This is a genomic window from Paraburkholderia ferrariae NBRC 106233 (assembly GCF_000685035.1).
Classification (GTDB): domain Bacteria; phylum Pseudomonadota; class Gammaproteobacteria; order Burkholderiales; family Burkholderiaceae; genus Paraburkholderia; species Paraburkholderia ferrariae.
In genome coordinates this window covers 1-112,465 of the sequence record NZ_BAYB01000030.1, presented here as the reverse complement: position 1 = coordinate 112,465, position 112,465 = coordinate 1, and the positions used below count along the sequence as shown (strand labels likewise).

Annotated in this window: 102 protein-coding genes and 2 pseudogenes (1 of these 104 cut by a window edge); 53 read left to right on the top strand and 51 right to left on the bottom strand. The window is 66.5% G+C overall.

The features are described 5' to 3' along the window. Nucleotides 1-576: the 5' end (the start) of a MocR-like pyridoxine biosynthesis transcription factor PdxR gene (pdxR, locus tag BFE01S_RS28025; protein WP_028228353.1), read on the bottom strand. Its footprint begins 1,062 nt before the window's first position; the window shows 576 of its 1,638 coding nt (coding positions 1-576); the start codon lies at nucleotides 574-576; its stop codon lies off the left edge, out of view. A 171-nt stretch (nucleotides 577-747) separates the two neighbouring features. Between pdxR and BFE01S_RS28020 the strand changes: the two genes are divergently transcribed. Both BFE01S_RS28020 and BFE01S_RS28015 read left to right on the top strand, forming a co-directional pair. Further along, entirely contained in the window at nucleotides 748-2,031 is a 1,284-nt protein-coding gene (locus tag BFE01S_RS28020) for a 4-aminobutyrate--2-oxoglutarate transaminase (RefSeq protein ID WP_028228352.1), read from the top strand. Nucleotides 2,032-2,172: 141 nt separating this feature from the next. Beyond that, a complete protein-coding gene (locus tag BFE01S_RS28015; RefSeq protein ID WP_028228351.1) occupies nucleotides 2,173-3,624 on the top strand; it encodes an NAD-dependent succinate-semialdehyde dehydrogenase in 1,452 nt (483 codons plus the stop codon). 321 nt (nucleotides 3,625-3,945) lie between these two features. On the opposite strand, the gene pcaF is transcribed toward BFE01S_RS28015, so the two are convergent. Then, a complete protein-coding gene (pcaF, locus tag BFE01S_RS28005; protein WP_028228350.1) occupies nucleotides 3,946-5,148 on the bottom strand; it encodes a 3-oxoadipyl-CoA thiolase in 1,203 nt (400 codons plus the stop codon). A 220-nt stretch (nucleotides 5,149-5,368) separates the two neighbouring features. Here pcaF and BFE01S_RS43480 point away from each other — a divergent pair, with 220 nt between their 5' ends. Both BFE01S_RS43480 and BFE01S_RS28000 read left to right on the top strand, forming a co-directional pair. After that, the gene (locus tag BFE01S_RS43480) at nucleotides 5,369-5,731 is read left to right on the top strand and encodes a CHAP domain-containing protein (RefSeq protein ID WP_084170199.1); all 363 of its coding nucleotides are present in this window, start codon (nucleotides 5,369-5,371) and stop codon (nucleotides 5,729-5,731) included. A gap of 8 nt (nucleotides 5,732-5,739) precedes the next feature. Then, nucleotides 5,740-6,204, top strand: a complete 465-nt coding sequence (locus tag BFE01S_RS28000; protein ID WP_028228349.1) for a DUF3828 domain-containing protein — start codon at nucleotides 5,740-5,742, stop codon at nucleotides 6,202-6,204. A gap of 129 nt (nucleotides 6,205-6,333) precedes the next feature. On the opposite strand, the gene cyoD is transcribed toward BFE01S_RS28000, so the two are convergent. From cyoD to otnI, 5 genes are all read right to left on the bottom strand, one after another. Then, nucleotides 6,334-6,675, bottom strand: a complete 342-nt coding sequence (cyoD, locus tag BFE01S_RS27995) for a cytochrome o ubiquinol oxidase subunit IV (protein ID WP_028228348.1) — start codon at nucleotides 6,673-6,675, stop codon at nucleotides 6,334-6,336. Further along, nucleotides 6,676-7,287, bottom strand: a complete 612-nt coding sequence (gene cyoC / locus BFE01S_RS27990) for a cytochrome o ubiquinol oxidase subunit III (protein ID WP_028228347.1) — start codon at nucleotides 7,285-7,287, stop codon at nucleotides 6,676-6,678. It abuts the gene before it with no gap. Next, nucleotides 7,287-9,296, bottom strand: a complete 2,010-nt coding sequence (gene cyoB / locus BFE01S_RS27985; protein WP_028228346.1) for a cytochrome o ubiquinol oxidase subunit I — start codon at nucleotides 9,294-9,296, stop codon at nucleotides 7,287-7,289. The genes cyoC and cyoB overlap by 1 nt, the downstream gene beginning before the upstream one ends. Nucleotides 9,297-9,308: 12 nt before the next feature. Next, nucleotides 9,309-10,205, bottom strand: coding sequence for a ubiquinol oxidase subunit II (cyoA, locus tag BFE01S_RS27980; protein WP_042338792.1), 897 nt, complete (start codon nucleotides 10,203-10,205; stop codon nucleotides 9,309-9,311). Nucleotides 10,206-10,547: 342 nt separating this feature from the next. After that, nucleotides 10,548-11,336 carry a 2-oxo-tetronate isomerase gene (otnI, locus tag BFE01S_RS27975; protein ID WP_028228344.1) on the bottom strand — a complete coding sequence of 263 codons (789 nt, stop codon included), beginning with the start codon at nucleotides 11,334-11,336 and terminating at the stop codon, nucleotides 10,548-10,550. A 244-nt stretch (nucleotides 11,337-11,580) separates the two neighbouring features. Here otnI and BFE01S_RS27970 point away from each other — a divergent pair, with 244 nt between their 5' ends. Then, complete coding sequence (locus tag BFE01S_RS27970; protein ID WP_042338790.1) at nucleotides 11,581-12,405, top strand: IclR family transcriptional regulator; 825 nt, start codon at nucleotides 11,581-11,583, stop codon at nucleotides 12,403-12,405. A gap of 60 nt (nucleotides 12,406-12,465) precedes the next feature. Here BFE01S_RS27970 and phnN read toward each other — a convergent pair whose 3' ends face one another. From phnN to phnF, 3 genes are read right to left on the bottom strand one after another with little or no spacing between them, the layout of a single operon-like run. Continuing rightward, entirely contained in the window at nucleotides 12,466-13,020 is a 555-nt protein-coding gene (gene phnN, locus BFE01S_RS27965) for a phosphonate metabolism protein/1,5-bisphosphokinase (PRPP-forming) PhnN (RefSeq protein WP_028228342.1), read from the bottom strand. Next, complete coding sequence (locus tag BFE01S_RS27960; RefSeq protein ID WP_028228341.1) at nucleotides 13,017-13,751, bottom strand: DUF1045 domain-containing protein; 735 nt, start codon at nucleotides 13,749-13,751, stop codon at nucleotides 13,017-13,019. The genes phnN and BFE01S_RS27960 overlap by 4 nt, the downstream gene beginning before the upstream one ends. Further along, complete coding sequence (gene phnF / locus BFE01S_RS27955; protein ID WP_028228340.1) at nucleotides 13,748-14,506, bottom strand: phosphonate metabolism transcriptional regulator PhnF; 759 nt, start codon at nucleotides 14,504-14,506, stop codon at nucleotides 13,748-13,750. Before phnF ends, BFE01S_RS27960 begins: the two co-directional genes overlap by 4 nt. A 199-nt stretch (nucleotides 14,507-14,705) precedes the next feature. Here phnF and phnG point away from each other — a divergent pair, with 199 nt between their 5' ends. From phnG to BFE01S_RS27895, 11 genes are all read left to right on the top strand, one after another. After that, nucleotides 14,706-15,188, top strand: coding sequence for a phosphonate C-P lyase system protein PhnG (gene phnG / locus BFE01S_RS27950; protein ID WP_028228339.1), 483 nt, complete (start codon nucleotides 14,706-14,708; stop codon nucleotides 15,186-15,188). Beyond that, a complete protein-coding gene (gene phnH, locus BFE01S_RS27945) occupies nucleotides 15,185-15,838 on the top strand; it encodes a phosphonate C-P lyase system protein PhnH (protein WP_028228338.1) in 654 nt (217 codons plus the stop codon). The genes phnG and phnH overlap by 4 nt, the downstream gene beginning before the upstream one ends. Beyond that, a complete protein-coding gene (locus tag BFE01S_RS27940) occupies nucleotides 15,838-16,965 on the top strand; it encodes a carbon-phosphorus lyase complex subunit PhnI (RefSeq protein ID WP_028228337.1) in 1,128 nt (375 codons plus the stop codon). The genes phnH and BFE01S_RS27940 overlap by 1 nt, the downstream gene beginning before the upstream one ends. Then, on the top strand, nucleotides 16,962-17,912 hold the full coding sequence (locus tag BFE01S_RS27935; RefSeq protein WP_028228336.1) for an alpha-D-ribose 1-methylphosphonate 5-phosphate C-P-lyase PhnJ: 951 nt from the start codon (nucleotides 16,962-16,964) through the stop codon (nucleotides 17,910-17,912). The genes BFE01S_RS27940 and BFE01S_RS27935 overlap by 4 nt, the downstream gene beginning before the upstream one ends. Beyond that, a complete protein-coding gene (gene phnK / locus BFE01S_RS27930; RefSeq protein WP_028228335.1) occupies nucleotides 17,909-18,679 on the top strand; it encodes a phosphonate C-P lyase system protein PhnK in 771 nt (256 codons plus the stop codon). The genes BFE01S_RS27935 and phnK overlap by 4 nt, the downstream gene beginning before the upstream one ends. 103 nt (nucleotides 18,680-18,782) lie before the next feature. After that, nucleotides 18,783-19,493 carry a phosphonate C-P lyase system protein PhnL gene (gene phnL / locus BFE01S_RS40455; protein WP_407668251.1) on the top strand — a complete coding sequence of 237 codons (711 nt, stop codon included), beginning with the start codon at nucleotides 18,783-18,785 and terminating at the stop codon, nucleotides 19,491-19,493. 64 nt (nucleotides 19,494-19,557) lie between these two features. After that, nucleotides 19,558-20,691 (top strand): alpha-D-ribose 1-methylphosphonate 5-triphosphate diphosphatase, encoded by a 1,134-nt coding sequence (locus BFE01S_RS27920; protein WP_028228334.1) that lies wholly within the window; start codon nucleotides 19,558-19,560, stop codon nucleotides 20,689-20,691. A gap of 465 nt (nucleotides 20,692-21,156) precedes the next feature. Then, nucleotides 21,157-21,924, top strand: coding sequence for an ABC transporter substrate-binding protein (locus BFE01S_RS27910; RefSeq protein WP_028228333.1), 768 nt, complete (start codon nucleotides 21,157-21,159; stop codon nucleotides 21,922-21,924). A 269-nt stretch (nucleotides 21,925-22,193) separates the two neighbouring features. Next, nucleotides 22,194-23,309 (top strand): succinylglutamate desuccinylase/aspartoacylase family protein, encoded by a 1,116-nt coding sequence (locus BFE01S_RS27905; protein WP_028228332.1) that lies wholly within the window; start codon nucleotides 22,194-22,196, stop codon nucleotides 23,307-23,309. 498 nt (nucleotides 23,310-23,807) lie between these two features. Beyond that, nucleotides 23,808-24,956 (top strand): porin, encoded by a 1,149-nt coding sequence (locus BFE01S_RS27900; RefSeq protein ID WP_028228331.1) that lies wholly within the window; start codon nucleotides 23,808-23,810, stop codon nucleotides 24,954-24,956. Nucleotides 24,957-25,144: 188 nt separating this feature from the next. Then, on the top strand, nucleotides 25,145-25,552 hold the full coding sequence (locus tag BFE01S_RS27895; RefSeq protein WP_028228330.1) for a DUF6232 family protein: 408 nt from the start codon (nucleotides 25,145-25,147) through the stop codon (nucleotides 25,550-25,552). A gap of 74 nt (nucleotides 25,553-25,626) precedes the next feature. Here the strand turns inward: BFE01S_RS27895 and BFE01S_RS27890 are convergent, their stop codons facing one another. Next, a complete protein-coding gene (locus tag BFE01S_RS27890) occupies nucleotides 25,627-28,080 on the bottom strand; it encodes a glycogen/starch/alpha-glucan phosphorylase (RefSeq protein WP_028228329.1) in 2,454 nt (817 codons plus the stop codon). 468 nt (nucleotides 28,081-28,548) lie between these two features. On the opposite strand from BFE01S_RS27890, the gene BFE01S_RS27885 reads away from it, so the two are divergent. After that, nucleotides 28,549-29,901 (top strand): MFS transporter, encoded by a 1,353-nt coding sequence (locus BFE01S_RS27885; RefSeq protein WP_028228328.1) that lies wholly within the window; start codon nucleotides 28,549-28,551, stop codon nucleotides 29,899-29,901. 97 nt (nucleotides 29,902-29,998) lie between these two features. Here BFE01S_RS27885 and ltaE read toward each other — a convergent pair whose 3' ends face one another. After that, nucleotides 29,999-31,003: a low-specificity L-threonine aldolase gene (ltaE, locus tag BFE01S_RS27880; RefSeq protein WP_028228327.1), complete on the bottom strand. Its 1,005-nt coding sequence runs from the start codon at nucleotides 31,001-31,003 to the stop codon at nucleotides 29,999-30,001. A 343-nt stretch (nucleotides 31,004-31,346) separates the two neighbouring features. Continuing rightward, complete coding sequence (locus tag BFE01S_RS27875; protein ID WP_042338784.1) at nucleotides 31,347-32,093, bottom strand: LysM peptidoglycan-binding domain-containing M23 family metallopeptidase; 747 nt, start codon at nucleotides 32,091-32,093, stop codon at nucleotides 31,347-31,349. Nucleotides 32,094-32,354: 261 nt separating this feature from the next. On the opposite strand from BFE01S_RS27875, the gene BFE01S_RS27865 reads away from it, so the two are divergent. Then, nucleotides 32,355-32,675, top strand: coding sequence for a hypothetical protein (locus BFE01S_RS27865; RefSeq protein ID WP_028228325.1), 321 nt, complete (start codon nucleotides 32,355-32,357; stop codon nucleotides 32,673-32,675). A gap of 135 nt (nucleotides 32,676-32,810) precedes the next feature. Further along, complete coding sequence (locus BFE01S_RS27860) at nucleotides 32,811-33,551, top strand: DUF2968 domain-containing protein (RefSeq protein WP_028228324.1); 741 nt, start codon at nucleotides 32,811-32,813, stop codon at nucleotides 33,549-33,551. A 292-nt stretch (nucleotides 33,552-33,843) separates the two neighbouring features. Here BFE01S_RS27860 and BFE01S_RS27855 read toward each other — a convergent pair whose 3' ends face one another. From BFE01S_RS27855 to BFE01S_RS27810, 10 genes are all read right to left on the bottom strand, one after another. After that, nucleotides 33,844-34,170: a DUF4148 domain-containing protein gene (locus tag BFE01S_RS27855; RefSeq protein ID WP_028228323.1), complete on the bottom strand. Its 327-nt coding sequence runs from the start codon at nucleotides 34,168-34,170 to the stop codon at nucleotides 33,844-33,846. 229 nt (nucleotides 34,171-34,399) lie between these two features. Beyond that, nucleotides 34,400-35,809, bottom strand: a complete 1,410-nt coding sequence (gene gndA / locus BFE01S_RS27850; RefSeq protein ID WP_028228322.1) for an NADP-dependent phosphogluconate dehydrogenase — start codon at nucleotides 35,807-35,809, stop codon at nucleotides 34,400-34,402. A gap of 105 nt (nucleotides 35,810-35,914) precedes the next feature. Further along, entirely contained in the window at nucleotides 35,915-36,529 is a 615-nt protein-coding gene (locus BFE01S_RS27845; RefSeq protein ID WP_028228321.1) for a DUF938 domain-containing protein, read from the bottom strand. A gap of 41 nt (nucleotides 36,530-36,570) precedes the next feature. Beyond that, entirely contained in the window at nucleotides 36,571-37,188 is a 618-nt protein-coding gene (locus BFE01S_RS27840) for a pyridoxamine 5'-phosphate oxidase family protein (protein ID WP_028228320.1), read from the bottom strand. Nucleotides 37,189-37,303: 115 nt separating this feature from the next. Then, nucleotides 37,304-38,167, bottom strand: a complete 864-nt coding sequence (locus BFE01S_RS27835) for an NAD-dependent protein deacetylase (protein ID WP_028228373.1) — start codon at nucleotides 38,165-38,167, stop codon at nucleotides 37,304-37,306. Between the two features lie 61 nt (nucleotides 38,168-38,228). Beyond that, entirely contained in the window at nucleotides 38,229-38,486 is a 258-nt protein-coding gene (locus BFE01S_RS40445; RefSeq protein WP_052421002.1) for an oxidoreductase-like domain-containing protein, read from the bottom strand. Nucleotides 38,487-38,605: 119 nt separating this feature from the next. Then, a complete protein-coding gene (locus BFE01S_RS27825) occupies nucleotides 38,606-39,379 on the bottom strand; it encodes an SDR family oxidoreductase (protein WP_028228319.1) in 774 nt (257 codons plus the stop codon). A gap of 58 nt (nucleotides 39,380-39,437) precedes the next feature. Continuing rightward, a complete protein-coding gene (locus tag BFE01S_RS27820) occupies nucleotides 39,438-40,352 on the bottom strand; it encodes a transporter substrate-binding domain-containing protein (protein ID WP_028228318.1) in 915 nt (304 codons plus the stop codon). A gap of 155 nt (nucleotides 40,353-40,507) precedes the next feature. Further along, nucleotides 40,508-41,392 (bottom strand): LysR family transcriptional regulator, encoded by an 885-nt coding sequence (locus BFE01S_RS27815; protein ID WP_028228317.1) that lies wholly within the window; start codon nucleotides 41,390-41,392, stop codon nucleotides 40,508-40,510. Between the two features lie 127 nt (nucleotides 41,393-41,519). Continuing rightward, nucleotides 41,520-42,932, bottom strand: coding sequence for a DUF2252 domain-containing protein (locus BFE01S_RS27810; RefSeq protein ID WP_028228316.1), 1,413 nt, complete (start codon nucleotides 42,930-42,932; stop codon nucleotides 41,520-41,522). A 270-nt stretch (nucleotides 42,933-43,202) separates the two neighbouring features. Between BFE01S_RS27810 and gltS the strand changes: the two genes are divergently transcribed. From gltS to BFE01S_RS27795, 3 genes are all read left to right on the top strand, one after another. After that, complete coding sequence (gltS, locus tag BFE01S_RS27805) at nucleotides 43,203-44,435, top strand: sodium/glutamate symporter (RefSeq protein WP_028228315.1); 1,233 nt, start codon at nucleotides 43,203-43,205, stop codon at nucleotides 44,433-44,435. A gap of 78 nt (nucleotides 44,436-44,513) precedes the next feature. Beyond that, nucleotides 44,514-45,134 (top strand): LysE family translocator, encoded by a 621-nt coding sequence (locus BFE01S_RS27800; protein WP_028228314.1) that lies wholly within the window; start codon nucleotides 44,514-44,516, stop codon nucleotides 45,132-45,134. A 145-nt stretch (nucleotides 45,135-45,279) separates the two neighbouring features. Next, nucleotides 45,280-46,257, top strand: a complete 978-nt coding sequence (locus tag BFE01S_RS27795; RefSeq protein ID WP_028228313.1) for a 2-dehydropantoate 2-reductase — start codon at nucleotides 45,280-45,282, stop codon at nucleotides 46,255-46,257. 78 nt (nucleotides 46,258-46,335) lie between these two features. Here the strand turns inward: BFE01S_RS27795 and BFE01S_RS40440 are convergent, their stop codons facing one another. Beyond that, the gene (locus BFE01S_RS40440) at nucleotides 46,336-47,346 is read right to left on the bottom strand and encodes a LysR family transcriptional regulator (protein WP_063834449.1); all 1,011 of its coding nucleotides are present in this window, start codon (nucleotides 47,344-47,346) and stop codon (nucleotides 46,336-46,338) included. 19 nt (nucleotides 47,347-47,365) lie between these two features. After that, a complete protein-coding gene (oxlT, locus tag BFE01S_RS27785; RefSeq protein ID WP_028228312.1) occupies nucleotides 47,366-48,700 on the bottom strand; it encodes an oxalate/formate MFS antiporter in 1,335 nt (444 codons plus the stop codon). A gap of 374 nt (nucleotides 48,701-49,074) precedes the next feature. Here oxlT and BFE01S_RS27780 point away from each other — a divergent pair, with 374 nt between their 5' ends. Beyond that, on the top strand, nucleotides 49,075-50,019 hold the full coding sequence (locus BFE01S_RS27780) for a LysR family transcriptional regulator (protein WP_028228311.1): 945 nt from the start codon (nucleotides 49,075-49,077) through the stop codon (nucleotides 50,017-50,019). A 125-nt stretch (nucleotides 50,020-50,144) separates the two neighbouring features. Here the strand turns inward: BFE01S_RS27780 and BFE01S_RS27775 are convergent, their stop codons facing one another. From BFE01S_RS27775 to BFE01S_RS27755, 5 genes are all read right to left on the bottom strand, one after another. Continuing rightward, nucleotides 50,145-51,143, bottom strand: a complete 999-nt coding sequence (locus BFE01S_RS27775; RefSeq protein WP_028228310.1) for an NAD(P)(+) transhydrogenase (Re/Si-specific) subunit beta — start codon at nucleotides 51,141-51,143, stop codon at nucleotides 50,145-50,147. A gap of 47 nt (nucleotides 51,144-51,190) precedes the next feature. Then, nucleotides 51,191-52,003: a fumarylacetoacetate hydrolase family protein gene (locus BFE01S_RS27770; RefSeq protein WP_028228309.1), complete on the bottom strand. Its 813-nt coding sequence runs from the start codon at nucleotides 52,001-52,003 to the stop codon at nucleotides 51,191-51,193. A gap of 18 nt (nucleotides 52,004-52,021) precedes the next feature. After that, on the bottom strand, nucleotides 52,022-53,269 hold the full coding sequence (gene frc / locus BFE01S_RS27765; protein ID WP_028228308.1) for a formyl-CoA transferase: 1,248 nt from the start codon (nucleotides 53,267-53,269) through the stop codon (nucleotides 52,022-52,024). 262 nt (nucleotides 53,270-53,531) lie between these two features. Further along, nucleotides 53,532-54,263, bottom strand: coding sequence for a GntR family transcriptional regulator (locus BFE01S_RS27760; RefSeq protein ID WP_028228307.1), 732 nt, complete (start codon nucleotides 54,261-54,263; stop codon nucleotides 53,532-53,534). Beyond that, entirely contained in the window at nucleotides 54,241-54,459 is a 219-nt protein-coding gene (locus tag BFE01S_RS27755) for a hypothetical protein (RefSeq protein WP_028228306.1), read from the bottom strand. The genes BFE01S_RS27760 and BFE01S_RS27755 overlap by 23 nt, the downstream gene beginning before the upstream one ends. A gap of 560 nt (nucleotides 54,460-55,019) precedes the next feature. Between BFE01S_RS27755 and BFE01S_RS27750 the strand changes: the two genes are divergently transcribed. Then, a complete protein-coding gene (locus tag BFE01S_RS27750) occupies nucleotides 55,020-55,487 on the top strand; it encodes a DUF2917 domain-containing protein (protein WP_084170198.1) in 468 nt (155 codons plus the stop codon). A 133-nt stretch (nucleotides 55,488-55,620) separates the two neighbouring features. On the opposite strand, the gene BFE01S_RS27745 is transcribed toward BFE01S_RS27750, so the two are convergent. Next, entirely contained in the window at nucleotides 55,621-56,784 is a 1,164-nt protein-coding gene (locus BFE01S_RS27745) for a porin (RefSeq protein WP_028228304.1), read from the bottom strand. A gap of 556 nt (nucleotides 56,785-57,340) precedes the next feature. Here BFE01S_RS27745 and mprF point away from each other — a divergent pair. Continuing rightward, nucleotides 57,341-59,962 (top strand): bifunctional lysylphosphatidylglycerol flippase/synthetase MprF, encoded by a 2,622-nt coding sequence (gene mprF, locus BFE01S_RS27740; protein ID WP_028228303.1) that lies wholly within the window; start codon nucleotides 57,341-57,343, stop codon nucleotides 59,960-59,962. Continuing rightward, complete coding sequence (locus tag BFE01S_RS27735) at nucleotides 59,959-61,347, top strand: virulence factor family protein (RefSeq protein ID WP_028228302.1); 1,389 nt, start codon at nucleotides 59,959-59,961, stop codon at nucleotides 61,345-61,347. The genes mprF and BFE01S_RS27735 overlap by 4 nt, the downstream gene beginning before the upstream one ends. 61 nt (nucleotides 61,348-61,408) lie before the next feature. On the opposite strand, the gene ahpF is transcribed toward BFE01S_RS27735, so the two are convergent. The 3 genes from ahpF to BFE01S_RS27720 all read right to left on the bottom strand — a co-directional run bounded on the left by ahpF (nucleotide 61,409) and on the right by BFE01S_RS27720 (nucleotide 65,043). After that, nucleotides 61,409-63,010: an alkyl hydroperoxide reductase subunit F gene (gene ahpF / locus BFE01S_RS27730; protein WP_028228301.1), complete on the bottom strand. Its 1,602-nt coding sequence runs from the start codon at nucleotides 63,008-63,010 to the stop codon at nucleotides 61,409-61,411. A gap of 195 nt (nucleotides 63,011-63,205) precedes the next feature. Next, nucleotides 63,206-63,769, bottom strand: a complete 564-nt coding sequence (gene ahpC / locus BFE01S_RS27725; RefSeq protein ID WP_028228300.1) for an alkyl hydroperoxide reductase subunit C — start codon at nucleotides 63,767-63,769, stop codon at nucleotides 63,206-63,208. 365 nt (nucleotides 63,770-64,134) lie between these two features. Next, complete coding sequence (locus tag BFE01S_RS27720; RefSeq protein ID WP_028228299.1) at nucleotides 64,135-65,043, bottom strand: LysR family transcriptional regulator; 909 nt, start codon at nucleotides 65,041-65,043, stop codon at nucleotides 64,135-64,137. A 111-nt stretch (nucleotides 65,044-65,154) separates the two neighbouring features. Between BFE01S_RS27720 and BFE01S_RS27715 the strand changes: the two genes are divergently transcribed. From BFE01S_RS27715 to BFE01S_RS43475, 7 genes are all read left to right on the top strand, one after another. Next, nucleotides 65,155-65,880 carry a pirin family protein gene (locus BFE01S_RS27715; protein ID WP_028228298.1) on the top strand — a complete coding sequence of 242 codons (726 nt, stop codon included), beginning with the start codon at nucleotides 65,155-65,157 and terminating at the stop codon, nucleotides 65,878-65,880. A gap of 130 nt (nucleotides 65,881-66,010) precedes the next feature. Next, entirely contained in the window at nucleotides 66,011-66,424 is a 414-nt protein-coding gene (locus BFE01S_RS27710) for a DoxX family protein (protein ID WP_028228297.1), read from the top strand. 227 nt (nucleotides 66,425-66,651) lie between these two features. Continuing rightward, entirely contained in the window at nucleotides 66,652-68,010 is a 1,359-nt protein-coding gene (locus tag BFE01S_RS27705; protein ID WP_028228296.1) for an aspartate aminotransferase family protein, read from the top strand. Nucleotides 68,011-68,023: 13 nt separating this feature from the next. Continuing rightward, complete coding sequence (locus tag BFE01S_RS40435; protein ID WP_084170197.1) at nucleotides 68,024-68,767, top strand: GntR family transcriptional regulator; 744 nt, start codon at nucleotides 68,024-68,026, stop codon at nucleotides 68,765-68,767. Between the two features lie 44 nt (nucleotides 68,768-68,811). Further along, nucleotides 68,812-69,372: an FUSC family protein gene (locus BFE01S_RS40430; RefSeq protein WP_042338774.1), complete on the top strand. Its 561-nt coding sequence runs from the start codon at nucleotides 68,812-68,814 to the stop codon at nucleotides 69,370-69,372. A 250-nt stretch (nucleotides 69,373-69,622) separates the two neighbouring features. After that, nucleotides 69,623-69,760 (top strand): hypothetical protein, encoded by a 138-nt coding sequence (locus BFE01S_RS44630; RefSeq protein ID WP_156967170.1) that lies wholly within the window; start codon nucleotides 69,623-69,625, stop codon nucleotides 69,758-69,760. Between the two features lie 43 nt (nucleotides 69,761-69,803). After that, nucleotides 69,804-70,226, top strand: a complete 423-nt coding sequence (locus BFE01S_RS43475) for a rubredoxin (RefSeq protein ID WP_084170196.1) — start codon at nucleotides 69,804-69,806, stop codon at nucleotides 70,224-70,226. A 28-nt stretch (nucleotides 70,227-70,254) separates the two neighbouring features. Here the strand turns inward: BFE01S_RS43475 and BFE01S_RS43470 are convergent. Next, nucleotides 70,255-70,446: pseudogene (locus BFE01S_RS43470) on the bottom strand (response regulator transcription factor); the annotation flags it as partial. A gap of 5 nt (nucleotides 70,447-70,451) precedes the next feature. On the opposite strand from BFE01S_RS43470, the pseudogene BFE01S_RS46425 reads away from it, so the two are divergent. Together BFE01S_RS46425 and BFE01S_RS46420 are read left to right on the top strand one after the other, a co-directional pair. Beyond that, nucleotides 70,452-70,631: pseudogene (locus tag BFE01S_RS46425) on the top strand (amino acid permease); the annotation flags it as partial. Nucleotides 70,632-70,905: 274 nt separating this feature from the next. After that, a complete protein-coding gene (locus BFE01S_RS46420; RefSeq protein ID WP_063834448.1) occupies nucleotides 70,906-72,012 on the top strand; it encodes a DUF2242 domain-containing protein in 1,107 nt (368 codons plus the stop codon). Between the two features lie 112 nt (nucleotides 72,013-72,124). Here the strand turns inward: BFE01S_RS46420 and BFE01S_RS27665 are convergent, their stop codons facing one another. Continuing rightward, nucleotides 72,125-72,751: a LysE family translocator gene (locus BFE01S_RS27665; protein WP_028228293.1), complete on the bottom strand. Its 627-nt coding sequence runs from the start codon at nucleotides 72,749-72,751 to the stop codon at nucleotides 72,125-72,127. Between the two features lie 332 nt (nucleotides 72,752-73,083). Here BFE01S_RS27665 and BFE01S_RS27660 point away from each other — a divergent pair, with 332 nt between their 5' ends. Further along, complete coding sequence (locus tag BFE01S_RS27660; protein ID WP_028228292.1) at nucleotides 73,084-73,566, top strand: Lrp/AsnC family transcriptional regulator; 483 nt, start codon at nucleotides 73,084-73,086, stop codon at nucleotides 73,564-73,566. Nucleotides 73,567-73,618: 52 nt separating this feature from the next. Here BFE01S_RS27660 and BFE01S_RS27655 read toward each other — a convergent pair whose 3' ends face one another. After that, entirely contained in the window at nucleotides 73,619-74,341 is a 723-nt protein-coding gene (locus tag BFE01S_RS27655) for a TetR/AcrR family transcriptional regulator (protein ID WP_028228291.1), read from the bottom strand. Between the two features lie 390 nt (nucleotides 74,342-74,731). Between BFE01S_RS27655 and BFE01S_RS27650 the strand changes: the two genes are divergently transcribed. The 5 genes from BFE01S_RS27650 to hydA all read left to right on the top strand — a co-directional run bounded on the left by BFE01S_RS27650 (nucleotide 74,732) and on the right by hydA (nucleotide 81,909). Beyond that, a complete protein-coding gene (locus BFE01S_RS27650) occupies nucleotides 74,732-75,997 on the top strand; it encodes a Zn-dependent hydrolase (protein WP_028228290.1) in 1,266 nt (421 codons plus the stop codon). 149 nt (nucleotides 75,998-76,146) lie between these two features. Beyond that, nucleotides 76,147-77,532 (top strand): NAD(P)-dependent oxidoreductase, encoded by a 1,386-nt coding sequence (locus tag BFE01S_RS27645; protein ID WP_028228289.1) that lies wholly within the window; start codon nucleotides 76,147-76,149, stop codon nucleotides 77,530-77,532. Nucleotides 77,533-77,571: 39 nt separating this feature from the next. Further along, on the top strand, nucleotides 77,572-78,849 hold the full coding sequence (preA, locus tag BFE01S_RS27640) for an NAD-dependent dihydropyrimidine dehydrogenase subunit PreA (protein WP_028228288.1): 1,278 nt from the start codon (nucleotides 77,572-77,574) through the stop codon (nucleotides 78,847-78,849). A 51-nt stretch (nucleotides 78,850-78,900) separates the two neighbouring features. After that, the gene (locus tag BFE01S_RS27635) at nucleotides 78,901-80,406 is read left to right on the top strand and encodes an NCS1 family nucleobase:cation symporter-1 (RefSeq protein WP_028228287.1); all 1,506 of its coding nucleotides are present in this window, start codon (nucleotides 78,901-78,903) and stop codon (nucleotides 80,404-80,406) included. 48 nt (nucleotides 80,407-80,454) lie between these two features. Beyond that, nucleotides 80,455-81,909 (top strand): dihydropyrimidinase, encoded by a 1,455-nt coding sequence (gene hydA, locus BFE01S_RS27630; RefSeq protein ID WP_028228286.1) that lies wholly within the window; start codon nucleotides 80,455-80,457, stop codon nucleotides 81,907-81,909. Between the two features lie 216 nt (nucleotides 81,910-82,125). Here the strand turns inward: hydA and BFE01S_RS27625 are convergent, their stop codons facing one another. Genes BFE01S_RS27625 through BFE01S_RS27615 form a run of 3 tightly spaced genes read right to left on the bottom strand, consistent with a single transcriptional unit; the run spans nucleotide 82,126 to nucleotide 85,101 of the window. Beyond that, a complete protein-coding gene (locus BFE01S_RS27625; RefSeq protein ID WP_042338771.1) occupies nucleotides 82,126-82,356 on the bottom strand; it encodes a DUF2783 domain-containing protein in 231 nt (76 codons plus the stop codon). 42 nt (nucleotides 82,357-82,398) lie between these two features. Beyond that, on the bottom strand, nucleotides 82,399-84,111 hold the full coding sequence (locus tag BFE01S_RS27620) for an FAD-dependent oxidoreductase (RefSeq protein ID WP_028228284.1): 1,713 nt from the start codon (nucleotides 84,109-84,111) through the stop codon (nucleotides 82,399-82,401). 30 nt (nucleotides 84,112-84,141) lie between these two features. Beyond that, complete coding sequence (locus tag BFE01S_RS27615) at nucleotides 84,142-85,101, bottom strand: MBL fold metallo-hydrolase (RefSeq protein ID WP_028228283.1); 960 nt, start codon at nucleotides 85,099-85,101, stop codon at nucleotides 84,142-84,144. A 272-nt stretch (nucleotides 85,102-85,373) separates the two neighbouring features. Here BFE01S_RS27615 and BFE01S_RS40420 point away from each other — a divergent pair, with 272 nt between their 5' ends. The 3 genes from BFE01S_RS40420 (at nucleotide 85,374) to BFE01S_RS27600 (ending at nucleotide 88,876) form a co-directional block, all read left to right on the top strand. Next, the gene (locus tag BFE01S_RS40420; RefSeq protein ID WP_084170195.1) at nucleotides 85,374-86,303 is read left to right on the top strand and encodes an IclR family transcriptional regulator; all 930 of its coding nucleotides are present in this window, start codon (nucleotides 85,374-85,376) and stop codon (nucleotides 86,301-86,303) included. Beyond that, complete coding sequence (locus BFE01S_RS40415) at nucleotides 86,291-87,172, top strand: IclR family transcriptional regulator (RefSeq protein WP_084170194.1); 882 nt, start codon at nucleotides 86,291-86,293, stop codon at nucleotides 87,170-87,172. The genes BFE01S_RS40420 and BFE01S_RS40415 overlap by 13 nt, the downstream gene beginning before the upstream one ends. A gap of 249 nt (nucleotides 87,173-87,421) precedes the next feature. Further along, nucleotides 87,422-88,876, top strand: a complete 1,455-nt coding sequence (locus tag BFE01S_RS27600) for a cytochrome P450 (protein WP_028228282.1) — start codon at nucleotides 87,422-87,424, stop codon at nucleotides 88,874-88,876. 24 nt (nucleotides 88,877-88,900) lie between these two features. Here BFE01S_RS27600 and BFE01S_RS27595 read toward each other — a convergent pair whose 3' ends face one another. The 3 genes from BFE01S_RS27595 to BFE01S_RS27585 all read right to left on the bottom strand — a co-directional run bounded on the left by BFE01S_RS27595 (nucleotide 88,901) and on the right by BFE01S_RS27585 (nucleotide 91,784). Then, a complete protein-coding gene (locus BFE01S_RS27595; RefSeq protein ID WP_028228281.1) occupies nucleotides 88,901-89,785 on the bottom strand; it encodes a MurR/RpiR family transcriptional regulator in 885 nt (294 codons plus the stop codon). 54 nt (nucleotides 89,786-89,839) lie between these two features. After that, on the bottom strand, nucleotides 89,840-90,901 hold the full coding sequence (locus tag BFE01S_RS27590) for an ABC transporter ATP-binding protein (protein WP_028228280.1): 1,062 nt from the start codon (nucleotides 90,899-90,901) through the stop codon (nucleotides 89,840-89,842). A 109-nt stretch (nucleotides 90,902-91,010) separates the two neighbouring features. After that, a complete protein-coding gene (locus BFE01S_RS27585; protein WP_028228279.1) occupies nucleotides 91,011-91,784 on the bottom strand; it encodes an SDR family oxidoreductase in 774 nt (257 codons plus the stop codon). Between the two features lie 303 nt (nucleotides 91,785-92,087). Here BFE01S_RS27585 and BFE01S_RS27580 point away from each other — a divergent pair, with 303 nt between their 5' ends. From BFE01S_RS27580 to BFE01S_RS27570, 3 genes are all read left to right on the top strand, one after another. Then, complete coding sequence (locus BFE01S_RS27580) at nucleotides 92,088-93,320, top strand: ABC transporter substrate-binding protein (protein ID WP_028228278.1); 1,233 nt, start codon at nucleotides 92,088-92,090, stop codon at nucleotides 93,318-93,320. A gap of 219 nt (nucleotides 93,321-93,539) precedes the next feature. After that, nucleotides 93,540-94,448, top strand: a complete 909-nt coding sequence (locus BFE01S_RS27575; protein ID WP_028228277.1) for a carbohydrate ABC transporter permease — start codon at nucleotides 93,540-93,542, stop codon at nucleotides 94,446-94,448. Next, the gene (locus tag BFE01S_RS27570) at nucleotides 94,445-95,290 is read left to right on the top strand and encodes a carbohydrate ABC transporter permease (RefSeq protein ID WP_028228276.1); all 846 of its coding nucleotides are present in this window, start codon (nucleotides 94,445-94,447) and stop codon (nucleotides 95,288-95,290) included. Before BFE01S_RS27575 ends, BFE01S_RS27570 begins: the two co-directional genes overlap by 4 nt. Before the next feature lie 62 nt (nucleotides 95,291-95,352). Here the strand turns inward: BFE01S_RS27570 and BFE01S_RS27565 are convergent, their stop codons facing one another. The 5 genes from BFE01S_RS27565 to BFE01S_RS27545 all read right to left on the bottom strand — a co-directional run bounded on the left by BFE01S_RS27565 (nucleotide 95,353) and on the right by BFE01S_RS27545 (nucleotide 102,539). Then, a complete protein-coding gene (locus BFE01S_RS27565; protein ID WP_156967172.1) occupies nucleotides 95,353-97,701 on the bottom strand; it encodes an Orn/Lys/Arg family decarboxylase in 2,349 nt (782 codons plus the stop codon). Next, on the bottom strand, nucleotides 97,701-99,233 hold the full coding sequence (gene adiC, locus BFE01S_RS40410; protein WP_042338767.1) for an arginine/agmatine antiporter: 1,533 nt from the start codon (nucleotides 99,231-99,233) through the stop codon (nucleotides 97,701-97,703). The genes BFE01S_RS27565 and adiC overlap by 1 nt, the downstream gene beginning before the upstream one ends. A gap of 477 nt (nucleotides 99,234-99,710) precedes the next feature. Continuing rightward, nucleotides 99,711-99,902 carry a glycine zipper 2TM domain-containing protein gene (locus tag BFE01S_RS27555; RefSeq protein WP_028228274.1) on the bottom strand — a complete coding sequence of 64 codons (192 nt, stop codon included), beginning with the start codon at nucleotides 99,900-99,902 and terminating at the stop codon, nucleotides 99,711-99,713. A gap of 86 nt (nucleotides 99,903-99,988) precedes the next feature. After that, nucleotides 99,989-100,927 carry an AEC family transporter gene (locus tag BFE01S_RS27550; RefSeq protein ID WP_028228273.1) on the bottom strand — a complete coding sequence of 313 codons (939 nt, stop codon included), beginning with the start codon at nucleotides 100,925-100,927 and terminating at the stop codon, nucleotides 99,989-99,991. A gap of 73 nt (nucleotides 100,928-101,000) precedes the next feature. Then, nucleotides 101,001-102,539, bottom strand: coding sequence for a DHA2 family efflux MFS transporter permease subunit (locus tag BFE01S_RS27545; RefSeq protein ID WP_028228272.1), 1,539 nt, complete (start codon nucleotides 102,537-102,539; stop codon nucleotides 101,001-101,003). A gap of 151 nt (nucleotides 102,540-102,690) precedes the next feature. On the opposite strand from BFE01S_RS27545, the gene BFE01S_RS27540 reads away from it, so the two are divergent. Then, nucleotides 102,691-103,134, top strand: coding sequence for a MarR family winged helix-turn-helix transcriptional regulator (locus BFE01S_RS27540; protein ID WP_028228271.1), 444 nt, complete (start codon nucleotides 102,691-102,693; stop codon nucleotides 103,132-103,134). 21 nt (nucleotides 103,135-103,155) lie between these two features. Here the strand turns inward: BFE01S_RS27540 and speB are convergent, their stop codons facing one another. The 3 genes from speB to BFE01S_RS27525 form a co-directional block, all read right to left on the bottom strand. Further along, on the bottom strand, nucleotides 103,156-104,118 hold the full coding sequence (gene speB, locus BFE01S_RS27535; RefSeq protein ID WP_028228270.1) for an agmatinase: 963 nt from the start codon (nucleotides 104,116-104,118) through the stop codon (nucleotides 103,156-103,158). A gap of 123 nt (nucleotides 104,119-104,241) precedes the next feature. Next, on the bottom strand, nucleotides 104,242-105,732 hold the full coding sequence (locus BFE01S_RS27530; RefSeq protein WP_028228269.1) for an aldehyde dehydrogenase: 1,491 nt from the start codon (nucleotides 105,730-105,732) through the stop codon (nucleotides 104,242-104,244). Nucleotides 105,733-105,806: 74 nt separating this feature from the next. After that, nucleotides 105,807-106,358: a cupin domain-containing protein gene (locus BFE01S_RS27525; RefSeq protein ID WP_028228268.1), complete on the bottom strand. Its 552-nt coding sequence runs from the start codon at nucleotides 106,356-106,358 to the stop codon at nucleotides 105,807-105,809. 423 nt (nucleotides 106,359-106,781) lie between these two features. Here BFE01S_RS27525 and BFE01S_RS46005 point away from each other — a divergent pair, with 423 nt between their 5' ends. From BFE01S_RS46005 to BFE01S_RS27505, 5 genes are all read left to right on the top strand, one after another. Further along, on the top strand, nucleotides 106,782-107,006 hold the full coding sequence (locus BFE01S_RS46005) for a hypothetical protein (protein ID WP_245621211.1): 225 nt from the start codon (nucleotides 106,782-106,784) through the stop codon (nucleotides 107,004-107,006). Between the two features lie 302 nt (nucleotides 107,007-107,308). Further along, on the top strand, nucleotides 107,309-108,118 hold the full coding sequence (locus BFE01S_RS27520; RefSeq protein WP_042338762.1) for a gamma-glutamyl-gamma-aminobutyrate hydrolase family protein: 810 nt from the start codon (nucleotides 107,309-107,311) through the stop codon (nucleotides 108,116-108,118). 30 nt (nucleotides 108,119-108,148) lie between these two features. After that, a complete protein-coding gene (locus BFE01S_RS27515) occupies nucleotides 108,149-109,483 on the top strand; it encodes a glutamine synthetase family protein (protein WP_028228266.1) in 1,335 nt (444 codons plus the stop codon). 23 nt (nucleotides 109,484-109,506) lie between these two features. Beyond that, entirely contained in the window at nucleotides 109,507-110,940 is a 1,434-nt protein-coding gene (locus BFE01S_RS27510; RefSeq protein ID WP_028228265.1) for an aspartate aminotransferase family protein, read from the top strand. A gap of 76 nt (nucleotides 110,941-111,016) precedes the next feature. Continuing rightward, the gene (locus BFE01S_RS27505; RefSeq protein WP_028228264.1) at nucleotides 111,017-112,138 is read left to right on the top strand and encodes a polyamine ABC transporter substrate-binding protein; all 1,122 of its coding nucleotides are present in this window, start codon (nucleotides 111,017-111,019) and stop codon (nucleotides 112,136-112,138) included. Nucleotides 112,139-112,465: the final 327 nt, after the last annotated feature.

Genomic DNA, 112,465 nt, shown 5'->3' with positions numbered 1-112,465 from the left:
AAAGCGCGAAACGTCCGGCACGCCGGGCATGAACGCGCCGCCCTGGCGCTTCGAGACGCCCGCGCCCGCGATCAGCCGGGCGCCGCGCGCGGAAAGCGCCCGTGCCGCCTCGCGCGCAGCATGGGTGCCGCCGCCCTCGGCCGGTTGCGCGGCAAAGGAGGCCGCGATGCCGGGAGACGGCGAAGCAGCAGCACCCGTGGGCAGGCTCGCGGGCAACACCCCGCCAGTGCCCGGCCGCCCAACGCGTGCGCCCGCCCCCCGATCCACCCCCATGGCGCCAGCTTCATTCGCCCCCACGATCTCGTCGGGCGACGTATCGGCCACATAGGTGCCGCGCCCGGTCGCCGAAGCCACGTAGCCCTCCAGCACCAGTTGCTCGTAGACCTGGGTGACCGTATTGCGGGCGATGCCCAGCTCCGCCGCGAGGAGCCGCGACGACGGCACGCGCGCCCCCGCCGGCAGTTCGCGCGACAGGATGGCCTGCTGCAGCAGGCGGTGTAGCTGCCGGTACACCGGCTGGCCGCTCCCGCGGTCGAGCCGCTGCGCCAGCCAGTCGGACAGGACACTCGCTCGCATCGAAATTGGCTCCTAACAATTTTATTGAATGGCTCTGAAATTTAGAGCCAAACGTGAGTATAGTCGCTCCATCGGCCATCTGCTGTCCCGTACCGCCGCACTGGTCTGCGGCCCCGCAAGGGCCCGAAACCCACCACCGATACCCAGAAACGTCTGTGAAGGAGATGAACCGTGAAGAACGCTGAACTTGTGAGCCGCAAGGACGCCGCCACCCCCCGTGGCGTGGGCGTGATGTGCAACTTCTACGCCGAGCGCGCCGAAAACGCCGAGCTCTGGGACGTGGAGGGCCGCCGCTTCATCGACTTCGCAGCCGGCATTGCCGTGTGCAACACGGGCCATCGTCATCCGAAGATCGTCGCGGCCATCAAGGCCCAGCTCGACCGCTTCACGCACACCGCCTACCAGATCGTGCCGTACGAGTCGTACGTCTCGCTGGCCGAAAAGGTCGCGAAGCGCGCACCGGGCAACTTCGCCAAGAAGGCCGCCTTCTTCACGACGGGCGCCGAAGCCGTCGAAAACGCCGTGAAGATCGCGCGCGCCCACACCGGCCGTCCGGGCGTGATCGCCTTCGCGGGCGGCTTCCACGGCCGCACGATGATGGGCATGGCGCTCACCGGCAAGGTCGCCCCGTACAAGCTGAACTTCGGCCCGTTCCCGGCCGACGTCTACCACGCGCCGTATCCCAACTCCGTCCACGACATCACGACCGCCGACTCGCTGAAGGCCATCGAAACGCTGTTCAAGGCCGACATCGATCCGAAACGCGTGGCCGCGATCATCTTCGAACCGGTTCAGGGCGAAGGCGGTTTCTATCAGGCACCCGCCGACTTCGTGCGCGGCCTGCGCCAGATCTGCGACACGCACGGCATCCTGCTGATTGCCGACGAAGTGCAGACGGGCTTCGCGCGCACCGGCAAGCTGTTCGCCATGGAACACTACGACGTCACGCCCGACCTCATGACGATCGCCAAGAGCCTCGCGGGCGGCATGCCGCTGTCGGGCGTGGTCGGCCGCGCGGAAGTCATGGACGCGCCAGCGCCCGGCGGCCTCGGCGGCACCTACGCGGGCAACCCGCTCGCCGTCGCCTCGGCGCATGCGGTCATCGAGATCATCGAGGAAGAGAAGCTTTGCGAGCGCGCCACGAAGCTCGGCGACAAGCTCAAGGCCAAACTCAACGCAATGAAGGCCGAGGTGCCGCAGATCGCCGACGTGCGCGGCCCGGGCGCGATGAACGCCGTGGAATTCTGCAAGCCGGGCACGAGCGAGCCGGACGCCGACTTCACGAAGCGCGTGCAGACGGCGGCGCTCGAGCGCGGCCTGCTGCTGCTCGTGTGCGGCGTCTATTCGAACGTCGTGCGCTTCCTGTTCCCGCTGACCATTCAGGACAACGTATTCGACGAAGCGCTCGCGATTCTCGAAGAGTCGCTCAACGAAGCGGTGGGCGTGCCCGCCTGAAACGTGCGAGCCGAAGAAGAAAGCCCGCTATGAAACGGACGGCACACCGGCGCGCGCCGCTGTGCCGTCCGCTGTTTTGAGCCCTGCGCACGTCGTTCGCCGGGCCGATCCAATGAATCGCAAGCTGTCGGGAATTCAACCATGAACCTGAAAGACACATCGCTGCTGCAAAACCAGGCCTTCGTCGAAGGCGTTTGGCAAGGGGCCGAAGACGGCGCCACGTTCGACGTGACGAACCCCGCCACCGGCGCCCTCATCGGCACGGTGCCGAAGATGGGCGCGGCCGAAACGCGCCGCGCCATCGCCGCCGCCAATGCCGCATGGCCCGCCTGGCGCGCCAAAACCGCGAAGGAGCGCGCCGCGATCCTGCGCAAGTGGCACGACCTGATGCTCGAAAACGCGGACGACCTCGCGCTCATCCTCACGACCGAGCAGGGCAAGCCGCTTGCCGAAGCGAAGGGCGAAATCGGCTACGCCGCCTCGTTTCTCGAATGGTTCGCCGAAGAAGGCAAGCGCATTTACGGCGACACGATCCCCACGGTCGCGAACGACCGCCGCCTCGTCGTCACGAAGGAACCGGTGGGCGTTTGCGCCGCCATCACGCCCTGGAACTTCCCGGCCGCGATGATCACGCGCAAGGTCGGCCCGGCCCTCGCGGCGGGTTGCCCGATCGTCGTGAAGCCGGCCGAAGCGACGCCGCTCTCGGCGCTGGCGATGGCCGTGCTCGCGCAGCGCGCGGGCGTGCCGGCCGGCGTGCTCAGCGTCGTGACCGGCGACCCGAAGGCCATCGGCGGCGAGCTCACCAGCAACGCTACCGTGCGCAAGCTCTCGTTCACGGGCTCCACGCCGGTGGGCCGCCTGCTCATGGGCCAATGCGCGCCGACGGTCAAGAAGGTCTCGCTCGAACTGGGCGGCAACGCGCCGTTCATCGTGTTCGACGACGCCGACCTCGACGCGGCCGTGGCGGGCGCCGTGGCCTCGAAGTACCGCAACAGCGGCCAGACCTGCGTCTGCACGAACCGCTTCTACGTGCACGACAAGGTGTACGACGCATTCGCGGCCAAACTGCGCGATGCCGTCGAGCAACTCAAGGTGGGCCTCGGCACCGAGCCGGGCGTGACGCAAGGTCCGCTCATCAACGAAGCGGCCGTGCTGAAGGTGGAATCGCACATCGAAGACGCGCTCGCCAAGGGCGCCCAGGTCACGACGGGCGGCAAGCGCCACGCGCTCGGCCACGGCTTCTTCGAACCGACCATCCTCACGGGCGTGACGCCCGCCATGAAGGTCGCGCGCGACGAAACGTTCGGCCCGCTCGCGCCGCTGTTCCGCTTCTCGTCGGACGAGGAAGTGATCAAGCTCGCGAACGACACCGAGTTCGGTCTCGCCGCCTACTTCTATAGCCGCGACATCGGCCGCGTGTGGCGTGTGGCCGAAGCGCTCGAATACGGCATGGTGGGCATCAACACCGGCCTGATCTCGAACGAAGTCGCACCGTTTGGCGGCGTGAAGCAGTCGGGGCTCGGGCGCGAAGGCTCGCACTATGGCGTGGACGACTACGTCGTCGTCAAGTACATGTGCATGGGCGGCCTGTAAGGCGCGGCGAGCGGCTCGACGAGGTGCCCGAGCCGCCGTCCCGATCCCGAAACGACGCCGGCGCGAGAGCGGAGTGACCGCTTTCGCGCCGGCGTCGTCGTTTTCTGGATCGGCTTATTGCGTCGTTTTACTGCGTTGTTTTACTGCGTGGCGTAGGCGGAAACGAACACGGCATGGATCGAGTCGCCCACCTTGACGTCCTTGAGATCGAGGTTCGGCGGAACGTCGAGCGTCACGGTGCGATACACGCAGCGGATCGTACGATCCGCGGCGTTCCAGGTCCAGGCCGTGTATGGCGTTGCTTACTGCATCGCTATGCGCCTAGATGCGCTCGATTGCGATGGCAATGCCCTGGCCCACGCCAATGCACATCGTGCACAGCGCATAGCGGCCCTGCGTGCGATGGAGCTGGTACATCGCGGTCGTGACGAGACGCGCGCCGCTCATGCCGAGCGGATGGCCGAGCGCAATGGCGCCGCCGTTCGGATTCACGCGGGGATCGTCGTCCGCTACGCCCAGCATGCGCAGCACGGCCAGGCCCTGGGAGGCGAATGCCTCGTTCAGTTCGATCACGTCGAACTGGTCGATGCTCATGTTCAGGCGCGCGAGCAGCTTTTGCGAAGCAGGCGCCGGACCGATGCCCATCACGCGCGGCGCCACGCCCGCCGTCGCGATGCCCAGCACGCGCGCACGCGGCGTCAAGCCGAAGCGCTTCGCGTTCTCTGCGTCGGCGAGGAGCAGTGCGCAGGCGCCGTCGTTGACGCCCGAGGCGTTGCCTGCCGTGACCGAGCCGTCCGGGCGCACCACGCCCTTGAGCTTCGCGAGCGCCTCGAGGCTCGTCTCGCGCGGATGCTCGTCGCGCGACACCACAACCGGATCGCCCTTCTTCTGCGCGATGCTGACCGCCACGATTTCCTGCGCGAGCGTGCCGTCGGCCTGGGCGCGTGCGGCCTTCTGCTGGCTGCGCAGCGCAAAGGCGTCCTGGTCCGCGCGGCTCACGTTGTAGTCCACCGCGACGTTCTCGCCGGTTTCCGGCATCGAATCCACGCCGTACTGCTGCTTCATCAGCGGATTCACGAAGCGCCAGCCGATGGTCGTGTCGTAGATTGCGGCGTCGCGCGAGAAGGCGCTCGCGGCCTTGCCCATGACGAACGGCGCGCGGCTCATGCTCTCCACGCCGCCCGCCACCATCAGCCCCGCTTCACCCGACTTGATGGCGCGCGCGGCAATGCCCACGGCGTCCATGCCCGAACCGCACAGGCGGTTGACGGTGGCTCCCGGCACGGCTTGCGGCAGGCCCGCGAGCAGCAGCGACATGCGCGCCACGTTGCGGTTGTCTTCGCCTGCCTGATTGGCGCACCCGTAGATCACGTCGTCGATCGCCGACCAGTCCACTTCCTTGTTACGCTCCATCAGCGCCTTCAACGGCACGGCGCCCAGGTCGTCGGCACGCACCGACGAAAGCGCGCCCGCATAGCGGCCAATGGGGGTGCGAATCGCGTCGCAGAGAAAAGCTTCCTTCATGTCCTGCCTCCTGTTTTGTTCGATATATGAACACATGATCGTTTATCGAACTTTTCATGCGCATGATAGGCGGCTCGCGCGAAGGGTGTCAAGCGCGCGATAGCGGACGGCCCGGGGCCGAAAATAAATAGCGTTCGCACCCGAATTTCTGACTATTCCTATCCATTCGCGTGCCTGCCATTGCTACGATTTAGCCTCCATAGACAACCCGGGAGGAAAGATGGCGTGGAATCCATCGACGGCAGCCAATCATGCGGAGCAACGTGCGCATATTGAAAGTAAAGGGCGGTGCGCTCAATATGTCCGCGAAGCAATCGTAGCCGGTGGAATAAACTTGGCGCGAACTCACTATGCGAAGGACTACGGACGGAATCTGGAAAACGCGGGTTTTGCCCGCGCTTCAGGAACGCCCGAGCGAGGGGATGTCATAGTCATTCAACCTGCGCCTGGGCACCCTGCCGGGCATATGGCCATCTACAACGGAAACATCTGGATTTCCGATTTCCGGCAGCACAACGGCTTTTATCCGGGCCCCGCTTATCGCACCGCCCAGCCATCCTGGCAAATGTACAGACACAACTGAGGAGCCCCATGAGGTACGATGCCCGATCGCTTTTCGCAGCCATCTGGATGTCGCTCTGCCTTTGTCTTGCCATCTCGCTCCAGGCCCATGCCGGGAATGCCGAAGCTGCGCCAGATGCATTCGTGACCACGTTCTATCAGTGGTTCTTCAAGCACGACAATGACCAGACGGCCCCGCTGCGTGAGCCAGCGATATACAACTACGTTGCACAACGGACTGTCGATCGACTGAAAGATGAATACAGTCGCGGGGGACCGCCACAAGGCGTGGACTACTTCCTGAAAGTTCAGGACTACGATCCGCGCGACTGGGCCACGCATGTTGCAGCACAGCCTCCGATCACGCTCGGCGATGTCACGGTTGTACCGGTTACATTCGGTTCGAAAGACAAGACAAGCGTCCTGGTGTTTCTACGCAACGAACAGGGAGCCTGGAAGATCGTGAAGGTCGACGACACCTGGGCCTACAACTAATCTCTACGGAAACCAGAAGAAAAGCCGACCTCTCCAGGTCGGCTCAGATTGCCGACAAAGCCCAGGGCGGGACCCTGGGCTTTGTCGTTTTAGCGGTCAGGCTCAGGAAGGCTCGCCGCTGTGATGCGCTTAACGCGACATCATATTCATGCTGACGTTATGCATGACCCACATCGTGCCGAAGATGAGAAAGGCCGCGGCCAGCACCGTATAGGCCAGCGACATCACGTTCCATCCCTGCCCGGCGGACGCATTCAGATGCAGGAAGAACACCAGATGCACGACCACCTGCACGAAGGCCAGCACGGCGAGCACCGCCATCGCGGTGCCGGGTTCGAACGTGCCGTGCAGCACGATGCCGAAGGCGCCCGCGGTGAGGATCACGGAAAGAATGAAGCCCGCGGCATAGCTGCCGAAGGTGCCGTGGACGCCATGATCGCCGCCCTCGGCCTGCGAATGAGAATGAGCCATTTAGAGCACGCTCCCGAGATAGACAAAGGTAAACACGCAGATCCACACGACATCGAGGAAGTGCCAGAAGAGGCTCAGGCAGGTGAGCCCGCGCAGTTCCTTCTCGCCCAGTTCCGGCTTGCGGATCACGTGAATCATCATCACGATCATCCAGACGAGGCCGAAGAACACGTGCAGGCCGTGCGTGGCAACGAGCGTGAAGAACGACGAGAGGAACGCGCTGCGCTGCGGGCCCGCGCCCTCTTCGATCAGATGCGAGAACTCGCGCAGCTCGAAAACGAGAAAGACCACGCCCAGCACGAAGGTGACCGCGAGCCAGCGGAGCGTGCCGCCCGACTTGCGCCGGTTCGCGTCGAGCATCGCGAAGCCGTAGGTGATGCTGGAAAGCAGCAGCACCGCGGTTTCGATCGCCACGCCCGGGATATCGAACAGGTCGCGGCCCGTGGGGCCGCCCGCGAACTGGTGCCCCAGCACGCCGAACGTGGCGAAGAGCGACGCGAACAGCACGCAGTCGGTCATCAGGTACACCCAGAAGCCGAATACCGAATTCGACGGCGGGTGGTCGTGGTGCTCGAAGTCGGCGAGGTTCGCCGTATGGGTTTTCTGCAACATCAGTAAGCCTCCTCGGCGACCAGATCGCGACGATTCACGGGGACAGCCGCGCCATGGCGCTGTTCCTCGATCTCGCGTACCCGGGCTGCCGGAATGTAGTAGCCGTCGTTGTCGCCAAAGCTGCGCAGCGCGATCGTCAGCACGATGGCCACGAATGCCGCCACGGCGAGCCACGTGATGTGCCATATGCCCGCAAAGCCCAGCACCAGGGCGAACATGCCCACGAAGAAGCCCGCGGACGTGTTCGACGGCATATGGATATCGCTGTACTGGTCGGCAAGGCCGAGGCCCTGGCCGGTTTCCTTCATGTGCGTGAAGGCGTCGATGTCGCTCACCTGCGGCAGCACCGCGAAGTTATAGACGGGCGGCGGCGAAGAAGTGGCCCATTCGAGCGTGCGGCCATCCCACGGGTCGCCGGTCACGTCGCGGCATTCGGCCTTGTTGCGGTTCGCGAACGCCACCACCCACTGCAGCACCTGGAATACCACGCCGAGCGCGATGATCGCCACGCCGACCGCGGCCACGATCAGCCACGGCTGCCATTCGGGCGTGTAGTAGTGATTGGTCCGCCGCGTCATGCCCATGAAGCCCAGCACGTAGATCGGCACGAAGGCCACATAGAAGCCCACGAACCAGCACCAGAACGAAGCCTTGCCGAGCTTCTCGTTCGGCTTGATGCCGAACACCTTCGGGAACCAGTAGTGCACGCCCGCGAGGTAGCCGAACACCACGCCGCCGATGATCGCGTTATGGAAGTGCGCAACGAGGAAGAGCGAGTTGTGCAGCACGAAGTCCGCGCCCGGAATCGCCATCATCACGCCGGTCATGCCGCCGATCGAGAACGTGACCATGAAGCCGATCGTCCAGAGCACGGGCGCCGTGAAATGAACGCGGCCGCGGTACATCGTGAACAGCCAGTTGAAGATCTTCACGCCCGTCGGGATCGCGATGACCATGGTCATGATGCCGAAAAACGAGTTGACGTCGGCACCCGATCCCATCGTGAAGAAGTGGTGCGCCCACACGAGGAACGCGAGGATCATGATGGCGCACGAGGCGTAGACCATCGTCTTGTAGCCGAACAGCGGCTTCTTCGAGAACGTGGCCATGACCTCCGAATAGATGCCGAACGCGGGCAGCACGAGGATGTACACCTCGGGGTGGCCCCACGCCCAGATCAGGTTCAGGTACAGCATGGGGTTGCCGCCGCCGTCGTTCGTGAAGAAGTGCGTGCCCACGTAACGGTCGAGGCCCAGCAGCGCGAGCGAGATCGTGAGAATGGGGAACGTGGCCATGATGAGCACGTTCGAGCAGAGCGCCGTCCACGTGAACACCGGCATCTTCATGAGGGTCATGCCCGGCGCGCGCATCTTGATGATCGTCACGAAGAAGTTCACGCCGGTGATGAGCGTGCCCACCCCCGAAAGCTGCAGCGACCAGATGTAGTAGTCCACCCCCACGCCCGGGCTGAACTGCAGCTCGGAAAGCGGCGGATAGGCGAGCCAGCCCACCTGCGCGAACTCGCCGATCACGAGCGACAGGTTGATCAGGATCGCACTGATCGCCGTCATCCAGAACGAGAGCGAGTTGAGGAACGGGAAGGCCACGTCGCGCGCGCCGATCTGCAGCGGCACCACGAGGTTGAAGAGGCCCACCATGAGCGCCATCGCCATGAAGAAGATCATGATGACGCCGTGCGCCGTGAAGATCTGGTCGTAGTGATGCGGCGGCAGGTAGCCGGGCGAATTGAGGGCGATTGCCTGCTGGATGCGCATCATCACCGCGTCGGCAAAGCCGCGCACGAGCATGAGCACGGCCACGACGATGTACATCACGCCGATGCGCTTGTGATCGACGCTCGTGAGCCAGTCGTTCCAGATGGTTTTCCACTTGCCGGTGACGGTCACGAGACCGAGCACCGCGACAACGATCAGCGCCATGAACGCCGCGGCGCCCATGATGATCGGCTGATCGAATGGAATCGCGCCTAATGTGAGATTTCCGAACATGACTCTTACCCTTTACCCCTTCGTCACGCACGACGGATCGGAGAAGTCCGTGACGTGGCCGTTGTTGTACTTCGCGATGATGTTGTTGAAGAGCTTCGGATCGACCGTCGAGAAGTACGCGACCGGCGCCTTCTCGGTGGGCTGCGCGACGCTGGCGTACTCGTCCATGCTGAGCGCCGTGGACGAAGCCTTGACCTTGCGGACCCACGCATCGAAGTCGCTCTGGCTCGTGGCGAGGGTGCGGAACCGCATGTCCGAAAAGCCCTTGCCGCTGTAGTTCGACGAGAGACCTTCGAAGGTGCCCGCCTCGTCGGCGATCAGATGCAGGCGCGTCTGCATGCCGGCCATGGCGTACACCTGCGTGCCCAATTGCGGGATGAAGAACGAGTTCATCACCGAATCGGACGTGATGCGGAAGTTGACCGGCGTGCCCACCGGCACGGCCAGCTGGTTCACCGTGGCGATGCCGAGGTCCGGGTAGATGAAGAGCCACTTCCAGTCGAGCGCGACCACTTCGACGTTGATGGGCTTCACGTTCGACTCGAGCGGCTTGTAGGGATCGAGCTCGTGCGTGGTCTTCCACGTGAGAACGCCGAGGAAGAGGATGATGATGGCGGGAATGGTCCACACCACGACTTCGATGGCCGTGGAATGCGCCCATTTGGGCGCATAGACGGCATGGCGGTTCGACGCTCGATAGCGCCACGCGAAGAACAGCGTGAGGAGAATCACGGGCACCACGACCAGCAGCATGGCGCCCGTTGCCGTGGCGATGAGCGACTTCTCCGCAGCGCCTACGCTGCCCTTCGGGTCGAGCAGCGCGAAATTCCCGCTGCACCCTGCAAGCGAAACGGCCACGCCGCTGCCGAGGGGGATGAGCCACCTTCTCAAGGCTTTTCTGTCTTTCATAGTTGCCCGTCTTTCCGTTAAATCGTCCTGGACGCCCTAACGCATCCGCATGGCGAATAAGGCCACGCAAAATGCACCCGTATCGTATTCGGCGCAATTTTACGGAAAGACCCAATTGGAAAATTTGATCTTCGTTAAAGAGTCCCGGCCGATATTGCGCGCAGGGGCGCGGCCGAAGGACGCAATTATCTTTCTAACGAATTACGCAGAGGAGAAGCGGCCACTCGAATGGAAGCCGGGAATGAATTCGACTATTCACGTCAATATTCAATTCGCCCGATACTGCCGCCTATCAAGCGAATTGCGGATTTTTTATTATTTAAAGATAACCATTAATCCAGATCAAAGCCGTTGCGGTAAATAAGGCTTTAGCCATTCCAGGCCCGCCGAAGTCGCCCCGCGCGGCCGGTATTCGCAGCCGATCCAGCCGTCGTAGCCCAGTTCGTCCAGCAGCGCGAAGAGATACGGATAGTTGAGCTCGCCGGTATCCGGCTCGTGCCGCCCGGGCACGCCGGCAATCTGCACGTGCCCGATCCCGCCGATGTCGCGCCGCAGCTTCGTCGCGAGGTCCCCCTCCACGATCTGGCAGTGGTAGCAGTCGAACTGCACGCGCAGGTTGGGCTCGCCGAGTTCCGCGCGTATCGCCTGTGCGTCGTCCTGGCGGTTCAGCAGGTAGCCCGGCATGTCGCGCGGGTTGATCGGCTCGATCAGGATCGTCACGCCCGCCGTCGCGGCCGCCTGCGCCGCCCATGCGAGATTGCGCAGATAGAGTTCGCGCTGAACCTCGGGCGCCGTGTCCGGCGCGCGCAGGCCGGCCATGACGTGCAGGCGCCGGTTGCCCAGCACGCGCGCATATTCCAGCGCGCGGTCGATGCCGTGGCGGAATTCGTCCTCGCGTCCCGGCAGCGAAGCAAGGCCGCGCTCGCCTGCCGCCCAGTTCCCGGGCGGCGCGTTGAAGAGCACCAGTTCGACGCCGCTCGCGTCCAGGCGCGCTTTCAGTTCGGCCGCCGGCAGTTCGTAGGGGAACAGGCATTCGGCCGCGGCAAAGCCGTCGCGCGCCGCCGCCGCGATACGGTCCGGGAACGCGTGTTCGGGGTACATCATCGTCAGATTGGCCGCAAAGCGGGGCATGGCAGTCGTCTCCTTCCAGACCGGTTCGCGCGAGGCGCGCAGCAGCGCCGCCGGCAGGCCGCCGCAGCGCTCCCCCGGTCTTAACACAGGTCCGCCCGCGGGCGCAAACCGGCCCCGGCCCCCGACCGGCCGCCGCAGGCCGGAAAGCCGCGCCGGGCGTTTCGGGCGGCGGTTGGCGAAACAGGTCGCTTGCGCTATCGTCATGGGTTCCTTACGCGCGGCCGCCCGCCCCATTCCGACGCCCATGACCTCCGCATCCAGTGCCTCGCCCGACCGTTCCGCCGAGCAGCAGGAGATCCCGGACAAGCCGGGCGACTCCTACGTGCAGTCGTTCGCCCGCGGCCTTTCGGTGATCCGGGCCTTCAACGCCGAGCACCCCGAGCAGACGCTCACCGACGTTGCCGCCGCCACCGGCCTCACGCGCGCCGGCGCGCGCCGCATCCTGCTCACGCTCCAGACGCTCGGCTACGTGGAGGCCGAAGGGCGGCTCTTTCGCCTCACGCCGAAGATTCTCGACCTGGGCTTCGCCTATCTCACGTCGATGCCGTTCTGGAATCTCGCCGAACCGATCATGGAAGAGCTTTCGGGGCAGGTGCACGAAAGCTGCTCGGCAGCCGTGCTCGACCGCACCGAAATCGTCTACGTGCTGCGCGTGCCCACGCACAAGATCATGACGATCAATCTCTCCATCGGCAGCCGCCTGCCGGCCTATTGCACGTCGATGGGGCGCGTGCTGCTTTCGGCGCTCGACGAAGACGCGCTCGACGCCACGCTCGGCGCCACGCCGCTCTACGCGCACACGCCGCGCACCGTCACCGACAAGGACGAGCTGAAGAAGATCATCGCCCAGGTGCGCCAGCAGGGCTGGGCGATCGTGGATCAGGAACTGGAGGGCGGCCTGATTTCGATTTCGGCGCCCATCCGCAACCGCCAGGGCCGCGTGATCGCGGCGATGAACATCAGCGGCAATGCACAGCGGACCTCCGCGAAGCAGATGGTCAAGACCTTCCTCGACCCGCTCCTGCAAGCCGCGCAGCGCGTTTCCGGCATGGTGGCGCGCAGAACCTGAGGTTTCGCCGGCCCCCGCCGCAAGCGCTGCAGAAGCCGCGCGCGCCCTTCGAACCCGCGCTCAGCGGGAGGCGGCCACGCGGCGCACCACCTCGACAAAGGCCTCGCCCGCATCCTCCAGACGCCCGGAATTGTCGATGCGCGTGATGCTCGCGGCCGCCGGCACCTCGAACGGCGCCTGGCGCGCGAGCCGTGCCGCGATCTGCCCGGGCGTCTCGCGCCCGCGCGAGGCGAGGCGCGCCGCCAGCACCGAATGCGCGGCTTCGACATGCACGAGCGCCATCTGCGGGTAGCGCGCGAGGGCTTCGCTCACGTAGGCGCGCGAGCCGTTCACGACAATCGTGCAGCCCAGCGCGAGCCACTGGTCGATCTCCACGCCCACCCCATAGCGCAGCGCGTGGCTGCGCCATTGCAGCGCAAAGAGGCCGGCGCGCGAGCGCGCCTCGAACTCGGGCTCGGTGAGCGCGATATGGTTCTCGCCGCCGCTTTCCACGCGCGTGATGTAGCGATGCGCGAACACCACACCTTCAGCCGCGAGCCGCGCCCGGGCGAACCCGAGCAGCGAGTCCTTGCCCGCGCCCGACGGCCCCATCACGTAGATCAGCCGGGTCTTCATGCGCGCGGCTCCCCGCCCGCGAAGGCCGCGCGGCGCCAGAGCGCAAACGGCAGGCCGGGCTGCGGCTCGACGAAGAGGGCAACGCCCTCCACGGGCAGCGCCCCGGCATCCGCCATCTGCACGTTCCAGGCCGCCACGAGCGCCGCGCGCTCGTTTGCATCGGCGAGCGAATCGGAAAGCGTCATGTGGAAGCGGAATTCTTCGAACACGTAGGGGTAGCCCCACGCCTCCACGTAGGCGCGCTGGCGCGCGGTGAGCGGCGCGTCGAGCCGGCGCGCGAGTTCGGCCGGCGTTTGCCGCGCGCGCAGGTGGCCCAGCGTGCGCAGGGCGTCGGCGGCCAGATCGCGCAGGGCCGCGTCGCCGGCTTCGTCGGCGGGACGCAGCGCCACGAAGCGGCCCAGCGTGGCGGCTTCGGCGGCCACCGCAAAGCGCGCGCGCGCGGCGGCCCATTGCTGCGCGGCGGCCAGCAGCGCTTCCGGGGTCACGTCCTCGGCCAGGCGAAACGGCGGCACGAGCGTGCCGTGCCAGCCGTAGCGGCGCGGCGCGCCGGTCAGTTCGGCAAGCGGGCGGGCGAGGCCCGCAGGCTGCGGCGCCGCGAGCGGCTCGCCGCTTTCCGGGTCGCGCGAAAGCCACGCGCAGCCCGCACGCCACCAGGCCGATTCGCGCGGCGGCGCATAGTAGATCGCGAAGCGCGTCGCGGCGCTCCAGCTTCCGGCCAGGGCGCCCGTCATAGTTCGTGCTCCACCATCAACTGCACGCGATCCGCCGCGAAATGCGTAATGCCGTACTTGATCGGCGTGCCTTCCATGTCGACGTCCACGTTCTCGACCACCAGCACCGGCTGCTGCCGGTTGATATTGAGCCGCCGCGCCACTTCGGCCTCGGGCAGCATGCTGCCGATCCGGCTCCACTTGCGCAGGTAATCGGCCACGCCGAATTCGGCCAGCGCTTTCGAGGTGTTTTCCATGCGCGCGAGCACCTCGGGCAGTTCCGGAAAGCGTGCGGCCGGGTACCAGTTGCGCGCGTAGAGAATCGGCACGCCGTCCGACTCCTTGACCGTTTCGACCCGGTACACGAGCGCATTGGCGCGAATGCCGAGCGCCTTCGCGACCGTCGGGTCCGCCTTCACGCGCGACGAAGCCAGCAGCCGGCCCTGCGGCGAGTGATGGTGCTGCCGGAGGTTTTCCGTAAAGCGCGTGCGCTTGCCGATCGAATAGTCGATCGCGCCGGGCTGGACGAACGTGCCGCGCCCCTGCTCCACGCTCACGAGGCCGCTGGCCGCGAGGCCGAGCATGGCGCGCCGCACCGTATGGCGGTTCACGTCGAAGCGCCGCGCGAGTTCGCCTTCGCTCGGCAAGCGGCCCTCGTCGCCAAAACCTTTCGCCGCAATTTCGGCCGCAAGGATCTGTTCGATCTGCCGCCACACCGCCACGCCTGCGCCGCGCTCGAGCTGGGCGCTGTGCGGCACACCGTCGTTCGATGTCATGGTGCTGTCATTCCTCTCGGTTTCAATAACGTTTTCCGCATTGTAGTGCGCAAGACGTGATGGAAATATGAAAACGTTCCCCGCGTCACATGTCTACAACCGCATCACTATACGTCTAGACGTTTAGATGAATAGATGGTTCAATAGCGACGCTTGCAGCACGCTTCGTCCCCATCCCGTTCACGACACAGGAACCCCGATGAACGCTACCTCCGCCCCGCCCTCCGCCGCCTCGCGGCGCGCATGGATGGCGGTGCTCGCGCGCGCTCCGCGCGCCGAGCTGGAAGCGGCCTTCGCGGCCGCGCTCGCCGGCGCCGCCGCACCGGCCTTCGACTGGCTGCGCCCGCCGCAAACGGGTCTCGCCATGGTGCGCGGCCGTATCGGCGGCACCGGCAACGCCTTCAATCTGGGCGAAGCCACCGTCACGCGCGCCACGCTGCGGCTTGCCGGCGCCGAAGGCGGCACGGTGGGCGTGGCGTGCCACCTGGGGCGCGACAAGCGCCGCGCCGAACTGGCCGCGCTCGCCGACGCGCTCCTCCAGCAGCCCGCGCGCCACGACCGGTTGCACGCGCAACTGATCGCCCCGCTCGCCGCACGCGAAGCGGCGCGCCGGGCGAAACGCCGCGCCGGCACGGCCAGCACCAAGGTCGAATTCTTCACGATGGTCCGAGGTGACGCATGATCGACGAACGCTCGACCTCCACGCATGCGCGCGCCGCACTCGACGCGCTCGACGCGCTCGCCCCCGGCTTTGCCGATCCCGTCCACGACACCCAGGCGGTGTTCCGCACGCTGCTCGACGCGCTCGCGCGTCCGGGCCGCATCGGCGTGATCGAAACGGCGCTGCCGGCCGCCGACGCGACGAACAGCGGCGAGCGCGCCGGCCGCGCGGCCTTCGCCGCGCTGCTCGCGCTGTGCGACTACGCCACGCCCGTGTGGCTCGCGCAGCCCGACGCCGCACTGGCCGCGGCGCTGCGCTTTCATGCCGGGGCGCCGCTCGCCGGTTCGCCGGCCGAAGCCGCGTTTGCCTATGTCCATGACGCCGCCGCCCTGCCGCCGCTCGCCTCGCTCGCCAGCGGCACGCCGGAGTCGCCGGAGCAGTCCGCCACGGTGTTCGTGCGCGTTGCCTCGCTCGCGGGCGGCGCGAACGTCACGCTGCGCGGGCCGGGTATCGAAGCTGCGCAGACCATCGCGCCCGTCGGGCTGCCCGCGCGCTTCTGGCAGGAACGGGCCGCGCTGGGCGCGCTTTTTCCCTGCGGTATCGACTTCTATCTCGTCTGCGGCGACCAGTTGATGGGCCTGCCGCGCACGACTCAAGTGGAGATGAACTGATGTACGTCGCCGTCAAAGGAGGGGAGCGCGCGATCGAAGCGTCGTGGCGCCTGCTCGACCAGGCCCGCCGCGGCGATACGCGCGTGCCCGAGCTGAGCGTCGCGCAGATCCGCGAACAGTTGCGCCTTGCCGTCGCGCGCGTGATGGCCGAAGGTTCGGTGTACGACGAAGAACTCGCCGCGCTCGCCATCAAGCAGGCCGCGGGCGATCTCGTCGAAGCCATCTTTCTGCTGCGCGCCTATCGCACCACGCTGCCGCGCTTCGGCTATACGGAGCCGGTCGAAACGGAGCACATGCAGGTGGAGCGCCGCATTTCGGCCACGTTCAAGGACGTGCCGGGCGGCCAGGTGCTGGGTGCGACTTACGACTACACGCAGCGTCTGCTGGACTTCGCGCTGCTCGCCGAAGGTGGCGAGGCAGACGACGATGTGCGCACCGAAGGCAGCGACGCAGCCCCCGCTGCGCGCGAACCCGCCGCCGCGCCCATGCCGCGCGTCGTCACGCTGCTCGACCAGGAAGGCCTGATCGAGCAGGAAACGCCGGTGCCCGATGCGGACGAACCCGGCGACCTCTCGCGCGAACCGCTCTCGTTTCCCGCGGACCGCGCCGTGCGCCTGCAGAATCTCGCGCGCGGCGACGAAGGTTTCCTGCTGGCCATGGGCTACGCCACCCAGCGCGGCTACGCGCATTCGCACCCGTTCGCGGGCGAAATCCGCTTTGGTTCGGTATCCGTAGAAATGGTGCTGGACGAACTGGGCGAAGCCGTCGAGATCGGCGAGATCGAATTGACGGAATGCCAGATGGTCAACCAGTTCGCGGGCAGCAAGGACGTGCCGCCCACCTTCACGCAAGGCTACGGCCTCGCCTTCGGCCACGCGGAACGCAAGGCCATGGCGATGGCGCTCGTGGACCGCGCGCTGCGCGCCGAAGAGCTGGGCGAAACGCTCGATTCGCCCACCCAGGACATCGAGTTCATGCTCTCGCACAGCGACAACGTGGAAGCATCCGGTTTCGTGCAGCACCTGAAGCTGCCGCACTACGTCGATTTCCAGGCCGAACTCGAACTCGTGCGCCGCCTGCGCGCGCAGCACGAACGGCTCGACCCGCAGAACGAGGAGGCCGCATGAACGCGCCCGATACCCTGGCCGCGCCGATCGCGTCGCACGAAACGCAGGCCGCCGACGGCTACAACTTCGCCTACCTCGACGAGCAGACCAAGCGCATGATCCGCCGCGCGCTGCTCAAGGCCGTGGCGGTGCCCGGCTACCAGGTGCCGTTCGCCTCGCGCGAAATGCCGCTGCCCTACGGCTGGGGTACGGGCGGCATCCAGGTGACGGCCGCCATCATCGGCACGCGCGATACGCTCAAGGTGATCGACCAGGGCTCCGACGACACGACCAACGCCGTGAACATCCGCCGCTTCTTCGGCCGCACGACCGGGGTGAAGACCACGCGCCGCACGACCGAAGCGACGATCGTCCAGACCCGCCACCGCATTCCCGAAACGCCGCTCACGGAAGCGCAGATTCTGGTGTACCAGGTGCCGATGCCCGAGCCGCTCTATCGCCTCGAACCGCGCGTGGCCGAGTGCAAGAAGCTGCACGCGCTGTCCGACTACGGCCTCATCAGCGTGAAGCTCTACGAAGATATCGTGCAGCACGGCAGCATCGCGACCACCTACGACTACCCGGTAACGGTGAACGGCCGCTACCTCACGTCGCCTTCGCCGATCCCCAAGTTCGACAACCCCAAGCTCGACATGAACCCCGCGCTGCAACTGTTCGGCGCGGGCCGCGAGCGGCGCATCTACGCGATCCCGCCGTACACGCCCGTGAAGAGTCTCGACTTCGACGACCATCCGTTCGAAATCCAGCGCTGGGAGCATGCGTGCGCGCTGTGCGGCTCGCGCGAGAGCTTCCTCGACGAAATGATCGTGGACGACACCGGCCGCCGCATGTTCGTGTGCTCAGACAGCGACTACTGCCACGAGCGGCGCGACGAGGCCGAAGCCGGCCAGGCGGCCGAAACGGGCCCGGGCGCCGCGGCCGCAACCGAACACGGAGAATCCGCATGACGCCCCTCTTGAGCGCCCGCCAACTCACGAAGCAATACGGCGGCCGCAACGGCTGCCGCGACGTGAGCTTCGACCTGTATCCCGGCGAGGTGCTGTGCATCGTCGGCGAATCGGGCTCGGGCAAGACCACGCTGCTCAACGCGCTCGCGCTGCGCACCGCGGCCGATTCCGGCGCACTGTGCTACCGCAACGCGAACGGCGAAGCGCTGGACCTGCGCACGCTCTCCGAGCCGCGCCGGCGCCTGCTGGCACGCACCGAATGGGGCTTCGTGCAGCAGAATCCGCGCGACGGGCTGCGTGCGGGCGTTTCGGCGGGCGCCAACATCGGCGAACCGCTGATGGCCGTGGGCGCGCGCCATTACGGCCAGATCCGCCACACGGCGCAACAGTGGATGCAGCGCGTGGAACTGGACGCCGAGCGCATCGACGAACTGCCCTCCGCGTTTTCGGGCGGCATGCAGCAGCGTTTGCAGATCGCGCGTAATCTCGTCACCGGGCCGCGCCTCGTGTTCATGGACGAGCCCACGGCCGGCCTCGACGTTTCCGTTCAGGCGCGCCTGCTCGACCTGCTGCGCACGCTCACGACGAACCTGCACCTTTCGGTGCTGATCGTCACGCACGACATAGGCGTGGCGCGCCTGCTCGCGCACCGGCTCATGGTGATGCAGGGCGGCACCGTGGTCGAATCGGGCCTGACCGACCAGGTGCTCGACGACCCCCAGCATCCCTACACGCAGACACTGGTAGCCTCCGTGCTGCCGGTCTAGGATGATCGACATGACCGACATGAATCACAGTGCAAGCGGCGATGCCGACCAGCAACGCCCCGGCCGCCGCGCCACGCGCGCCTTCGTCGAACGCGCCGCGCTGATGCTGCGCGCCGAAAACGTGCGCAAGACCTTCACGCTGCACGGCCAGGGCGGTATCGGCATCGAAGCGCTCGCGGGCGTTTCGCTCGAAGTCGAGCGCGGCGAATGCGTCGTGCTCGTGGGGCCGTCCGGCGCGGGCAAGAGCACGCTGCTGCGCTGCCTCTACGGCAATTACCTTGCGAGCGGCGGCTCCATCGCCATTCGCGACGACAACGCGCCCTTGCAGCACCTGGAGATCACGGGCGCCGAACCCCACGACGTGCTGCGCCTGCGCCGCAACGTGGTGGGCTACGTAAGCCAGTTCCTGCGCGTGATTCCGCGTGTGGCGACGCGCGATCTCGTGGCGGCGCCGCTCGTGGCGCGCGGCGTGGCGGAAGACGAAGCGCTCGCGCGCGCCGAAACGCTGCTCGCGCGCCTGAACGTGCCGCAGCGGCTCTGGTCGCTCGCGCCCGCCACGTTCTCCGGCGGCGAGCAGCAGCGCGTGAACATCGCGCGCGGCCTGATCGCGCAGCATCGCGTCCTGCTGCTCGACGAACCCACGGCCTCGCTCGATGCGGAAAACCGCGCGGTGGTGTCGAGCCTGATCGTCGAAGCGCGCGAACGCGGCGCGGCGATCGTGGGCGTGTTCCACGACGAAGACACGCGCGAACGCGTGGCCACGCGCCGCCTGCCGCTGGAAGCCCCGCAAGCGCTGCTCGGCGAAGCCGCATGAATCGCGCACGCCCCGATTCGCTCTCAATAGATTCGCAGCCCTAACCTGATTTCGGAGCCTGACGATGTTGATCAAGAACGCCCGCATCGTGACGCGAGAGGAAGTTTTCACCGGCACGATACGTATCGAGGACGGCCAGATCCGCGAGATTTCGCACGGCAACACGGCCGCTCCCGACGCCGAAGACTGGGACGGCGACTACCTGCTGCCCGGCCTCGTCGAACTGCACACCGACAACCTGGAGAAGCACCTCGCCCCGCGCCCCGGCGTGCACTGGAACACCGACGCCGCCTTCGTGATCCACGACGCCCAGATCGCGGCGGCGGGCATCACGACCGTGTTCGACGCGCTCGCCATCGGCACGCGCCTGAACGTGGGCGTGCGCGGGCGCGAAGTGCAGCTCGCCTGTGCCGCCGCGCTCTCGCGCTTTTCGGACCGCGACCTGCTGCGCGCCGACCACTTCCTGCACCTGCGCTGCGAAATCGCCACGCAGGACGTAATCGAACTGTTCGACACGCTCTCCGCGCACCCGCTGCTGCGTCTTGCCTCGGTGATGGATCACACGCCGGGCCAGCGCCAGTGGCACGACCGCGAGCAATGGCGCCGCTTCCAGGAGCGCCACGGCAAGTGGACCGACGAACAGGCGGCCACGATGCTGAGCGAACTCGCCGACGAGCAGCAGCGTTTCGCCGACGAGCACCGCCGCCAGATCGTGGAGCGCTGCCAGGCGCGCGGCATCCCGCTCGCGAGCCACGACGACACCCTCGTCGAACACGTCGAGCAAGCGGCCGAGGAAGGCATCGTGCTGGCCGAATTCCCCACCACGCGCGTCGCGGCGGCCGAAGCGAAGAAACGCGGCATCTCGACCATCATGGGCGCGCCGAACGTGGTGCGCGGCGGCTCGCATTCGGGCAACGTCTCGGCGCTGGAACTCGCGCAGGCCGACCTGCTCGACATCCTCTCGTCCGACTACGTGCCCTCCAGCCTCCTGACCGCCGCCTTCGACCTCGTAACCCAGGCCGGCTGGACGCTGCCGCGCGCGATTGCGACGGTTTCGTGGGAGCCGGCCCGCCGCGCCGGCCTGGCCGACCGCGGCGCCATCGCGCCGGGCCTGCGCGCGGACTTCGTGCGCGTGACCATGCTGGACACCCTGCCGGTGCCGCGCGCCACCTACCGCGCGGGCAAGCGGGTGGTCTGAGGGGCCTTGCGCCCGAAAACCACGCGCCTCGCGCGAGGCGAACGGCAGCGTACCGACGGCCCGGCAAGCCGACGTCATGCTGCCGTTTTTATTTCAGATTCAATACGCATGCCTTCAGTGCCACATCGGCCGCGGCGACATTGTTGCACCCAAGCATCGCATTCCTTTCGACCCTGCTCGTGCCCTTTTGCCGCGCGGCTGCGGCGCGCGGCCCGCAGCGCGTTGCTGGGCAAGGCTTTCCGGGCCGCTGCCCGATGCGCCGAACGTTCGTTCCAGCGCCCATTCTTACGCCATCCGGTATTACACTAGCGACGCAGCAATTTTGACCTGGTAAGCTTTGCGCGCGCCGCTGGCGGTACGCCGGCGAGCCCAACGAAAGTCCAGGCGCGACCCGCGCGAGGACAATGCGCCGCGGCGGTATGGCCGCACGCGGCGCTCCATGAACCATCCCGAGGAGTACACATAGTGAAGAAACTGCTTGCCGCCCTGTCGGTTGCCCTGCTGGCCGTATCGGCCGGTGCCGCCCACGCGAAGGACTGGTCGACCGTGCGCTTCGGCGTCGACGCCAGCTACGCGCCGTTCGAATCCAAAGCACCGGATGGCAAGCTCGTCGGCTTCGACATCGACCTCGGCAACGAAATCTGCAAGCGCCTGAACGCCAAGTGCGTGTGGGTGGAACAAGACTTCGACGGCATGATCCCGGCCCTGAAGGCGAAGAAGTTCGACGGCGTTCTCTCGTCGATGACGATCACGCCGCAGCGCGCCGAACAGATCGCCTTCTCGGCGAAGCTGTTCAACACGCCGACGCGCCTCGTCGCGAAGAAGGGCTCGAACCTCCAGCCGACGGCCGATTCGCTCAAGGGCAAGTCGGTGGGCGTGGAGCAGGGCACGATCCAGGAAACCTACGCAAAGGAAAACTGGGCGCCGAAGGGTGTCAACGTGGTGCCCTACCAGAACCAGGACCAGGTCTATGCCGACCTGATCTCGGGCCGTCTGGACGCCGCGCTGCAAGACGAAGTGCAGGCCGATCTGGGCTTCCTGAAAACCCCGCGCGGCGCGGGCTTCGTCTTCGCCGGCAAGGAAATCCCGACGGGTGCAGCCGCTATCGGCCTGCGCAAGGAAGACACCGACCTGAAGGCGAAGATCGACAAGGCCATCGCCGACATGATCAAGGACGGCACGTACAAGAAGATCGAGTCGAAGTACTTCGACTTCGACGTGTACGGCAGCTAATCGCCTTGTTCTCCCGGCTTCGCGGCCCAGGCCGCGGGTCGGGCGCAGCGACACAAAAGCCCGGACTGCGGTCCGGGCTTTTTTTCGTCCGGTGCGCCGGGCGTAACGCCGCGCCCGGCACTCAGCCCGGTTCGCGCCGGTGCGCCGGTTCGGCCCGAGTACCCGCCCCAGAGCGAATCCGCTAAGATCGCCGGGGGGCCGCTTGCGGCGCTCACTCCACGAACCCGATATTCACGTGCGCCGCGCCAGCCGCGGCATGCGCTCCGAACATGCAAACCCAGAACCATCCGTTGATAGCGCCCGCCCTCGGCACCGCGCGGCAGATCACGAGCTTTCACTACGGCACGGGCGGCGCTCAGAAGGTGTACGTGCAGGCTTCGCTGCACGCCGACGAACTGCCCGGCATGCTCACCGCATGGGTCCTCAAGCGCAAGCTGGCCGAACTGGAAGCGGCCGGCCGCATCCGCGGCGAAATCGTCGTGGTGCCGGTGGCCAACCCGGTCGGCCTGAACCAGCAATGGCTCGGCCATCTCGTCGGCCGTTTCGAGGCGGGCACGGCGCAGAACTTCAACCGGAACTTCCACGATTTGACGGCGCTCGTGCTGCCGACCATCGAGGCGCAGTTCGGCCCCGACGCCGACGCCAACCGCCGGGCCATCCGCCAGGCCATGGGCACGGCGCTGGCCGCCCAGCAGCCGAAGACCGAGCTCGACGCGCAGCGCCTCGCGCTGCAACGGCTCTCGTACGACGCCGACATCGTGCTCGACCTGCATTGCGACTGGGAAGCCGCGCTGCACATCTACACGAACCCGGAACTGTGGCCGGAGGTCGAGCCGCTTTCGCGGTATCTCGACGCGAAGGCCTCGCTCCTCGCGCTCAATTCCATCGGCAACCCGTTCGACGAGATTCACAGCTTCTGCTGGACCGAGTTGCGCGAGCGCTTCGGCAAGCGCTTTCCGATTCCGCACGGCTCGATCTCCGTGACGGTGGAACTGCGCAGCCAGCGCGACGTATCGCACGACTTCGCCGAACACGACGCCCAGGGTATCGTCGATTACCTGATTCATCGCGGGGTGATCGAGGGCACGGCGGCGCCGCTGCCGCCGCTCGCGTTCCCGGCCACGCCGCTCGCCGGCACCGAGCCGATCGTCGCGCCCGCCAGCGGCGTGATCGTGTTCCGCGCCGACTACGGCACGTGGATCGAGGCCGGCGCGCCGGTGGCCGACATCGTCAACCCGCTTACCGACGAAGTGCATACGCTGCGCAGCACCGTGAGCGGCGTCATGTACGCACGGCACAGCGCGCGTTTCGCAACGGCCGGCATGGAAGTGGCGCGCATTGCCGGGGACCGGCCGATTCGCAGCGGCTCGCTGCTTTCGCTCTAACGCACGGCGCCAGGTCCCGCAGGCTGGCCGGCTCATGCCACTGCGGCATGAGCCGGATTCGAACCGCCTCGGCGACCGCATCCAATCATTCGGACTGCCAATTTAATGAAATATCGAAAAACGGTATAGCGACGATATAGCCGATTTTAATGCGGCATTACCATCAATCGAATCGATCCGCAAATATTCCTCACATAATCCACGGCAAATAGCGCGGCGAATAAAAAGCAAAGCAGAAATTATCATAATCGAAGCCAAACGTTTTCGGCCCGCCTGCCGTTCCTCGAAACTCCCGTCAAACCCAATCCGGACGGGGCTCTCCTCCCAAAACCGCTTGCGCAAGCCCCTTGTCGCGCGCCTGCAACAGGAAGGCGACATTTTGCCTACAGTGTCTTACTGTCACATTCCTTTCGCGATCGGCCATTAAATTGCAGCGCGTCGCATGACCCAGGTCCAGAGAGACGGGCATACGCACCTTTCCTCAATCCGGAGAATGTTTTGAACAAGAAAATATTGACCACCGCCATTCTTGCCTCGGTCGCGGGCGCAGCACACGCACAAAGCAGCGTCACGCTGTATGGCTTGATTGACGCGGGTATCAGCTACAACAGCCACGTCAAGAACGCCACGGGCGGCAGCAGCAGCTACTGGGGCTACGGCGACGGCGTTGCCCAAGGCAGCCGCTGGGGCCTGCGCGGCGCCGAAGATCTGGGCGGCGGCCTGAAGGCGATCTTCGTGCTCGAAAGCGGCTTCAACAGCGGCAGCGGCACGCTGGGTCAGGGCGGCGCGCTGTTCGGCCGTCAAGCCTACGTGGGCCTCACGAAGGACACCATCGGCTCGCTCACGTTCGGCCGTCAATATTCGTTCAGCACCGACTTCCTCGGCGGCAACTACTCGATCGGCGGCAACACGGTCGCGGGCAACTACGCCTACCACTTCAACGACATCGACCAGCTGACGTCGAGCCGCATCAACAACTCGGTCAAGTTCACGAGCGTCAACTTCTCGGGCCTGACGTTCGGCGGCCTGTATGGCTTCTCGAACACGACCTCGTTCGCCGGCGCGCCGACCACGGCCTCGACGTCTTCGTCGCGTGCCTACAGCTTCGGCGCGAACTACGGCTACGGCCCGTTCGGCCTCGGCGCCGCGTACACGGACATCCGCTATCCGGGCGCCGCTTCGCCGGCCTTCACGACGACCATCGCCGGCATCGGCGGCGCGCTGCTCGACCTGCGCACGTTCGGCATCGGCGGCCGCTACGTCGCCGGTCCGGCCACGGTCTTCGCGCTGTGGACGAACACGCTGCTCTCGCAGATCGGCGCTTCGTCGTACCTGTACAACGCGTACGAAGTGGGCGGCAAGTGGGCCTTCACGCCGGCGCTTTCGGGCCAGCTCGGCTACACGTACTCGCGTGCTTCGGGCCTCTTCGGCGCGCACTGGAACCAGATCGACGCCGCCGTCGACTACGCACTCAGCAAGCGCACCGACGTCTACCTGCTCGCCGCCTATCAGGACGCGTCGGGCACGTACAAGGGCCAGCCGGTCCAGGCGCAGATTGGCGACTCGAACTCGAGCATCTTCCAGCCCTCGGGCTCGGGCTCGCAGAACCAGGTTGCCGTGCGCGTGGGCTTGCGCACCAAGTTCTAAGAACGAAGCGGCCGACAACATCAAAAAACGGCCGCGGCGCCTGCCCGCCAGGGCGGCGCCACTGCGAACGGGACATCCTCAGGGATGTCCCGTTTTTCTTGATGGCGACGGCTGCGGCATCATGCTGCCGGGCGCGTTGCGTGCGCTTCTGGTACGCTGCGCCCTTTCCCCTCGCAGCATTCGAATCGATGGAACTCCCCTTCAACGAAGCCGGCGTCTCGGTCACGCGCACTGCACTTTCGGTGGCGGGCCAGGTGTTCGCCCTGCGCGACATCGAGGATGTCGAGGTCGTCAGCGGACGCCGCAACCGTCTCTTGCCCGTCACGCTGTGCGTGCTCGGCGTGGCGCTCGGCATCTGGGGCGGCGTGTCCGGATTGGCGGCCGCGCTCGTTTGCGGGGCGATGCTGTTCGTGGTGGGGCTCATTGCGTGGTTCACGCAGGACGCGCCGCACCGCCTGATCGTCGTGATGGGTGGAGAGCGGCGCGAAGCGCTCACGAGCGCCGACCGCGGCTTCGCGGAGCGCGTGGAGGCCGTTATCCGCTTTGCCATGGCGGGCCGCGGCGAGGCCGCCGCGCGCGCGACGCCGGCGCCCTGACCCGCACGCGGGCTCAAGCGGCCCGGCCCAGTCGATCCAGCCAGGCCAACCCGGCCCAGCCCGGCGGCAACCCGTCAGCCCATATCGATCGGCTTCACGTGCCAGATATCGCGCGCGTATTCGGCAATCGCCCGGTCCGACGAAAACGGTCCCATTCCCGCCACGTTCTCGATCGCACTCGCGGTCCATGACGGCACGTCCATGAAGCGCCGGTCGGCGGCTTCCTGGGCCGCAATGAACGCGGCGAAATCGGCCAGCACCAGGTAGTGGTCGCCCCAGTCCACGAGCGTGTGGAAGATGTCCGTGAAGCGCGCAGGGTCGCCGGCCGAAAAGAAGCCGGTGCGGATCTGGTCGAGCGCCGTGCGCAGTTCGGGGTTTTCCTCGTAGATCTGGCGCGGCCGGTAGCCCGAGGCGCGCAGCGTATCCACCTGGTCGGACGTGTGGCCGAAGATGAAAATGTGCTCCGGCCCGACCGCTTCGCAAATCTCGATGTTCGCACCGTCGAGCGTGCCGATCGTCAACGCGCTATTGAGCGCAAGCTTCATGTTGCCGGTGCCCGAGGCCTCGGTGCCCGCGGTGGAAATCTGCTCCGAAAGATCGGCGGCCGGAATCAGCACCTCGGCCACGCTCACGCCGTAGTTCGGCACGAACACCACCTTGAGCCGGTCGCCCACCAGCGGGTCGTTGTTCACCTTCACGGCCACGTCGTTGATGAGCTTGATGATCGTCTTGGCCATGCGGTAGGCGGACGCCGCCTTGCCCGCGAACACCACCACGCGCGGCACCCAGTCGCGCTGCGGATTCTCGCGGATGCGGTTGTAGCGCACGATCACGTGCAGCACGTTGAGCAGTTGCCGCTTGTATTCGTGAATGCGCTTCACCTGCATGTCGAAGAGCGCATCCGGATTCACGACGATACCGGCGCGCTCCGCGATCCGCTGGGCGAGGCGCACCTTGTTGCTGCGCTTGGCGGAGCGAAATGCCGCTTCGAATGCGGCGTCGCCGCGCAGCTTGCGCAGGCCGTGGAGTTCGAGCAGGTCACGACGCCAGTTCGTGCCCACGCTTTCGTCGATCAGGCGTGCGAGCGGCGGGTTCGCCTGGGCGAGCCAGCGGCGCGGCGTGATGCCGTTCGTGACGTTCGTGAAGCGGTCGGGAAAGAGGCGCGCGAAATCGGCGAAGATGTCGCGCTGCATGAGCTGCGAATGCAGCTTCGAAACACCGTTGACCTTATGGCTCGCCACGATCGCGAGGTACGCCATGCGCACGCGGCGCTGGCCATATTCGTCCACGAGCGAGATGCGGCGGATCTGGTCGAGATCGTGCGCGCCCTTGTCGCTCGCTTCGCGCAGGAAGGCCGCATTGATGTCGAAGATGATTTCGAGGTGGCGCGGCAAGAGGCGCGCCAATAGTTCGACGTCCCAGGTTTCCAGCGCTTCGGGCATGAGCGTGTGATTGGTGTACGAAAACACGCGGCTCACGTGCCGCATCGCCTCGTCCCACGGCAGGCCGTGCACGTCCACGAGCAGGCGGATCAGCTCGGGCACCGCCAGCACCGGGTGCGTGTCGTTCAGGTGCACGGCCACCTTGTCGGAGAAGCGGCCGAACGTGCTGTGCGTGCGCAGGTAGCGGCGGATCAAATCCTGCATGGTCGCCGAAACGAAGAAGTACTCCTGGCGCAGGCGCAGCTCGCGCCCGGCCATGGTCGAATCGTCGGGATAGAGCAGGCGCGAGACGTTCTCCGAGATGTTGCGCGCCTCCACCGCGCGCTGATAGTCGCCCTGATTGAACGCGGAAAGGTCGAGCTCTTCGTCCGCGCGCGCGGACCACAGGCGCAGCGTGTTCGTCGCGCTCGTGGCGTAGCCTGGAATCACGGTGTCGTAGGCCATTGCGTTGACGTGCTGCGTGTCGATCCATTCCACGCGGCCGTCGCGCTGCACCGTGCGGCCGCCGAAATGCACGGGGTACTGGACCTCCGGCCGCGGGAACTCCCACGGGTTGCCGGCGTTCAGCCAGTAGTCGGGGGCTTCGACCTGTTCGCCGTCCACGATCTGCTGGCGGAACATGCCGTAGTCGTAGCGGATGCCATAGCCGAAGCCCGGGATGCCGAGCGTCGCCATCGAATCGAGAAAGCAGGCGGCAAGGCGCCCGAGGCCGCCGTTGCCGAGCGCGGCATCCGGTTCGAGGTCGATCACCGATTCCATATCGACGCCCACGTCCGCCAGCGCTTCTTTCATCTGATCGTAAATGCCGAGCGCGAGCAGCGCGTTGGAAAACGTGCGGCCGATCAGGAACTCCATCGAGAGGTAATAGACGCGTTTGACGTCCTGGTCGTACTGGCGACGCGTGGTGACCATCCACCGCTCGACCAGCCGGTCGCGCACGGCGAGCGCGGCAGCGTGCAGCCAGTCCTGCGGACGCGCCGTGACAGCGTCCTTGCCGACGCCATACATCAAGCGGTTCGAAATGGAGCGGCGCAACGCTTCGGCACTGCTCTTGAGCTGATCGAATTCCAGACCTACTGCTGTCATCGAAGACTCCTGAAAGCACGGGCGCGCGCAGCGGCGCGCCGGACTGCGAAGGCAGATCAGTTTGCAGAGTAGGACATTTTCGCGCCGCTTGTTCGTGCTGGTTGCTGCGCTGCGCCATCGGCGCGCCGCAGGCGTGGCAACATGCGTGGCCGCCGCGCGCGGTAAGCGGGCAGCAAGCGGGGCGGCGCGTGCGGGCTGGGCCGGCGTTGGGCTGTTAGTTGCGTTACATAAACCCAGGCGACGCACTGCTCATCCATCGCACCCCGCCGCGCAGTCTTACATTTGGCTCACGCGCGAAGCCTCGCGCTGCACGAACGGCTGTGCTCTGCAACAATTCACCCACCGGCGCCGCGCGTGCCGGCCGCACGCCTTTCGTTTTGCCCCTGCCGTTCCTTTTTGCCGCCCGAGACCGCCTTGTCCGAAACCACGTCCGCGAACCGCGGCGACGCGCCCTTCGCCGATGCGCCGATGTCCGCGAAGAACCGCCGAGCGATGGCCGCGGTGATGCTCGCCGTCGCGCTCGCCACGCTCGACACCGCCATCGCCAACACCGCCCTGCCCGCCATCGCCACCGACCTGCACGCGGCGCCCGCGGCTTCGGTGTGGATCATCAACGCCTACCAGCTCGCGATGGTGGCTACGCTGCTTCCGCTCGCCGCGCTCGGCGACATCATCGGGCACCGCCGCATCTATCTGAGCGGGCTCGCCATCTTCACGGTGGCCTCGCTCGCGTGCGCGCTCGCACCCACGCTGGGCGCGCTCGCCGCCGCGCGCGTGCTGCAGGGCCTCGGCGCCAGCGCGATCATGAGCGTCAACACCGCGCTGATCCGCTTCCTCTACCCGCCGCACCAGCTCGGGCGCGGCCTGGGCGCCAACGCGCTCGTGGTGGGCGTTTCGTTCGCCATCGGCCCGACGCTGGCCTCGCTGATCCTCTCGGTGGGCACGTGGCCCTGGCTCTTCGCGGTCAACGTGCCGCTCGGCGTGCTCGCGTTCGTCTTCGCGCTGCCCGCGCTGCCGCACACGTCCACCGGCAAGCATGCGTTCGACCCCGTGGCGGCGGTGCTCAATGTCGTCACGTTCGCCGCGCTGATCTTCGCGCTCGGAGAATCGGCGCAGCGCGCGCCCATGATCGAAGTGCTCGTTGCCGCGGCCATCGCGCTTGTTTTCGGCGCGCTCCTGATCCGGCGCGAAGCAGGCCATCCCGCGCCCATGCTGCCCGTCGATCTCTTCAAGCGGCCCGTGTTCGCGCTTTCGGCGCTCACGGCGGTGTGCTCGTTCGCCGCGCAGGGGCTCGCCTTCGTTTCGCTGCCGTTCTATTTCGAAACCGTGCTCATGCGCAGCCAGGTCGAAACCGGCTTTCTGATGACGCCCTGGCCCGTGGTGGTGGCCGCCGCCGCGCCGATCGCCGGGCGCCTCTCCGACCGCTACCCACCGGGGCTGCTGGGCGCGATCGGGCTGGCGATCCTCTCGGCCGGCATGGCCTCGCTCGCCCTGATGCAGCCGCATCCGAGCGTGGGGTCGATCGTCTGGCGCATGGCGCTGTGCGGCGCGGGCTTCGGCTTTTTCCAGTCGCCCAACCTGCGCGCCATTATGTCGAGCGCGCCGCCCGAGCGCAGCGGCGGGGCGAGCGGCATCGTCGCCACGGCGCGGCTCATCGGGCAGACCACGGGCGCGGCGCTCGTCGCGCTGTGCTTCGGGCTGGTGGGGCGTCACGGGCCGACGCTGGCGCTGACGCTCGGCGCGATATTCGCGGGCGCCGCCAGCGTGGCGAGCGGCATGCGGCTGTTCGCGCCGTCGCATCGGTCGGGACGCGGGGCATAAGCGGCGCAAAAAGCGTGTGGGACGCGTCGCCGCGCCCCGCCGCAGGCCACTCACTGCAAGCCACCAGGTACGGTCCACGCGTGCGGGCCGGCGCGGCTCAGCGCGCGAAATACGACTTCACGGCCGCGACGAACGTGTCGATATCGGCTGCCGAGACGTCGAGATGCGTCACGAAGCGCGACGCGTACAACATCTGCGTGAGGATGCCGCGCTCTTTCAGCCACGCTTCGAGCGGCGCGCAATCGGCCTGCGGGAACTGGGCGAACACCATGTTCGTGGCCTGCGAGCTCACCTTCACCTGATCGATCTGCACGAGACCGGCGGCGAGGCGCGCGGCGTTCGCGTGGTCGTCGGCGAGACGGGCGACGTTGTGGTCGAGCGCATAGAGGCATGCCGCCGCCAGCACCCCCGCCTGGCGCATGCCGCCGCCCAGCACCTTGCGCCAGCGGTGCGCCGAATCGATCAGCGCGCGGCTGCCCACCAGCACCGAACCCACCGGCGCGCCCAGTCCCTTCGAGAAACAGATGGACACGCTGTCGAAGCCTTCGGTCAGCGCCTTCAGCGACTGGCTCGAGGCGACCGCCGCGTTGAACACGCGGGCGCCGTCCAGGTGCGTGGCGAGCCCGCGGGCGCGCGCAAGCTGGGTCGCCTCGGCCACGTAGGCCGCGGGCAGCACCTTGCCGCCTATCGTGTTCTCCAGCGCGAGCAGGCGCGTGCGCGCGAAGTGGTCGTCCAGCGGCTTGATCGCGGCGGCAATGCGCTCGAGCGGGATCGAACCGTCTTCGGCATTGTCGAGCGGCTGCGGCTGGATGCTGCCGAGCACGGCCGCGCCGCCGCCCTCGTATTTGTAGGTGTGCGCGAGCTGGCCGACGATGTACTCGTCGCCGCGGCCGCAGTGGGCCATCAGCGCGGCCAGGTTGCTCTGCGTGCCGCTCGGGAAGAACAGGCCCGCCTCCTTGCCCGCTTCTTCGGCAAGACGCGCCTGCAGGCGCAGCACGGTGGGGTCGTCGCCCCAGACGTCGTCGCCGGTTTCGGCGCGGGTCATGGCGGCCAGCATGGCCGGGCTCGGGCGGGTGACGGTGTCGCTACGCAGATCGATCATGCGATGGGTTCCTCGGGTTGGGCGGCCGGGCTCGCCGTGCAACGGCGCGGCAATGCTCCGGGCCGCCGGGCGCAGCGGCGCCCGCGGGCCGCCGCCCGGAAATCGCGTGGCGGCGTGGAAACCATCGAGTTTAGTTTCGATCGGCGCCCGCAGGCAATGCGGCGGGCAGAGGAAAGGCCAGGGCGAGGCGGATCCGAACCCAAAGCGGCCTAAGCGCGCCCTAAGCGAACCCAAAGCGCGAACCCAAAGCGAGCCCAAGCGCGAGGCCGATGCAAAGCCAACGCGGGGCCAGCGCAGAGCCGGTACGAGCGCAGCGCGACCGGCGGCCCGCCCCCTCGCCCGCCTAGCGCGGAAGCAACGGCATCGGATCGACCGGCTTGCCGTCGCTGCGCACTTCGAACTGCACGCCGGTCACGCCGTGCGAGTCGGTGCCCATTTCGGCAATGGGCTGGCCCTGCGTGACGGCGTCGTCTTCCTTCACGAGCAGCTTGCTGTTGTGGCCATAGGCGGTCACCACCGAATCGTTGTGCTTGATGATGACGAGCGGCCCGTAGGCCTCGATGCCCGTGCCCGCATAGACCACGCGGCCCGCGGCCGCGGCCTTCACCGGCTCGCCGATCTGACCGCCGATCAGGATGCCGGTGGACTTGCCCGGCACGAACTTCTGCAGCACCGGCCCGTAGGCGGGCCACGCGAGCGTGACATCGGAGACGACGGGCGCGGGCATCGCCACGCCCGCCGCCGCAGGCGCCCCGCCAGGCGCCGAAGGCTGCATGCCCGAAGGCGCGAAGCTGGGCGGCGGCGCCACGCGCAGCACCTGACCCGGCACCACCGAAGCATTGGGCGGCAACTGGTTCCAGCCGGCGATCTCCTGCGGCCGCTGGCCGAAGGCATTGGCGATACGGCCGAGCGTATCGCCGGGGTTCACGCGGTAGTAGCCGGCGGGTACGCCGCCGTTGGAGGTCGAAACGGGCGTACCCGTTGACTCGCCCGACCAGGGGGTGATCGTGCAGGCGCTCGTCAGGAGCGTCAGGGCGGCCACGGCCGCCAGTCCCGCCGTTGCGCCCGGGTTTCGCCGGAGTCGATTCATCGTGCTGATCCTCGCTGGTTCCTCGCTCTGTACGGGGAAGTGCTGTGTACATGCGCCGGTCTGCAGGCATTCGCTCGCAACCTGCGGCAGAGGGGCCGGAAATGGCGAACGGCCCCCATTATATCGCCCGGGGCCGGCAGCCCTCCACAACGCGCCGCGCAGCCACTTCCGGTGAGGCTCGCCTATACTGGCTCCTGCTTCTTCAGAAAAATGACGACTGGCCTCTCTCGCTGCTGCCCCACGTCCGTGAGGAATCCGAGGATGAACAAAGCCACTTTCCTTTCCGTGCAGCTCAATGTCGAAGACATCGCAGCGTCGCCCGGCCTCGTCGAAGTGTTGAACAACCACCTTGTCTTTGCAGCCGACGTGGCCGAAGCCGCCGACGAACTGGTGCAGCACGCCAGCGTCGCGCGCCTTTCGGGGGGCGTCGAGGCAACTGTCGAAATTCCGGCCGTGGTAATCGAGCGCCTGCGCGACGCGCTCGATACGCTGAGCGGCTACGACGAAACCTGGCTGTTTGCGCTCGAGCCCGGCCGTGCCCTCTTCGACGACATCGCACGCCGGCCCCGCCTGTTGCACTGAGCGCAACAAGGCCAGCCCGGAGCGGACGGCGCCCGCCGGCCCCGCCTGCCCCGTTTCGACTGCACGTGCCCGCTCGCGGGCCGCCCGTTCATGGCGGCCCGCTGGGCGCTTGCGTGCCATTCTGGGGGTATCGCCGTGAAAACATTCCTGAACCGCCGTCATGCCGCGCTGTCGGGCGGCCCTTCGCATCTCGTTGCGGTTTCGCGCGAGACGCATCCTGCAAGCGCCATGCCCGCCAGCCACGTGGCGGAAGACATGCCGCACGAAGAGCTCGAAGCCGAGGGCGCCAGTTCGCCGCGCGCGGTGCCCACGCTGCGCGCAGTGCCGGTCGTGCCGTCGCAACTGAACGGGCGCCCGGTGCAGATAGCCGACGGCGCGGCATTCGAAGCGCTCGCCAGTGCCGGCGAACTCACGGCCTTCCGCGTGTTTCGCAGCTTCGATTACACGGTAAGCCTGTTTTTCCACGCCCGCACGCTGAACTACTACGTGGCGCTGCAGCAGGACGGCACGCTGTGGCGCGCGCTGAAGGCCGCCGACGTGGACGCCGCCAGCGCCGCGTTCCACCACCTGGAAGAGCAGGCCACGCGCCTCGCGGACGGCGAAACGCGCCGCGCCTGGCTGATCGCGCAGAACGAACAGCTCGTGCGGCAGATCGAGGAATCGGAGACGCACGCCGAGCGGCTGCGGGCGGACCTGCAGCGGCATACGGAGCAGGAGCACCGCGTGACGGGCCGCCAGCATCAGGTGCGCAAGGAGGTCGCGCAACTGGAGGCGCAGCGCATTGCCGCCCAGGCGCAACTGAACAAGGCGCACCGCGCGATCCATCAGCTCAGCACGACGAGCAACGAAGGCGTGCCGCACCTGCCGGGGCGCTGAAGCGGCGCCTGGCCGGCTCCTTGAAGCCGGGCGCACGGACGAAAAAGCGCGGACCGGTTCTGGACCGGGCCGCGCTCGACTGCGTACTGCTGGTACAGCTACGTCTACTGCTACCTCTCGTACTGCAACCTCTTTGACTGCAACCTCTTTGCTTGCTTCTGCACTGCAACTTCTACTGCCTGATATTGCAACTTCTACAGCCACTACCACGACCACTGCGTGAATCTGCCACTCGCACGGCCACTGCCGACTGCCACTGCCTGCACTGCTAACCCACTACCGGCCGAACCGCTTAATGGCCGAAATACACCGACTGCTGCGGAGCGATGCGCGCCGGCTGCACCGCGCCACCCGACTCCGAGGTGCCTGCCGCGGGGGCGCCGTAGCCGCTGGTGTTGCCGCTGGCGAGCTGTTCAGCGCTCACGCGGGCCTGAGCGGCCTGCAGGTTTTCCGGGTAATTGACCTGGTCGCCCGACGGGTTGTAGCCGGCCTTTTCGAGCTGGACGAGTTCCGCGCGAACCTGCGCACGGGTCAGGCCTTGCTGGCTCGTCTGGGCAAACGAAATTGCCGGGACGGCAAGCGCGGCGGCAACGACAACTGCGGGAATGAGCTTGTTCATGATTGGACCTCCATCTGTTTTATTTCCGCTTCGAACACCGTGTTCGTCAGCGGTTGAATGAAGTCTAGGCGCCCAATCGATTTAGGGAAAACCCCAATAAGAAGAAACACCGTTGCGGATTTTGCAACAAAAAAGGTGAGCCTTTAGGGCTCACCTTTCGATTCCTACAATAACCGTAACGACAGTGCGGTCATTTGCCCGATGCGGCCTCGGGCCACGCCAGGCCGCGCTAGACCCACTCGGCGTGGAAGCTGCCGGGCTTGTCGATGCGCTCGAACGTATGCGCGCCGAAGAAGTCGCGCTGCGCCTGCACGAGGTTCGCCGGCAGACGTTCCGAGCGGTAGCCGTCGAAATACGCGATCGCCGAGGAAAACGCCGGCACCGGCACGCCCACCGACACCGCCTGCACCACCACTTCGCGCAGCGCCGCCTGGTAGTGCGCGGCGATGTCGCGGAAATAAGGGTCGAGCAGGAGGTTGTCCAGCTTCGGGTCGCGCGCGTAGGCGTCCATGATCTTCTGCAGGAAGCGCGCGCGGATGATGCAGCCGGCGCGGAAAATCTTCGCGATGGTGCCGTACTGCAGATCCCACTTGTACTCGTCGGACGCGGCGCGCAGCTGCGCGAAGCCCTGTGCGTACGAGATCACCTTGCTGAAATAAAGCGCGCGGCGCACGGCTTCGATGAAGGCCGTGCGGTCGCCCGTGAAGGGGGGGTGAGCCGGGCCCGAGAGCACCTTGCTCGCCGCCACGCGCTGCGTCTTGAGCGACGAGAGCACGCGCGCGAACACCGATTCGGTGATGAGCGGCAGCGGCACGCCCAGGTCGAGCGCGTTCTGGCTCGTCCACTTGCCCGTGCCCTTCTGCGCGGCACGGTCGAGAATCACGTCCACGAGATCCTTGCCGGTTTCCGGGTCCTTCTTGCCGAAGATCTTCGAGGTGATTTCGATGAGGTAGCTGTCGAGCTCGCCCTGGTTCCACTCGGTATAGACCTTGCCCAGTTCCTCGTTCGAGAGGCCCAGCACCTGCTTGAGCACCGCATAGCTTTCGGCGATCAACTGCATGTCGCCGTATTCGATGCCGTTGTGCACCATCTTCACGTAGTGCCCCGCGCCGTCCGGGCCCATGTACGCCACGCACGGCGCGCCGTCCGGCGCCTTGGCGGCGATTTCGGTGAGGATCGGCGCAACCAGATCGTAAGCGTCGCGCGGGCCGCCCGGCATGATCGACGGGCCCTTGAGCGCGCCTTCCTCGCCGCCCGACACCCCCGTGCCGATGAAGTGCAGGCCCGCCTTCGCGAGTTCCTGATTGCGGCGGATGGTGTCGGTGAAATGCGTGTTGCCGCCGTCGATCAGGATGTCGCCCTGATCCAGCAGCGGCTTGAGCGAGGCGATGGTGGCGTCGGTGGCCTCGCCCGCCTTCACCATCATCAGGATGCGGCGCGGCTTTTCCAGCGACTCGACGAACTCTTCGAGCGTATAGGTGGGCACGAGCTTGCGGTCGGGGAATTCAGCGATCAGCTCGTCGGTTTTCTCGCGGCTGCGGTTGAACACGGACACCGCATGGCCCCGGCTCTCGATGTTGAGCGCCAGATTGCGGCCCATCACGGCCAGACCTACCACGCCGATTGGCTGTTTGCTCATGTTCTTTCTCCACTTCAATAAGACGGCGACGCCCTCGGCGCCAATCGTGCAAGGATAAGGGAAACGCTCGTGCGGTGCGCGAATGCACGCACACCGCGTCCAGATTCACCGCTTTCGGAAAACCAGAGTGAAGTTGTTCGCCGGCATCGGCACGCGCGCCTCGCAGACCAGACCTTGCGCATGCGCCAGCGCCTCCACGGCTTCCATGTCCCGCACGCCCCATGCCGGATCGCGCGCGCGCAGGTCGGCATCGAACGCTTCGTTGCCCGGCGCCGTATGCGCGCCGCCGCGCCGGTATGGCCCGTAGGTCGCGAGCACGCCGCCCGCCGGCAGCCGCGCGCCCGCGCCGTGCATGAGCGCCACGGCCGCTTCCCACGGCGCGATGTGGATCATGTTGATGCAGACGAGCGCGTCGAACGCTTCGATGGGCCACGGCTCGCGCAGCACGTCGAGTTCGAGCGGCGCGCGCAGGTTTGCGAGGCCGGCCTGCGCGCGCCACGCTTCGATCGAGGCCCGCGCGCGCGGGTCGGCATCGCTCGGCTGCCAGACGAGGTCCGGCAGCGCAGCGGCGAAATGCACCGCATGCTGGCCGGTGCCGCTCGCGATCTCCAGCACCGTGCCGCGCGCGGGCAGGACGCCGCGCAGCACGTCGAGGATGGGCGCGGCGTTGCGCCCGGCGGCGGGTGCGCTCAGGCGCTGGCTGGATTGCGGGTCGTTCATCGTGCTCGTCGAGTTTGGGTTGGCGTTGGCGTTTGGCGAATTCAGTAAAGGCTCTTCTTGATGCGCTCGGCAAGACCGGCTTCGTAGGTCTCGGCGTCGAAGGTCTCGCCGTATTGCTCCGCGTTGATGCGGCGTAGCATGGCGCCCGCGCTCGGCAGCTCCGTGCGCTCCACGTGGCGCGACGCATCCCACAGGTGCGAGCGCACGATCGCCTTCGAGCAGTGGAAGTACACGCTCTCTATGTCGATCACGAGCACCGAGCGCGGCGGCTTGCCGTCCACGGCGAAATCGGCCAGCAGTCCGGGATCGTCGGAGAGGCGCCCGCGCCCGTTCACGCGCAGCGTTTCGCCCACCCCCGGCACCATGAACAGCAGGCCCACGTGCGGCGCGGCCACCACGTTGCGCAGGCTGTCGACGCGGTTGTTGCCGGGGCGGTCCGGCAGCGCGAGCGTGCGCGCGTCGAGAATCCGCACGAAGCCCGGCACGTCGCCGCGCGGCGAACAGTCGAGCCCCTCGGCGCTGCCCGTCGCGAGCACCACGAAGGGCGAAAGCTCGATGAAGCGGCGGTAGTCCTCGTTGATGTAGTCGATCTCCTTGCGCACCGAGCGTTCGTGCGGCGTGCCGTAGAGGGCTTCGAGTTCAGCGATCGTGGTCAGCATGGGGCGCTTCCTGTGGGCTTGGGCGGTGGGCGGTCTGTGGGGTTGGTGTGCGGCTTGCCCGCTCTCGTGGCGAGGAGTAGCCGCGGGTGGGCACAGATGGGCACGGGTGGGCGCGTCAGGCACCGAGGCGCTGCACCAGCGCTTCGAGCGTGGCCGCGCACGGCGCGGCGACTTTCAGTGCGAGGAGCGGGTCGGCACGGGTGCGCCCGAGGTTCACGGCCGCGACCGGCTTGCCGCGCTGCTGCGCCCACGCGCAGAAACGATACCCCGAATACACCATCAGCGACGATCCCACCACGAGGACGGCATCCGCCTCGTCGAGCGCGGCCGACGCTTCGGCTACCCGCGCACGCGGCACATTCTCGCCGAAGAACACCACCGAAGGCTTGAGCATGCCGCCGCACGCGGCGCAGGCCGGCACGGCGAACGGCAGGCTGCCGTCGAAGTCGAGATGGGCGTCGCCGTCGGCGGCGGGCTCCGCAATCGCACCCGCGATGTCTGGATTGTTTTCCTCCAGCAGCGGCTGGAGCGAGGCGCGCGTGTACTGGGCGCCGCAATCGAGACAATGAACGTGGCCGATGCTGCCGTGCAGCTCGATGACGCCGTGGCTGCCCGCGCGCTGATGCAGCCCGTCCACGTTCTGCGTGACGAGCGCGCGCACAAAGCCCGCGGTTTCGAGCCGCGCGAGCGCGCGGTGCGCGCCGTTGGGCTGCGCGAGGCCCACGGTCGGCCAGCCCAGCATGCTGCGTGCCCAGTAGCGGCGGCGCCAGGCTTGCGAGCCGAGAAACTCCTGCAGCGTGATGGGCGGCGAGCGCTTCCAGGCGCCGTTTTCGTCGCGATAGCCGGGGATGCCCGAGTCGGTGCTGATACCCGCGCCCGTGAGCACGAAGAGCCGGGGATGGCGCTCGACGAATGCTTGCAGCGCGTCGAGCGCCGCGGGGTCGAGGGCGGCGGCGTTGAGCAGGGCGGATTCGGTCATGGGGCTGGGCGAAAGACGTTGGGGGACCGGCGGCGTTGCGCGAAGGGCGCGGTGGACGCGCTCAGGGCGGTGCCTTGCTCGCAGGCTTTGCCTGCGCCTCCGTACCCGCGTCATCCTCAGGCTGGTGCGCGGCGGCCGCTTCGCGCCGGGCGGCTTCGCGCGCCTCCCACGCAGCGAGATCGGCGCGCCAGCGATCCAGCTCCTCGGCGTAGTAGTCGAAGATGCACGGGTCGCAGCCGCTGCCGCAGCAGGCGTTGCTGTCGGGCCGCTCGGGCGGTTCGGGGCGGGGGTCGTCGTCGGCGGGCGGGGGTAAAGACATGAGTACGGGTGGCGTGGCGGATCGGCCACCAGTATACGAAACCTCGCGAAACCTCGCGCAAGCCCACGGGCACGCGCCGCGCCCCGCGAGGTGCAAGCCGGGTTCGAGCGCGTCGCGCCTCAGCCGCGCCCGACGAACGGCATCCTGGTCGCCATGATCGTCATGAACTGCACGTTGGCGGCGAGCGGCAACTGGGCCATGTGCAGCACCGCATCGGCCACCAGTTCGACGTCCATGAGCGGTTCGACGGCGATCTCGCCGTTCGCCTGCGGCACGCCGCGCGCCATGCGCTCGGCCATCTCGGTCGCGGCGTTGCCGATGTCGATCTGCCCGCACGCGATGTCGTAGCGGCGCCCGTCGAGCGACACCGATTTCGTGAGCCCGGTGATGGCGTGCTTCGTGGCGGTGTACGCAATGCTGTGCGGCCGCGGCGCGTGCGCCGAAATCGAGCCGTTGTTGATGATGCGCCCCCCGCGCGGCGTCTGCCGTTTCATCAAGCCGAAGGCCGCGCGCGTGCAGAGGAACACGCCCGTGAGGTTCGTATCGACCACGGCGCGCCAGTCGGCCACGTCGATCTCGTCGATATCCACGGGCGGCGCGTTGCGCCCCGCGTTGTTGAACAGCAGGTCGAGGCGGCCGTACTGCGCGCGAATGGTTTCGAAGAGCGCATCGACGGAAGCCGCATCGCTCACGTCGCACGGCACGGCCAGCGCTTGCCGGCCCGCGGCCGCGGCTTCGGCGGCCAGCGCCTGCAACGGTTCGGCGCGCCGCCCGGCCAGCACCACGGTAAAGCCGTTGGCCAGCAAGCGGCGCGCACACGCGCGCCCGATGCCGCTGCCCGCGCCGGTCACGAGCGCGATCCGGGCGGCAGAGGCGGTCTGAGGTTCGTTCATGATGAAAGTCCTTGCCTGCGGGTGATCCGGAGAAAACACCGGGAAAGCCGGCGCACGCTCAGTCGAGCGGGCGGTCGTTCGGATCGGCGAACAGCGCCTTCAGCGCCGGCGACATCGGCATCTGCAGATTGACGCCCGACGGCGGAATGGGCGCTTCGAACCAGCGGCGATAGAGCGTGTCCGCCTCGCCCGAACGCTGCATCTTCGCGATGACATCGTCGGCGAGATGTTTGAAGTCGTCGTCGCCGCGACGGAACATGCAGGCGTAGACCTCCGCCGAAACCGGCTTGCCCACGATCGCGTAGTCGCGCACGTCGTTGCCGTCGCGGCCCGATGCGAGCGCGCTGTAAAGCAGCGGCTCGTCCATCACGAACGCAGCGGCGTGGTCGGTCTTCACTTCGTCGAACGACGCCGCGTGCGTCTTCGCCACGATGATGCGCATGTTCATTCCGTGGGCGAGGTTCCAGCGGCGCAAAAGCCGCTCCTCCGAAGTGCCCGTGGTGGTCACGACGGTGCGCCCCGCGAGATCGTCGAACTCCTTGACGGGCGAGCCGCGCTTGACCAGCATGCGCACGCCGTAGACGAAGATGCTGTTGGAAAATGCCACCTGGCTGTCGCGCTCGCGCGTGTGCGCAGTGGTGCTGCACTCCAGATCGACGCTGCCGTTCTGCACGAGCTGAATGCGGTCCTGGGCCGAAACGGGCACCTCGCGCACCTGGAGCCCGGGCAGGCCGAGCGTGGCGCGAACGGCATCGACGATGCGCAGCGCGATGTCCTGCGAGTAGCCGGTGGCATGCTCGCCGTCGGCGATATACGAGAACGGCACGGCCGCCTCGCGCACGCCCAGCACGATCGTGCCGGTGTCGCGGATCTTGCGCAGCGTGGCGCTTTCGAGTTCGTCGGCCGAAGCCGCATGTGCGCCGGCGCAAGCGCAGACCACGGCCAAAAGGCTCGCTATTGCGGACCGGTTCAAACCACGTCCCCCCGGAGTTGTTGCGGGCGCCGCGCTGTAAGGGCGCCCGTGCCTGCGCCATTTTAAGGTAGCGAAGGCCCCCCGGGGCGCGCGACAAAAATTACGCGCGGTTCATGCGCGGTTCATGCACAACTGATGCGCCGCTCGTGGGCGATTCATGAACCACCGAGGCACCCGCGCAGCACGTCGAGAAACGCGTTGCCCGCCTGCGAGTCGAGCCCCCCATCCCGGCACACGGCATACACCCCCACCGTGGGCTCCGGCTCCACGCGCCGTATCGCCACCGGCTCGCCCGCGCATTTCGCCGTGAGTTCGTCGAGCAGCACGCGCCCGATGCCGCGCGCCGCGAGCGCGCGCGCCACGTACCAGGTCTGCGCTTCCACCACGGGAAAGCGCCCTTCCACGCCTTCCGCTTCGAGCAGATGGCCGATCGCCACGCCCAGCGGATCGACATTGCCGATGCCGATCCAGTCGCCGTTCACGAAGTCCTGCAGCGCGAGCGGCACATCGGCCGGCGACGGCTCGCCGGGCGGCGCGACGCACACCAACGCCGTGCGTCCGAGTTCGAGCGCGGCGATGCCGGGCCGCGCCGGCGGATCGAGTGCGATGCCGATGTCGAGCTCGCGCGTGAGCAGCGCGTTGATGAGCTCGGTGGTATGGCGCGTCTGGATCTTGAGCGAGACTTCGGGATAACTCGCGCGAAACGCTTCGACGGCCTGCGGAACAAGCGTGAGGCCAAGACTCGGCAGGCAGCCGATGCGCAGGAGCCCTTGCGGACGCAGCGCGAGATTGCGCGCGAGGTCGCGGATGCTGTCGAGATTCGACTGGAGCTTCTGCGTTTCGGCGAACAGCAGCTCGGCTTCGCGCGTGGGCTGCAGGCGTCCGTGCGCGCGCGAGAACAGCTTCAGCCCCATGCTGCGCTCCGCATGGGCGAGCACCTTGCTCACGGCGGGCTGCGAGACGCACAGCAGCTCGGCGGCCTTCGAAAGCGAGCCCGTCCGCATGATCGCGTGAAAGACTTCGATATGGCGTAGACGCATGGGCACACGCCGTGAGCGCGGCGACGAGGGAAAAGCGGCAAGCATAGCGCGTTCGCCGGCCGCCGTGCGGGCGCGGACGGCGCCGCGCGCTTCGCATGCAGACTTGCACGCGGACTCACACACGGACTCACACGCGGAAGTCGGCGGCCATGTCCTCGTCGCTGCGCGCGACAATCTTGCCGCTGCGCGCGGCCTTCAGGAAGATGTCGTAGTCCTGCTCCACCTGGTCCGCATAGGCGAAGGCGTAGCCCACCAGCGCCTCCGCGAACTGGTCATTGCGCCCGATGTATGCGCCGATCTCGACAGCCGTGTTGCCCGACTTCGCGTGCGCACGCGCCATGGCCCAGCCGCACAGGCGCGCGTAGCCTTCGAGCAGCGTGCTGTCGAGCAGTTCGAGTTCGACGGAGAGCTTCATGTCGCGCAACTGCCGGAAATAGAAGTGGCGCCCCGACGGCCCCGCGGACCAGCCGAGGAAAATGTCGCTGGCCGCCTGCAAGAGCCGCTGGCCCTGCACGACGCGCGCGCCTTCGTGCTTGAACGCGGGCGATTTGAAGAACTGCTGGATCACCGACCGGCGCGCCTCCTTGATCTGCAGGAAGAGCGGCTTGTCGTGATGATCCGTCAGCAGCGCGACGAGGCAGCGCGTGCCCACGCTGCCCACGCCCACCACCTTGAACACGAGGTCCTGCAGCGCGAAGTGTTCGAGCAGTTCGCGCCGGTCCTGCACGAGCGTCTTCCTGTACGCGTCGTACATCGGCTCGATGAGCTGGCGCCAGTCGCCCATGCCGAACCAGTCGTCCTCTTGCTCGAACAGCGTGTTCGCGCCGTGCACGTGAAAGAGCGCAGGCGGGGCGTCGCGGATCGTCCAGTGGCCCGCGCCATCGCGCGCGGCAAGCCTCTCGAGCATGCTCTCGTGCGTGCGGCCCGCCGCCTTTTCCATGCCGCGCCGGATCATGCGGCGCCCCTCGGGCGTGAGCGCGCTTTCGACCATGCGGTCGAAGGTGATCTTGTCGTACCAGAGATCGAGCGCGCCGAACTCGGCGTACTGGCGCATGCGGTCGCGGTAGGTCGTCACCGCCGCCATCACCAGGGATTCGGCCACGCCGCGCGAGTAGCGCATGTGCCGCGCGGCCACCACGAGGCTGGCCGTGAGGCGCTTCAGGTCCCACTCCCAGGGACCGGGCGCGACTTCGTCGAAGTCGTTCAGATCGAAGACGAGCTGCCGCTCGGGCGTGGCGAAGCCGCCGAAGTTCATCAGATGCCCGTCGCCGCAGATGTCCATCACCATGCCGGTGTTCGGCACGAGCGAGAGGTCGTGCGCCTGGAGAATCGCACTGCCGCGAAAGAAGGTGAACGGCGAGACGATCATGCGCCCGTAGCGCAGCGGCACGAGGTTCGGCACGCGGCCGTCGCTGTTCTGCTGCAGCAGTTCGAGTGGATCGCGGCGCAGCTCGCCGATCTGCTTGTGGCCCGAACGCTTGACGCGCTCGCGTACCGCGCGGCCGGCGGCCTCGCGTTCAGCCATGGTGCTCGTACTCATGAACTTCTCCGGTTCTGTCAGATCACGATTCGCCATGCAGGGGACAAGGTGCCGCGGCCCCTCGCGTACGCAGCCGGGCCGGGCACTATTTAAGCCTGCGGACCCGATTCGTGCAAGCGGATCCCCCCGCTTCCGGTGTTTCCGGCGTTGCCCGCGTCCGGTTTATCGCACCGTCCTCGCAACGCCCGCGCGGCTCGTGTACTGTGCGTAGAGGCGCCGCTCGCGGGGGTGGCGCCCCCTTCGACTATCCGCCGCGTCGCGAGACCCAAAATGAATATCGACGTTTACGGAACACTCGTTGCCGCTTCGCTCGTCCTGCTCCTTGGCAACCGGCTCGTCGCCGCCGTGCCGCTCCTGCGCCGCTGGACCATTCCCGAGCCCGTGGCGGGCGGCCTCGTCGCGGCGCTGCTCATGCTCGCGCTGCACAGCTTCGCGCATACCGACGTGCGTTTCGATGTCGCCCTGCAGACGCCGCTCATGCTCGCCTTCTTCGCCACCATCGGCCTGAACGCGAAGCTGGCCAGCCTGAAGGCCGGCGGCCCCGCGCTCGCGCGCTTCCTGCTCGTGGTGGTGGGCCTCCTGATCCTGCAAAACGCCGTGGGGATCGGCATGGCGCTCGCGCTCGGCGTCGATCCGCTCTTCGGGCTGCTCGGCGGATCGGTTTCGCTCTCGGGCGGGCACGGCACCGGCGCGGCCTGGGGCAAGGTGTTCTCGGAACATCACGGCCTGCAGTCGGCCACCGAAGCCGCGATTGCCTGCGCAACCTTCGGCCTCGTAATGGGCGGCATCCTCGGTGGCCCGGTGGCGCAACGGCTGCTCAAGCGCATCGGCCGCGGCGAAAGTGGCGAAAGTGGCAAGGGCGGTGACGCCGGAGTCGCCCAGGCCGACGCTGACGCCGACGCCTACGCCTTCGAAGAGCCCGAAGCCGAGCAGCCGACCACCCCCGCCGCGTTCATCAACACGCTCACGCTCATCGCCATCAGCCTGGCCGCCGGCGACGCCCTTTCGCGCCTGATCGCAGGCAGCGCCTTCGAACTGCCGGCGTTCGTGTGCGTGCTGTTCGTCGCGGTGGTGCTGGCGAACGGCCTCGCACTCCTCGGCCGGCCCGTGGCCGAACACGCGGTGGCCCTGATCGGCAACGTGAGCCTCGCGCTCTTTCTGGCCCAGGCGCTCATGACGCTGCGCCTGTGGGACCTCGCCGCGCTCGCGCTGCCCGTCTTCACGATCCTCGCCGCGCAAACGGTGCTGATGGTGGTCTACGCGATTTTCGTGACGTTCCGCGCGATGGGCGGCAACTACGACGCCGTCGTGCTCGCCGCCGGCCATTGCGGCTTCGGACTCGGCGCCACGCCCACCGCGATCGCCAACATGCAGGCTGTCACGGCACGCTTTGGCCACTCGCACGTCGCGTTTCTGGTGGTGCCGATGGTGGCGGCCTTCTTCATCGACATTGCCAACGCCATGGTCATCAAGCTCTTTCTCGCGCTGCCTCTCTTTCATTGACCGCGCACGGGCGGCGTGCGGGCATCGGATAGAATCGGTGTCCTGCACGCTCCCTCCCTCACCGTTTCCGGGTGCTCCATGTCGCTCGCCGCCTGGCTCCTCTTCCTGCCCGCCTGCTTCGCGCTGAACATGGCGCCCGGGCCGAACAACCTGCTCTCCATCAACGTGGCCGCGCGCTACGGATTCCTGCGCGCGGTCTTCGGCGGCGCCGGGCGGCTCGTCGCGTTCGCGGTCATGATCGCGCTCGCGGCCACGGGACTCGCGGTCGTGCTGCGCGCCTCGGAAAGCGTGTTCTTCGCCATCAAGCTCGCGGGCGCCGCGTATCTGGTGTGGCTCGCCATCCAGCTCTGGCGCAGCGACGCCGCACCCACAGGCATGGCCTTCGAAGGCGATGCCTCGCTCGCGCGCCTCGCGTGGCGCGAATGCCTCGTGGCCGCCGGCAACCCGAAGGCGATCCTCGTTTTTACGGCCTTCCTGCCGCAATTCGTCGATGTCGCGAAGCCCATGCTCCCCCAGTTCGGCGTGCTGGGCGCGAGCTTTCTCGTGCTCGAAAGCGTGGCCATTGCGCTCTACTCGCTCGCAGGCGTCTACCTCGCCCGCTGGCTCACGCGCAGCACCGTGCGACGCTGGTTCAACCGCTGCTGCGGCGCCTTCCTCGGCCTGATCGGCCTGAGCTTCCTGCTGGTGCGCCGCGCCTGAACGCCGCGCCCCATCCATAAGCACTTCTTGATGATTGCGCCGATAAACTTTAACTGTCGTTAATCGACACCGCCCCCTATGCTCGAACCATCGTCTTTCGCTGCGGCGAAGGGCACGCGGTTTTCAACGTCATTGGGGTTTCACCATGAAGATCTGCATCTTTGGAGCGGGCGCCATCGGCGGCATGATGGGCGTGCAGCTCGCCCGCGCCGGCGCCGACGTGAGCTTCGTCGCGCGCGGGCCGCATCTGGCCGCCATGCGCGAGCGCGGCGCGCGGCTGCTGATGGACGGCGAGGAGTACGTGGCCAACGTGCGCTGCACTTCCGACCCGCGCGAACTGGGCGTGCAGGACGTCGTCATCATCACGCTCAAGGCGCATTCGGTGGCCGGCGTGATCGACGCCATGCAGCCGCTCATCGGCAAGCACACGGCCATCGTCACGGGCACCAACGGCATTCCCTACTGGTACTTCTACCAGCACGGCGGCAAGTTCTCAGGCACGCGGCTCGAAAGCATCGACCCGGACGGTTCGCAGTGGACGCGCCTCACGCCCGAGCGCGCGATAGGCTGCGTGCTGTACCCAGCCGCCGAAATCGAGGCGCCCGGGGTGATCCGCCATGTGTACGGCAAGAAGTTTCCGATCGGCGAGCCTTCGGGCGAGCGCACGCCGCGCATTGTTCAGTTGCACGAAATCATGCAGGCGGCGGGCTTCGAGGCGCCGATCCGCGAGAACATCCGCGATGAAATCTGGCTGAAGCTCTGGGGCAATCTCTGCTTCAACCCGATCAGCGCACTCACGCACGCCACGCTCGACGTCATCACGAGCGACCCGGCCACGCGCGAGGTCGCCCGCACGATGATGCTGGAAGCGCGGCGCATTGCCGAGCAGTTCGGCGTGCATTTTCGCGTGGATGTCGAGCGGCGTATCGACGGCGCAGGCGCCGTGGGCGCGCACAAGACCTCGACGCTCGTCGATCTGGAAAACCGCCGGCCCATGGAAATCGATCCGCTGCTGACCGTGGTGCAGGAAATGGGCCAGCTCGTCGGCGAACCGACGCCCACCATCGACGTGGTGCTCGCCCTCGTCAAGCAACGCGAGCGGACGGCTTTGCAGGCGGCGTAGGAATGCGCAAGCCGCGCAGAACGAAACGGACCCAGCAGGGTCCGTTTTGCTTTTGTCGCGCAGAAACAGCCGCTTCGCTTATTCGACGTGAGCCGTGCTGCGCGAGAACGTTTCGTCCGCAACGGTTTCCCGTTGGCCGCAACGCGCGCCGCCCTGCTCGACCGCCCCATCCTCGACGAACTGCGTCCACGCAGCCTGCGCGCACGGACGCAGCGAACGATGGCGGCGGCGCACCAGCATCGTCGTCACGTTGACGACGGGATGCAGCACGCGCGCGACAACCGAAGCGGCGGGAGCCGGCCAATGGCAGGCCGGGTCCGCGGGATCGGCCACCGGCGCCGCGCCGGCGCAAACCGGCAGCACGCCGATGCCGAGCCCGAGCTGCGCCATGCGCGCCACCCCTTCCACGTGCGCCAGCTCCTGCATCGGCTTGCCTTCGGCGCGCACGGCCGCAAGGGCGCGCGCCACGGCGTCGCGGCAGCCTGCGTCGCGATTGAGCGTGACGAGCGGCTCGTGCGCGAGATCCGTCCAGCGCAGCGTGCCGTGCTGCGCAAGCGGATGAAAAGGCGGCAGCACGGCGCATAGCGGCGCGGCAGCGAGCGGCTGCACGTCGAGGCTCGCGCTCGCAAACGAGAGGCTCTCCGCGATCACCCCGAAATCCGCCTCGCCCTGCTCGACGGCCTGAATGACCGCGGCCTGCGGCATATCCCGAAGCTGCATGGTGAGCGCCGGCAGCGCCACGGCGCAACGCGCGAGCGCAGCGGGCAGCCAGCTCGACGAGAGCACGGGATTGCTCGCCACCAGCACCACGCCGCTATGCGCCTGATGCGCCGAGCGCCCTTCGTTGAGCACCATGTCGATTTCGTCGAGCAGGCGGCCAATGCGCCGCTCGAAGCCGCTGCCGGCGAGCGTGAGCTCGACCTGGCGCGTGGTGCGGTCGAACAGCTTCAACTCGACCGCCTCCTCCAGATCGCGCACGCAGCGGCTCACCGCCGACTGCGTCAAACCGAACTCGCGCGCCGCGCGCGTAAAGCTGCGCGCCCGCGCAACCGCTACGAACACCTTGAGTTGCTGAAGCGATACGTTCATCGATCTCTCGCGTAGCGCCTCATTCGCCAGTCTGGTTGGGCCAGTGCGGCAGCCCGGAAGACGCACTGGCCGCCAAAGCCGCCGGACGCGCGTCGCCCTGCTGCTCGATCAGCCGCGCACGCATGGGCGCCAGCACGAACTTCGCGCTCACGCCGGCGGCAATCGTGATGACGGCCGCGGCGACGAACACGGCGCTCCAGCCACCGGTAGCCGACAGCACCGAGGCCACCGGCACGAGCAGCGAGGCGGTGCCCTTCGCCGTATAGAGCGTGCCCGCATTGGCCGCAGCGTACTTGCTGCCGAACGTGTCTGCGCAGATCGCTGGGAAGATCGAGAAAATCTCGCCCCAGAAGAGGAAGATGAGCGCCGCGAACGTCATGAACGCATAGGGGTTCGTGCCGTACTCCATCATGCCGAGCAGCGCGAGGCCCTCGCCCACGAAGATGAAGAACATCGCGTTCTCGCGGCCGATCTTGTCGGAGATGAAGCCGCACAGCGGACGCGTGAAGCCGTTGCAGATGTTGTCGATGGACAGCGTGAGCGTGAGCAGCGGCAGCGTCGCGCCGAACACGGTCATGGGAATGCGCGCGAGGCCCCAGTCCTTCGCGATGGGACCGATCTGCGCGGTGGCCATGAGGCCGCCCGCCGCAACCGCCACGAACGAGATGTAGATCAGCCAGAACACCGGTTCCTTGATCATCTGCCCCGGCGTGTAGTCGACGCGCGAAACGAGGCGGCGAGACGCAGCCACCGTGCTGCGCGGTGCAGGCTTCACGAGCAGGAAGGCGAGAACGAGAATCGCCAGGCCCTGAAAAATGCCGAAGAAAAAGAACGTGTGCTCGTAGCCTTCGCGCGTAATCATGTTGGCAATGGGAATCACCGTCACGGCCGCGCCTGCGCCGAAACCCGCGGCCGTGAGGCCCGCTGCCAGCCCGCGGCGATCCGGGAACCACTTGAGCGCATTGCCCACGCAGGTGCCGTACACGCCGCCCGCGCCGATACCCGCGATCACCGACGAGCAGTAAAGCATCGGCAGCGTCGTGGCGTACGAATTGAGCACCCAGGCAAGGCCGGCGCAGACGGCGCCGCCGGCCACCACCGGACGCGGCCCGAACTTGTCCACGAGCCAGCCTTCCAGCGGCACGAGCCAGGTTTCGGTGAGGATGAAGATCGAGAACGCAAGCTGGATCGACGCCTCGTCCCAATGGTGGCGCGCGTTCATGGGCGCGACGAACAGTGTCCACGCATATTGCAGGTTGGCGACGAGCGCCATGCACAGCATGCCCACCACCAGTTGACACCAGCGGTTGGTCCAGAACGGACCGCCTTCGCGCCTCTGACCGATTGCACTCATGTCGCTTGTCTCCGCTCTCCATTCATTGCAGTGCGCTTATCGGCTCCACTGCATAAATGTCGATTTATGGTTTTGAATTCCGCGTTACCGCAACCTTCGAATCCGATTTCACAGACAAAGTGGAAATTCGAATGCAAATTCGCCAGTTCTGCGCGATTCGACGCAATGCCGTTGCCTGCCGTTCCCCTGACCGCACTGGGCTGGACGCCGCGTTTTTGCCATGACGTCCCTCTCTTTTCCTGCTGCCACACGTTTACCCGAACGCTTCGCCTCATGCATTCGGATTCCTTTCAAGCTTATGCTAGGGTGATTGCTGGATTACTCACAATTAAAGTTTGTTATTATGTTGATTCACGTTCCTTTATGGATCGGCCATGACAATGCGAAATGCCACGCTGCGCCAGCTCAAGGTCTTCGAGACCGTGGCGCGCCACCTCAGTTTTTCGCGTGCCGCCGAAGAACTGCATCTCACGCAGCCGGCCGTTTCCACGCAGGTCCGCCAGCTCGAAGACCACGCAGGACTCCCGCTCTTCGAGCAGCTCGGCAAGAAGATCTACCTCACGCCGGCCGGCACGGAGATGCTTCACTACAGCCGCGCGATCATGCAGCAGTTCCACGAAGTGGACGAGGCCATGAGCCAGTTGAAGGGCGTCTCGGGCGGCAAGCTCAACGTGGCTGTCATCAGTGCCGGCGACTACTTCTTTCCGCGCCTGCTCGCCGAATTCACGCGGCGCTACAAGGGCGTCTCGCTCAATCTCTCGGTGTACAACCGCGAGCAACTGCTCCATCAACTGGCGACCAACCAGACCGATCTCGCGGTGATGGTGCGCCCGCCGCATACCACCGACGCGATCAACGAACCTTTTGCGCCGCACCCCTACGTGATCGTGGCCGCGCCCACGCACCCGCTCGCGCACAAGCGCGGCATCAAGCTCAGCACGATCGCCAACGAGGCCTTCATCGTGCGCGAGCGCGGCTCGGACACGTGGAACTCAATGGAAGAGGGCTTCGCCGGCAAGATCACGAACCTCAAGATCGCCATGGAGATCAAGAGCACCGAGACCATCAAGCAGGCCGTGATTGCCGGCATGGGTATCGCGTTTCTCTCCGCGCACACCATCAGCCTTGAATTGCAGGTCGGGCACCTGATCGTGCTCGACGTGGAAACCTTTCCGGTCATGCTCAACTGGTACGTCGTGCACCGGAAGAACAAGCGGCTGCCGCCCGTTGCGCTCGCCTTCAAGCGCTTCCTCATGGAGGAAGGCGCGCAGCTCATCGAAACCATTACGCGCGTATCCGAAGCCAGCTTTCATAAGTAAGGTTTTATAGGTGAGTGCAGTTCCTTCAGGTGCAGTTAATCCTTCGCGGTCGATCTGACGCGAATCGTCGAGTTACCCCCTGATCTCGCTGTTAGCGGCGTGTCGTTCCGTCCGGAACGCCCTGCTTAATGCGGCCCCCGGCGCTTTCCGCGTGCGTGACCGAGGCTGCGCCGGCGTAGCGGTCGGTCCGGTCCTGCGCGACGCCGCGCCCTTGACGGCTCACCGTCATAGCCTGGCGTGCGACCGTAGAGACACCCTGGTTCGAACGAGCCGCCGCTGCACGCTTCGACAAGCAGTTCATCGGGAATGCCAGCCAGGCTGGTCAGCAACGGCGCGCCCATGGCGAGCGCCTGGCCGGAGCCCGCAACCGCCTGCGGCGGCGTCATGGTGAACCGGGCGGCCGTTGCAAGCCGATACGGCCGCCGCCCGCCGGTCATGAGACGTACGCCCAGCGCGCTACTCAGCACGGCGGCAGCGACGAGCGCCGAAAAGCCGAATTGCCGGCTCGCCCCTGCCGTGACGAAGCCATAACCGAGCACTGCGCAAAGCAGCAGCGCCACACCATGAACTGCGTGACCGCCCTGAGGAAAAGGCGCGCGCGACCTAGCCTGCGCGCCGCCGCCTGCAAACGAGGCCACGGCGGCGCCCAGCAGCGCGGCGCCCACGGCCACTGCGCAGAAGAGCGCAACGCGTAGCCCAGGTTGCGCGCCCCATCGCTCCAGCCCCGCAAGAAAGCCCGCAAAGCCGCCGCTCATTGCCGCCAATCCGGCAAGCCCCGCAGCCAGTGCAATCGCCGGCGCACACGAACGCAGATCCCATCGGTTGCCAAGCCGCAGCCCCGCTATCGCCCCCAGCCCGGCAGCGGCCATCGCCGCCGCCGTACGCGAGAGAACGGCCGCCAGCAAGGCCGGCGGGACCATCAACAGCAGTGCCAGGCAAATCGCGAACGCTACCCTGTACCGGAGCTTGTTGCGATCTCGCCGCGCACAACCTCGCCTCGCTGCCGCGCGCCCAGGCGAGAGCCCCCCTGCCGGCACCGCCAACTGTGCAAGCGCACACGTCAGCCACGCAAACAGCAGGCTGCCGCCCAGCCACAGGACTTCGCCAACCAGTTGCTCCGGCATCGCTACTCCTTGCACAGGGGTCGCACCGCGTCGACCCTCACGCTGTTTCAGAACGCGCCTTCGGCCACCACACCCGCTTGCGCGCCGGCTCGTGCGCCGGCAAGCGTGTTGACCAGCACGCCTATGCCTTCGATCGCGACTTCGACCGTTGCGCCCGCACCGATCGAACCCACGCCGAGCGAGGTGCCGCACGCAATCACGTCGCCGGGCTCCAGCGTGAGATCCTGCGAAATGAGGCTCACCTGCTCGCGCGGCGAAAACACCATGTCGTCGAGGGGATAGTTCTGGCGTTCGACACCGTCGAGCCGCGTCACCACGCGGGCGCGCCGCCAGTCGAAGCCGGATACAACGGCCGGTCCGATACAGCAGAACGTATCGAAACCTTTGGCGCGGCACCATTGCGGGAAGTGCGGATTTTCCGTAATCAGGCCCGCGGCCGTCACGTCGTTGACGATCGTGTAGCCGAAGATCGCAGCTTCCGCTTCTTCCTCGCTCGCGTTGCGGCAACGCTTGCCGATCACGATGCCCAGCTCCCCCTCGAACACGATTTTTCCCGCATAGTGGGCAGGCCGAAGTATCGGCACATCCGATCCGATCACCGACTCCGCCGGTTTGATCAGAAAGAGCGGATGCGAGGGCACCGGCTTCTCGAGCTTCGCGGCCAGCGCGTGAAAGTTGTTCCAGAGGGCGATCACCTTGCCCGGTGCGCACGGCGCCAGCGGCGTGAGCGTGCGCAGCGAAAGGACCGCGCCGGTCGGCACCGGTTGATCGAGTCCCTCGTATTCGTGCAGATAACCGTTCTCGACGCGACCGAACACGATACTGCCGTCGTTGGCCATCAAGCGCATCCAGGTATCCATGCTTCGCTCCCTCGTTGTTCAGATCGCGCCGGCTGCGCGCAGCATCTGGATGTCGTCGCCCGTGTAGCCGAATTCGGCGAGCACCTCGTCCGTGTGCTCGCCGAGCAGCGGCGAGCGCGTGACTTCGGTGGGACTGTCCGAGAGCTTGATCGGGTTGCCGACCGTGAGGTACTTGCCCCGCACCGGATGCTCGACCTCCACGATCGTGCCGCTCGCGCGCAGCGACTCGTCCGTGGCGATCTCTCTCATCGAGAGAATCGGGCCGCACGGAATGTCGTAGCGATTGAGCACGGCCATGGCGTCGAACTTGGTGCGGTTCATGGTCCAGTGCTCGATCTCGGCGAAAATGTCCTTCAGGTGCGGCAGGCGCGCGTTCGGCGTGGCGTAGCGCGGATCGTCGATCCACTCTTCGCGGCCGATCAGCTTGCAGATGCGGTCCCACACCGGCGCCTGCGCGATGAAGTAGATATAGGCGTTCGGGTCGGTCTCCCAGCCTTTGCACTTGAGGATCCAGCCCGGCTGGCCGCCGCCCGAGGCATTGCCCGCACGCGGCACGGCGTCCCCAAACGTCTCGTTCGGATACTGCGGGTACTCCTTCATCACGCCGGTGCGCTCGAGCCGCTGCTGGTCGCGCAGCTTCACGCGGCACAGGTTGAGCACGCCGTCCTGCATCGCCGCGAGCACCTTCTGGCCGCGGCCCGTGTGCACGCGCTGGAACAGCGCAGTGACGATGCCGAGCGCGAGATGCAGGCCCGTGCCGCTGTCGCCAATCTGCGCGCCCGTCACCACGGGCGGCCCATCGTCGAAACCGGTGGTCGAGGCCGCGCCGCCCACGCACTGCGCCACGTTCTCATACACTTTGCAGTCCTCATAAGGTCCGGGACCGAAGCCCTTCACCGAGGCGACGATCATGCGCGGATTCAACGCCTGGATGCGCTCCCAGCTAAAACCCATGCGATCGAGCGCGCCGGGCGCGAAGTTCTCCACCAGCACGTCGCAGTCGCGGATCAGCCGCTCGAGCACGCGCTTGCCCTGCGGATTCTTCGTGTCGATGGTGACCGAGCGCTTGTTGCCGTTGAGCATCGTGAAGTAGAGGCTGTCCGCGTCCGGAATGTCCCGCAACTGCTCGCGCGTGACATCCCCGGCGCCAACGCGCTCCACTTTGATGACGTCGGCGCCGAACCATGCCAGCAATTGCGTGCAGGTCGGACCCGACTGTACGTGCGTGAAATCGAGGATGCGCACGCCGTCCAATGCCTTGCCCATGTCGTCTCTCCTTATTGATCGTGGCCGGGCGAGTTTTCGAAAATCGGTGGGGGTTGAGCTCGCGTGCCTGCGTCGGATCGGTGATCGGAGCGGCAGCGGCGTTTTCAATACAGTATGTGATATATCAATCAACAGCAAGAGGCAGCGACACAGGAAAACCCCGATGCCGACGCCGGCACCGGGGCGGCGTGCGCGGGACGCACCAAACAAAACGGGAGACCCGAAGGTCTCCCGCGAAGGTTTTCAGCGCAAATCGTTCAGGTCAGTCGAGAAAATCGCAATGCTTCTCGACATACGCGGCCAGATCGAGCGAATGCTGGCGCGCGAGCTTTTCGGCCAGTTCGGTATCGCGCTTTTCGAGCGCCTCGATGATGCGCAGGTGATCGACGATCGAGCGGGACGCCCGATCGCTCTGCGAAATCGTCATGCGCCGGATCGCGCGCACGTGCACGAAGATGTTCTTGATGGTGTCGAGGATCACCTGCGACTTCGAAAGCTCAACGATCGCCTGGTGAAAGGCGATATTGGCGTCCGAATACTCGGCAATGTGCTCCGCGGGCGTGCTGTCGCGGAAATTGTCGAACATGTGGCGCAGGTTCGCGATTTCCTCGTCGCTCGCGTGGAGGGTCGCCAGACGCGCGGCCATGCTCTCCAGCGCGGCCCACATCTGGATCATTTCCACGATCTCGCGCTTGCTCTTGCGCACGATATAGATGCCGCGCCGCGGCACCATGCGCAGGAAGCCCTCCTGCTCGAGCAGCGTCATCGCCTCGCGCACCGGCGTGCGGCTCACGCCCAGCGTTTCGCTGAGCACGCGCTCGTCGAGGCGGATTTCCTCGCGCGACTGATAGATATCGGCGTCCGCGATCGCCTGGCGCAGCATCGCATAGGCCTGATCCCGCAGGCTCAGGGTCGCGCTGATCGGTTGCAGCGCGAGCTTGAGCGACGCTGCGGAAGAAGGCGCTACGGCTTCAGTTTGAAGTTCTGACGACATTCATTGCCTCTTTGCGCACCCGCGGGCGAGGAACCGCCTGAGCCGCAACCGCTTCCTCGCCAAGGCCGGCAAAGCGGCCGTGCTCCGAGGCTTGTTCGATTGCCGACTTCGGCAGCCACCGGGCGATCAGCACGGTAGCGGCGGCACCCAGCCCCACGACAGCCACGCCGAAGAGCGCGAGAGAAACGAAATCCATTTGAAGCTCCACATGATTGAGTCATTGCATGACTGAATCATATGCTGCAACGCGACACAAATCAATATTCTGTATGTAATATATCAGATACCGTCGTGCGCCCGCAACATTCGCTTCGCTGGACGTCCGCCTTCGCGGGCCCGTCTGGCTGGGTTGGCGGGATGGATCCGCGCCGTGATTCCGCCCGCAGTGACTTCACGAGTTCATTCCGGAAACAACCCATCCTGGAGGAAATCGCCCATCGCGGCAAGGGGCACGATGGCGGCCACGCCCGAAGACCGCGGAAATCCGCCCGTCGCACCTTTTCGGCCGAGGCGGGTTGACAACGGCCGGCCCTTCCCCGCACACTCGATTCATGCGCACTTTCTCGTCCCTCCTCCCGACCACGACGAATCACCCGTGGACGAACCGAACGGTTCAGCCAAGGGGAGTGTGCGCGTATTAGCAGTTCGAGCAGTCTGTCCACGCAGATCACAAGCCCCGCCGGCATCGACGGGGCTTTCGTTTTTCCGGGTATCACTGTCCCGTCGCCGTCCGGCCAGAAACCGACGGAGAACACGATGGATGACGCTTCACAGCAGGCCGCTTCCCGATACTCCCGCTCCCTTGCGCGCCTCGGCGCGCAGCGCTCGCGCGGCGGCGCCCAGCCCACCCGGCACCCGCACGTGAACGGCACGACACCGGGCAACCGCGATCACGAACTGCACGACGCGCCCTTGCCCGCCCAGTCGCTTCATTTCGCGGTGCCGCAGGGGCAGACGTTCACGTGGCGGCTCGCCGCCGATAGTCTCCTGCGCGTCTACGGCGCGCAGATCTGGGTGACCCGCGCGCGTTCGCCGTACGACCATTGGCTCAATCCCGGCGACACGCTGCGCCTCACGCGTGGCGAGCGCATCTGGCTCAGCACGGAAACCGACACGCCGGCGCGCGTCACGCTGACGAGCGAATGGCGGCCGCGCTCGGCGCTGCTGCGCCGCGCCTTCCTGCGGCTCGCGGCATGGCCCTTCCTGCTTGCGCGCGGGCGCTGACGGCAGCGTAGCCCCAAGCCGCCTCGAACCGCCATAGCGCCTCACGCGCCAGCCGTCGCTCATGAAAAAGAAGCCGGGCACACCGCCTGTACGGTGTGCCCGGCTTCGCTGCGGGCCAACGCGATATAGAAGGTCAGAACTTGTGGCGCAGCCCCAGATTCACCATGGTCTGCGTATTCGTGCCCGAATAGCCGTACGAACCGATCGACGCCTCCGCCGGCATCGAGCCGCCCGAGCCGTCGCCGGTCTCGCCGCTCGCGTGCTGCCAGGCCGCCGTCATATAGATGTCGGTGCGCTTGGAGAGGTTGTAGTCGGCGCCGATCGACACCTGATGGTAGCTCGCCGAGGTATCGCCGTTCGCATGCGTGTAGCTGTAGCCGAGGCCCAGGAGCAGTGCCGGGCTCAACTGGTAGTTCACGAAGCCCTGGCCGGTGTTGTACCTCTCGGTGTCGCGGAACACGGAACTGCTGTCGGGCGCGTACTGCGAGTTGCTGTAGCCGAGGCCCAGCGTGAACTGGCCGATTGCGTACTGCGCCGCGGCGCGCGCGATCGAGAGCGAGTGCGCGCTTGCGTAGCCGGTGTTGATCGGGCCGTCGAAGGTACCGTCCGAGGTGCTGGTCCAGCCGTCGGTGCGCAGCCCGACCGTGGCCTGGCTGTTCGCCGCGTAGAAGTAGCCGCCGGCGAGCGAGAGCGGCCCGTTGTTGTACGCCACCGCGCCGGCCCAGGCCTGCTCGGCACTGGTCGCGCCCGGCACGCCGCCGAATGCGTACATCACCTCGGCCTGCAGTCCGCTGAAGACCGGCGTCGTGTACTTGATCGCGCTGTTCACGCGGAAGCTGTTGTCGTAGTTATCGACGTCGCCGGCCGTGGCGAAGGCCGAGCCGAAGTAATTGTCTTCGGTGATGCCCTGCACCTGGTCGATCAGCGGATCGTACTGGCGACCCAGCGTGAGCGAGCCATACTGCTCGGCGGTCAGCCCGACGAACGCCTGGCGGCCGAAGATCCGGCCGCCCTGGCCGAGCCCGCCGGTGGACGGGTTGAAGCCGTTCTCCAACTGGAAGATCGCTTTCAGCCCGCCGCCGAGATCCTCGGCGCCCTTCAGGCCCCAGCGCGACCCCGAAAGATTGCCGTTGCTGCTGTTGCCGAGCGACCACTGGTTCTGGTTGCCCTGGGCGTGATTGATATAGGTGAGGGAAGTGTCGATGGTGCCGTACAGCGTCACGCTGCTCTGGGCATGAGCCATGCCCGCAGCCCCGAGCGCCGCCAGCGAGAGAGAAGTCAAGGCGATTCTGTTCACGTCGTTCTCCTGGCCCGGTGAAACACGACTACGACGTCACTACGCTCTATGAGACTAACTCTCCCGGGAAGCGAAGTAAAAAGATTAAAAAGGATGTCTCAAATTGTTAACACGGGCGCTCGCCATTAACGGCAAGCTTCGCAAAAAATTGCATCCGCATCGGCAACAATGCGTCTGCGCACCGGGCTGAAAGCCTTGTGGAATCGACCTTCCAGCCATCCTTTCCCATTGGGAAGCGAATGCAAACATCGCATCCGACCCAATTAAAAATACGGAAAGCCAAAGTGAATGCGAAGGGCGTAAGACTTACCGGTATCGCCCGGCTCATTGGCAAACCGGCCGCCTCCCGCGTCACTTTTTTTACCCGCCGGGTCAACCACATCGCGTTCCGAAGCGTTTGCTGAGTTTTACCAGTCCTTTACCAAAATCTTACGTTTGGCGTAGCGTTCCCCCGTCATCGCGCGGCCGCTGCGGGACCCATACAAAAACAATCATGCCGCCACCGGGGAAGCCACACAGGCACAACGGCGGCATTTGAGAATCGCCGGACCGATCCATGCCTCATTCGCCACCCTCGCGCGCAATGCGGGCCGCCGCGGCGCTACGGCGCCGCGTCGATGCCTTGCGCCCGCAGCGCTTTGTCGCGCCCGCCTTCGTGCTCGGCATCTGCGCGCTGCTGCTCGTCGTGCTCCAGCACCTCTCGCAGTCGGTCGATTACCGCTCGGTGATCCACCAGCTTCGCCATATGGCCCCGGCCGAGTGGTCCGGCGCGCTCGCGGCCACCGTGATCAGCTTCGTCGCGCTGGTGGGGCGCGATGCCGTCGGCCTGCGCTACCTCGGCATGCGCGTCTCGCGCGGCGCGCTCTGGGTCGGCGCCATCGCCGGCTCGGCACTCGGCAACGTCACCGGCTTCGGCGCGCTCACGGGCGGCGCCGTGCGTTGCCGCATCTACGGCGGCGCAGGCGTGACGCCCGCCCAGGTGGGCCGCATGACCGTGTTCACGAGCGTTTCGCTCGCGCTCGCCCTCGCGCTGATGACGGCGCTCGGCATGGTGTGCGACGCCGGCACGCTCGCGGGCCTGCTGCCGCTCTCGCCGGTTGCACTGCGCGGCATCGGCGGCTCGCTTCTCGCGTGCGGCGCCGTTCTCGTGGCGGTCTGCCCCGCGAGCACCCGCGAAATCGCGCCCTTCGGCCGCGCCTGGCTGCGCTTTGCCGTGCCCGCACGACGCGACCTCGTCGCGCAGTTGCTGCTTGCGGCACTCGATGTCGTGGGCGCCGGGCTCGCGCTCTGGTCGGTGCTGCCGCATGCGCAGCTCGCGTTCGCCGACTTCCTCACCGTCTATTGCGCCGCCATGCTGCTCGGCCTGATCGGCCACACGCCGGGCGGCATCGGCGTGTTCGAAGCCGCCATGGTGTACGCGCTGGGCCCGAGCGTCCCCACTTCGCACGTGCTCGCCGCCCTGGTCGCCTATCGCGCGATCTACTTCGGCGCGCCGCTCGCCCTCTCCGCCGCGCTGCTCGCCGCGTTCGAGGGCCGCACGCTCGCCGGGCCGCTCGGTGCGACCTTCGGCACGCAGCTCGCACGACGCGGCGCGAGCGGCGTCTCCCAGCTCGCCCCGCTCTTCCTCGCGATCGTCACCTTCGTGACCGGCGGCATGCTCGTGATCTCGGGCGCGACGCCCGCGTTCGGCCATCGCATCGCGCTCTTGCAAACCTTCCTGCCGCTCTGGGTGCTCGAAAGCTCGCAACTGCTCGGCAGCCTGTTCGGTGTGCTGCTGCTGTTCGTGGCGCGCGGCCTGCTCCGGCGTCTCGATGCCGCGTGGTGGCTCGCACTCCTGATCGCCTGTGCCAACCTCGCGCTCTCGCTGGCCAAGGGCCTCGCCTTCGTGGAAGCGGGTGTGCTGTGCGTGCTGATCGCCCTGCTCCTCGCCACGCGCGGCCGCTTCAACCGCCATTCCTCGCTGTTCGCCGAGCGCTTCACGCCGGGCTGGCTCGCCTCGGTGGGCTGCGTAATCGCGCTCGCCGTGTGGGTGCTGTTCTTCGCCTTCCGCGATGTACAGTACTCCCAACATTTGTGGTGGCAATTCGCCTTCGACGAACGCGCGCCGCGCGCGCTGCGCGCTACGCTCGGCGCCGTGGTGTTCGCGTCCGCGCTCGCGTCGTGGCAACTGATGCGCCCGGCAGCGGGCCGCTTCGTGAAGCCCGCGGATATCGACCTCGCCGAAGCCGCACGCATCGTACGCGCCCAGGAACGCAGCGACGCGGGCCTGGCACTGATGGGCGACAAGAGCTTCCTGTTCTCGCACTCGCGCAACGCGTTCCTCATGTACGCCAAGCGCGGCCGCACGTGGGCCGCGCTGCACGATCCGGTGGGACCGCGCGAGGAATGGCCCGCGCTGATCCGCGCCTTCGTCGCGCTCGCGCACCGCCACGGCGGACGCGCCGCGTTCTACCAGGTGCGCGCCGACGCGCTGCCGCTCTATCTCGACGCCGGCCTCACGCTGATGAAGCTCGGCGAAGAAGCGCGCGTGATGCTGCAGGAGTTCGATCTCAAGGGCGCGCAGCGTGCGCATCTGCGCTACGCGCTCAAGCGCGGCGAACGCGACGGCTTCGCGGTCGAGCAGATCGACCGCGCGCAGATGGCGGACCACCTTCCGGTGCTGCGCGAGATCTCGGACGCGTGGCTCGACAGCCGCGACGCACGCGAAAAAAGCTTCTCGGTGGCCGCATTCGACGACGACTACCTCGCCGCCCAGTCGGTGCTGCTCGTGCGCCAGCACGGCGAGCCCCTCGCGTTCGTCACTTTCATGACCACGGACCTCAACACCGAGGCGACCGTGGGCGTGATGCGCCATCTGCCAGGCGCGTCGCCCTACGCGATGGAGTACCTGTTCACGCAGCTCGCGCTGCACCTCAAGGGCGCGGGCTATCAGGCGCTCTCGCTCGGCATGGCGCCGCTTTCGGGCATGGGCCCGACGCCGCTCGCCTCGCCGTGGCACCGCCTCGCCGGCTTGATCTGGCGTTTCGGCGGCAAGTTCTACAACTTCCGGGGGCTACGCGGCTTCAAGAACAAATTCGCGCCGCGCTGGGAACCGCGTTATCTGGCCGCTTCGGGCTCGATCAGCGTGTTCATCACCCTCGCCGATCTTTCCCTGCTGGCTGGAGGCCGGCGCTCATGAAGAATCGCTTGTTCACGCTGCCGCGCCTCGCCGCGGCGAGCACCGCTTTGTCTCTTGCGCTCGGCTGCGCGACCGCGCAGGCCACGCTCAATCCCGTGCCGGCGAACGTCGCGCATGTATCGGGCGGCCGCTACGGCGATGTGGCCGTAACGCAACCCGTCGGCCCGATGCGCGGCTTCGCCGTGCTGTTCTCGGCGGCCGACCACTGGACCTATAACGACCAGGCGCGCGCCGACGCACTCGCACAACACGGCGCGATGGTGGTAGGCGTGGACACGTCGCGCTACGCGCAGAACCTGGCGGCCATCACGAAGGAAAGCTGCCACCGGCTCTATAGCGACGCCGAAGCGATCGGCCATCAACTGGAGCGGCAACAGGAGTCGAGCCAGTATTTCGCACCGATCGCAATTGGCAGTGGCCAGGGCGCATTGATCGCGGAGCGCATGCTCGAACAGGCGCCCGCGAACACGCTGGCCGGTGCCGTCTCGCTCGACCCCGCGCAAGAGCTCGATGCACGCTTCGCGCCCTGCCCCGCCGATCCGAAACTGAGCCGGGGCAAGGGCCTGCCGGGCTTTTTCGAACGTGGCGCGACGAAAAGCGCCAAGGGCGCAGCGGATGCGAAGACAGCCGCCGACGGCACCTCCGGCACGCAGGAACCGCGCGCATTCGCGCAGAGCCTCGCGGACAGCGACAAGCTCGTGGCACTCGCCGCACCGCATCTGCGCGCGGTGTCCGAAAGCGACGAAGACGTCTCCGATCTGCCGCTCGTGGAATTGCCCGCCGCGCATCCGACCGACATGCTCGCGGTCGTGATCTCCGGCGACGGCGGCTGGCGCGACCTCGACAAAACCATCGCCGAGGCGCTGCAGCGGGACGGCATCGCCGTGGTCGGCTGGGACTCGCTGCGCTACTTCTGGAGCGAGAAATCGCCCGCGCAAACGAGCCGCGACCTCGCGCGCGTGATCAAGACCTACGGCGCGCGCTGGCACGCGAAGCATATTGCGCTGGTGGGCTATTCGTTCGGCGCCGATGTCATGCCGTTCGCGTACAACCGTCTGCCCGACGCGCTGCGCGAGAAGGTCTCCTATATGTCGCTGCTGGGCTTCGCGCCGAGCGCCGATTTCCAGATCCGCGTGACGGGATGGCTCGGCATGCCCGCCAGCGACAAGGCGCTGCCCGTGCAGCCCGAACTCGCCAGGGTGCCCCCGGCGATCGTGCAATGCGTGTATGGCGAGGATGAAAAGGACACGCTGTGCCCGGCGCTGACCCACACCGGCATCGATATCGTGAAGACGAACGGCAGCCACCATTTCGACGGCAACTACGGCGCGCTCGCGGCGAAGATCATCGAAGGGTGGAGAAAGGAGATCGCGGCGCGAGGATAAAAAAACGCCGGCGTGAGCCGGCGTATCAAAGAGAGACTACTAACTGCGCAAAGCGCAAGGCTCAGGCCACGGCGGCCGCCACCTTCGCATCTTCCTCCGCATCCGCCGACGAGCGGATCAGGTATTCGAACGCGCCGAGCGAGGCCTTCGCGCCTTCGCCCACGGCGATCACGATCTGCTTGAACGGCACGGTGGTCACATCGCCCGCGGCAAACACGCCCGGCACCGACGTCTGGCCCTTCGCATCCACTTCGATCTCGCCGTGCTTCGAAAGCGCCACCGTGCCCTTGAGGAACTCGGTGTTCGGCACGAGGCCGATCTGCACGAACACGCCTTCGAGTTCGAGGTGACGCGTTTCACCCGACGTGCGCTCGAGATACGCGAGACCCGTGAGCTTCTGGCCGTCGCCGATAATCTCGGTGGTCTGCGCGTTCACATGTACCGTGACGTTGGGCAGGCTGCGCAGCTTGCGCTGGAGCACTTCGTCCGCACGCAGTTGCGCGCCGAATTCGAGCAGCGTCACGTGGCTCACGATACCCGCGAGGTCGATGGCCGCTTCCACGCCCGAGTTGCCGCCGCCGATCACGGCCACACGCTTGCCCTTGAAGAGCGGGCCGTCGCAGTGCGGGCAGTACGCCACGCCCTTGTTGCGGTATTCCTGCTCGCCCGGCACGTCCACATTGCGCCAGCGTGCGCCGGTAGCCAGCACCACGCTCTTCGCGCGCAGCGTGGCGCCGCTTGCGGTGCGCACTTCGAAGCCGTTACCCGTGGGCACCAGCGCTTCGGCGCGCTGCACGTTCATGATGTCCACTTCGTAGGCGCGCACGTGCTGCTCCAGCGCCGCCGCGAACTTCGGCCCTTCCGTTTCCTTCACCGAGACGAAGTTCTCGATGGCCATGGTGTCGAGCACCTGGCCGCCGAAGCGTTCGGCCAGCACGCCGGTGCGAATGCCCTTGCGCGCCGCGTAAATCGCAGCCGCGGCGCCGGCGGGGCCGCCGCCGACGATCAGCATGTCGAAAACGTCCTTCTGGCTCAGCTTTTCGGCGGCACGCGCCGATGCGCCGGTGTCGAGCCTGGCGAGAATCTCTTCGACACCCATGCGGCCCTGGCCGAACACTTCGCCGTTCAGATAGATGGTCGGCACCGCCATGATCTGGCGCTTCTCGACTTCGTCCTGGAACAGCGAGCCGTCGATCGTGACGATCTTCACGTTCGGGTTGAGCGCCGCCATCGCGTTGATCGACTGCACGACTTCCGGGCAGTTCTGGCACGTGAGCGACATATAGACTTCGAACGAGAACACGCCGTCGAGCGAGCGCACCTGTTCGATGGTGTCGCTTTCCAGCTTGACGGGGTGGCCACCCACTTGCAGGAGCGCAAGCACGAGCGACGTGAATTCATGGCCCATCGGAATGCCCGCGAACGTGACCTTCACGTCCGAGTTGGCGCGCTTCAGGTCGAACGAAGGGGTACGCGCGTCGCCGGCAGCGGCGCCACGGCGTTCTTCGTAGCGGATGCGATCCGAGAGCGAGGCAATGTCCTGCAGCAGGGTCTGCAGCTCCTGCGACTTCTCGCCGTCGTCCAGATACGCAACGATCTCGATCGACTGCGTGACTTTTTCCAGGTAGCTTTTCAGTTGACTCTTGAGATTGGCGTCGAGCATGGCGTGTATTTTCCGGCTAGAGAAGAAGCGGGGGGAATGCTAAGTAATGCCTGGCAATTCTGCCACCTTGCGAAAACCGCAGCGAGGCAACAGCGAGACACCCGGGCCGCTGGCCGCGTAGCCGCGGCCCGGATTGACAGCTCAGTGGAACTTCAGCGTCATGCGATCAGGGCGATCGCATGGGTCCTGCGACGCTTAGATCTTGCCGACGAGGTCGAGCGACGGCTTGAGCGTTTCGGCGCCCGGCGTCCACTTGGCGGGGCAGACTTCGCCCGGGTGCGATGCGACGTATTGCGCAGCCTGCACCTTGCGGAGCAGTTCCTTGGCGTCACGGCCAATGCCGTTGTCGTGGATTTCGCACAGCTTGATCTCGCCTTGCGGGTTGATCACGAACGTGCCGCGCAGTGCCAGGCCTTCTTCTTCGATCAGAACGTCGAAGTTGCGAGCCAGCGTGGCGGTCGGGTCGCCGACGAGCGGGTACTGGATCTTGGCGATCGTATCCGACGTGTCGTGCCATGCCTTGTGCGTGAAGTGCGTGTCGGTCGACACGCCGTAGATCTCAACGCCCAGCTTCTGGAATTCGGCGTAGTGGTCAGCCAGGTCGCCGAGTTCGGTCGGGCACACGAACGTGAAGTCAGCCGGGTAGAACACCACGACCGACCACTTGCCGAGGAAGTTCTCTTCCGAAACCGGAACGAACTTGCCGTTGTGGTAAGCGGTGGCCTTGAACGGCTTGACTTGCGTGTTGATGAGAGACATGCGTTGATTCCTCGCTCTGGGTGGAAAAGGTATGGACGAAATTTACGGGAATCGCGTCCGTTTGAAAAATTGGTTGCTTTGATCGCGGGTATTGTCTGTCCCTATCGGCCCCCATGGAAGCCGCCGAAGGACCGTCCCGCGGCCGTTTGCGCCTCTTCGAGGCGGGCCCGCGCAACCGTCGGGGCGTCGAGCATACAACGAAACTGCGACATCGGGACGCATGCCCCTGGCGCCCGCCCCTTCTGATGGGATGGACGAACGCGCGCGAGGTTCCGCACCTGTGCCGCGCCACGCGCCTCCCGCCATGGGTTAGATGCGGATGCAACCGCCTTTCCACAAGGCAGTGCCGGACCCGGGCCGCCGCGTCATAACGCCCCGCCACGCGCAGTCGCCGCACGCGCGGTGAGCCGCTCTCGCAGAAATTGTGTAAAAGCGCGGATTGTCACGGAACCTTCGCGATGTTGCGGATAAACCGCGTGCAAGCCGTTGGGCGGCGGCATGAACGGCGCGAGCACCTCCACGAGCAGCCCCGCATCGACCGATCCCCCCACGATGAAGTCGGGCAGATAGGCAATGCCCAGCCCCGCAATCGCCGAATCGCGGATCACCTCGCCGTTGTTCGCGCGCAGCGGACCGTGCACCTCGAATGGCGTGCGCACGCCGTCCACGATGAAGTCCCACGCCGCGCGCCCTGCCTGACCATAGGCCAGGCAGGCATGACGCACGAGTTCGGCGGGCGTGGCCGGCTCGCCGTGGCGCCGCCGGTAGCCGGGGCTGCAGCACGCGATCATGCGCACGTCGATGAGCTTTTGCGCCACCAGCGTCGAATCCTGCAGCCGGCCGATGCGCAGCGCCATGTCGAAACCCTCGCCGATCACGTCGATGGTGCGGTCGCTGAGCTCCATGTCGAAGCGGACGTCCGGATGCGCGCGCAGAAATTCCGCCACGAGCGGCGAGAGATGCGCCATGCCGAACGACATCGGCGCGCTCACCCGCAGCAAGCCGCGCGGTTCGGTGCGGCGCGCGGACATAGCCGCTTCGGCCTCGCCCACCTCGGCCAGGATGCGCCGCGCCCGCTCGTAGAAGTCCTGCCCGAGATCCGTGACCGCCAGATGGCGCGTGTTGCGCACCAGCAGCCGCGCCCCCAGGCTCGCTTCCAGCGCGGCCACGCGGCGGCTCACGAACTGTTTGGAGAGCCGCAGGCGGTTGGCGGCGGCCGTGAAATTGCCCGCATCCACGGCCGCCACGAAGATTCGCATGTCGTCGAGTTGCATCGCCATTGTCCACTTGAATGTGACTGTAAGTCGGATTTACAGGTGATTATATTCAAGTTGATTGACCTAAACTGACCTCCATCCAATCGAACACGATCAACGGAGGTCGAAATGATGGAACTTCGCAAGGCCGATCAACGCGGGCGCGGCGAACACGGCTGGCTCAGTTCGCGCCATACCTTCTCGTTCGCCAACTACTACGATCCGAAGCAGACCGGCTTCTCCGACCTGCTCGTGATCAACGACGACCGCGTCGCCCCGGCGCGCGGCTTCGGCAAGCATCCGCACCGCGACATGGAAATCTTCTCGTACGTGCTGGAAGGCGCGCTCGAACACAAGGACTCGATGGGCACGGGCTCGGTCATCGTGCCGGGCGACGTGCAGTTGATGAGCGCCGGCACGGGCGTCACGCACAGCGAGTTCAACCACTCGCCGGCGGAACCGGTGCATTTCCTGCAGATCTGGATCGCACCGAACGAGATGGGCGCGCAGCCGCGCTACCAGCAGAAGCATCTCGCCGACGCCGAAAAGCGCGGCAAGCTGCGCCTCATCCTCTCGCCCGACGGCGCAGACGATTCGCTGCTGCTGCGTCAGGATGCGCGGGTCTACGCGGGCCGCTTCGACGGTGCCGAAACCGCGACGCTCGAGCTCGGCGCCCAGCGTTATGCCTATGTGCACGTGGCGCGCGGCAGCGTGAGCGTGAACGGCGTGGCTCTCGCCGAAGGCGATGGCGCGCGCATGCGCGACGAGCGCACGCTCTCGTTCAGTTTGGGTCAGGATGCCGAGGTGCTGGTCTTTGACCTGCGCAACAACGAAGTCCCGGAACTCTGGTCGTAACGCGCCAGATTGCGTAGGCTGTGGGGGAGGCCCGGCGGGTCTCTCTCCCGGCAAACGCAGCAAGAGGCACAACACAACGGAAACAACCGGCAAAAGCAATTCGAACTGCAACAACCCATTGGAGAACACCATGCGATACAACCTCTTCGGCCAGGGCAACGACGTCGTCCTGCTCATCTCGCGCATCCTGCTCGCCACCCTGTTCGTGCTGTTCGGCTGGGCCAAGATCACGGGCTTTTCGGGCACCGTGGGCTATATGGAACACGTCGGCGCGCCCGTACCCATGCTCTCCGCCATCATCGCCGTCGTCATGGAACTGGTCGTGGGCATCCTGATCGTCGTGGGCTTTTACACGCGTCCGCTCGCCGTGCTGCTTGCCCTCTACACCATCGCCACCGCGCTCGTCGGCCATCACTTCTGGAACGAGACCGGCATGGAGCAGATGGAAAACATGATCAACTTCTACAAGAACGTGAGCATTGCGGGCGGCCTGCTGGCGCTCGCCGTAACTGGTCCCGGCAAGTTCTCGATCGACAGGAAGTAAATACCGCGCGCGGGCCTTGCGGCTCGCCTGGCTCTCAAGGCGCGATGCAGGACTGCATCGCGCCTTTTTCTTTGGCGTAGCGGGTAAAAGCCATGAGCGCGGCCGCATCCGATCCCCGTTTCCGTTAATTTGATCAAATTTACTTTCTCCCCGCTCCCGTGCGATGATTTGATCAAATCATGCGTCGCGCGCCATCCGGTGTGTGCGGCGCCATACAGGAGACGCCCATGCCAACCCGCCAAGGCGTGAACTGGGACCGCGCACAGCGCGTCCTCGCACGCGAACGCGAAGCGTTCATCGCCGCCCGCCCGAAGTCGCAGGCGCTTTCGGCCCGCGCCGCGCAGCATCTGCTGTTCGGCGTGCCGCTGCACTGGATGAACGACTGGTCCACGCCGTTCTCGCTCTATGTCGAAACCGCACGCGGCGCGACCTTCACCGACGCCGACGGGCACCGCTACGCCGACTTTTGCCTCGGCGACACGGGCGCCATGTTCGGCCACGCGCCCGAGCCGGTGGGCCGCGCGCTCGCCGCGCAGGCTGCGCGCGGCTTCACGACCATGCTGCCGGGCGAGGACGCCGCCGTGGTGGGCGAGGCGCTGGCCGAGCGCTTCGGCCTGCCGTACTGGCAGTTCGCAATGACGGCGAGCGACGCGAACCGCTTCGCGCTGCGCTGGGCGCGCGCCGCCACGGGCCGCCAGCAGATTGTCGTGTTCAACGGCTGCTACCACGGCACCGTGGACGACGTGTTCGTCGATCTCGTGGACGGCCGGCCCACGCAGCGCGCGAGCCTGCTGGGCCAGGTGCACAACCTGCTGCCGTACACGCGCGTGGTGGAATTCAACGACCTCGGCGCGCTGGAGCGTGCGCTGGCCGACGGCGAAGTAGCCTGCGTGCTGGCCGAGCCGGCCATGACCAACGTGGGCATGGTGCTGCCCGAACCCGGCTTCTGGCGCGAAGCGCAGGCGCTGATGCGCCGCTGCGGCACGCTGCTCGCCATCGACGAAACCCATACGATCAGCAGCGGCCCGCGCGGCTATGCGCAGGCGCACGGCATCGAGGCGGATCTCTTCGTGCTCGGCAAGCCCGTGGGCGGCGGCGTCCCGTGCGCCGTGTACGGTTTTTCCGCGGAATTCGCCGCGCGCGCACAGCAGGCCAAGCTCGACGCGCCGCCGGGCCACTCGGGCATCGGCACGACGCTCACGGCGAACATGCTCTCGATGAGCGCGATGCGCGCCACGCTCACCGAGGTGATGACCGACGCTGCCTACGAACACATGTTCGCACTCGCCGCGCGGCTCGCCGATGGCCTGAGCGCCACCATCGCACGCCACGCATTGCCGTGGTGCGTAACGCGCGTGGGCGCGCGAACCGAGTTCCAGTTCTGCACGACGCCGCCGCGCAACGGCACCGAAGCGCGCGCAGCCATGGACGACGAACTGGAGCACCTCGTCCATCTGTATCTGCTCAACCGCGGCGTGCTGATTACGCCGTTCCACAACATGATGCTCGTCTGCCCGGATACCACGACCGCCGATATCGACCGGCTGCTCGAAGCATTCGACGCATGCCTGGCAGAACTGAAGTAAGCGGCGCACCGCAATGAAAACGCGCGCGCATCAATCGCTGCAGGACGAGACTTACGCCACGCTGCGCCGCTGGCTGAGCCTCGGCCGCTTCGTGCCGGGCGAACGGCTGCGCATCCACGCGCTCGCCGAACAACTGGGCGTGGGAGAGATGCCGGTGCGCGCGGCGCTCGTGCGTCTCGCCGCCGAATCGGCACTCGTGAACCTGCCCAATCGCGGCGTGATGGTGCCGCAACTCACGCACGCGCAATTCGACGACGTGCTGAACGTGCGCGTGATGCTGGAAGGCGAGGCCGCGCGCCTCGCCACGTCACGCCTGGGCGATGCCGGGATCGGACGGCTCGACGCGCTGTGCGCGCAGATGGCCGAAGCGCTCGCGCAGAACAAGCCCGCGCGCTATCTGGATGCCAACGAGGACTTCCATCTCGCGCTCTATCGCGCGTGCGGTTCGCCGCTGCTGGTGGAGTTGATCGAGACGGTCTGGCTGCAGGTCGGGCCGATCTCGAACCTGCTGTTCGACGACGCAAGCTTCGCCGCCTCGCTCAACGACGCGCACGACGGCCTGATGCGCCGGCTCAAACGAAGAGACGCCGAAGGCGTGCGGCGCGCGATCGAGCGCGACCTGCGCCATGCCGCGCGGCAGTTGCGCAAGCATTGCCTGCCCGATGCCGCGAGCGTAATCGGAGAGGAAAGCGCGAGCCCCGCTGCGACGCCGCCGGCACGCCGGCGCGCGGTCTCGCGCGGGAAGGCGCGGACTTGATATCCTTGGCGGCACCTTCATCCGCCAAAGGCTCGACGCCCGCAATGTCCGACCCGCAAGACAACCTTTTCGCCTACCTTACGTCGCTCCAGCAGTCCGCCTTCAACGCGCTCAAGAGCCTGCCGCTCAAGAGCCGCGCGGTGCAGGGCGTGCTGATGGCGTTGCGCGCCGTGTGCGGCGCGGGCCTTGCCTACAGCATCGGCCGCGCGGTGCACGCCGAGCAGGCGTTCTGGGCCGCCATCACCGCCATCGCCGTCACGCAGCACGATTACTCGGATACGCTCAGCCAGTCGCGCGACCAGTTCATCGGCGCCCTGGCCGGCGGGGTATGCGGCTTCGCGGCCGCCATGCTCGGCACCGAAAACCTCTGGGTCTATCTCGGGGCCGTGGCCATCGTGATCGTCGCGTGCTGGTGCCTGAAAGTCAGCACCGCCGCGCGCCTTGCCGGCATCACCACCACCATCGTGCTGCTCGTGCCCACGCAAGGGCCCATCTGGGACGTCGCGCTGTTCCGCTGCGCCGCCGTCACGCTCGGCATGCTGTGCGCCCTGCCCGTGTGCTGGGTCTTCTCGTACGTCGAACACAAGTGGCTACACGTCTCATAGGCAACGCCCGATCCTGACCATCGGGAAATACTGCATCTCCGCTCGCTCACGAATCGGCGCCCGATTAGCGGCGATAATCGGGGCCGTGGTGCAGCGCCAACGCTCCGGTCGCCAGGGAAGCGCCCATGCGACCGCTGCGCGCAGTGACCGCCGAATCGCCCCCGCGAGCGCGAAAAACGTGCGAAACTCTCGCGCCGCGCGCCGTTCCAGGCGCCCATTCGATCCCACTCACCGCGCGACTCCACGCAACATGAACACGACTTCCCGTAACCCTGTCCCGGCCAACACGACCGCCCCCTCGAACAAGTCGATCTCGCTGCTCCAGATGCTGGCGCTGATCGCGGCGAGCGGGCTGGCCGTGTCGCTCGCGGCCCGCTACTTCCTCTGAAGCCGGTCCGCGCCGGGCAGTCTGCTTTACGCATTATTTGCCCATGTACAAGAAAGGCGTCGCACTCGAAATCCAGTTCTCGCCGGAACGCCTGAACGACGGCGCAGGCGATCCCTACTGGATCGACCTCACCGCCGGCGAAGCCGCGCAACTCCTCGACACGCTCAAGACGCAACTGGCCGCGCGCGAAGGCGGCACCTCGGCGCCGCTCGTGGTCGCGCTCGATACGCCACGCGCGGACGATAGCGCCTGCGCGCCGCGGAGCACCGCCGCGGCAACCGCCGCAACGGCCGACGGCAGCTTCAGGCAGTGGGTCTGCGTGATCTGCGGCTGGGTGTACGACGAAGCGGCCGGCGCTCCCGACGACGGCCTCGCCCCCGGCACGCGCTGGGCCGACGTACCCGCCGACTGGCGCTGCCCGCTATGCGACGTAGGCAAGGAAGATTTCGCGCTGGTCGAGTTCTGAAGCGCGCGGCAACGCCAAGGGGCTGCGCTCACGCGCCTTCGTGCGCGCCCGTCTCGTAGAAGAGCACAAACAGTTCGGACTGCGAATTCACGCCGAGCTTCGGGCAGATATGCTTCTTGTGCGCCCGCACGGTCTCGAACGAAATCTGCCGCCGCTCGGCAATCGCGCGCGTGGAAAAGCCGCTCAGGCTCTGGCGCACGACTTCGATTTCGCGCGCAGGTGCCGCTTTCGGCGACGATGGCCCGCGCCATTGGCCTGATCGCACTGAAGCTCGACGTCGCCACGTCCACCTCGTCCAGCAACTTCGGCGCGTTCCTCGCGTTCACCGCGGTGAACCTCTGCGTGATCCGCCAATACTCCGCGGGCGGCGAAAAGACGCGCGGCTTCGGCGCGCGCGTGTTCCCGCCGCGCGCCGCCCGAAATGGCGGTGTAAGGCTGGCTTCAGGCTTCGACCGACGTGGCGGGTCGAAGCCTCCCCCCCGCAAAAAAGGCGTTCCGACGGGTCGGGACGCCCTTTTTGCGTTGCGTTACCGATAACGGCGCACGCCGCGGCGCCACGCAGCCGCCCTTCGGCCGGCTTTCACGGGGTCCGAGCGCAAAAGACGCTTTCGTCACGCAATGCGGAACCGAACTACAATGCATGCCGTCCGATGTATCGCCGTATAGTCCGGTCCGAAACATGTCCCGCCTTTCCAGAGTCGCCCCGTATCTGCCGAGCCCGCTCGCAGCCCTTGCCGCAACCGTCGTCGCCGCCGCCGTGGTGGGGCTCGGCGCGTGTTCGTCCGCGCAGCCGAAGTTTCAGGACGATCAGCTGCTGAGCACCGCGCCCAACCAGTTTTCGCGCGGCTTCAACTACCCGAGCACCGACGCCTGCGAAAGCGCGCGCCGCGCCCTGCTGAGCCAGGGCTACATGACGACCATGCCGCACAGCGACACGGTGGACGCGAGCAAGGACTTCCAGCCCGCCGTCGATTCGCACATCGTCGTGGAGGTGCACGCGGTCTGCACGCCCGGCGATTCGTCGAATACGAGCATGGTTTATGTGAACGCGGTGCAAAGCGGCTATGCGCTGAAGAAGAGCGACACTTCGGCGAGCGTGGGGCTGTCCATTCTGGGCTCGGTTTCGCTGCCGATCCGCTCGAACAGCGACTCGATGGTCAAGATTTCGAGCGAGACGATCCAGTCGAGCGGGTTCTACGATCGCTTCTTCGAACTCGTGGGGCGCTATCTCGCCACTGCCGTGCGCAGCGAGCCGGTGCCGGGCGACGGCAGCATCAAGATCACGCCGCTGCCGCCTGTGACAACGCCCGCAACGCCCCCGGCAACAGTGCCGACGACAATCCCGGCGACCATGCCGGCGACCGCCGTGATGCCCGCACCCGCAACCGTGCTGCCGGGTGCGCCCGCAAATGTCGTGGCCGTGCACCCCGCGGCGCTGCCGGTGACGCCGGGTGCCGAGGCGGCGCAAACCCCGGTCGCGCACAGCGGCGCCGCGACCGGCGTTGCGCTGCCGGTGCCGGTCGCGCCGGGTTCCGGCGGCGACAGTGCGCTGCCGGCGCCGACGCTCACGCCGGCCCTCACGCCAGCGGCAAGCCCGGCGGCCATGACGACGAGCCCGGCGCCCGCCCAGGCGGCCGCCGAACCGCCGCTGCTCGCCAGCGGCACTACGACGCTCGCTTCGGCAGCGGCTCCGGCCGCCAATGGCGCAACGGCGGCGGCAACAGCGGTGGGAAAAGCGGCAGCCTCGACGCCCGCAAGCGCCGCCACGGCCCCGGCAACGCCTTGAGCGGGTTGCCCGCCGTGAAGCTGCCATGAAGGCTGCCAGGAAACAGACAAACGAAGCGAGCGCCCACTAACCGCCGCTCCGCCGCGCAACGCCGCCCGCGTTCTCGCGCTCGTTAGCGCAACCCCGCCATCATCGCCCCCATCCCCACGAGCAGGCTGCCCATCAGCCGGTTCACCGCGCGCATGCGCTTCGGCCGTTGCAGCACGTGCCGCAGGCGGTGCGAGAACAGCGCCATCGACGCCACCCCGCCCGCAAACAGGACCGCAAAGGTCGCCGCCAGCAGCAGATATTGACGGTTGGCGCTCCAGAGCGCATCGGCGCTCATGAACTGCGGGAAGAACGAGGGAAAGAACAGCAGCGTTTTCGGATTGAGCCCCGAAGTGGCGAAACCGCGCCAGAACAGATCGCCGCGGCTCGCGCCGGGCGCCTCGGCGGCGGTCTCGGCGCCCGCGAGCGCGCGGCTGCGCCACTGCTTGCAACCCAGCCACACGAGGTAGGCCGCGCCGACCCAGCGCAGCACGGTTAGCGAATGCTCACTGACGAGCAGCAGCGAATTGAGGCACAGCGCGGTGAGCGCCAGTTGCAGCAGCACGGCCAGCGTGCCGCCCCAGACACAGGGCAACGCGCGCCGCCAGCCCGCTTGCAGGGCGTGGCTCATGGTGAGGACGTTGACGGGACCGGGCGTATAGACCAGCACGAGCGCGGCGACGAGAAAAGACAGATACAACTGGATCGACATCGTTTTTGTTCTACGGGAAGTACGGTTGAAACGGCGTGTGCATGCCTTCAGGCCCGTCGGACGCTCCTCCTGACGCAGGGTTCGCGTGAAACGCCCGGCGGCCGGCGGGGTCAAGGGCAATCCGGCCTGACGGTCCACCGCGGCTCGTGGCTGCGGCGGCGCGCCCCGCACCGGCGAGATGGCCGTGCGGGTCGTGCCGGGCATGAAGGCACACTGGAAAATATACCGGCCGAAGCGGGGGAAAGGCTTCCTGTTTAGGGGCCAGTCACGCGAAATTACAGAACGTTATTCCGCTAGAATCGTATTTCACTGAATACAATTCTTTTTCGACCATGACCGCCCGCGAACGCCCCGCCCGAACGCTCGACAGCCAGGACCACAAGATCCTGCGCGCGCTGCAGAAGAACGCGCGCCTTTCCAATGCCGAACTCGCCGACCAGGTGGGCATGTCCACCACGGCGTGCTGGAACCGCACGCGTCAGCTCGAAGCGGATGGCTATATCGACGGGTATGTCGCGCTCGTGAACCAGAAGAAACTGGGCTACGCGGACATCGTGATTCTGGAAGTGACGCTGGACCGCCACGAGGACGACGCGCTCGCGCGCTTCGGCGAAGCGCTCGCGGCGCTGCCCGAGGTGCTGGAGGCCTATCTGGTGTCGGGGGAGTACGACTACTGGATCAAGGTTGCCGTGGACGGCACGGCCGGCTACGAGCGCTTCCTGCGCGAGAAGCTCTATCGCATCGCCGGCATCCGGCATAGCCGCTCGATGTTCGCGCTGCGCTGCATGAAAGACGTGCCGTCGATGCAGGTGTGAGCGGCACGCCCATGCACGACGTACGCGTGCGGCGTGCGCGTGCCCCGGCCGCTCATTCGCGCGGCGAACGCGCCCCGCTCGCCCGCAGGATCATGCGCACCACCTCTTCGGTGCTCGCCTCGAATCCCGCCGCCGAAAGCGCGCGCTTGCCCGCAAGCGCGCGGATCTGCGCTTCGAAGTCGGCGTAGTGCTGCGTGGTCGCCCAGATCATGAAGAGCAGCGTCTTCGGTTCGACGGGCGCGAGCAGCCCCTCCGCGATCCACTGCTCGATCAGCTTCACGCGCGTCTCCATCCACGGCTTCACGCGTTCGAGCAGGATGTCCTGCATGTGCACCGCGCCGCTGATGATCTCGTTGGCCCATACCTTCGAACCCAGCGGCCTGCGCCGCGACAGCGCCATCTTCGCGCGCACGTAGCCGCCGATGGCGATGACCGGGTCGTCGCTCGCATCGAACGTGTCGGCGGCCGCATTCCATTCTTCGAACACGTCGTCGAGCACGCGCCAATAAAGCGCGAGCTTGGTGGGGAAGTAGTAGTGCAGATTCGCCTTCGGCAAGCCCGCGCGTTCGGCAATCAGCGCGGTGCTCGCGCCCTCGAAGCCGCGTTCGGCGAACACGGCCTCCGCACAGGCCAGCAGATGCGATTCGTTCGAAGCCCGTATCGATGCCTTGCGCCGGCGCACCGGCTTGTGCGCTGCATCATCCGTTTCGCGGCCCGTTGCCGAAGCACGCACCGTAAGGTTCGCGGCAGGCGGGGTCGTATCGTCGTCGCGCATGGCATTCGTTCCGCTCAGGATAGACAAGGCGCCGCGGGCCAGCGGCCTCGCGACGACGGTTTCATTGTAGCCACTGTGCAAGCTTCGGCGCGCGCCGCTGCCTGGAATAAACACGCCGCGCATCGCGCAATGCAGCATCGATGGCACGCTTTTCGCTCGCATTACCGCATTGAATTCGCGCAGTTTATCGGCTACAACCTGTCCAATCGGACAGGATTCGCGGAAGCGGAAATTCGCGGACTTCAACGACGCCCCGCGCATGCACCGCCATCGCGCAGCGCGCCCCAGATGATGACAGAGATGCACGCTTTCTGAACATGAACGCGCTTCGCTTGTCGAGGAAACACCCGGGCAAGCGAAGCATCGCAAGTCAAGCCAAGGAGGACACGCATGAACGCAGTCAGCGAAGCGGGGCTCACCACCGCGATCCATGTGAACGGCAAGCGCCTGTGGGACAGCCTCATGGAGATGGCGAAGATCGGCGCCACGCCAAAGGGCGGCGTGTGCCGCCTCGCGCTCACCGACCTCGACAAGACGGGCCGCGATCTCATCGTCCAATGGGCGAAGGAGGCGGGCTGCACGGTGAGCGTCGATCAGATGGGCAACGTGTTCATGCGGCGCGCGGGCCGCAATAACGCGCTGCCGCCCGTCATGACCGGCTCGCATGCCGATTCGCAGCCCACGGGCGGCCGCTTCGACGGCATCTATGGCGTGCTGGGCGGGCTCGAAGTGATCCGCTCGCTGAACGACCACGGCATCGAAACCGAGCATCCCGTGGAAGTCGTGATCTGGACCAACGAGGAAGGCTCGCGATTCGCGCCCGCCATGGTGGCCTCCGGCGTATTCGCGGGCGTGTTCACGCTCGACTACGGGCTTTCGCGCAAGGACGTGGACGGCAAGACCCTCGGCGAGGAACTCGCGCGCATCGGCTATGCGGGCGATATTCCCTGCGGCGGCCGCAAGATTCACGCGGCGTTCGAACTGCACATCGAGCAGGGCCCCATACTCGAAGCGGAGAAGAAGACCATCGGCGTGGTCACCGACGCTCAGGGTCAGCGCTGGTATGAAGTAGTCCTTACGGGTCAGGAAGCGCATGCGGGCCCCACGCCCATGCCGCGCCGCCGCGACGCGCTGCTGGGCGCCTCGCGCGTGGTGCAGCTCGTCAACGAGATCGGCCTGCGCCACGCGCCGCTCGCGTGCGCGACGGTCGGCATGATGCAGGTGCACCCGAATTCGCGCAACGTGATTCCCGGCCGCGTGTTCTTCACTGTCGATTTCCGCCACCCGCAGGACGACGTGCTCGCGCAGATGGACGCGGAACTGCGCGAGGGCATTGCGAAGATCGCGGCGCAAGGCAAGCTCGAAGCCCAGTTAGAACAGATTTTCTATTACGCGCCCGTGCCGTTCGACAAGGCCTGCGTGAAGTCCGTGCGCGCCGCCGCGGATCGCTTCGGCTATTCGAACCGCGACATCGTTTCCGGTGCGGGCCACGACGCCTGCTATCTGGCAACGGTGGCGCCCACCTCGATGGTGTTCGTGCCGTGCATCGACGGCATCAGCCACAACGAGATCGAAGACGCGACGCCCGAATGGATCGAGGCCGGCGCGAACGTGCTGCTGCACGCCATGCTCGAACGCGCAAGCGAACCAGGCTGATTAGATACCAACCCCGCACCAACCCGGCGCCCAACCCAGACTGAAGCCAGGCGGCCGCAGAGCCGCGTTGCACTCCCGTTTCCCCACCTACCGGCTCACGCGCAACGCGAGCCGGCGGACCCGTGTTTTGCCTCGAAAGGAGCACCCGGATGTCCCAGTCCACGCAAAAAACCGCGGCCGATGTCGCCGCGGGCCGCCTCAGTGCCGAGCAACTCGGCTGCAATTTCGCCGATGTCGCGCCGCCGCTTTCCGTCGATGCCGCCATCGTGGCCGCCGACCGCTGCCACTACTGCTACGACGCGCCCTGCATCGCGGCCTGCCCCACCGGCATCGACATTCCCAGCTTTATCCGCAAGATCGGCAACGGCAACCTGAAGGGCGCCGCGCGCGACATACTCAGCGCGAATCCGCTGGGCGGCATGTGCGCGCGCGTCTGCCCCACCGAAATTCTGTGCGAAGGCGCCTGCGTGCGAAATCATCAGGATGGCGAACCGGTCAGCATCGGCGCGCTGCAGCGCCACGCCACCGACTTCCAGATGGCGCGCGAGGCCGAAGGCGCCGCGCCGCTTTTCAGGCGCACGAGCGAAACCGGGCGCCGCGTGGCCGTGGTGGGCGCGGGGCCCGCCGGCCTCGCCTGCGCGCATACGCTCGCGCTCGCGGGTCACAGCGTGAGCGTTTTCGACGCGCGCGAGAAGCCGGGCGGCCTCAACGAATACGGCATCGCCGCGTACAAGACCGTGGACGACTACGCGCAGCGCGAAGTGCAATGGCTGCTTTCCATTGGCGGGATCGAACTGCGGCAGGGCCAGCGCCTTGGCCGCGACATCACGCTCGCGCAGTTGCAGGAGTCCTACGACGCCGTGTTTCTGGGCATGGGGCTCGGCGGCACGCAAGCGCTCAGGATCGAAGGCGAAGCGCTGCCGGGCGTGCTGGACGCCGTCGATTTCATCGAACGCCTGCGCGCCGCGGACGATCTCGCCACGCTGCCGGTTGGACGCAAGGTGGTCGTGATCGGCGGCGGCAACACGGCCATCGACGCCGCCGTGCAAAGCCGCAAGCTGGGCGCGGAGCAGGTGACGCTCGTCTACCGCCGCGGCGCGGCGCAGATGAGCGCGACGTGGGCCGAGCAGGCATTCGCACGCACGCAGGGCGTGCTGCTCGTGGAGTGGTCGAAGCCGCTGCGCATCGCAGGCGGCGCGCATGTGGAAGCCGTTGAGTTCGAGCGCACCGCGCTGGCCGCGGATGGGACGCTGCAAGGCACGGGCGAGATCGTGCGCGTGGAAGCCGACATGGTGCTCAAGGCCATCGGCCAGAAGCTGCGGCCCGAAGGGATCGACGGCCTGCAGTTGACGGACAACGGCACGCGCATCGCAGTCGATGCGAACGGCGCCACCTCGCTCGCGGGCGTGTGGGCAGGCGGCGACTGCGCGGGCCACGGCGCCACCGACCTCACGGTGCAGGCCGTGCAGGACGGCAAGCTCGCCGCCCAGGCCATCGACCGCCACCTCGCGAGCCAGGCTGCCAGAGCGGCCTGACCCGGACACCAGAACAACCGATCTACACGGAGCCCCACCATGGCCGATCTGCGCTGCACGATTGCCGGCATCCAATCGCCGAACCCCTTCTGGCTCGCCTCCGCGCCGCCCACCGACAAGGCGTACAACGTCAACCGCGCCTTCGAGGCGGGCTGGGGCGGCGTGGTCTGGAAAACGCTCGGGCTCGACCCGCACGTCGTCAACGTCAGTTCGCGCTACGGCGCCACCACCTGGCGCGGCCAGCGCATCGCGGGCCTGAACAATATCGAGCTGATCACCGACCGCCCGCTCGACGTGAACCTGCGCGAGATCCGCGAAGTGAAGCGCCTGTGGCCCGACCGGGCGCTCATCGTCTCGCTGATGGTGCCGTGCACGGAGGCGGACTGGAAATGGATCCTCCCGCAGGTGGAGGACACGGGCGCCGACGCGGTCGAACTGAACTTCGGCTGCCCGCACGGCATGAGCGAGCGCGGCATGGGCGCGGCCGTGGGCCAGGTGCCCGAATACATCGAAATGGTCACGCGCTGGGTCAAGGAGGGCACGCGCCTGCCCTGCCTCGTGAAGCTCACGCCGAACGTCACCGACATTCGCCACGGCGCGCGCGCCGCGCTCAAGGGCGGCGCGGACGGCGTCTCGCTCATCAACACCATCAACTCGATCGTGGGCGTGGACCTCGACGTCATGGCGCCGCTGCCCACCGTGGACGGCAAGGGCACGCACGGCGGCTACTGCGGGCCGGCCGCGAAGCCCATCGCGCTGCACATGGTCGCCGACATCGCGCGCGACCCGCAAACGCACGGCCTGCCCATCTCCGGCATCGGCGGCATTTCCGACTGGCGCGACGCCGCCGAATTCATCGTGCTGGGCGCGGGCAGCGTGCAGGTCTGCACCGCGGCGATGCATTACGGATTCCGAATCGTCAGCGACATGATCGACGGCCTTTCGAACTGGATGGACGACAAGGGCTACGCGAACCTCGACGCGGTGCGCGGCCGCGCCGTGCCCAACGTGACCGACTGGCAATACCTGAACCTCGACTACGACATCAAGGCGCGCATCGACCAGGACCGCTGCATTCAGTGCGGCCTGTGCCACATCGCCTGCGAAGACACCTCGCACCAGGCCATCACCGCCACGCGCGACGGCAAGCGCCACTTCGAGGTTGTCGATGCGAACTGCGTCGGGTGCAATTTATGCATGCATGTGTGCCCGGTCGATCAGTGCATCACGATGGAGCGCGTCGATTCCGGCCGCTATTCGAACTGGACCACGCATCCGAACAACCCGGCGCGCGTAGCCGACCCCAAGGCGGCCTGACCCCCGCCCGATACCCACGAACCCAACGACAAGCCACGGAGAACCCGCATCATGAGCCAGCCAGCGGTACCCGGCGACGCGAGCGCGCGCCGCAGCGAAAGCGAGCTATACAACGACGACCTCGCGCCCACCGGCGCCGCACAGCGCACGTGGCGCTGGTATCACTTCGCGGCCCTGTGGGTGGGCATGGTGATGAACATTGCCTCGTACATGCTCGCGGCCGGGCTCACCGAGCAGGGCATGTCGCCCTGGCAGGCCGTGCTCACCGTGCTGCTCGGCAACAGCATCGTACTCGTGCCGATGCTGCTGATCGGCCATGCGGGCGCGAAGTACGGCATTCCGTATGCGGTGCTCGTGCGCTCCTCGTTCGGCACCCAGGGCGCGAAGCTGCCCGCCCTGCTGCGCGCCATCGTGGCATGCGGCTGGTACGGCATCCAGTCGTGGCTGGGCGGCAGCGCGATCTACACGCTCGCCAACATCCTCACGCACAACGCGCTCGTGGGCGACGCGCTGCCCTTCCTCGGCATCTCGATCGGCCAGGGCGCCTGCTTCCTGCTGTTCTGGGTGCTGCAGCTCTACTTCATCCTGCACGGCACGGATTCGATCCGCTGGCTCGAAAGCTGGTCCGCGCCCGTCAAGGTCGTGATGTGCGTCGCGCTGGTCTGGTGGGCCTGTTCGAAGGCGGGCGGCGTGGGTTCGATGCTCGCACAACCTTCGCAATTCGTGGCGGGCGGCAAGAAGGCGGGCCTCTTCTGGGCCACGTTCTGGCCGAGCCTCACGGCCATGGTGGGTTTCTGGGCTACGCTGGCGCTCAACATTCCCGACTTCACGCGCTTCGCGAAAACGCAGAAAGATCAGCTTGCAGGCCAGGCGCTGGGCCTGCCCGTGCCGATGGCGCTCCTTTCGGTGGTTTCGGTGGTGGTGACTTCGGCCACCGTGGTCATCTACGGCAAGGCCATCTGGGACCCCATCGACCTCACGAGCCGCATGGAAGGCGTCGGCGTGGGCATCGCGCTCATCATCCTCACGCTCGACACCATGTGCTGCAACCTCGCCGCCAATCTCGTCGGGCCGGCCTACGATTTTTCGAGCCTGTGGCCCAAGGGCATTTCGTACAAGGCCGGCGGCATGATTACCGCCACCATCGCCATCGTGATGATGCCGTGGAAGATTCTCGCCACCACCCAAGGCTATATCTTCACCTGGCTCGTGGGCTATTCGGCCCTGCTCGGCCCCGTGGCCGGCATTCTCATGGTGGATTACTTCCTGATTCGCGGCACGCGGCTCGATACGGCGCAACTCTTCGAAGAGAGCGGCGAATATGCGTATACGAACGGCTGGAATCCGGCCGCCGTGATTGCGCTCCTCGCGGGCGTGCTGCCGAATCTGCCCGGCTTTCTGAATACCGCGTTTCCCACGGCGTTCCCTTCCGTGCCCGACGCGTTCAAGGGCCTTTACACCTATGCGTGGTTCGTGGGGCTTGCGATCGCGGCGCTGGTCTACGGCGTGCTGATGAAGCTCGGCAAGAGCCGGCGCCCGAGCATTGCTAGCGCATAGGGGTGCTCACTATCTGTTCGAAGCATTAACCGAAGGAGACATTGCATCATGGCGATCCTGATTCGAGGCGGCACCGTCATCAACGCCGACAAATCCTGGCGCGCGGATGTGCTGTGCGAGAACGGCACGATCCTGGCCGTGGGCGAGGGACTGGAGGCCCCCACGGGCGCGACGGTGGTCGATGCGGGCGGCCAGTACGTGATGCCGGGCGGCATCGACCCGCACACGCACATGGAACTGCCTTTCATGGGCACGACGGCGAGCGACGACTTCTATACGGGCACCGCCGCGGGCCTTGCGGGCGGCACCACGTCGATCATCGACTTCGTGATTCCGAACCCCAAACAACCGTTGATGGAGGCGTTCCGCGAGTGGCGCGGCTGGGCCGAAAAAGCCGCGGCGGATTATGGCTTTCACGTGGCCGTGACGTGGTGGGACGAGAGCGTGCATCGCGACATGGGGCTGCTCGTGCACGAGCACGGCGTCTCCAGCTTCAAGCACTTCATGGCGTACAAGAACGCCATCATGGCCGACGACGAAATTCTCGTGAACAGCTTCGCGCGCTCGCTCGAACTGGGCGCGCTGCCGACTGTGCATGCGGAAAACGGCGAACTGGTGTTCCAGTTGCAGCGGCAGTTGCTTGCACGCGGCTTCACCGGGCCGGAAGCGCATCCGCTCTCGCGGCCGCCCGAAGTGGAAGGCGAAGCGGCCAATCGCGCGATCCGCATCGCCCAGGTGCTGGGCGTGCCCGTGTATATCGTGCACGTTTCGGCCAGGGATGCGCTCGAAGCCATCGCGCGGGCCCGCAGCGAAGGGCAGCGCGTGTTCGGCGAAGTCCTGGCCGGGCATCTCGTGATCGACGAAGCCGTGTATCGCGACCCCGACTGGACGCGCGCGGCCGCGCATGTCATGAGCCCGCCGTTTCGCACGAAGGAGCATCGCGACGCGCTCTGGCGCGGGCTGCAAGGCGGCCTGCTGCATACCACCGCTACCGACCATTGCGTGTTCTGCGCTTCGCAGAAGGCCATGGGCCGCAACGATTTCACAAGGATTCCGAATGGATGCGGCGGCGTGGAGGACCGCATGGCCGTGCTGTGGGATCAGGGCGTCAACACGGGACGCCTCACGCCCAACGAATTCGTGCGCGTCACGTCAACCAACGCGGCGCAGATCTTCAACCTCTACCCGCGCAAGGGTGTGATCGAAGCCGGCGCCGATGCGGACGTCGTCGTGTGGGACCCGGAGGCCACGCGGACGATCTCGGTCAAGACCCACCATCAGAACGTGGACTTCAACGTGTTCGAAGGCATGACGGTTCGCGGCGTGCCCACGCACACGCTCTCGCAGGGCGAACTGGTCTGGGCCAATGGCGATCTGCGCGCGCGCCGCGGCGCAGGGCGCTACCTCAAGCGGCCCGCGAATCCGGGCTATGTGGAAGCTTCGCGGCTTGCGAAGAGCCTGAAGGAAACGCAGCCCGTGCATCGCGAGGGCGACAAGGGCTAATGCACGGGTTCCGGTGCCTGCTACGAACGCGTAAGCGGCGCTGGGGCTCGCGCTCTTTAATCATTCCGCATGCGGGACGGCAAGGTAAGCGCGGCGAAAGTCCTGCGTAAGCGCAGGCGGAGGGGACAAAGGAAATGATGTGTTGAAGGAAACGCTTCATGGCCGGCTTGCGCCGGCCATGCGTTCAATGCTGCCGCGTGAATAAGTGCTTGATATTCATGCCGCGAGCTTGCCTGCGGTGCCGTTCGACGAGGGTACGCTCACGCCGGCGCGCGCGTAGCGGATTGCCTCCATCAAGGTCTCGTGCTCGCCCACATGATTCGCGAGCAGCAGGATCAATTGCGCGTTGACGGACTGGCTTTGCACGTCGTCCAGATCGCGATGCATGTCGATCAGCGCTTCATAGAAGTCGTCGGGCCGGGCAAGGTTGGGTTGCGTGTTGAGCATGCTTGTCTCCTGCTTGTGTTCGATCGGTCGGGTCGCCTGCCGTTATGCCGTGCCTTGCACGCACAGCGCTCTTGCAAGCGCCTGCGCCACGCGGCCCGCGTCGGCGCGACGCCAGCGCGCGCAAACGTGCTGGTCCGGGCGAACCAGATAGAACGTCCCTGCCTGCGCGTCGTAACGTTGCGAAGCGAGTCCGGCACCATCGCGCACGATAGCCGCGTTGGCCGGCAGCCCTGCCGGTGCGGCACCGTCGCCTTGGAGCACCGCAACGATTTTTGCCGGCACAGCGCTTTTTGCGAGCGATTCGAGTGCCGCAATCGTTTGCGTATCCAGAACGGCGCCCGCCGCACAAAACAGGAGTCCTGTGAAGCAGTCGCCGAGTTGCGGAAGAAGCCACGCCGCATTGCCCTGCGCATCCGCCACGGGGGCATCGGTGCAGGGCGCGCCCGGCACCATCGGGCCGCTGAATGCATCTTCGTCCGCCGTGTTGAGCGACGACTCGCTCAGCACGGCCGGCACCGAAAGCCGCCCGCTGTTCACCAGTTGACGCGCGAACGCATGTTCGCGAGCGAGGGTGAGCACGGCGTCGCGGAACACGCGGCTCACCGCACTCTTGGGCGTGATGAAGTCGGTGGAACGCGTGGAGTTGCGGATGTTCTCGTCGGCTGCGTATTCGCGCTCGCTCGCGTAGGTGTCGAGCAGCGCGTCGGACGCGCGGCCCTCCAGCACGGCGGCGAGTTTCCAGGCCAGGTTCTCCGCGTCCTGAAAGCCGCTGTTCGCGCCGCGCGCGCCGAACGGCGAAACGAGGTGCGCCGAGTCGCCCGCGAACAGCACGTTGCCATGGCGAAAGCGCGCCATGCGCAGGCACGAGAAGGTGTAGATGCTCACCCATTCCAGCTCGAACTTCACATCGGGCCCGAGCAGCGCGCGCACGCGCGGGATCACGCGGTCGGGCGTTTTTTCCAGCACGGGGTCGGCGTCCCAGCCTAGCTGGAAGTCGATGCGCCAGACGTTGTCGGGCTGGCGATGCAGCAGCACCGACTGGTTCGGATGAAACGGCGGATCGAACCAGAACCAGCGTTCGGTGGGGAAGTCGGCTTCCATTTTCACGTCGGCAATCAGGAAGCGGTCCTTGAAGGTACGCCCCTGGCTGTCGAGACCCATCAGCTGGCGCAGCGGGCTGCGCGATCCGTCCGAGGCCACCACGTAGCGCGCCAGCAGTTCATAGGGACCGTCCGGCGTTTCGACGTCCAGCGCCACGTGTGCGCCTTCGGTGCCCGGCGTGCCGCGCTGCGCGAGCCCCGTTACCTTGCTCTTCCAGCGGATCTCCAGGTTAGGCAATTCGCGGGCGCGCTCCAGCAGGAAGCCCTCCACATAGTACTGCTGAAGATTGACGAAAGCCGGCCGCTGATGCCCGCTCTCGGGCAGCAGGTTGAACGTATAAACCAGCTCGTCCTTGCGGAACACCTTGCCCACGTTCCAGCTCACGCCCTTTTCGACCATGCGTTCGCCGCAGCCGAGGCGGTCGAAGATATCGAGCGAGCGCTTCGAAAAGCAGATGGCGCGCGAACCGGTGGAAAGGGTGCAGTCGTCGTCCACGAGCACCACGGATATGCCCTGCTGCGCAAGGTCGATGGCCGTGGCAAGGCCCACCGGCCCCGCGCCCACCACGGCAACGGCGTGCACGCGCGGTTCGGCCTGCGCGCCCTGCTCGTGGCAGCGCGCGTAGGCGAACGTCAGCGTTTGATAGTCGATCATTGTTGTGTCTCCTGCCCTGTCGCCTTTCGTTCAGTCCTGCAGGGCGCCCCACATGTCCTTGTCGCGCTGCGCGGTCCAGATACGCGGATGCGTGATCCCGCTCGCCTCGTCATACGCGCGCGACACGTCGAACGGCAGGCAGTGCTCATAGATGAACACGTGGCCGAACTTCGGGTCCATCGCCTCGCGCGTGAGCGCCATGGCCGCTTTCAGGTCGAGCTTGCGCTCCACCGCCTTGCGGCCCTGCGCGAGCAGCGTGGTCACGAAGTCCTTCGTATAGTCGAGACCCTTGTTCACCTCTTCGGGCGTGAGGAGCGCGGGGCCGCGGCCCGGTACGAGCTTGCCCGGCTGCAGCGCGCGCAGCGCTTCGAGCGTGGCGGGCCACTCGGCCAGTTGCGCGTCGCCGCAGTAGCACGCGGCGTCGTATTCCACGAGGTCGCCCGAGAACAGCACCTTCTGCGAGGGCAGCCATACCACCGTGTCGCCCTTCGTGTGGCCCGAGCCCAGATGCGCGATCTTCACTTCCAGCTTGCCGAGGAAGAGCGTGATCTCCTTCTCGAACACGAGCGTGGGCCACGTGAGGCCCGGCACGGTTTCCACGCCCGCGAAAAGACGCGGGAAGCGCTCGATCTCCGACTTCATGTCGGCCTCGCCGCGCTCGACGATCATTTCGTAGGTGCCGCGGCTTGCAATGATCTGCTGCGCGCCTTCCTTGAAATACGCGGAGGCCCCCAGCACGCGCACCGCGTGATAGTGCGAGAGCACGACGTACTTGATGGGCTTGTCGGTCACGCTGCGGATCCTGGCGATGAGGTCCTGCGCCATGGCCGGCGTGGCCGTGGTATCGACGATCAGCACGCCGTCGTCGCCGATCACGACGCCCGAATTCGGATCGCCCTCCGTGGTGTACGCGTAGGCGTTTTCGGAAAGCTGCGTGAACGTGACCTTTTTCTCTTCGAGGTCGGCCTGGGATGCGAACGCCTTTGCCATGGTGAGTCTCCGTATCGAGGGGGCCGGGGTCGTGGACCCGTGGGGCTCGTGGTGCTTGTGGGACGGGGCGGGGCGAAGCGCGGCGGGACCGGGCGCGATGGCGCCAGTCCGTTGTGTCTCGCCCCGTTTCGAATTGAATCCAGCCAAAGTTATGCCGGGGTGAGAGCATAGTAGGCCGCCATGTTTTCATTTGTCAATAGCGAGATTACTCGCTATTGTTTAACGAAAGCCATACACCCGGGCGGCGAGCCGCACGGGCAAGTTCGGTTAACATGGACCCCTTTTCGAATGCGGAACCCGATGTGAACAGACGTCGCAACGAACGCGTGGACGCGGCCGAAGCCATCGGCAATGCCGGCGCCGACGCCGCCGGACGCACGCAGCGCGGCATCCAGAGCGTGGAGGTGGCCGGCCGCCTGCTGCGCGCGCTGGCCGACGCGCGCGCGCCGCTCGCACCCAGCGACCTCGCCGCCAGCGGCGAGTTGCCGTCGGGCCAGGCTCACGCGTATCTCGTGAGCCTCGCGCGTCTCGGGCTCATCAAGCGCGACGCGCTCTCGGGCCGCTACGAACCGGGGCCGCTCGCGCTGCGCCTCGGGCTGCTGCATCTCGCGCAGCAACCCGCGCTGCGCGAAGCCGTGCCGCGTGCGGCAGCGCTCGCGCACGCGCTCGGCTGCAGCGTGGCGCTGTGTATCGCGGGCCCGCAGGGGCCCACCATCGTGCGCTACGAGCATGCCAGCCTGCCGCTTCACGTGAACCTGCATGTGGGCACGGTGATGTCGCTGCGGCGCACGGCAACGGGCCGCGTGTTCTGCGCGTTCCTCGCGCCCGCGGCCCTGCATGCGATGTGGGCGAGCCAGGCCGCCCAGCCGGCCTACGCCGGCGAAGCCCGAGCCGCGCACGACACCGCGCCCGAACCCGAAGCCGATACGGCATTCGCCGCCACGCTCTCAGCCATCCGCCAGCGCGGCTTCGAACTGGCGATCGACACGCCCAGTCCCGGCGTGAGCAGCGTTTGCGTGCCCGTGCTCGACACGGCGGGCGAGTTGCGCGTCACGCTCACCGCCATCGGTGCGAGCGGCACGCTCGACGTGCGCGCATCGGGCGCCGTGGTGCGCGCGCTGCGCGATGCCGCCGGAGCGATCGGCGCCGCCGTTCCCGCCACGCCTTTTGCCCCGACTCCGAACCCGACATGCCCCGAGTAAGCCCACCGCCCGCCACCGCAATACAGGCCGACGCGCAAGCCGGGGCAGCACCCGGCACACAGCCCGACGAGAGCGCCGCCGGCAAGCCGCAACGCGGCATCCAGTCGCTCGACGTGACGGGCGAACTGCTCGCGGCCCTCGTGGCGGCCGGCACACCGCTCGCGCTGCGCGACCTCGCGGCGGCGGCCGGCATGGCGAGTGCGAAAGCGTTCGGCCATCTGGTGAGCCTGCAGAAAATCGGCCTCGTTGCGCGCGACACGGCGGGCCGCTACGAAGCCGGCCCGCTCGGTCTCGAACTGGGGCTGATCGGCCTCGCACGGCTTTCCCCGGTGCGCGAAGCCGACGCCGAACTCGCGGGCCTCGCCGCCGCCACGAGCATGAGCGTGGCGCTGGCCGTGCCGGGACCGCTCGGCCCGACGGTCGTGCGGCTCGAAGAATCGGCCTGGCCGCTCCATGTGAGCCTGCGGCCCGGCACGGTGATGTCGCTCGTCAACACGGCCATCGGGCGCGTGCTCGCGGCGTGGCTCGACGACGAAGTGCGCGCCGAACTGCTCGAACAGGACGCGTTGCGGCTCGCGGGCGCGCGTCCCGGCGCGGGCGAAACGAAGGCGTTTCGCGAACGGCTCGCGGCGATCCGCGAAGCGGGCCTCGACACGGCGCTCGACAAGCCGGTGCCCGGCATCGCCACGCTGGCCGCGCCGGTCTTCGATCACACCGGCAGCGTGTGCCTCGTGCTCGCGCTGATGGGCCCTTCGGGCGTCCTCGACACCGCGCCCGAAGGCCGCCCCGCACAGGACCTGATGGCCGCCGCGCAGCGGCTCTCGCGGCGCTTCGGGTACATGGAAGGCGCGGCCGCGACGCCGCTATGATCGCGCTCGATCCGCCGCGGCGGCGCTTGCATCGCGGCGGCATCGGGTGGCTTTGCATCGGCCTTTCATCGACTTGGCAGCGGCCTCGCAACAGCCTCGCAGCCCCCCCCGGCAGTAGCCTCGCCACACACCTCGCAGCAGGTTCGCACCCGGCACGAAACGCCCGCCTGATGCACACTAGCGCGACGCGCGCCGCGCCTCTTCGGCAACGCGCCACGCAACCTCATGCACAAGCCCCAGGACCCGACCATGAGCACGGTATCCGCCGGACCCCGCACGACGCTGCGCAGCGTCGCCGACCTGCCCTGCCCCCGCGGCCTGCCGCTGCTCGGCAACCTGCTCCAGCTTTCGCCGCCGCGCCTGCACCGCATCCTCGAACAGTGGGCCGCGGAACTGGGCGCGCCGTACCGCTTCGAAATCGCCGGCGTGCCCATCACGGTCTGGACCGACACCGAAGTGATCCAGGGCATCATGCGCGAGCGCCCGCACCGCTATCGCCGCTATCAGCCGGTCGAAGCGGTGTTCAGCGAAATGGGCTTCAACGGCCTCTTCTCCGCCGAAGGGGCGGCATGGGAGCCGCAGCGGCGCCTCGTCATGCAGGCGCTCTCGATTCCGAACATCAAGGCCTTCTACCCCACGCTCGCCGACATCACCGCGCGCCTGCGCGCGCGCTGGCTGCGCGCGGCGCAGCGCGGCGAAACGGTGGAGATGACCGAAGACCTGAAGCGCTACACCATCGACGTCACGAGCGCGCTTGCCTTCGGCGAAGACCCGCGCACGCTCGAACGCGATCACGGCGTGATCCAGGAGCATCTGGAGCAGATCCTCCCGGGCGTGATGTCGCGCATCAACGCGCTCTTTCCGTACTGGCGCTATGTGAAGCTGCCGCGCGACTGCAAGCTGGACGCGTCGCTGGCCGAGGTCCATCGCTACGTGCGCGCCACCATGGAACGCGCGCGCGAGCGCATGCGCGACGACCCTTCGGAGACGCCGCGCAATCTGCTCGAAGCCATGCTCGTGCAGCAGCAGGAGCCCGCCTCGGGCATCACCGATGCGCACATCGCCGCGAACGTGCTCACGCTGCTGCTGGCCGGCGAAGACACCACGGCGGATTCGATCGCGTGGACCATGCCTTACCTCGCCGCCGACCCGGCCCTGCAGGCCACGCTGGGCGACGAAGCGCGGCGCGTGCTGGGCGACGCGCCCGTGTGCCCCGACTACGCGAGCCTCAAGGACCTCGACCTCTTCGAAGCCGTCTGCATCGAAGCCACGCGCCTGCGCCCCGTGGCATCGATCCATTCGTTCGAGCCGCTGGAAGACGTGACGGTAAGCAACGTGGCGTTGAAGAAGGGCACGCGCATGTTCTTCATCTCGCGCCCGGCCATGCTCGACGCGAAGAACTTCGCCGACCCGCAGCGCTACGATCCGTACCGCTGGCTGCGGCGCCACGAGCGCGATGCCTCGGAGGGCGAGCCGCAAGGCGCCCACGACGTGCGCGCCTACCTGCAGTTCGGCGCGGGGCCGCGCGTGTGCCCGGGGCGCCATCTCGCAACGGTGGAGATGCGCCTCGCGCTTTCGATGCTGATGAAGGAATTCACGCTCGAACTGACGATCGACCCCGCGAAGATCAACGAGGTCCAGCAGTTCACGATGGTGCCCGACACGATGCCGGTGAAGCTCGCGCCGCGCGTCCAGGCAGCCTGAGCGCAGCGGCGGCGCGCGCGAGGCTCAGGGCGCGTCGCCCGCCGCTTCCGGCATGGCGCCGCTTTCGCCGTCGCTGCGCGCCTGGGCGTCGCGCATCTTTTCGAGCGTCTTCGGCCCAAGACCCAGCGCGACGGCTATCGCGAGCGCATCGATCACGGCCAGATGCGCAATGCGCGACACGCCGGGCGCATGCGGCTCGTCGGCCACGGGCACGCGCAGCAAGAGCGGAATGTCCACCACCCACGCGAGCCGCGAGCCCGCATTGGTGAGCGCGATGGTGGTCGCGCCGCGCTCCTTCGCGATCTGGATGCTCTCGTTCACTTCCACGCTGCGCCCCGACTGCGAGATCGCGAACGCCACGTCGCCGGGTTCCAGCAGGCCCGCGTAGAGCCGTTGCAGATGGGCGTCGGTAAAAGCGCTCGCGGCAAGATCCAGCCGCAGCATGCGCAGCGCCGCATCTTGCGCGACGAGCCCCGAGCCCGCCCCCACGCCGAAGAAGTAGACGCGCCGCGCGCTGCCGAGCGCCGCCACGGCGGCTTCGAACACGGCGGGGTCGAGCGAGGCGCGCGCAAGCGTCACGCCCTGCACGACCGATTCGGTCACCTTGTCGAGCAGCGTGCCGATCTCATCGCCGCTCTCCACCCCGGCGCTCGCCGCCGCGTACGGTACGCTGCCCGCCGCGCTCTGCGCGAGGCGCATCTTGAAGTCGCGCAGGCCGTGCGCGCCCACCGCGCGGCAAAAGCGCGTGACCGAGGGCTCGGAAACGTCCGCACGCTGCGCGAGTTCCGTGATGCTCGCGCGCATCGCAAAGTCGATGTCCGAGAGCACCATCCCGGCGACCTTGCGCTCGGCGGGCCTCAGCGACTCGGCCACGTTGCGGATGTGATGGATGAGGTTGGAGACCGGCAAGCTTGAATTCCCATGAATGGACCGAGGCGCCCGACGCGTTCGTCGTATTCAGTCTCAATCGAGCCGCTTGCCGCTTTCCGTGTCGAACAGATGCAGGTGCGCGAAAGGCAGACCGAGCGTCATGCGCTGCCCCGGCTCGACCTGCGGCCGGGCGCGCGTGGTGACGCACCAGGTGGAACCGCCTATTTTCCCGTACATATGGGTCTCGGCGCCAGTCGGTTCGATCACCTCGACGGCGAACGGCACGTCGCCGGCCGCCTCGATATGTTCCGGGCGGACGCCGAGCGTCACGCGCGCGCCCGCCGCGGCGCGGCCTTCGGGAATCGCAATGCGCACGCCGTCGTCGAGCACGAGCGCGGTGCCGCGCGCGTCGCTCATCACCGTGCCCGCCGCGAAGTTCATCGAAGGCGAGCCGAGAAAGCCGGCCACGAACAGGTTGGCCGGTTTGTCATAAAGATCGAGCGGCCGGCCGATCTGCTCGATGCGGCCCGAGTTCATCACCACGATGCGGTCGGCCATCGTCATCGCCTCGATCTGGTCGTGCGTGACATAGACCACCGTGTTGCGCAGGCGCTGGTGCAGCGCCTTGATTTCGGTGCGCATCTGCACGCGCAGTTTGGCGTCGAGATTCGAGAGCGGTTCGTCGAAGAGGAAAAGGTCCGGCTCGCGCACCACGGCGCGCCCCATCGCCACGCGCTGGCGCTGGCCGCCCGAAAGCGCGCGCGGCAGCCGCTCCAGATAGTTCGAGAGATTGAGCATCTTCGCGGCGGCTTCGATGCGCGGCCTGAACGCGTCTTCGCGCTCCTTGCGGATGCGCGGGCCGAACGCAATATTGTCGTACACCGAAAGATGCGGATAGAGCGCGTAGCTCTGGAACACCATCGACACGTTGCGCTGCTGCGGCGGCAGGCCGTTCGCGCGCGTGCCGCCGATGGTGAGGTCGCCGCCGCTGATGTCTTCGAGACCCGCGATCATGCGCATGAGCGTGGTCTTGCCGCAACCCGAAGGGCCGACGAGCACGACGAACTCGCCGTCCTCGATCGCCAGATCGACGCCGTGCACGACCTGGGTCTCGCCGTAGCGCTTGTAGATGCCGTTCAGTTGTACCGCTGCCATGCTGTCCTCGTTCGCTGGTTGCGCATCGCGCCCGAATCGTTTCGGTGTGCTACGCTGATTCGTCTGCCGGTTCGCAGGTTGCTGGGTTCGTCGATGCCTTGAAGGCGGCTTAGAGCGGATCGAGTGTCAGCTCGTTAGCCATCATCCGGTTGCCGGCCATGAGGCCCGCGTCCACCGGCAGCGCCACGCCCGTAATCACGCGCGCCTGCGGCGAGGCGAGAAACTGCACGGCGTCGGCAATGTCGCCGGGCTCGGCTACGTCGCCGAGCGGATACCACTTCTTCAGTTCTTCGAAAATCTGCGGATGCCGGTCCACGCGCGCCTGCCATGCGGGCGTCTTCACCGTGCCCGGGCACACGAGATTCGCGCGGATGCCGTACTGGCCCAGTTCGATGGCCAGCGCCTTCGTGTAGCTCACGAGCCCCGCCTTCGCCGCGCTGTATGCGGGATGCCCGAGCGCCGTGAGCCCGTTCACCGAGCCGATCAGCACGATCGCCCCGTGCCGCCGGCCGATCATCGACTGGCGCACCGCTTCGACCGTGTAGTAGGCGCCGTTCAGATTCAGTTCGACGTCGCGCCGCCACTTCGCGGCGTCCGTATGCGCGAGCGTCGTGCCGAGCGCGCCGCCCGCGTTCGCCACCACCACGTCCACCGGCCCGCGCGCGGCCACGCCCGCCGCCACGGCGCCCGCCAGGGCGTCGGCATCGCTCACGTCGGCCACGAGCGGCGTGAGGTGCGCGCCGCCGAATTCCACCACGAGCCCTTCGACCCCCGCCTCGTTGCGGTCGAGCGCGAGCACGGTGTCGCCCGCGTCGAGAAAGCGTTTGCACAGCGCGCGGCCTATGCCGCCGCCCGCGCCCGTCACCAGCACCACCCGGCTCATGTTCGGCTCTCCGAAACGGTCCGCCAGCCGCGCCGCCAGACCTGTAAATTTCCAACAGACCCGCCGCATGATGCACGGCGACATTCGGGTTAACGAGCACTGCGCGGCCTGTTGCAACGCAGGAATTCCCCTGTTTTACAGCATGTTAGGCAAAACACCGACCGGAAAACAATATCGCGTTTCCCAGGTGACAACCTTTTTTTCATCCTGTAGGATTTTTTCAAACAAAGCAACCCGGCGATCGGGCCACGGCGGCGGCAATAACCTGCAACAGCCAGGAACAACCACCTTAGGAGAGACAGAATGTCGTTTCAGCAACGAGCAACCACCACGCTTGGCAAGCTCGCCGTTGCGCTCGCTTTCGCGGGCATTACGGTCGCGGCGCACGCCGATACGGTCCGCGTGACCGTCGCGCACTACAGCGACGCGACCGCGCCGTACTTCGAAAAAATGGCCAAGGAGTTCGAGGCCGCCAATCCCGGCACCACGATCAAGATCGAAGACGTGAACTGGGACTCGCTGCAACAGAAGCTGCAAACGGATATCTCCGGCGGCGCGAACGCCGACCTCGCGATCATCGGCACGCGCTGGCTGCTCGACTTCGTGAAGGACGACATTGCCGAGCCGCTCGACGGCTACATGGACCCGGCCTTCAAGGCGCGCTTCATCGGCCCGTTCCTCGCCCCGGGTGAGATCAACGGCAAGATCTACGGCCTGCCGATCGCCGCTTCGGCCCGCGCCTTGTACTACAACAAGGACATGCTCGCATCGGTCGGCTATCCGAACGGTCCGAAGACCTGGAACGACGTGATCGACGCTTCGAAGAAGCTCAAGGCCAAGGGCATCGCCGGCTTCGGCCTGCAAGGCAAGGAAATCGAAACCGACGTGTACTTCTACTACGCCCTGTGGACCAATGGCGGCGACGTGGTGGGCAAGGACGGCAAGGCGGCGTTCAATTCGCCGGCCGGCATCAAGGCCGCGACGCTCTACAAGACGATGATCGACGAGGGCCTCACGGAGCCGGGCGTAACGGGCTACAGCCGCGAAGACGTGCAGAACCTCTTCAAGCAGGGCCGCGTGGCGATGATGATTTCGGCACCGTTCCTCGCCAAGCAGCTGAAGAAGGAAGCTCCGAACATCAAGTACGGCATCGACCCGATCCCGGTGGGCACGACGCCGGCCACCTATGCGGTGACCGACTCGATCATGATGTTCAAGAACTCGAAGGTGAAGAAGGAAGCGTGGAAGTTCCTCGACTTCCTGTTCACGAAGCAGCCGCGCGTGGAATTCACGAGCACGGAAGGCTTCCTGCCGACCACGAAGGCCGAGGCGACCGACCCGGCCTTCCAGGATCCGGACACGAAGGCCTTCGTCGCGCTGCTGCCGCACGCGAAGTTCGCGCCGACCGTGACGGGCTGGGAAGACACCGCCAAGGCCGTGACGAACGCCATGCAGTCGATCTACCTCGGCAAGGCGAAGCCGGCGGACGCGTTGAACCAGGCCGCCGACGAGGCCAACAAGTCGCTCGGCAAGTAAGCGTCGCCTGAAGGCCGGAAAGCGGCCCGGCGCGCGCGCAGGTTCTACACTGTAGAAAGCGCGCGCCGGGCCGCCGAAGTCGTTTCACTGTGCCGATGTTCCGACGCGCCACGACGACCCACCGACATGACTTCCGGTCCCCTGAAACACTCGGGCCAAGCGCAGCCAGCCGGTCAGGCTGCGGGCGGCGCTCCCGACCGAACTCCAGAATCCAACCGCATGAGCCGCTCCAACCGTGCCGTCGCCGTGCCCCGCGCGCCCTGGCTCCTGATCGTGCCGAGTCTGGTGCTCGCGCTGTTCATCATCAGCTATCCTATCTTTAACATCGTGTACTACGCGCTGCACGATGTCTCGCGCTTCGGGCAGATCCGCGACTTCAGCGGGCTTGCGAACTTCTATAGCGTGCTGAGCGACCCGGTGTTCCTCTCGGCGCTCAAGAACACCATTATCTGGACCTTCTTCGTGGTGACGGGCACGGTGCTGATCTCGGTGCCGGTGTCGCTCGTGCTCAACCAGGACTTCTACGGCCGCGGCGTGGCGCGCACGATCATCATGCTGCCCTGGTCCGTCTCGCTCACGATGACCGCCGTGGTGTGGCGCTGGGCGTTCAACGACGACTACGGCATGGTCAACGTCACGCTGCAGCGCCTCGGCCTCACCTCGGGGCCGATCCACTGGCTCGCGACGCCCGAATACGCCTTCCCTGTCGAGATCGCGGTGGGCATTCTCGTCTCGATCCCGTTCACCACCACGATCCTGCTGGGCGGGCTTTCGTCGGTGCCGGGCGACATCTACGAGGCCGCGCGCATCGACGGCGCAAGCGCCTGGCAGCAGTTCCGCCGGCTCACGCTGCCGCTCCTCAAGCCGTTCATCAACATGGCGATCCTGCTGAACGTGATCTACGTGTTCAATTCGTTTCCGATCATCTGGGTCATGACGCAGGGCGGCCCCGACGACAGCACCCACATTCTCGTGACCTATCTCTACGAACTGGGCTTCAGGCTGGGCCGCCCCGGCCAGGCGGCGGCGGTCTCGCTCGTGATGCTCGTGATCCTGTTCGCGTTCTCCGTGGTCTACCTGAAGTTGCAGGCAAAGCGCGGCGGCAGCGCGGAAGGAGACCTCGCATGAACAGCAAGCTCAAACGTTCGCTCCTCTGCTGGCTTGCGCTCTCGCCGCTCGTGGTGGCCGTGCTGTTTCCGTTCGCCGTGATGTTCTTCACGTCGTTCAAGCCCGCGTCCGAAGTGTTCGTCTACCCGGCGCGCTGGCTGCCCGTGCACTGGCGCTGGCAAAACTACGCGGACATGTGGGAGGCCGCCAACTTCGGCGTGGCGCTGCGCAACAGCATCGTGGTGAGCGTGCTGTCCACCGCGCTCGCGCTTGCCGTGAGCCTGCCCGCCGCCTACGCGCTCGCGCGCTTTCCGTTTCGCGGCCGCGGGCTCTATCGCCAGTTCCTGCTCGTCACGCAGATGCTCTCGCCCATCCTGCTGGTGGTGGGTCTGTTCCGCCTCGCCGCGATGATCCCCTGGGGCGACGGCAATCTCGTCGATTCGAAAATCGGCGTGATCGTTTCGTATGCGGCGTTCAACATCGCCTTCGCGGTATGGATGCTCTCGTCGTACTTCCAGACCGTGCCGCGCGATCTCGAAGAATCGGCATGGCTGGAAGGTTGCAGCCGCACCGGGGCCGTGTTCCGGGTGTTCCTGCCGCTCGCGGTGCCCGCCGTGGTCGTGACGTCGATCTTCACGTTCATCAGCGCCTGGAACGAGTTTGCGGTGGTGTACACGCTGATTCGCTCGCCCGAGAACAAGACGCTCACGGTGCAGGTCACGGACATGGTGGCCGGCAAGTACACCGTGGAGTGGCAACTCGTGATGGCCGCCACGCTCGCCGCCACGCTGCCGGTTTCGGTGGTGTTTGCCTGGCTGCAGCGGTATATGGTGAAGGGGCTCGCGCTCGGTGCAGTGAAGTAAGCCGCGCGGGCGTCTGATCGAAGGGCAGGAAGGGCGGGCCGTACCGGGCCCGCCCTTCTTCCTTACACGCCCTGCTTGATACAGGCGATGCGATACACGTGGTCTTCCACGTCCACGCCGTGCGTATCGTGCGTGAAGCCCGGGAAGCGCAGATCGAACTGCTCCAGCGCCTTCAGGTAGGCGAGGAACGGACCGTCCGCGGCGCCCGCGTTCTCGCCGGGCATGAGAAGCGGAATGCCCGGCGGATACGGCACGACGCCCGTCGCGACCGTGCGCCCTTCCATCTGCGCGAGCTCCAGCAGTTCGATCTCGTTGTGCACGAGCTTTTCGTAGGCTTCGGTCGGACTCATGTCCGGATGCGGCAGCGTGGAGAAGCCGCGCGCCATCAGTTCGGTCGTCTTGAGATCGCTCATCGCGCCGAACATGCGGTCGCACAGATCGCGCAGGCCGAGGCCGCTGTAGCGCTGCGGATACGCGGCCACCAGATCGGGCAGCACGCGTTCGAGCGGCGCGTTCGCGTCGTAGTCGCGCTTGAAGTCGAGCAGCGTGTTCACGAGCGTGCCCCACTTGCCCTTCGTGATGCCGATGGAGAACAGGAACAGGATGGTGAAGTCCGTGGTCTTCTCCACCACGATGCCCTGGCGGTCCAGGTACGCCGTCACCACGCTCGCGGGAATCCCCACCGAAAGCAGCCCGCCCTGCGGCGCGACGCCCGGCGTCACGATCGATACCTTGATCGGATCGAGCATGCAGTAGTCGTCCTCGACATTGCCGAAGCCGTGCCACGCATCGTCCGGGTGCAGCACCCAGCACGACGGATCGCTCGCGAGCAGGTCCTCGCTCGCCTCGTGGAATGCGTAGCGGCGCCCCGTGCTGCGGTCGGTGACCGTGTCCGGCTGCCAGCCGTTGAAGAACCAGTCGTCGTTCTGGTCGAATTCCGCGTGCAGGCGGCTCAGCATCTGGCGGAACGCCACGGCTTCGCGGATCGCGTCGGTGGTGAGCGCCACGCCGCCCGCGCCGTCCATCATCGCGGCGCTCACGTCGTTCGAAGCGATGATCGCGTACTGCGGCGAGGTGGAGGCATGCATCATGAACGCCTCGTTAAAGCGCGGATGATCGATCGGATTGCGGCCGTCGCGGATATGGATGTACGAGGCTTGCGAAAGCGCCGCGAGCAGCTTGTGCGTCGATTGCGTGGCGAACACCGTGGGCCGGCTCGCGTCGTGCGCGCCCGGGTCGCCGTGCATGGCATGGCGCTCGCGATAGAGCGGGTTGAAGCGCGCGTAGCCGTACCACGCTTCGTCGAAATGCAGGCGGTCCACGCTCTGGCCCAGCAGCGCCTCCACGCGCGTGACGTTGTAGCAAAGGCCGTCGTAGGTGGAGTTGGTCACGAGCGCGTGCACGGGCACCGGCTTCACGCCGTCGCGCCCCTTCACGAGCGGGTTCTGCTCCACCGCGAGCCGCACGGCCGCCGCCGTGAGCCGCTCGGGCATGATCGGCCCGATGATGCCGTAGCGGTTGCGCGAAGGCACGAGATACGTGGGGATCGCGCCCGACATCGTCATCGCATGCTCGACCGACTTGTGGCAGTTGCGGTCGCACAGCGCCACCTGGTTGCGCGTGACGCTCGCCATGAGGATCACGCGGTTCGAGGTGGAAGAGCCGTTCGTGACGTGATAGGTGCGGTGCGCGCCGAACACGCGCGCGGCGTACTTCTCGCTCTCGCCGATCGGGCCGCTGTGATCGAGCAGCGAGCCCAGTTCGCCCACGGAAATCGAGAGGTCCGAGCGGAACAGCGGTTCGCCGAAGAATTCGAAGAACGCCCGGCCCACGGTCGATTTGAGGAACGCGGTGCCGCCCGTATGGCCCGGCGTATGCCAGGAATACTCGTAGACGCGCGAAAACTTCGCGAGCGCGCGGAACATGGGCGGCAGCACCGTTTCGCGGTAGCGCTCGATGGAGGCCACGATGCGGCCGCTGATGAACGGCGTGGTGTCCTCCAGCATCCAGATGAAGTCGTCGGCCTTCTGCATCGCGCCCACGGGCACCGTCGAGGCGCTCGTGCGATCCGCCATCAGGAAGATCGGCACGTTTTCGCTGCGCGCGCGCATGGCGTCGAGCACGGCCTGCGCGTCGCGATGGCCGTCGCCGCGCTTTTCATCTCGCGATTCGCGCCGCGGCTCTCCCAACTCCCAGCCAAGCAGCAAACACTGAATGGCGGGGTCGGCGTTGATGACGGCGATGGCGTCGTCGGCGCTCGTCGCCAGCACGACATCGACGAACCGGTCGCGCAGTTCGGCGACGAGCGCCTGTGCCGCGCGCCCGCCCGCGGTGTTCGAATCGATTTCCTCATGCACCACGAGCGCCTTCATGCCGAGGCGGCGCGAAGCCGGATGGGGGGTCGCAGTCATCATGCGTTGTTCTCCGTGGCGGTAGCGGGGGCGAGAGCCGCCGTGCCGGGCAGCGGCACGCGCGGATGCAGGTTCAGGCCTTCATGGCGTCCCACCGAAATCCAGAAGGTGGCCACGAGCGCCACCACGGCGATCGCGAACGACACGTAGCGCACCCAGGCGGGCGACACGCCGCCGGGGTGGATGTGCGTTTCTTCGATTTCGCGCTGGCGGTTGATGGAAAGTTCGTAGAACACAATAGTTGCGACCACGAAGATGAGCGACCAGCGCGTTTGCTGCCCGTCCGAGCCGACCATGGCCCAGAGCGAATACACGGCGCCGATCAGCCCGACGATCGTATAGAACGAGAACTGGCCCGAGGGCATCTTGCCGTAGCCCAGCACCTTGATGGCGATGCACGAGTAGATGTACGGCAGGAGCGTCATGATCACGGCGATCGAGGCGATCTTGCCGAACTGCTCGCTCGCGCTGGGCGACATGGTGGCGAGCACCTGCACCGTCATGATGGTCGCCACGATGGCGAGGCCCGCCGAAGGCACGTTCTTCGCATTCACGCGCGCGAATACGGCGCCGAAGAGGCCGTCGTCGGCCGCGGCCTTCGCGGTCTGGCCCACCAGCAGCGTCCAGCCCGCGAGCGAGCCGAGGCAGCCGAGCGCCGCGCAGATCGCCACCGCATTGGCGGCGGTGGCGCCCAGCGCCACGCGCGCGGCATCGGCGAACGGCGCGCTCGAAGCGATGAGCGCCTTGTTCGGAATCATGCCCATGATGACGGTGGAACTCAGCACGTAGCAGACGGCCGCGAGCACCACGCCGCCCACCGTGGCGATGGGCACGTTGCGCTGCGGGTTCTCCACCACGCCCGCCGACACCGAGGCGCTCTCCACGCCGATGAATGCCCACAGCGTGAAGTTGAGCGTCGAGCCGACGGCGGAAAACGCGCTGCCCCCGCTCACGTTCCAGCCCGACATGTAGACGGAGCCGCTGAACCAGAACCAGCCGAACACGGCCATGCCGAGAATCGGGATCAACGCGATGAGGGTGGTGACCGACTGCACGCGGCCCACCACGTTCGGCCCGAGGATGTTGGCGTAGGTGAAGAGCCAGATCACGAAGATCTGCGCGGCGGCAAACACCAGCGGATCTTTGAGCGAAGGGAAGAAGTGCGTGAGGTAGCCGAGGCCCGCCACCGCGAGGCCGGTATTGCCGAGCACGTTGGCGAGCCAGTAGATGAGGTTCGTCTGGTAGCCCATGTAGTTGCCGAACGACTTGCGCGCGTAGGCATAAGGGCCGCCCGCGAGCGGCTCGATGGCGGCGAGCTTCGCGAACACGAGCGCGAGCGACACGGCGCCCACCACGGTGATGAGCCAGCCGAAGAGCGCGATGCCGCCCGTGGCGGCGAGGTTGGCCGGCAACATGAACACGCCCGATCCCATCATGTTGCCGGCCACCATGAGCGTGGCCGGCACGACGCCGATCTTCGGCGCGGCGCCCACGGCTACCGGCGCGGCGGCGGTGGATTTTGCTTCTGACATGCCCCCTCCCTGAGGATGCGATGCCGCCTCGTGGCGGCGATGACGAATGGGATGCCGGGCGTCGATGCGCGCTTCATTCGCGCATTAACAGCGGATTCGGCTACCGGTGCAATCAGGGGGAAGAATACTGGAGGGGAAATAACGAAGCTTTGAAAATGCGCAGACTTGAATATCGTGATTTTCGATTTGCTCCAGATCATCTATGGCGCAATTTCTCATTGCGTTGCGGCGATTGCTTTGAGATAAGACTCATCGCCTTCCAGGCAATGCAGCTAAGGCTTACCGAAGATATCGGGATCGCATTATTGCATCGATCGCATATCAAACCGGCAATCGTTCGATATTCTGGAATATTGCGTTGCTGTATACAGGCATGATTCAGAACCATGCCGGCCGCATCGATTAACCGATAATCACGAAATAATCAAAAACGCGCCGCGCTTCTGTACAAGCGCAGCGCGTTTCCCGAAACCGCGATTATTTGCTGAGTTCGTAACCGGCCACGCCGCCCGCCACCGCACCGCCCACCGTGCCCACCGCGCTGCCGTTGGTCAGCTTGTTGCCGGCATAACCGCCGGCGGCCGCGCCGCCCAGGGTGCAGGCACCGGTGCCGAATGCCGTGAGTAGCGCCAGCGCGAGCGCCGCACCGCTGCGTCGAAACGTCTTCATCATCGAGCCCTCCTGGTTGATTCGAATGGTTCGAACACTTCGTCTTTAGCAAACGGCGTGCCGCGCGGCCGGCCGCGCCCGCTGTTTCAGTGCTGCAGGTGCAGCAACAGCACGGTGAGCGTCACGAGCGAGCCCACCGTCGAGTGCAGGATCGTACGCGAGGTCACGTGCGCCTCGCGCCGGTAGTACTCGGCCAGCATGAACGGCCCCGTGCCCGTGGGCAGCGCCGCGAGCAGCACGGCCATCTGCACGAGCGGCGCGGGCAGCGCGAACACCCGCTCGGCCAGCCACCAGGTGAGCGCCGGCTGCGCCACGAGCTTCGCGAGCGTGAGCCACCACGACGATTCGCGCGGCGCCTCGGCGACGCTCCTGCGCTCCGCGAGGAAGAGCCCGAGGCTCACGAGCGCGCACGGGCTTGCCGCCCCGCCCAGCAGCTTGAGGAACGTCTCCGCGCTCGCGGGCAGCGCGACGTGCGCGGCCGACACCACGGCGCCCAGCGCGGGTGCCACCAGCAGCGGATTGCGCAGCAGCGAGCGCACGACCTTGATCGCAAGCCGGTGCGGACGCCGCTCGCTTTGCAGCCCGATCTCGATCAGCACGATGGCAATGGCGAACAGCACGCAGACCACGAGGATCGTCGCGATGGTGGTGGGCGTGAGGCTGGACGGGCCAAACGCGATCATGCACAACGGAAAGCCCACGTAGCCCGTGTTCGGGTAGGCGGCTGCGAGACCGTCGATGCCTGCGTCCGCAAGCGGCCTGCGCAGGAAGAGCCGCACGCCCACCACGGCGAGGAACACGATCAGCCCCGCGCCGCCGAATGCCGCGACGAACGCAGGCTGATAGAGCTCGTGCCAGGTGGCATGCGCGAGGATGTCGAAAAGCAGCGCGGGCAGCGCGAGCCACACCACGAAGCGGTTCAGTTCGGAAGCGGCAGCCGGGCCGAGCACGCCGAAGCGGCGGCACGCAAAGCCCGCGAAGATCAGCCCGAACACGGGCAGCAGAATGGAAACGGCGGAAAGCATGGGACCTGTGGATAGCGCGCCGCGGCGAGAGCACACGCAGCGCAGGACAAGCGGGGTCAAGCGCCGGGCACGCCTAATCCATCGCGGCGTGGCTCGCCTCCGCGGCCGTGCTGCTGCTGCCCGAAGGCCGCACCAGCACGAGGAGCGGAATCACCAGCAGCGTCGCGACGAACATCATCTTGAAGTCGTTCAGATACGCGATCATCTGCGCCTGCTGCGTGATGGCCTGGTTGAGCACAGCGAGATCGTAACGCGAACCGGAAGAAAGCATCGCCTGGAACGCGGGATTGAACGGCGTGACGTTCGCGGCGAGATCCGAGTGCGCGACCTGCGTGCCGCGCGTGATGAAGGTCTGCACGATCGAAATGCCGATACTGCTGCCGATATTGCGCATGAGGCTGTAGATCGCCGTGCCGTCCGCGCGCAGTTCGGGCGTGAGCGTGGAGAACGTGAGCGCCGAAAGCGGCACGAACACGAAGCCGAGCCCGAAGCCCTGCACCACGCCGGGCCAGACGATGTCCGAGACCTTGAGCACGATCGTGTACTGCATCATCTGCCACAACGCATACGCGGACACCACGAACCCGAACAGCAGCAGCGCGCGCGCATCCACGTGCCGGAGCATGCGCCCGGCAATCAGCATGGCGATCATGGTGCCGGCGCCGCTGGGTGCGGTGACGAGGCCCGTGGTGGCCACCGGATAGCCCATGAGGTTCTGCAGCATGGGGGGCAGCAGCGCGCGCGTGGCGTAGAGCACGGCGCCGATCACGAAGATGAAGAAGGTGCCCGTGGCGAAGTTGCGGTCCTTGAGCAACTGGTAGCGAAAGAACGTACCGGGCCCGGAACTCGCCGTATGCACGATGAAGAACGCGAAGCTCAAAGCGGATAGGAGCGCTTCGATGCGGATTTCCAGCGACCCGAACCAGTCGAGCTGCTCGCCGCGATCGAGCAGCGCCTGCAACGCGCCGATGGCCAGCGCGAGCGTGGCGAAGCCGAACAGGTCGAAGCGCACCTGCCGCGCCGGATCGCGCGAAGGCATGAAGGTGGACACGCCGAAGAGCGCGAACGCGCCAATGGGCACGTTGATGAAGAACACCCAGCGCCAGTTGTAGCTGTCCGTGAGCCAGCCGCCCAGCGTGGGCCCGAGCACGGGCCCCACCATCACGCCCATGCCCCACACGGCCATGGCCTGGCCCTGCCGGTCGCGCGGATTGATGTCGAGCAGGATCGACTGCGAGAGCGGCACGAGCGCGGCGCCGAACACGCCCTGCAAGAGGCGCGAGGCCACGATCTCGCCGAGCGTTTCCGAAAGGCCGCAGAGCGCGGAGGCCACCGTGAAGCCCGCAATCGCGAAGCCGAGCAGCCGCTTCATGCCCAGCCGGTCGGCAAGCCACCCCGTGAGCGGCGTGGCAATGGCGGCCGCCACGATGTACGAGGTGAGCACCCACGTGATCTCGTCCTGCGACGCCGCCATCGAGCCTTGCATGTGCGGCAGCGCGACGTTGGCGATGGTGCTGTCGAGCGTCTGCATCAGCGTGGCGAGCATGATCGAGAGCGTGATCATGCCCCGGTTGAGCGGCGCGGCCTGGCCGCCCTGCGCGGCTGCTGTCATTGTGTGAGGAGCGGAGCGTGGGAGATAATAAGCATGCTTATTATACGGCTCGCCGCGGCTCGCGCAATCGGGAAATCCGATGTGGGGCGCCCCTGCGCCGCGTGCACGGCTGCAGCCCGGGTCGGAACCCGTCCATCGATATAATCGCGCCATGACTACCGATCTCGAACAACGCTTCGGCTTCTTGATCGCCGACGTGGGCCGGCTATGCGGCAAGCGCTACGACGACCTGGCGAAGGCGTCGGTCGATCTGACGCGCGCGCAGGCCCGCATCATCGCGTACCTCGCGCACTACGGCGACATGAACCAGGTGAGCCTCGCCCAGCGCCTGGAAGTGGCGCCGATCTCGGCCGGGCGGCTGCTGGAAAGACTCGAGGAGAAAGGCTGGGTTGCGCGCGCGGCGAACCCGAACGACCGGCGCGAGCTGCAGGTGAGCCTCACGCCGAAGGCCGAAGCCGTGCTCACGGCGGCCCGCCGCGTGGGAGACGAGGTGCAGGCGGAAGCCCTCGCGGGCTTCACGCCTGAAGAAGCCGAGCAGTTCAGCCAGATGCTGCAGCGCGTGCGCGCCAATCTGGGACCGCTCGTGGAACGCTAGGGTCCGTTCGCCGGAACCGGCTTACTTGCCGGCCATCTTGCGCTGGCGCCACAGGCACAGCAGGTCGCACGCAATGTGCGCCGCCGCGATCGCGGTGATCTCGCTCTGGTCGTAGGCGGGCGCCACTTCCACCACGTCCGCGCCGATCAGGTTCACGGCTTCGAAGCCGCGCACGATCGAAAGCGCCTGCGCCGACGAAAGCCCGCCCGCCACCGGCGTACCCGTCCCCGGCGCGAAGGCCGGGTCGAGGCAGTCGATGTCGAAGGTCAGATAAGTCGGCCGCTCGCCCACGATGTCCAGAATGCGCTGGCGCGCCGCCGCCGGGCCGTGCTCGTGCACCCAGGCCGCGTCGAGAATATTGATGCCGAGGAAGTCCTCGTTCCACGTGCGGATGCCCACCTGCACCGAAGTCTTCGGGTCGATCAGCCCTTCCTTCACCGCCTTGTAGAACATCGTGCCGTGATTGAGGCTATCGGGCGAGTCGTCGGCCCACGTGTCGCAGTGCGCGTCGAAGTGGATCAGCGAAAGCGGCTTGCCGTACTTCTCCGCATGCGCGATCAGCAGCGGATACGTGACGAAGTGATCGCCGCCGAACGTGAGCATCTTCGCGTTCGAGCGCAGGATCGTGCGCGCGTGTTCGACGATGGCGGGCTTGATCGAGAGCGGATTGTGCGCGTCGAACCAGCAGTCGCCGTAGTCGGTCACGGCAAGCGTGTCGAACGGATTGAAGCCCCAAGGGTAGGGGTACAGCTCGGCAAGCTGCACGCTCGCGGCACGCACGGCAGCGGGGCCGAGGCGCGCGCCCGAGCGGTATGTGACGGCAAGATCGAGCGGCACGCCCGAAACGGCGACATCCACGCCTTCGAGTTCGCGCGTGTAGTTGCGTCGCATGAACGACAGCACGCCGCCGTAAGTGTTTTCGATAGAGGAGCCGTAAAGCGATTGACGGCGAATCGCGCCGTCGCCATGAATGATGGCAGTCATGCAATGACCTGATTGAATGGACCGCAGCGCAATGAATCAAAAAAGCGCGCCGCGGCGGTCGGATTCATTGGGAACGCGGCGGCAGACTTTCCGTGCCTGCCGCCGCGCTGGCTTGCGAATCCTTTAGCGCAGCCGCACGAGCGTGGACTTCAGCTCGGTGTACTTCTCCAGTGCGTGCAACGACTTGTCACGGCCGTTGCCCGATTCCTTGAAACCGCCGAACGGGAAGTTCATGTCTCCCCCTTCGTCGTAGCAGTTCACCCACACGGTGCCCGCACGCAGGCGGCGCGAGATTTCGTGCGCGTTCGTGAGGTTCGCGGTCCAGACCGCGGCAGCGAGGCCGTAGTCGCTATCGTTGGCAATGCGAACCGCTTCGTCGATCGTGCTGAACGTGATGACCGAAAGCACCGGCCCGAAAATCTCTTCGCGCGCGATCCTGGCGTCGTGATGCGTGTCGAACACGGTCGGCTCGATATAGTAGCCGCCCGTTTCTTCCTTCACGCGCTCGCCGCCCAGCAGCAGCTTCGCTTCCTTGCGGCCCGCCTCGATGTACGAAAGCACGCGTTCGAGCTGGATCTTGTCGACGATCGCGCCCATCGACACCTTCGGGTCGAGCGGATTGCCCGGCACGTAGTTGCGCGCGGCTTCCACGAGCTTTGCGAGGAACGCGTCCTTGATGTCGCGATGCACGAGCAGGCGCGAGCCGGCCGTGCACATTTCGCCCATGTTGTAAAAGATCGCGCCGGCCGCGGCGTTCGCGGCGCGGTCGAGGTCCGGGCAATCGGCCAGCACGATGTTGGGCGACTTGCCGCCCAGTTCCAGCCACGTGCGCTTGAGGTTCGACTGGCCCGCATACTGCATGATCTGCTTGCCCACACCCGTCGAACCCGTGAACGCGATGCAGTCCACGTCGCGATGGAGCGCGAGCAGCTTGCCCGGCTCGCCGCCGCCCGGCAGCACGTTGAACACGCCCGCCGGAATGCCCGCTTCGTGCGCGAGCTGCGCCACGCGAACGGCCGTGAGCGGCGACTTTTCCGAAGGCTTGAGCACCACGCTGTTGCCGGCCGCGAGCGCGGGGCCGAATTTCCACGAAGCCATCAGGATCGGGAAATTCCACGGCACCACGGCCGCGACCACCCCGATCGGCTCGCGCGTGACGAGGCCCACGAGATGGTGATCGGCCGGCACCACTTCGCCGCCAACCTTGTCGATCGCTTCCGCGAACCATTCCACGCAGTACGCCGCACCGGGCACATCGACCGTGGTCGTATCGCCGATCGGCTTGCCCGCATCGAGCGTTTCCAGCAGCGAGAGTTCGTCCAGATGCTCGCGCATCAGCGCGGCCCAGCGCAGCAGGATGGCCTTGCGCGCACGCGGGTTGAGACCGGCCCACACCTGCGCGTCGAAGGCGCGGCGCGCGGCGGCCACGGCGGCGTCCACGTCGGCGGCGCCGCAATCGGCCACGCTTGCGAGCACGCGGCCGTCAATCGGGCTCACGCAGTCGAAGGTGCGGCCCGAGTAAGCGTCGCGGTATGCGCCGTCGATGAACGCGCGGCCTTCGATCGAAAGCGTCGCGGCCTTGTCCTGCCAGTAAGCGAGAGTTTTCTTTTCCATCAGGATGCCTCAATGTTATGCGGTTTGCCGGGCGCGCCGCGTCTCGCGGCGGCTCACAGCCAGGGTTCGCGCGATCAGAAAGTGGGCGGCGAGTTTGCCGACACCACTTCGCAAACGTCGTTCGCGCTGGGATTGCGGAAACGGTGCGGGAAGCGGCTTTCGAAGTAGTAGCTGTCGCCGGGGTCGAGCAGCCAGGTCGTGCTGTCCACCGTGAGTTCGAGCTGCCCGCTGACCACGATGCCGCCCTCATGCCCTGCATGCACGAGCATTTCGGGGCCCGTGTCGGCCAGCGGCTGATAGACCTCGCGCATGATGCACATGTTGCGGTCTTTCATGTTCGCGCCCGCGAGATAGAACTCGATGGACGCGTTGCCGAGATTCGGCATCTCGCCGCGCCGCGAAACCACGCTGCCTTCGTCGCTCAGGTCGAACGTGAAGAATTCCGCGAGGCTCATGGGTATGCATTCGAGCAGTTTCTTCAACGACCCGACCGAGGGGCTGACCCGGCTTTGTTCGATCAGCGAGATCGCGCCGTTCGTGACGCCCGCCCGCTTGGCCAGCTCGCGCTGGGAGAGGCCGTAGCGCTTGCGGACGTACCGCAACCGCGTAGCAACTTCGGAAGACATCGATGCAGACTCGGACACGTTTTAAGGAACCGTTAACAAAAGAGCGCGCACGCACGACCCGGCGCGGACGTGTTGAATATTCTAATCAGTTTGGTTTTTTTTCTGTCGGTACAAACCCCTGTAAGTCATTCGAAATGCGTCGACAGTGTGGCACATCTTCGGTGCAGGTCCCCGTTTTGGGGGGAACTCGGGAAAGTGCTGACATAAAAAGCGTAAAAAATAATTGACGCCCTTTTTGGCTCGTATATGCTGGTTCACAGGTCGGAAGTCAGAAAGTTCCCGCCGCTACAACGCAGTGCAGCAAGGCATGTAGCAGAGCGAAGAACCTTCGGCGCCGCCTGCGTTCCGGTCGATGCAACGCTCGCCGTTTATGCGTCATTGATCGAAATGCCCATGTTCAACGTCACCCAGTCGAGTGCAATTGTGAGAGTCCGTGGCCCTCTGGTCAGATGGGATCGAAGTCATGCGAGGTGTCTTCGCAGTGACTCGGCCGCCATCGCCGATGGCAGTGGCGGCAGGCTTGCCCCTCGCCTGCTTCTGTCCATCTTCACGATTCTTTCCCGCCGTTCGGTCCGACGCCACAACGTCGTGTCCGCTCGCGCTTTCATCGCCGTCCATACGGACGAAGTCGCGTCACTGCTGCCGTAGCGCCTCTCCTTCCTGCGCCGTTCGTTGTCGTTGCCGTCGATCGCAAGCGTGGCCCAAAGCCGCCGCATGCGAACGATGGGGTTGCGCACGTCTGAACACGCTCGCGCCGCCCCAGCCCGGCACAAAACGAACCGCCTACATGATCTCCACGCGCAGTGCGATGCGTTAGCTACGCTCTTCGTTCTGCGAACCCGTTTGCGGCCTTGCCTTGAAGCAGGGTTGCAAGGTCATGTCACGCCCGCGGCATTCTGCAATACCGGATATTTGCGCGCTGCCCGGGTCAAGGAAGTCAAACTTTAGCTATGCGAACGAAACCCCTCGTCGGCGTCACTGCCGACAGAACCATGATGGGACCGCACGCGTCGCACACGGCGGGCGAGAAGTACATCGCCGCAGCCGTGGATGGCGCCGGCGCACTCGCGTTCGTGCTGCCCGCACTCGGAGAGCGCCAGGCCACGGCCGACGTGCTCGACGCCGTGGACGGCCTGCTCTTCACGGGCAGCTACTCGAACGTCGAGCCGCGCCGCTACGGCGGCGCGCCGAGCGAGCCGGGCACGCTGCACGATGCCCACCGCGACGCGACCACGCTGCCGCTCATGCGTGCCGCCATCGAGGCCGGCGTGCCGGTGCTCGCGATCTGCCGCGGTTTCCAGGAGCTGAACGTGGTGTACGGCGGCACGCTGCACCAGAAGGTCCACGACGTGGAAGGTCTTCACGACCACCGCGAAAACAAGGGCGATCCGCTCGACCAGCAATACGGTCCCGCGCATGCCATCAAGCTTACTGAAGGCGGCATGCTGCAACGCTTCCTGCAAGGCGCGCACGAGGCACGCGTGAACTCGTTGCACGGTCAAGGAATCGCAACGCCCGGCGCAGGACTCGTGGCCGAAGCGTATGCGCCCGATGGCCTGATCGAAGCCGTACGCGTGGCGAATGCGCGCACCTTCGCACTGGGCGTGCAGTGGCATCCTGAATGGAAGCATGCCGAAGACGCCCTTTCCACCGCAATCTTCCGTGCCTTCGGCGACGCCTGCCGTGCACGCATGCTGGCCCGAATACCGGGCGGGGCCGACAGGCTGAATGCCGAGGCGCCTCGCACCGCCCACGCCTGACCCGGCCCGCACAAGACAGAGAGAACGAAAATGCATGAAATCGACGAATTCCTGAAGAAGCACCACATCACCGAAATCGAAGCCATCATCCCCGACATGGCAGGCATCGCGCGCGGCAAGATCATTCCGCGCAGCAAGTTCGAATCGGGCGAATCCATGCGGCTGCCGCAAGCCGTGATGATCCAGACCGTGACCGGCGACTACCCGGAAGACGGCAGCCTCACCGGCGTTACCGACCCCGACATGGTCTGCGTGCCGGACCCCGCCACCATCCGCATCATTCCGTGGGCCGTCGATCCCACGGCCCAGGTGATTCACGACTGCGTCCACTTCGACGGCACGCCGGTCGAAATCTCGCCGCGCCGCGTGCTGCGCCGCGTGCTGGAACTCTATGACGCGAAGGGCTGGAAGCCCATCATCGCGCCGGAACTGGAGTTCTATCTCGTCGACATGAACAAGGACCCCGACCTGCCCCTCGCGCCGCCCATCGGCCGCACGGGCCGTCCGGAAACGGGCCGCCAGGCGTACTCGATCGAAGCCGTCAACGAATTCGACCCGCTCTTCGAAGACATCTACGAGTACTGCGACGTTCAGGACCTCGAAGTCGATACGCTGATTCACGAAGTCGGCGCCGCGCAGATGGAAATCAACTTCATGCACGGCGAACCGCTCGGCCTCGCCGACCGCGTGTTCCTCTTCAAGCGCACCGTGCGCGAAGCGGCGCTGCGCCACCATATGTACGCGACCTTCATGGCCAAGCCCATGGAGAACGAGCCGGGCTCGGCCATGCACGTGCACCAGAGCCTCGTTTGCGCCGAAAGCGGCCAGAACCTCTTCACGGGTCCGGACGGCAAGGCGACCGAGATGTTCTACGCGTACATCGCCGGCCTGCAGAAGTACACGCCCGCGCTGATGCCGATTTTCGCGCCGTACATCAACTCGTACCGCCGCCTCTCGCGCTTCATGGCCGCGCCGATCAACGTGGCCTGGGGTTACGACAACCGCACGGTGGGCTTCCGCGTGCCGCACTCGTCGCCGGCCGCGCGCCGCGTGGAGAACCGCATTCCGGGCGTGGACACGAACCCGTACCTCGCGATCGCGGCCACGCTCGCCGCCGGCTACCTCGGCATGACGCAGCACCTCAAGCCGACCGAGCCGCTTCTCTCCGATGGGTATTCGCTGCCGTACCAGTTGCCGCGCAACCTCGAAGAGGGCCTCACGCTGATGAGCGCGAGCGAGCCGCTGAAAGACATCCTCGGCGAGAAGTTCGTGCGCGCCTACCTCGCGTTGAAGGAAACCGAGTACGAAGCGTATTTCCGCGTGATCAGCTCGTGGGAACGCAAACATCTGCTGCTGCACGTGTAACTGAACGAGAAAGGAGACATCAAATGAGCTACCGGATCGACGCCCCCGCCGGCCTGGTGCAGCCCGCACCAACGACGCTGCGCCCCCAGGCTGCGCGCTCGACGGCCGAATACCGCGCGCTGGACGCCGCGCACCACATTCACCCGTTCTCGGACATGGGCTCGCTCAACAAGACGGGCAGCCGCGTGATCGTGAAGGCCAAGGGCGTGTACCTGTGGGACTCGGAGGGCAACCAGATCATCGACGGCATGGCCGGCCTCTGGTGCGTGAACGTGGGCTACGGCCGCAAGGAACTCGCGGACGCGGCCTACCGGCAGATGCAGGAACTGCCCTACTACAACACGTTCTTCAAGACCACGCACCCGCCGGTGATCGAGCTTTCGGCGCTCCTCGCCGAAGTTTCGCCGGGCCCGTTCAACCACTTCTTCTATTGCAACAGCGGCTCCGAAGGCAACGACACGGTGCTGCGGATCGTGCACCAGTACTGGTTCACGCAGGGCAAGCCCGGGAAGAAGATCGTCATCTCGCGCAAGAACGGCTATCACGGTTCGACCATCGCGGGCGGCACGCTGGGCGGCATGGGCTACATGCACGAGCAGATGCCCTCGAAGGTGGAGAACATCGTCCACATCGACCAGCCGTACTTCTTCGGCGAAGCCGAAGGCAACATGACGCCGGAAGAGTTCGGCCTCGCGCGGGCCCAGCAGCTCGAAGCGAAGATTCTCGAAGTGGGCGCGGAGAACGTGGCCGCGTTCATCGGCGAGCCGTTCCAGGGCGCCGGCGGCGTGATCTTCCCGCCCTCGACCTACTGGCCGGAAATCCAGCGCATCTGCCGCAAGTACGACATCCTGCTGTGCGCGGACGAAGTGATCGGCGGCTTCGGCCGCACGGGCGAGTGGTTCGCGCACCAGCACTTCGGCTTCGAGCCCGACCTCATCACGATGGCCAAGGGCCTCACGAGCGGCTATGTGCCGATGGGCGCCGTGGGTCTGCACGACCGCATCGCAAAGGCGATCATCGAGAACGGCGACTTCAATCACGGCCTCACGTACTCGGGCCATCCGGTGGCGGCGGCCGTGGCCGTGGCGAACCTGAAGCTCCTGCGCGACGAAGGCATTGTCGAGCGCGTGAAGGCCGACACGGGTCCGTACTTCCAGCAGCGCCTGCGCGAAACCTTCGCGAACCATCCGATCGTCGGCGACATCTCGGGCACGGGCCTCGTGGCCGGCCTGCAGCTCGCCGAGGACCCGAAGGCGCGCAAGCGCTTCGCGAACGGCGGCGACGTGGGCACGCTCTGCCGCGACTTCTGCTTCAACGGCAACCTCATCATGCGCGCGACGGGCGACCGTATGCTGCTCTCGCCGCCGCTCGTGATCACGCGTGCCGAGATCGACGAAATCGTGTCGAAGGCGAAGAAGGCCATCGACGCAACCGCGCAACAACTGGGTCTTTTGTAACACCACTTGTCCGGGCCGGCGGCGCGTCACGGGGTTAAGCGCTGCCGGTTCATCTTCATCATCAGGGGAAACCAACATGAGTGTTTGTCATCTTCGTCATGCGGTCGCGGCAGCCGCCCTGGCTTTGTGCGCGGGCCTCACCGCCACGTCGAGCCAGCCGGCCCAGGCAGCAGACGACGTTCTGAACGTCTACAACTGGTCCGACTACATTGCGAAGGACACGATTCCGGGCTTCGAAAAGCAGACCGGCATTCAGGTGAAGTACGACAACTACGACAGCGACGACACGCTGCAAGCGAAGCTGCTCGCGGGCAGCTCGGGCTACGACATCGTCGTGCCGACCTCGAACTACATGGCCAAGCAGATTCAGGCCGGCGTGTACCAGAAGCTCGACAAATCGAAGCTCCCGAACCTCGCGAACCTCGACCCCGTGCTCATGCACATGATCGCGGACGCGGATCCGGGCAACCAGTACGGCGTGCCCTGGGCCTTCGGCACCGACGGTATCGGCTACAACGTGCAGGCCGTGCAGAAGGCGCTCGGCGCGGACGCCCCCGTGGATAGCTGGGCCCTCGTGTTCGACCCGCAATACCTCTCGAAGCTCAAGGGCTGCGGCGTGTCGTTCCTCGACCAGGCCGTGGACGTCTTCGCCGCCGTGCTGCAGTACATGCACAAGGACCCGAACAGCACGAACCCGGCCGACTACCAGGCCGCCTTCGAAGTGCTGAAGAAAGTCCGCCCGTACATCACGCAATTCAACTCGTCGGGCTACATCAACGACCTCGTGAACAACGACGTCTGCGTGGCCGTGGCGTGGTCGGGCGACGTCGGCATCGCTCACCGCCGTGCCGAGGAAGCGCACCGTTCGTATGAACTGAAGTTCACGAACCCGAAGGAAGGCGGCCTGCTGTGGTTCGACGTGATGGTCATTCCGAAGGATGCGCCGCACCCCGAAGCCGCACTGAAGTGGATCAACTACATCGAAGATCCGAAGGTCAACGCACAGATCACGAACGAAGTGTTCTACCCGACCGCGAACAAGGCGGCCCACCAGTTCGTGACGCCGGCCGTGGTGCAGGACCCGACCGTGTACCCGCCGGAAGACGTTCTGAAGAAGATGACGCTGATGAAGCCGATGCCGGCCGACATCCTGCGTCTGGAAAACCGTCTGTGGGCACAGCTCAAGACGGGTCACTGATCCAGCACCACCCCTGAAGGAGATTGAAGGAGACAGTGCGCCGGAGGGATCGCTCGACCCCTCCGCGCCATAAGCCGTAGTCCGAAGTCCGGTTGCGCGCGCCGCGCCCTTTTCCCCCGACGACGCGCGCAACCCCCAACGAGCTCCGTTCGCAGTACTGATTTCGCGAGTCGCGTCATGCGCCCCGTGCGGGACCGCTCGCGCCTGCGATCAGAAAGGAACCAAGGTTACATCATGAATTCGACGTCACAAGTCAACGCCAATCCGGCCGTGCGTGCATCGGGCACCAAGGCCTCCGTCAACGACGCCTTCGTGCGTATCGAAAAC

Bases quoted from the DNA above. Each gene is read 5' to 3' on its own strand.
- BFE01S_RS28015 (WP_028228351.1), top strand. From the start codon at position 2,173: ATGAACCTGAAAGACACATCGCTGCTGCAAAACCAGGCCTTCGTCGAA.
- pcaF (WP_028228350.1), bottom strand. From the start codon at position 5,148: ATGAAGGAAGCTTTTCTCTGCGACGCGATTCGCACCCCCATTGGCCGC.
- BFE01S_RS43480 (WP_084170199.1), top strand. From the start codon at position 5,369: ATGGCGTGGAATCCATCGACGGCAGCCAATCATGCGGAGCAACGTGCG.
- BFE01S_RS28000 (WP_028228349.1), top strand. From the start codon at position 5,740: ATGAGGTACGATGCCCGATCGCTTTTCGCAGCCATCTGGATGTCGCTC.
- cyoD (WP_028228348.1), bottom strand. From the start codon at position 6,675: ATGGCTCATTCTCATTCGCAGGCCGAGGGCGGCGATCATGGCGTCCAC.
- cyoC (WP_028228347.1), bottom strand. From the start codon at position 7,287: ATGTTGCAGAAAACCCATACGGCGAACCTCGCCGACTTCGAGCACCAC.
- cyoB (WP_028228346.1), bottom strand. From the start codon at position 9,296: ATGTTCGGAAATCTCACATTAGGCGCGATTCCATTCGATCAGCCGATC.
- cyoA (WP_042338792.1), bottom strand. From the start codon at position 10,205: ATGAAAGACAGAAAAGCCTTGAGAAGGTGGCTCATCCCCCTCGGCAGC.
- otnI (WP_028228344.1), bottom strand. From the start codon at position 11,336: ATGCCCCGCTTTGCGGCCAATCTGACGATGATGTACCCCGAACACGCG.
- BFE01S_RS27970 (WP_042338790.1), top strand. From the start codon at position 11,581: ATGACCTCCGCATCCAGTGCCTCGCCCGACCGTTCCGCCGAGCAGCAG.
- phnN (WP_028228342.1), bottom strand. From the start codon at position 13,020: ATGAAGACCCGGCTGATCTACGTGATGGGGCCGTCGGGCGCGGGCAAG.
- BFE01S_RS27960 (WP_028228341.1), bottom strand. From the start codon at position 13,751: ATGACGGGCGCCCTGGCCGGAAGCTGGAGCGCCGCGACGCGCTTCGCG.
- phnF (WP_028228340.1), bottom strand. From the start codon at position 14,506: ATGACATCGAACGACGGTGTGCCGCACAGCGCCCAGCTCGAGCGCGGC.
- phnG (WP_028228339.1), top strand. From the start codon at position 14,706: ATGAACGCTACCTCCGCCCCGCCCTCCGCCGCCTCGCGGCGCGCATGG.
- phnH (WP_028228338.1), top strand. From the start codon at position 15,185: ATGATCGACGAACGCTCGACCTCCACGCATGCGCGCGCCGCACTCGAC.
- BFE01S_RS27940 (WP_028228337.1), top strand. From the start codon at position 15,838: ATGTACGTCGCCGTCAAAGGAGGGGAGCGCGCGATCGAAGCGTCGTGG.
- BFE01S_RS27935 (WP_028228336.1), top strand. From the start codon at position 16,962: ATGAACGCGCCCGATACCCTGGCCGCGCCGATCGCGTCGCACGAAACG.
- phnK (WP_028228335.1), top strand. From the start codon at position 17,909: ATGACGCCCCTCTTGAGCGCCCGCCAACTCACGAAGCAATACGGCGGC.
- phnL (WP_407668251.1), top strand. From the start codon at position 18,783: ATGCTGCGCGCCGAAAACGTGCGCAAGACCTTCACGCTGCACGGCCAG.
- BFE01S_RS27920 (WP_028228334.1), top strand. From the start codon at position 19,558: ATGTTGATCAAGAACGCCCGCATCGTGACGCGAGAGGAAGTTTTCACC.
- BFE01S_RS27905 (WP_028228332.1), top strand. From the start codon at position 22,194: ATGCAAACCCAGAACCATCCGTTGATAGCGCCCGCCCTCGGCACCGCG.
- BFE01S_RS27895 (WP_028228330.1), top strand. From the start codon at position 25,145: ATGGAACTCCCCTTCAACGAAGCCGGCGTCTCGGTCACGCGCACTGCA.
- BFE01S_RS27890 (WP_028228329.1), bottom strand. From the start codon at position 28,080: ATGACAGCAGTAGGTCTGGAATTCGATCAGCTCAAGAGCAGTGCCGAA.
- BFE01S_RS27885 (WP_028228328.1), top strand. From the start codon at position 28,549: ATGTCCGCGAAGAACCGCCGAGCGATGGCCGCGGTGATGCTCGCCGTC.
- ltaE (WP_028228327.1), bottom strand. From the start codon at position 31,003: ATGATCGATCTGCGTAGCGACACCGTCACCCGCCCGAGCCCGGCCATG.
- BFE01S_RS27875 (WP_042338784.1), bottom strand. From the start codon at position 32,093: ATGAATCGACTCCGGCGAAACCCGGGCGCAACGGCGGGACTGGCGGCC.
- BFE01S_RS27865 (WP_028228325.1), top strand. From the start codon at position 32,355: ATGAACAAAGCCACTTTCCTTTCCGTGCAGCTCAATGTCGAAGACATC.
- BFE01S_RS27855 (WP_028228323.1), bottom strand. From the start codon at position 34,170: ATGAACAAGCTCATTCCCGCAGTTGTCGTTGCCGCCGCGCTTGCCGTC.
- gndA (WP_028228322.1), bottom strand. From the start codon at position 35,809: ATGAGCAAACAGCCAATCGGCGTGGTAGGTCTGGCCGTGATGGGCCGC.
- BFE01S_RS27845 (WP_028228321.1), bottom strand. From the start codon at position 36,529: ATGAACGACCCGCAATCCAGCCAGCGCCTGAGCGCACCCGCCGCCGGG.
- BFE01S_RS27840 (WP_028228320.1), bottom strand. From the start codon at position 37,188: ATGCTGACCACGATCGCTGAACTCGAAGCCCTCTACGGCACGCCGCAC.
- BFE01S_RS27835 (WP_028228373.1), bottom strand. From the start codon at position 38,167: ATGACCGAATCCGCCCTGCTCAACGCCGCCGCCCTCGACCCCGCGGCG.
- BFE01S_RS40445 (WP_052421002.1), bottom strand. From the start codon at position 38,486: ATGTCTTTACCCCCGCCCGCCGACGACGACCCCCGCCCCGAACCGCCC.
- BFE01S_RS27825 (WP_028228319.1), bottom strand. From the start codon at position 39,379: ATGAACGAACCTCAGACCGCCTCTGCCGCCCGGATCGCGCTCGTGACC.
- BFE01S_RS27815 (WP_028228317.1), bottom strand. From the start codon at position 41,392: ATGCGTCTACGCCATATCGAAGTCTTTCACGCGATCATGCGGACGGGC.
- BFE01S_RS27810 (WP_028228316.1), bottom strand. From the start codon at position 42,932: ATGAGTACGAGCACCATGGCTGAACGCGAGGCCGCCGGCCGCGCGGTA.
- gltS (WP_028228315.1), top strand. From the start codon at position 43,203: ATGAATATCGACGTTTACGGAACACTCGTTGCCGCTTCGCTCGTCCTG.
- BFE01S_RS27800 (WP_028228314.1), top strand. From the start codon at position 44,514: ATGTCGCTCGCCGCCTGGCTCCTCTTCCTGCCCGCCTGCTTCGCGCTG.
- BFE01S_RS27795 (WP_028228313.1), top strand. From the start codon at position 45,280: ATGAAGATCTGCATCTTTGGAGCGGGCGCCATCGGCGGCATGATGGGC.
- BFE01S_RS40440 (WP_063834449.1), bottom strand. From the start codon at position 47,346: ATGAACGTATCGCTTCAGCAACTCAAGGTGTTCGTAGCGGTTGCGCGG.
- oxlT (WP_028228312.1), bottom strand. From the start codon at position 48,700: ATGAGTGCAATCGGTCAGAGGCGCGAAGGCGGTCCGTTCTGGACCAAC.
- BFE01S_RS27780 (WP_028228311.1), top strand. From the start codon at position 49,075: ATGACAATGCGAAATGCCACGCTGCGCCAGCTCAAGGTCTTCGAGACC.
- BFE01S_RS27775 (WP_028228310.1), bottom strand. From the start codon at position 51,143: ATGCCGGAGCAACTGGTTGGCGAAGTCCTGTGGCTGGGCGGCAGCCTG.
- BFE01S_RS27770 (WP_028228309.1), bottom strand. From the start codon at position 52,003: ATGGATACCTGGATGCGCTTGATGGCCAACGACGGCAGTATCGTGTTC.
- frc (WP_028228308.1), bottom strand. From the start codon at position 53,269: ATGGGCAAGGCATTGGACGGCGTGCGCATCCTCGATTTCACGCACGTA.
- BFE01S_RS27760 (WP_028228307.1), bottom strand. From the start codon at position 54,263: ATGTCGTCAGAACTTCAAACTGAAGCCGTAGCGCCTTCTTCCGCAGCG.
- BFE01S_RS27755 (WP_028228306.1), bottom strand. From the start codon at position 54,459: ATGGATTTCGTTTCTCTCGCGCTCTTCGGCGTGGCTGTCGTGGGGCTG.
- BFE01S_RS27750 (WP_084170198.1), top strand. From the start codon at position 55,020: ATGGATGACGCTTCACAGCAGGCCGCTTCCCGATACTCCCGCTCCCTT.
- mprF (WP_028228303.1), top strand. From the start codon at position 57,341: ATGCCTCATTCGCCACCCTCGCGCGCAATGCGGGCCGCCGCGGCGCTA.
- BFE01S_RS27735 (WP_028228302.1), top strand. From the start codon at position 59,959: ATGAAGAATCGCTTGTTCACGCTGCCGCGCCTCGCCGCGGCGAGCACC.
- ahpF (WP_028228301.1), bottom strand. From the start codon at position 63,010: ATGCTCGACGCCAATCTCAAGAGTCAACTGAAAAGCTACCTGGAAAAA.
- ahpC (WP_028228300.1), bottom strand. From the start codon at position 63,769: ATGTCTCTCATCAACACGCAAGTCAAGCCGTTCAAGGCCACCGCTTAC.
- BFE01S_RS27720 (WP_028228299.1), bottom strand. From the start codon at position 65,043: ATGCAACTCGACGACATGCGAATCTTCGTGGCGGCCGTGGATGCGGGC.
- BFE01S_RS27715 (WP_028228298.1), top strand. From the start codon at position 65,155: ATGATGGAACTTCGCAAGGCCGATCAACGCGGGCGCGGCGAACACGGC.
- BFE01S_RS27710 (WP_028228297.1), top strand. From the start codon at position 66,011: ATGCGATACAACCTCTTCGGCCAGGGCAACGACGTCGTCCTGCTCATC.
- BFE01S_RS27705 (WP_028228296.1), top strand. From the start codon at position 66,652: ATGCCAACCCGCCAAGGCGTGAACTGGGACCGCGCACAGCGCGTCCTC.
- BFE01S_RS40435 (WP_084170197.1), top strand. From the start codon at position 68,024: ATGAAAACGCGCGCGCATCAATCGCTGCAGGACGAGACTTACGCCACG.
- BFE01S_RS40430 (WP_042338774.1), top strand. From the start codon at position 68,812: ATGTCCGACCCGCAAGACAACCTTTTCGCCTACCTTACGTCGCTCCAG.
- BFE01S_RS44630 (WP_156967170.1), top strand. From the start codon at position 69,623: ATGAACACGACTTCCCGTAACCCTGTCCCGGCCAACACGACCGCCCCC.
- BFE01S_RS43475 (WP_084170196.1), top strand. From the start codon at position 69,804: ATGTACAAGAAAGGCGTCGCACTCGAAATCCAGTTCTCGCCGGAACGC.
- BFE01S_RS46420 (WP_063834448.1), top strand. From the start codon at position 70,906: ATGTCCCGCCTTTCCAGAGTCGCCCCGTATCTGCCGAGCCCGCTCGCA.
- BFE01S_RS27665 (WP_028228293.1), bottom strand. From the start codon at position 72,751: ATGTCGATCCAGTTGTATCTGTCTTTTCTCGTCGCCGCGCTCGTGCTG.
- BFE01S_RS27660 (WP_028228292.1), top strand. From the start codon at position 73,084: ATGACCGCCCGCGAACGCCCCGCCCGAACGCTCGACAGCCAGGACCAC.
- BFE01S_RS27655 (WP_028228291.1), bottom strand. From the start codon at position 74,341: ATGCGCGACGACGATACGACCCCGCCTGCCGCGAACCTTACGGTGCGT.
- BFE01S_RS27650 (WP_028228290.1), top strand. From the start codon at position 74,732: ATGAACGCAGTCAGCGAAGCGGGGCTCACCACCGCGATCCATGTGAAC.
- BFE01S_RS27645 (WP_028228289.1), top strand. From the start codon at position 76,147: ATGTCCCAGTCCACGCAAAAAACCGCGGCCGATGTCGCCGCGGGCCGC.
- preA (WP_028228288.1), top strand. From the start codon at position 77,572: ATGGCCGATCTGCGCTGCACGATTGCCGGCATCCAATCGCCGAACCCC.
- BFE01S_RS27635 (WP_028228287.1), top strand. From the start codon at position 78,901: ATGAGCCAGCCAGCGGTACCCGGCGACGCGAGCGCGCGCCGCAGCGAA.
- hydA (WP_028228286.1), top strand. From the start codon at position 80,455: ATGGCGATCCTGATTCGAGGCGGCACCGTCATCAACGCCGACAAATCC.
- BFE01S_RS27625 (WP_042338771.1), bottom strand. From the start codon at position 82,356: ATGCTCAACACGCAACCCAACCTTGCCCGGCCCGACGACTTCTATGAA.
- BFE01S_RS27620 (WP_028228284.1), bottom strand. From the start codon at position 84,111: ATGATCGACTATCAAACGCTGACGTTCGCCTACGCGCGCTGCCACGAG.
- BFE01S_RS27615 (WP_028228283.1), bottom strand. From the start codon at position 85,101: ATGGCAAAGGCGTTCGCATCCCAGGCCGACCTCGAAGAGAAAAAGGTC.
- BFE01S_RS40420 (WP_084170195.1), top strand. From the start codon at position 85,374: ATGGACCCCTTTTCGAATGCGGAACCCGATGTGAACAGACGTCGCAAC.
- BFE01S_RS40415 (WP_084170194.1), top strand. From the start codon at position 86,291: ATGCCCCGAGTAAGCCCACCGCCCGCCACCGCAATACAGGCCGACGCG.
- BFE01S_RS27600 (WP_028228282.1), top strand. From the start codon at position 87,422: ATGAGCACGGTATCCGCCGGACCCCGCACGACGCTGCGCAGCGTCGCC.
- BFE01S_RS27590 (WP_028228280.1), bottom strand. From the start codon at position 90,901: ATGGCAGCGGTACAACTGAACGGCATCTACAAGCGCTACGGCGAGACC.
- BFE01S_RS27585 (WP_028228279.1), bottom strand. From the start codon at position 91,784: ATGAGCCGGGTGGTGCTGGTGACGGGCGCGGGCGGCGGCATAGGCCGC.
- BFE01S_RS27580 (WP_028228278.1), top strand. From the start codon at position 92,088: ATGTCGTTTCAGCAACGAGCAACCACCACGCTTGGCAAGCTCGCCGTT.
- BFE01S_RS27575 (WP_028228277.1), top strand. From the start codon at position 93,540: ATGAGCCGCTCCAACCGTGCCGTCGCCGTGCCCCGCGCGCCCTGGCTC.
- BFE01S_RS27570 (WP_028228276.1), top strand. From the start codon at position 94,445: ATGAACAGCAAGCTCAAACGTTCGCTCCTCTGCTGGCTTGCGCTCTCG.
- BFE01S_RS27565 (WP_156967172.1), bottom strand. From the start codon at position 97,701: ATGACTGCGACCCCCCATCCGGCTTCGCGCCGCCTCGGCATGAAGGCG.
- adiC (WP_042338767.1), bottom strand. From the start codon at position 99,233: ATGTCAGAAGCAAAATCCACCGCCGCCGCGCCGGTAGCCGTGGGCGCC.
- BFE01S_RS27555 (WP_028228274.1), bottom strand. From the start codon at position 99,902: ATGAAGACGTTTCGACGCAGCGGTGCGGCGCTCGCGCTGGCGCTACTC.
- BFE01S_RS27550 (WP_028228273.1), bottom strand. From the start codon at position 100,927: ATGCTTTCCGCCGTTTCCATTCTGCTGCCCGTGTTCGGGCTGATCTTC.
- BFE01S_RS27545 (WP_028228272.1), bottom strand. From the start codon at position 102,539: ATGACAGCAGCCGCGCAGGGCGGCCAGGCCGCGCCGCTCAACCGGGGC.
- BFE01S_RS27540 (WP_028228271.1), top strand. From the start codon at position 102,691: ATGACTACCGATCTCGAACAACGCTTCGGCTTCTTGATCGCCGACGTG.
- speB (WP_028228270.1), bottom strand. From the start codon at position 104,118: ATGACTGCCATCATTCATGGCGACGGCGCGATTCGCCGTCAATCGCTT.
- BFE01S_RS27530 (WP_028228269.1), bottom strand. From the start codon at position 105,732: ATGGAAAAGAAAACTCTCGCTTACTGGCAGGACAAGGCCGCGACGCTT.
- BFE01S_RS27525 (WP_028228268.1), bottom strand. From the start codon at position 106,358: ATGTCTTCCGAAGTTGCTACGCGGTTGCGGTACGTCCGCAAGCGCTAC.
- BFE01S_RS27520 (WP_042338762.1), top strand. From the start codon at position 107,309: ATGCGAACGAAACCCCTCGTCGGCGTCACTGCCGACAGAACCATGATG.
- BFE01S_RS27515 (WP_028228266.1), top strand. From the start codon at position 108,149: ATGCATGAAATCGACGAATTCCTGAAGAAGCACCACATCACCGAAATC.
- BFE01S_RS27510 (WP_028228265.1), top strand. From the start codon at position 109,507: ATGAGCTACCGGATCGACGCCCCCGCCGGCCTGGTGCAGCCCGCACCA.
- BFE01S_RS27505 (WP_028228264.1), top strand. From the start codon at position 111,017: ATGAGTGTTTGTCATCTTCGTCATGCGGTCGCGGCAGCCGCCCTGGCT.